The sequence below is a fragment of the Pusillimonas noertemannii genome (genome assembly GCF_003096595.1).
GTDB classification, from domain to species: domain Bacteria; phylum Pseudomonadota; class Gammaproteobacteria; order Burkholderiales; family Burkholderiaceae_B; genus Pusillimonas; species Pusillimonas noertemannii.
The window spans coordinates 1,296,419-1,407,759 of sequence record NZ_QEKO01000001.1; the positions used below are offsets into that span (position 1 = coordinate 1,296,419).

A 111,341-nucleotide genomic window follows, 5' to 3' on the forward strand; every position below is an offset into this window, starting at 1 on the left:
CGCCATGGAATCGAAAGACGACCTCAAGCGCCGCATCGACGAAGCGGCAAAGTACGTACCGCTCGAGCAATTGGCGCTGTCGCCGCAATGCGGCTTTTCAAGCACTGTGCATGGCAACGACATCGCCTTTGAAGACCAGCGCAACAAGCTGCGCCTGGTCATTGAAACCGCGCAAGAGGTTTGGGGCGACGCATAGAGGGGGTATGGGCGGGACGCTCGGGCGCCAAGACTCGGCCCCTGTGCGCCGCGCCGCTCGCCACGCAGTTGCCCCGCTCTGGCCTCCGCTCCGCTCTGGCATGCGCACCTTGCCTGTGCAGCATGAATTTGCAGCATGAATCTTGAACTTTTCGATCCCCCGGCTCTTGAAGGCACCGTGGCATTGGGCCGGCATGCCTTGGTGCTGCGCGGCCTGGCCCTGCCCTGGGTCGAAGACCTCATGCCTGCCTTGCAAGCCCTCGAGCGCGAGTCTCCGTTCCGGAACATGACGACGCGGGGCGGACACACCATGTCGGTTGCCCTGACAAGCTGCGGCGAGCTGGGGTGGGTCAGCGATCGGCGCGGCTATCGCTATGCATCCATCGATCCAGACACCGGCAGGCCCTGGCCCGTCATGCCCGACGCGTTCCGCCGCCTGGCGCGGCACGCTGCGGACAAGGCCGGCCTGGGGCCGTTCGAGCCCGATGCCTGTCTGGTCAATCGCTATGCGCCCGGTTCAAGAATGGGCCTGCATCAGGATTCAAACGAAAAAGACCGCGGCGCGCCTATCGTCTCGGTTTCGCTGGGCATTCCCGCCGTATTTTTGTTTGGCGGCTTTCGCCGCGGCGACAAGGCGCAACGCGTGCCACTGTTTCACGGCGATGTCGTTGTATGGGGCGGCGACGACCGCATGCGATTCCATGGCGTCCTGCCCTTGAAGCCGGCCGAGCATCCACTGCTCGGCCCTTGCCGCATCAACCTGACTTTCAGGAAGGCAGGATAGAAGGGAAACGGCTGCCGTTGCCGCGCGCGGCCATTGCACGGCGGGCGCGGCAACGAGTAACGGCCGTTTAGGCCAGCCACGACATGGGCTGCTTGGTAATGGCCACGCCCACGATATACAGGAAGATAATGACCGCCACAATGGCGGCCACTGCGCGGCCGGCGGGGGTCTTGCCGCGCTTGATGGCCATGGTGCCGACCACTATGTACAGCACCAGGCCCACGATCTTGGCGGCTATCCAGGGCTGGTGCCAGCCCAGCACGCTGGCCAGGTAAATGCCGGCAAGCAGCAAGACGGTGTCGATGATGTGGGGGGCGATGCGGACAAAGCGTGATTGCAGCCGCGGCGAACCCTGCACCGACCAACAGGCGCGTATGATGAAGAACACGATGCTGAGGGCGGCCGCGGTAACGTGAAGGTGCTTGAGATAGAGATAGGTCATGGGTGCATTCAAGAAGTGGGCGGCCGCGTCGCGGCGGGTGAATGGGCCATTAGCGTACCAAATCCCCGAGAGGCTTCAGGACGAAATAAGGCTTTAGAAGATAAAAATACTTCATTTTTCCTGATTTTCTTTTATCATGCCTCGTCTTTGTACGGCTTTCCCTAATAAAAAATCATGAATCCCTCCTGGTCATTATTGTCGTTGCGAGTAGGTTCTGCGGTAGCCGGGCCACGCGATCAGCCCACGGCCATCGACAAGCAGCCGGTTTCCCGCGCGCAATATCTTGAAGAGCATCGCTTCCGCAAGGACCAGCAGGGTGACGCCGTGCATCATGGCGGGCCCGAAAAAGCCGTTCACCATTACGCGGCCGAGCATTACCCGAAATGGGCCGAAGAGCTGGTGGACATGCCGGTGCAGAATCTTCAGGAAGGCGGATTCGGCGAGAACCTTTCCACCCTGGGCCTTACCGAAGAAACCGTGTCCATCGGCGACACCTTCGAGCTGGGCGATGCGGTGATCCAGGTTTCGCAGCCGCGCCAGCCGTGCTGGAAGCTGAACCATCGCTTCAATGTGCCCGACATGGCGCTGCGCGTGCAGACCAGCGGGCGCACCGGCTGGTATTACCGCGTGCTGCAGCCCGGCTGGGTGCAGCCCGACGACCCCTTGCGGCGCATTACGCGTTCGCAGCCGGACTGGACTGTGGCTCGCGTGCTGCGCGCGCTGTATCATGAACGGCTCGAGGGAGACGAGCTGTCGGCGTTGGCAGAGCTGGCCGAACTGGCTCCCCGCCTGCGCGAGCTGGCGGCCAGGCGGCTGTCGTCCATGACGGTCGAAGACTGGACCCGCCGCCTTACCGGTGCGTAGGCCTTCGCCTCGAGCCGAATTCCGTTCACTATTCATGTAGGTGCTTCATGCCATTCGTAAACATCACCATTACCCAGCCTCTTTCCGCCGAACAAAAGAAGCAGCTGATGCAACGCGCCAGCGACACCATCGTCGAGTCGCTGTCCACCACGTTGCCGTCCGTGCGCATCCAGCTGTACGAACTGCCCCAGGGGCACTATTTTTGCGGCGGCAAGTTCGACGTGGCAGCCATTCTGTTCGACATCGACATGATCGAAGGGCGCAGCGAAGAGGCCAAGGCCAATCTCATCCTTGGCCTGAGCAAGATTGCGCATGAAACCACCGGCGTGTCCGAAGACGAGGTGCGCACCCGGCTTTCCGATTTTTCCAAAGAGAACGTGGGCGTGGCGCGAGGCCTGACCGCCAAGCAGGCGGGCCGATAGCGCGCCTGTCGCAGCTTGTTTTTCAAAGCCGAGGCGGCTGAATTGGAAGCAGTTCAGCCGCCTCGGCTTTTTTTCCGGCGCATTGGCCCGCCGCTTTAGCGCTGCACTCAAGGCTTTTGATTTTTGAGAGCCCTTTTGTTGTGCTTGCCTTGAGGTGAACTAGGGTTTTCCCTTGAATTAAATTGTCATTTCTTTGTTTCTTCCTACATCTTTCATGGTTAAATGTTACGGCCCGATACATTGGCTTTTGATTGGGAAGAGCGGATTCGTAGCTTGTTCTTCCCGGCTGTTTTTGAAAAATACCGACAGTTGGACAGGAGTTTTTGATGAAGAGTTGGAACAAGCAGGTTTCGCTGCTCAGGGTCACCACGCTGACAGCGGCTTTGATGGGGGTTTATGGGGTTGCTAATGCGGACTCGACACCGGTTGATCAGCCGCTAGATTGCGGTAACGCGAGTGAATGTACAGACGGTCCGTACGCTGATGAGCGCTATTTCCTAGAAAGCTCCAGTGGCGTCCGGGCCGCGGTACATGGGTCGAATGAAGCGGTTTTCACCGTAGAAGGTTCGAAGATCGATGGAGAGGGCAAGGCAAGGGGCGTACTGGCAGACAACGGCGCCAACATTACGCTTGAAGAAGTCACGATCACAACGGATGGCGGTTCGGGGCACGGTGTGCAAAGCCACCAATCCAATGGTTCGCTGCCCCTCAGCCATATCAAGATTAACGACTCCACAGTCACCACCAAGTCTGCTGCTTATGCCGTGGGCATCCTGGCCCAGAAGGGAACCTCCATCTCGGGACGCAATGTAGACGTAATGACCAATGGGGATTACGGCTCAGGGGTAGAAGTTGATCGCGGCGGCCAGGTCAATCTGCAGGGTGCAGAAGACCTGAGTACCATAGTGGCGAAGGGTGTCGGCGCAGCGGGCGCACGGGCCATCAGCGGCAATGGTGGAAATACGGTTCGCGGGTCTATTACGCTGGATCGTTATAGCGTCGAATCCCAACAAGGCGTGGGCCTGATGGCAGGCGACCAGGATGGGGTAGGGGGCGATTTAACCCCCGGCGACATCATCTTCACCAATGGCGAGGTTCTGGCACATAATGCCGCCGCCCGCGTCATGCATGGCAGTGATCTGGTGGTGAAGAGTTCCTCCTTGAAGTCTCAGCAGCATCATGGTGTAGTCGTCGACGGTTCTTCTGCCGACTTCACTGATACCCATATTGTCACTGACGGAACGGGTGTTTCGGGTGGGCCTATTGCCGCCTTGCGCGCCTCGAATTCCGCTGTGGTTACCGTCAAGGACGGCTCCATCAAGGCGACCGCCGAAGGCGATGCCTACACGCGCGGCATTCTCGCCATGTCGGATGCTAAGGTTACTACCGACAAGACTAATATTGGCACCCAAGGTGATCATTCGCATGCCGTGCACGCATGGGGCGACTCAGATTTGTCGACGAAGCCCAAAGTAACCATCAAAGATGGCGACATTACTACTCAGGGTTTTGAGTCGTATGGCCTTTCGGCCCAAAACTCGGGTGAAATTGCCACGGAGAACGCCCACATCACAACCGAAGGCACTTGGGGCTTCGGCGCTTTTGCCTATAAGGAAGGTGTGCTCGACATCAAGGGTGGTTCTATCACGACCAATGGTCTGGGTGCCGAAGAAAATGAGATCAACGGCCACCAGGTTGATGTGGGCAACTATGGTGTATTGGCCAAGAACAAGAGCTCCGCCACCATCACGGGCACCACTGTCACCACCAAGGGGCAGTATGCCGAAGGCCTGCGTGCGGAGAACGATGGCGCTGAAGGAAACAGACTTAACACCGCGTCGACCATCACAGCGAACGACGTCACCGTGCAGACCTCCGGTGAGGAAGCGCATGGCGTTACTGCTTATGGAGCGAATGCGGAAGGACTTGAGTGGCAAAGCGGCAGCACGCTTAGCTTCACCGGCGGCTCCATCACGACCAACGGCGAAGAGGCTCGGGGCGCCTTGGCGGTCAACGGAGGGCTGATCACGCTCACCGACACTACCATTACCACCACCGGCGACGGGGCGGATGGCGTGGGGGCCGCTGTGTTGGTGTCGGATCCTGTTCTGCTCAAAATCATGCCTATGGCTATGGGACCAGTAGGCTACGCGCCCGCAGGCGTCGAGCTCACCAACGTCCACATCAACGTCTCCGGCAACGATGCCGCCGGCCTTGTCGCCTACAACGGCGACAGCACCATTGCCATGAAGGACGGCTCCATCACCGCCACCGGTGAAAACAGCGCCGGCCTGCAACTGGTGAACGATGCCGACATCGACCTCGATGGCGTTACAGTCCAGGCAAACGGCCCCTCCATCCGTTCGTACTTCGGAACGGACGAAGGTGCCGCTGGGCTGGAGAGCGACTTCGAGCAGACGGTCGACCTCAAGGGCTCCGACTTTACGCTGAACAACAGCCAGTTCCTGCACGTGACACGCGCCGAAGGCGGCGAGAACGGTGAGATCACCGTCTACCTGCGCGACGGCACGGTCGCCATCGGCAACGTGGAGAACTATGACGGCGCAGGCAAGCTGAGCTCCTCGGCGAACACCCATATCGAGGTGGACAGCACTTCGTCCTGGGTCGGCGTGATGATGGACGACAAGACCAAGGTGGCTCAGTCGGGCGACACCGTTACGGGCAGCCAGGCCGGCAACGTGACGGCGCCCGACGAATCCAACGTGTCGTTCCAGAACGTGCCCAGCATTGCGGGCAGCGTGTCCTCGACGCTGGGCTCCAGCTTTACGTTCTCGGGCTCGCCCACCACCATCGCGGGCGGCGTGTTCGGCATGCCGCAGTCGACCACCACCTTCAACAACGACGTCCACATCCAGGGCCAGGGCACGGAACAGCAGGGCGGCTTTGCGCTGAACGGCGTGGGCAGCAGCTTTGCCTTCAACGGCAACACCACCATCGACGGCCCGGTTCAAGGCGACGGCAGCAGCTTCAGCTTCATCGGCGCCAGCACCAATATCGTCGGTGCGCTGAACCTGCAGAACGGTTCGAGCATTTCCGGCGGCACCGGCAGCAACCCCATCAACGTGCAGGGCAACACCGGGGTGGCTGGCGGCTCGACGCTGGGCGGCAACCTGAATATTGCGGGCCAGTTGAGCAGCAGTAATTCCTTCATCGCTCCGGGTAACTCCATCGGCACGATCTCGGTCGATACGCTGGGCTCGGTCTCGGGCTCGGTGTTCGAGTTCGAAGTCGACGGCAACGGCCAGGCCGACTTGCTGGTGGTGCGCAACGGCGATGCCGACCTTGCCGGTTCGTCGCTCAAGGTCGACCAGTACGAAGGCTATCGCCTTGACCACGACTACACCATTATCCGGACCGAAGCCGGCAATGTGGTGAACACCTTCGACAGCGAGCAACTGGGTGACACCTTTGCCGGCACGCTGGTCAAGCTCGACCCGGTGAAGTACGGTGCGCAAGACGTCAAGGTAAGCCTGTCGGTGAACACCGCGGCCATCGACCGCACTGGCTATTCGGCTAACCAGATCGCCACGCTGGACGGCGTATTGTCGGTGGCGGGTGATAACGCCTCGGCCGATGCCACGTTGCTGATGCAGCCCGACGCCCGCAAGGACGCGCTGAACCAGCTGTCGGGCGAACTGCACGGCAGCACGCAGGCGGCCTTGCTGCAAACCAGCAACCTGGTCTCGCGCACGCTCAGCGCCCGCATGCGCGGCAACCTGGGCGCGGGCATGCAGCCGGGCGCACCCACGGCCCAGGCCGGTGGCGCGGTGGCCGGCTCCATGCCGACCTCGACGGCCTACCCGCTGTGGGCCCAGGTGGTGGGCAACTGGAACACGCTCGATAGCGACGGCAACGCGGCCAAGGTCAAGACCAACACGGCAGGCCTGTTCATCGGCGGCGACGTCGGTGTGGGCTCGGGCTGGCGCGTGGGCGGCGCCCTGGGCTACACCGACGGCCGGGTCAAGGTCGATGACCGCGACTCGCGCTCGGACGTGGGCACGTTCACGGCCGCGCTGTACGGCGGCAACAGCTGGGATCAGGGCAACGGCAAGGTGAACTTCCTGGCCGGCGCAGCCTACAGCCACCACAGCATCGACACGCGCCGCAGCGTGAACGTGGGCGGCAACCAGACGCTCAAGGCCGACTACAGCGCGCATACCACGCAGCTCTTTACCGAGTTGGGCTATGCGATGCCGGTGGGCGAGCGCAGTGTGGTCGAGCCCTATGTGGGCCTGGCCTGGCTGAGCCAGAAGGCACGCGGCTTTACCGAAGAGGGCGGTGCGGCGGCGCTGAGCGCCGACAGCCAGAAGGACGACGTCACGACCTTCACGCTGGGCCTGCGGGGCAAGACGGCGCTGAACGTGGGTTCGAACCCGGCGCACCTGTTTGCCGGGCTGGGCTGGCGCCATGCCTCGGGTGATGTCGACCCGGGCCGTAGTATGTCGTTCGTGCAGGGCGGTGGTGCGGCGTTCAATGTGGCCGGTGCGCCCATTGCCAAGAACGCGGCGGTGTTCGACCTGGGCGTGGAGATGTCGGTGGGCCGCAACACGGCCATGGGCCTGGGCTACAGCGGCCAGTACGGCAACGACAACACCGACCACAGCGGTCAGCTGTATCTGCGCGCCCGCTTCTGATGGTGCAAGGGCCGGGGTGCACGCCCCGGTCCGGCAGCCAGGGTGATGGACCGGCCTGCGTTGCGGGCCATGCAAGAAGACCATCGCAAGGCTGTTTCAAAAGAGCAATGACAATGGCCTGCAAGCAAATGCTTGCAGGCCATTGTCATTTGAAGATGCCGCCGGCCCGGACCGGGCCGGGCCGACTAGGCTTGCCAGGGCCTCGCCGACCGGAGGCAAGCCGGCAACTATTCCCAGGGAGTGCGCGGCCGCGGCGGCACTGCTATGCTGGCGATGTTCTTTTTACTGACTTCAGGAGCCCGCCATGGATGCCGCCCGTTCTGAAACCCGTTTCCCTCAAGCGCAAGAGGTCATTGAGTTCTGGCGGCAAGCGGGGCCGGCCAAGTGGTTTGCCAAAGACACCGAGTTCGACAAGGAATTTCTCAAGCGCTTCGGCGAACTGCATTTTGCGGCGGCGCGGCGCGAACTCGAAGCGTGGTGCCAACAGCCCGAATCCGCGCTGGCACTGGTGATCTTGCTGGACCAGCTGCCGCGCAATGCCTTTCGCGGCACCGGGCACATGTTTGCCACTGACCCGCTGGCCAAACTCTATGCGCAAAGGCTGCTCGATGCGGGCTTCATCATGAAGCTCGACCCGCCCTTGCGGGTGTTTGCCTTCCTGCCCTTCACCCACTCCGAGAACCTGGCCGACCAGGAACTGTCGCTGCGGATGTATCGCGAACATGCCGCTGATTCATTGTCTTGGGGAATCGAACACCTGGACATCGTCAAGCGCTTCGGCCGCTTCCCGCATCGCAATGCGAGCCTGGCGCGCGAGACGACGCCGGAGGAACAGGCGTACCTGGACGGCGGCGGTTTCGCCGGCTGAGCTGTGTTGCTGCATCGAGGCTCGTAACGATGCACGCATGACGTAGAGGCACGCAGGTAATTTCTGCCGGCGCTGTGCATCACAACTGTCGGCTGGTAGCATAGGCGAAGCATGCCGCGTTTTTGGGCGGCCGCTTAAGTTCCATGTCAGCACGCGCCCCTACCGCGGGTGTATGCTGGCCAGACGTTCCTACGAAACGGGCTCTCCGGCCAATGCCGGGTTTAAGTTTTCCGTCAGTGCCGGCGGGCCTGCTCCTTGCTGATGAGTGCGGCGGCAGGCATGGCGCCGCCGCATTCATATCGACACCGGGAAGACTGCATGGCCAAACCTGATCCGTCCCGCCGCCGCTTTCTGAAGGCAAGCAGTATCGCTGGTCTTACGGCCTATATTGCGCCGTTCGGCAGCAGCGCCTATGCGGCCCTGTTTGAACAAGAGCTCTTGAGGCCAGTGCCCTGGGACGAACACACGGGCCTGGCTTCGTTTCGTGTCGATGGGCCGGCCAAGGTGCGGGGCGGCAAGATATTCGCGCTCGATGTGCGCGCCCGCGACCTGCCGCACTGGCCGCAGCATCAAAGCCACGCCCTCATACTGCGCGCCACCCGGGCCGACGCCCTGTACCAGGGCTTTGATCTTTCGCGCCTCGAGCCCGACCTGAAGCCCGACCGCATCGTCACCGCCGCCGATCTTGAGCGCGACGGCGTGGCCTTCACCGAATACTACGGCGAAGACATGCTGCTGCCCGAGGGAAAGACGCCCGCCTACCTGGGGCACGCGGTGGCCATACTGATATTCCACGACTTCGCGCGCTTTCGCATGGCCAAGGACGCCCTGAAGTTCCAGAACGACGTGCTGCGTTATGGGGAACATACGGGACCCCTGCAGCGCGACCCCTGGGGCACGTTTCGCTTCGTCCGGGTGGGTGGCGAAACGCCCTTCGACGAAGACGTGTTCTCAAGCCTCAAGGACGCGCCGGTGTTTCCCAGCCAGATGCGCAAGCGGCTTCCGGTATGGCCCGACGGCAAGGCGCATGGCGAGCTGGGCGAAGAAGGCATGTTCCATGCAAAACAGATAAGGGCCAGGCTGGAAGATCCGCCCGAAGACTGGCTGGTGCTGAACCGCAGCTACCAGACCCAATCGATCGATACGGCCGCGATGGAATTGGACAGCGCCAATTGCTGGTTCGATGAAAAATCGCGCGTAATGCACATGGTCGTGCCCACGCAGTCGCCCAGCGAAGTGGCCGCCACGGCCGCATCCATGCTGGCCAAGTCTGTGTTCCAGGCCGACACGCTGATACTGCATCCCTGCTACACCGTGGGCTACGGCTCTAAAGATCATTTCAACATGCCTTTCTATGGCCTGGTCTGTGCGCTGTATGGCCAGGGCCGTCCCGTGCGCATCGCCAACGACCGCTACGAACAGTTCCAGACTTCGCTCAAGCGCCACGCCTTTCATATCGACTATCGCATAGGCATTGATCGAAGCACCGGCAAGATCCAGTCGTTTGTCGCCGACATGACGGCCGACGGTGGCGGCCGCTGCAATTTCTCGCCTTCGGTCGTCATGGTGGGCGCCACGGCGGCGCAGTCGGTCTATTACATTCCCCAGTCCGACCTTACCGCGCGCGCCGACGCGTCGCGCGCCATCGATGCCGGTTCGGCGCGGGGCTATGGCACGCTGCAGTCCATGGCCGCCACGGAAATGCTGGTCGACGAGGCGGCGGTCAAGCTGGGTTTCGATCCCATCGAGTTTCGCCTGCGCAATGCGTTCAAGACCGGCATGAAGAATACGCAGGGCGCCATTCCCGCCGGGGCGCTCCGGGCGGACGAGGTCATGGAAAAGGCCAGGCAGCATCCCATCTGGCAAGAGCGGCAGCGGCGCAAGCAGGACTACGAGGCGCAACATCCGGGGCGCCTGTATGGGGTGGGCTTTGCCTGTGTGCAGAAAGACTTCGGCACCGGAGCCGAGTCTTCCATTGCCAAGGTCGAAATCACGCCGGAAGGCAAGGTGCTGCTGCGCCATACGGGCACCGAGATAGGCACCGGCACCGTCACTTCGCAGGCCCTGGCCTGTGCGCAGTGGCTGGGTTCGCCGGCTACCGACGTGGGCTTTGCGCTGACCGACTGGCCCGACCTGCCCATCCATTCCAGCGGCGATCCCTACACCATGAGCCAGGAAGACCAGGACCGCCTGGCCGCCGACCCGGCCTGGACGCCCGCTTATGCTTCCCCGGCCAGCGCTTCGAATTCGGCCTACTACTACACCCACACCACGCGCGAGGCCTGTCGCCTGATATTCACGCATGGGCTGTGGCCCGCCGCCGTGTCGATCTGGAGCGAAGGCATCGGCTCGGGCCAGGCGGCGCCCTATGTGCTGCGGCGGGAAGACGCCCGCTGGACGGCGGGGCGCCTTACCGCGGCCGGCATGCAGCCCCTTGCTTTGGCGCAGCTTGCCGCCCGGGCCCACGAAATGGGGCTGGTGGTCGGCGCCGTGGTCCACGCCTTCAACCGCTGGCAGTGGGCCGAGGCCGATTTTCCCATCGGCGACGCCGCCGAGCGGCTGCCGCTCGACGCGCTGGCCCTGGCGTATGGGCAAGCGCCAGAGCCGGGCGCGGGGGCTTCGGCGGCCAGGCCTGGCGCCCAGGGGGGCGGCGCAGGCGCCGGAGCAGGCGAGCAAAGCCCCAACACGCGCCAGATGACGGGACAAGGCGGTGCGGACGCGGCTGGCGGAAATGACAGCGGCTCCATGGCCAAAGAGGGCGATGAAACCCCCACGTCGCCGAACCCGCCCGGCCAGCTGGGCCTGCCCTACGTAAGCAACACCGGGGTAGATCCCCTGATCGCGACCAGTTCGCGCACCGGGCTTTCGTACCAGGTGATTCCACGCAGCAAGGTGTATTACCCGCCCGTCCAGCGCAACAACGCCTCTGTCACCTATTACACGGCCATGGCCACCCTGGCCGAAGTCTCGGTCGATCGGGGCAGCGGCAAGGTCGAACTGCTCAACCATCATTCGATCATCGAGTGCGGCAACCTGCTTTCGCCGCAGCTTGTGTCGGGCCAGATCGAAGGCGGCATCGCCATGGGCATCGGCCATGCCCTGTACGAGCACCTGCCGCTGTATGAAGACGGCCCGGGCAACGGCAGCTGGAACTTCAATCGCTATCATCTGCCGCGCGCCACTGAAGTGGCCTTGTGGACGCAGACGGCCGAGGTCCTACCGCCGCTTTCCGACACCGATCCGCCCAAAGGCATGGCCGAAGTGGTGATGATTCCCATTGTGGGCGCCATTGTGAACGGAATCGCCCACGCCTCGGGATTGCGTTTCTATTCGCTGCCTGTCACGGCGGAGCAGATACAGGAGGCCATGGAATGACCCTGCGCACCATACCTATCAGCCTTACCATCAACGGCAGCAAGGTCGGTCCGATCGAGGTGCCCGAAGGCCTGATGATGATCGACTTCCTGCACGAGTACGCCAACCTTACCGGCACCAAGCTGGGCTGCGGGCAGGGCGTGTGCCATGCCTGCGCGGTCATTCTCGACAAAGAAGACGGCAGCAGCACCACGGTGCGCAGCTGCATTACCGGCGTGGGGTTTTTCGCCGACCGCAGCATCCGCACAGTAGAGGGGCATGCCGAAGAAGCCGGCGGAGCGGGCGCCGCGACGCCATCGCCCGTACAGCAGGCCTTTCTCGAGCACTACAGTTTCCAGTGCGGCTATTGCACGCCGGGTTTCGTCAATGCGGCCACCGTACTGGTCGAGCGCTTGAAGCGCGAACCGATCGAACGCAACCGGGTCGAGCAAGTTGTCACTGAATCGCTGAACGAGCATATCTGCCGATGTACCGGCTATGTGCGCTACCACATGGCGGTCCGCGACCTTATTCTTGCGACGCCGGGCCTGACCTGGGAGAACGCCGATGCGAGCTAGAACGCGCAAACGCGGCTGGGGCATCTTGCTGGCTGTCGTCATCGTGCTGGGCGCAGGGGCCGTGGTGCTGCTGTCGGGCCTGCTCGACCCGCATTACGAAACCAGTGACGTCGACGGCCCCGAGGGCAACGACGCGCAGCTGTTGGCCCGCGGCAAGTACCTGGCCCAGGCGGGCGACTGCATGGCCTGCCATACCACCAAGGACGGCCCGCTATATGCGGGGGGCGTGCCGATAGAAACACCCTTCGGCACCATCTACGGCACCAACATCACCCCCGACAAACAGCACGGCATAGGCGAGTGGACATCGGCCGACTTCTACCGCGCCCTGCACGACGGGCTGGCGCCCGAGCACCCGCTTTATCCCGCCATGCCCTACACCACCTATCGCGGCATCTCGCGCGAAGACAGCGACGCCCTTTACGCCTACCTGCGCACCGTGCCGCCCATCGCCGTGCCCGACAAGCCCACTGAAGTTCCCTTTCCGTTCAACATGCGCTTTCTCATGCGGGGCTGGAACCCGCTCTTCCTGAAGGACGAACTGCCCGATGTTTCACAGGGCGAGTCGCAGCAGTGGCTGCGCGGGCGCTACCTGACCAATTCCCTGGGGCATTGCACCGAATGCCACACCCCGCGCGGCGTGTTCGGCCAACTGAAGCTGGGCTCCACTTTCGAGGGCGGGGAGTTGGGAGAGCTGAATTCGCCCGACATCACTCCCGAAGGCCTGGCGCGCCGGGGCTGGACACCCGAACATCTGCAGCGCTTTCTGGCATTGGGTCTTTCGCCGCTGGGCTCGGCCTATGGCGACATGTACGAGGCCTTCCATTTCAGCACGCGCCATCTCAGCCAGGAAGACAATCAGGCGATGGTGGCCTACCTTACGGGCGATCAGCCGCAGCCGCCGCAGGCCTTGCCCGAGCCGCCCCAAGAGCAAGAGGAAGCCCAGGCGGGGCTGACAACCGGCAGGTCGGTCTATCTGGCCGTATGCGCCGGCTGCCATGCGGTGAACGGCGAGGGCAAGCCGGGCGCCACCGTGGCGCTCAAGGGCAATAGCACGGTGCGCAATGCCGATGCGCACAATCTCGTCCATGTCATATTGCACGGCCTCGAGGCGCGCTCGTTTCCCGAGGGCGACCGCCAGTCCATGCCGGGCTTCGCAGACGAACTGACCGACGAGCAGATCGCCCGGCTGGCCAATCATCTGCGCACCCGCTGGGGCGGGCAGAAGGGCGACGTACAGCCTGGCGACGTGGGCGCTTTACGCTGAGGCCGAGCGCAGGCTTCCCGTGCGGCGGGTCGCCAGGGCCAGTACGAAGGTCAGCGCAAGGGTGGGCAGGGCCGAGCCGAAGCCGGGCGCCCACTGCGCCAGGCCGTGATAGAAGGCAATGCCCAGCAGCCACAGCGCGGCGCTTGCGGCGTCGACGCGGCGTTGCGGGGCATCGATATTGCCGCCCAGCGACAGACGGCCCAGAATCACGCCATACAGCGGCACGAATACCGAGCTGAGCGTCAGCAGGAAGGGCTCGAGGCTATGCATGGGCAGTACCATGGCCAGGCAGATGCTCAGCGCCGCCAGCGCAATACCCCAGCGCTTGATGCTCCATTTTGGTTTCAGGCTGTGGGCCGAGACCGATCCCGAATAGATGTCGCCATAGGCGTTGTCCAGTTCGTCGATCATGATCAGGCCCAGCGCGATCAGGCCGCCTTGCGCCAGCAGCAGGGCGCTGACCAGCCCGGTCTCGGGTTCCACCGCGCTTACGATCATTACCCCAAGGCCATAGCACCAGATATTGGCCACGGCATAGCCCAGCCAGACACCGCCCAGCGCACCGCGGCTGCTGCGGCCGTGGCGGGCGTAGTCGGCCACCAGGGGCAGCCAGGAAACCGGCATGGCGATGACCAGGTCCAGCGCCGAGAACATGCCCATGCTTCCGTCGCCGGGCCGGTTCCAGAGTTCGGCCAGGCCGCTTGCCCGAAGCTGCCCGGCAAACTGCCAGGTGAGCCAGATCAGCGACAGCACGACCAGGGGCAGGCCGAAGCGGGCGACAAAGCGCCGCACCAGGCCCACCATCGAACCCGAAAGCAGGGCGATCAGCACCCCGCCCCACAGCAGTGTGGGCAGTACGATGGCGGCGCTGCGGCCCAGGTCAAGGCCGAATGCCTCGCGTGCGATGGCGGCCGTGCTTTCGCGCATGATCACCAGCTCGAAGGTCGTCCAGCCCAGCAGCTGGATGATGTTCAGGAAGACGGGCAGCCGGGCGAACAGGCTGCCGTAGCTGCGATGCATGAGCCCGGCGCTGGACAGGCCGCTGTCGCAGCCCAGCTTGGCTACCCAGGCCAGCAGCGCCGCGCCGAGCATGGAGCCCAGCACGATGGCGAACACCGCTTCGCGCAGGCCGGTGGCCGGCACCAGGTAGGCGCCCACCTGCATGACCAGCAGGCCGACGCCCAGGCTGAACCACAGCGAAGCATGCTCGTGCCAGCCGAACACGCGCTCGTGTGCCGAAATGGGGGTAAGGGCGTGATTGCCGGATGTGGAGGAAGAGCTTGTTGTCATGTCGTTGCCGTCGGTAAAGGCAGGAGCGGCAGGCATGGCAAGAAGCGGGTGCGCGCAGGCGCGGTGCTTCGGCGTGCATGGTCGCTTTCCTGCGCGAGGATGATCTCACAGGTTCAAAGGGACTGTCTCAGCCGCGGTGAAACGCGGCACCCCTAGCGAATGCTTGGATGAATCAGCGCCGATTGTACCGAGTTTGCCGTTGGAAGGCCATGGGTCGGTGCAGGGGGCGGTATGGAAGAGCCTAGTCGAACTTGACGATGTTGAAGGCCAGGCGGCCCTGGTCGTCGCGCGAGACTTCGTAGCCCAGGTGCTCGTGGATGCGGTTGTCGTCGTGGAAGGTCAGGATGACGGGCTTGACCTGCTCGAGTTCGGCTTCGGTGACATAGACCGAATTGCAGATGATGACTTCGTCGCCGCGCTGGCAGGTGCGGGCCGCCGCGCCGTTCAGGATGCAGCAGCGCGAGCCGCGCTCGCCGTAGATGACGTAGGTGCTGATGCGGGCGCCCGAGGCCTTGTTCCAGATGTCGACGAACTCCATGGGCAGGATGCCCGCGGCTTCGCAGTGGTCGGGGTCCAGCGTGATGGAACCATGGTAGTTGAGGTCGGCGCCGGTGACCCGGATGCCGTGGAGCTTGCCCCGTACGACTTTTCTCACGATGATCTCAGAAAATGAATGCAGCCGTTATTGTAGTTATTTTTAGGGGAAGGCCAGACATGTGCGCCATATTATAATCATCAGCACATCGTATGGAACTCGACGGACATCATGATTGCTCTTCTGGAAGCGCATCGCGCGGGCTTGCTGGGCGCAAGGCACTGGACGGCCAACATCGTGGCCGGGGTCATTGTGGGCGTGGTGGCGCTGCCCCTGGCCATGGCCTTTGCCATCGCCTCGGGGGTCAAGCCCGAACAGGGCCTTTATACGGCCATCGTCGCCGGCCTGGCGGTTTCACTGCTGGGCGGCAGCCGAGTGCAGATCGCCGGACCCACGGGCGCCTTCATCGTCATCCTTTCTGGCATCGTGGCCCAGCATGGCGTGCAGGGCCTGCAGATCGCCACTTTCATGGCGGGCGTCATCCTGCTTCTGTTCGGCCTGGCCAGGCTGGGCGGGGTCATCAAGTTCATCCCGCGTCCGGTGATCATCGGCTTTACCAGCGGCATCGGCGTCATCATCTGGGTGGGGCAATGGAAGGATTTCTTCGGGCTGGCGGCGACGCCCGTCGGCCATTTCCACCAGAAGCTCTGGACTCTCATCCAGGCGCTTCCCTCGCTGCACCTGGCCACGACGGCCATGGCCGTGCTGTCGCTGCTGCTGGTGCTGTTCTCGTCGCGCCTGCCCGGCATGCGCCGCGTGCCGGGGCCGCTGGTTGCACTGGTGCTTGCCACCATCCTGCAAGCCCTGTTCCAGTTCGAGGGCGTGGCCACCATCGGCTCGACCTTCGGCGAAATTCCCCGCGAGCTGCCGCGCATGCAGTGGCTGCCCGTTACGCCCGACCGCGTGGTAGAGCTCATCGGGCCGGCCTTTGCCATCGCCATGCTGGGGGCGATTGAATCCCTATTGTCGGCGGTGGTGGCCGACGGCATGGCCGGCACGCGGCACAATTCCAACCAAGAGCTGGTCGGCCAGGGCATTGCCAATATGGCCGCGCCGCTTTTCGGCGGCATCGCCGCCACGGGCGCCATTGCGCGCACCGCCACCAATATCCGCAACGGCGGCAACAGCCCCATCGCGGGGGTGGCGCATTGCATCACGCTCGTGCTCATCATTCTGGCGCTGGCGCCCTATGCGGCCAACGTGCCCCTGGCGGCGCTGGCGGCGATTCTTTTCGTGGTGGCCTGGAACATGAGCGAGGCCAGGCATTTCCTGCGCCTGCTGCGGCGCGCCCCGCGCGCCGACGTGGTGATCCTGCTGGTTACCTTTGGGCTGACCGTGTTTGCCGACCTGGTCGTGGCGGTCAATATCGGCGTGGTGCTGGCCATGCTGCACTTCCTGCGGCGCATGGCGGGCAGCGTGGCGGTATCGCGGCAAAACGGCTCGTCGCTGGAGCAGGAGCTTGCCGGCTTGCTGCAGGCGCATGGCCTTGCGCGGCTGCCCGACGACATCATGATCTACCAGATCGACGGCCCGCTGTTCTATGGCGCCGTCGAAGCCTTCGAGCAGGCCTTGTCGGATACGGGCGGCGTCCCGGCCGTGTTGGTGATCAGGCTGGGGCGGGTGCCCTTCATCGACGCCACCGGCCTGCGCACGCTGGAAAACCTGGTCGATGCCCAGCGCGCCAAGGAAGGAAGGGTGGTGCTGGCCGAGGCCAACGAGAGAGTCAGGCGCAAGCTGCAGCGCATGGGCCTGACCGAGAAGACCCAAGGCGCGGACCCCAGCGCCTCGCTGGAGCGGGCCGTGGGCCTGCTTATCGAGGAGCGGGGCGCTTGAGTTTCGGGTTGTCCAGGGCGCCCTGGGCGCCGTAGCTGACGCCGTGCTGCCCCAGGTAGTCGCGTATCAGCTGGCGGACCACTTGCGAAGTGGTCAGGTCCTGGCTTGCACAGAGCTGTTCGAACGCTTTTTTCTTGCGCGGATCGATCAGGACGGTAAGGCGTGCGGTCTTGTTTTCCATGGCAGTGCAGGAGCAATGATGTGCATATTGCCTATCGGCGGACGACGGGTACGATGAAGTCCTCGTCCGTCATGAACAGGTAGCGCGCGGCGTCGATCAGGGCCAAGGCCACCACCAGCGGCGGGAACACGTACAGGATGATCAGGTACACAATGCCCCAGCCTATCTGGCCCAGGTAGAAGCGGTGCGCGCCCAACCAGCCCAGAAAGATGGCCAGCACGATGGCGATCTTGCGGGGGCTGTAGCGGCGGCCCAGCTCGCTGTCCCTGTTCTTGATGAGCCAATAGCTGATGGGCACGGTAAGCGCCAGGGCGATGAGGATCTTGCCGCTGTGGCGCAGTACGTAGTCGTGGGCCGCGTAGTACAGGTCGGCGAAATTGTGGAACACGATGCCCGTGAGGTAGCTGAACCAGGCCAGGGCCTGGTGGACGATGGCTTCGCCAAAGGTCAGGGCGACCAGGACAATCAGGAATACGGCTATGATCAGGGCGATTCTATTCAGCATGGCATCTGGGTAATTGCGGGCGACGCTTCAAGTATACGTGCATCAACCGCCGTTGCTGTGGCCGCTGGGGCAGCCGTGGTGGCCAACGGCCCCGGCGGCACATGGGGCCAGCTATGCGTCGCGCCGCCCAAGCCGCCAGAGCGTCGTCACTTCGGCGCTGCGCGCGTCATGCAGGGGGTCGGACAGGTCCAGGGCCTTGGGATGCTTGGGCCGCGCATCGAGCCTGCCCAGCACCTTGAGGCCGCCCGCCTCGATGGCCTGGGGCAGGAAGCCGGGATCGCGCAGCCCCAGGTGTTCGGCCAGGTCTGACAGAATCAGCCAACCCTCGCCTCCGGGCAACAGGTGCTGGCCCAGCCCGCTCAGAAAGCCGGCGAGCATGCGGTTGTCGGGATCGTAGATGGCTGTCTCGATGGACGAGGTGGGGCGGGCAGGCAGCCAGGGCGGGTTGCATACGATAAGACCGCATCGGCCTTCGGGGAACAGGTCGGTCCGCTCCAGCGCGACGCGGTCGGCCAGGCCCAGGCGCTCGATGTTTTCACGCGCGCAGGCCAGCGCCCGTTCGTCCACGTCGGTGGCGACGACGTGCTGGATTCCCCGCTGCGCAAGCACGGCGGCCAGCACGCCGCTGCCCGTGCCGATGTCGAAGGCCAGCCGTGTATCGGGCAAGGGGGCGTTGGCGACCAGGTCGATGTATTCGCCGCGTATAGGAGAGAACACGCCGTAATGGACATGGATGCTTTGCTCGAGTGCGGGAATGATGACGCCCTTGCGCCGCCATTCGGCCGCGCCCAGTATGCCTTGCAGCACGCGCAGCGGCAGCAGGGCCGCTTCGTCGATTTCGCCCAGCACTGCATGGCACGCGGCCTGCACGTCGGGCGCGCGGCGAAGCGGAATCTGCAGGCCGGGATCCAGGGGTAGCAATAGCGAGCCCAGCAGCCGGGCGCGGCGCGACTGCGCCAGGCGATGCTGGTTGAAGGCCTGCTGGGGCGTCACGGAGGCCTTGCTGCGCTTTTTCTTGTCGACGCGGCGTGCCAGGGCGTCGAGCAGTTGGCGGGCGTTGTGGAAATCGCCCCGCCACAGCATGTGGCTGCCCTGGTTGGCCAGCTGGAAGGCCTGGTCGGCGGTAAGGGTGTCGTCCACCACGACGATGCGCCGGGGTGCATTGCCCGCATGTTCGCCCAGCCACAAGGCGGTGCGCGGTTCGCCGTTCTCCGTCCAGGGCACGTGAAGACGAGGGGCTGGGCAAGGCTGGGTCTGCATGGAACAAGGGGCCGTGACGAAACAAGCGTGATTGTATGGGAAGGCCGGGGTTTGTGCGCGGTTCGGCGAGATGGCCTTGCCTACGGCACGCATGTCTGGCGCACGGCGTGTTCCCAGCGTTGCATGTGCTCGGCGGCCTCTTTGCGGTCGAGCCGGGGCGTAAAGGTTTTATCGGCGCGCCACAGGCGCTTCAGCGCGCCGAGATCGGCATGCACCCCGCTGGCCAGGCCGGCCAGCGAAGCGGCGCCCAGGGCCGTGGTTTCAATGACTTCGGGACGCACTACCGGAAGACCCAGCAGGTCGGCCTGGAATTGCATGAGCAGATCGTTGGCGCTGGCGCCGCCGTCGACGCGCACTTCGGACAGCGGCGCCGAACCCGCGGCGGCCGCGTCGCGGTCCATGGCGCGCAGAAGCGCAGTGCTTTGGAAGGCAATGCTTTCGAGCGCGGCGCGCGCGATGTGCGCCATGGTGGTGCCGCGCGTCAGGCCCGTGATGGTGCCGCGCGCATCGGGTTGCCAGTAGGGGGCCCCCAGGCCGGTGAAGGCGGGCACCAGCACGACGCCGCCCGAGTCGGGCACGCTGTGGGCCAGGGCTTCGATTTGCGGGCTTTTCTCGAAGGCGTGCAGCCCGTCGCGCAGCCATTGCACCACGGCTCCTCCGACGAATACGCTGCCTTCCAGTGCATAGTGGCGCGCGTCGCCGGCCTGGGCGGTCGGCGTGGTGATGAGGCCGTTCTGCGAAACCTGAAAGCGCCGGCCCGTATGCATGAGGGCGAAGCAGCCCGTGCCGTAGGTGTTCTTGGCCATGCCGTCGTCGAAGCAGGCCTGGCCGAACAGGGCGGCCTGCTGGTCTCCGGCCACGCCGCATATGGGAATGGACCGGCCCAGCAGCGAGGCGTCGGTGGCTCCGAAGTGCCCGCAGGAAGGCAGTACTTCGGGCAGCAGGCTGGGGGGAATGTTCAGGGCGTCGAGCAGTTCGCCGTCCCATTGGCCCTCGCGCACATTGAAGAGCATGGTGCGCGAGGCGTTGGTGATGTCGGTGGCATGCACCTTGCCGCCCGTCAGCCGCCAGATCAGCCAGCTGTCTACAGTGCCGAAGGCCAGCTTGCCCGCCTGCGCCAGGGCGCGGGCATCGGGTGTTTCATCCAGCATCCATTGCAGCTTGGTGGCCGAAAAATAGGCGTCGATGCGCAAGCCTGTTTTCTCGAGTATGAGCGCTTCGAGCCCTTGTTCGCGCAGACGTGCGCACAGGGGTTCGGTGCGGCGGTCTTGCCAGACGATGGCGTTGCAAAGGGGTTCGCCGGTGTCGCGATGCCACAGCACCGTGGTTTCGCGCTGGTTGGTAATGCCCAGGGCGTGGATGCCTTCGGCGCCGGCGCCGGATTCTTCGATTGCTTCGCGCGCGGTCTGCAACTGGGTCTGCCAGAGATCGGCCGGATCGTGCTCGACCCAGCCCGAGCGCGGGAAGATCTGGCGAATCTCCTTCTGGGCGCTGGCCACGATGCGGCCCTGGTGGTCGAAGACGATGCTGCGGGAGCTGGAAGTACCCTGGTCCAGGGCAAGAATGTAGGGCATGGCGTTACGCTGGCAATATTGTTGTGGGCGTCGTGACGGCTCCAGCGTAACCCGGCTTTGGGATGTTACGCTAGGACGGCGCATGCGGCCGGCGGGCATCGGGCCTGCCGGCGCCGCGTTGCGACGGGCCGCATGGCAAGGGCGGCATTCAACGGGCGGACTCAGATATGGCGGCATCCTCCATTACGGCTTCCGGAGCGTCTCATAGCGGGCCATCCGATCGCACGCCATCCGATGCGGGCGCGAGCAGGGCGTCCATGCTGGACCGCCTGGAGGCCGGGCCCTTCGACCTGGTGGTGGTCGGTGGCGGGGCCACGGGCCTGGGTGTGGCGCTCGATGCGGCCTTGCGCGGGCTGAAGGTTGCGCTGCTCGAATCCCATGATTTCGCCAAGGGCACCTCGTCCCGGGCCACCAAGCTCGTGCATGGCGGCGTGCGCTACCTGGCCCAGGGCCGTATCGGTCTGGTGCGCGAATCGCTGCGCGAACGCACGGCCTTGCTGCATAATGCCCCAGCGCTGGTCCGGCCCTTGCCTTTCGTCGTGCCGGCCTACCGCTTGCGGGACATTCCCTTTTATACGGCGGGCCTGGGGCTTTACGACATGCTGGCCGGCCATGATGGCCTGGGCGCGACCCGTGTGCTGAGCCGCCGGCAGACCGAAAGCCGATTGCCCGGAATTAGGCCGCAGGGCCTGGTCGGAGGCGTCGAGTATTGGGACGCGCAGTTTGACGACGCGAGGCTGGCCGTGGCTCTGGCGCGCTCGGCCGAGGCGGCCGGAGCCGTGATGCTCAATTATGTGCGCGTGACGGGCCTTGTGCATGAGCTGGGCAAGGTGACGGGGCTGCGGGCTGAAGACACAGAAACGGGGCGCGGCTTTCTGCTGCGATCGCGCTGCGTGATCAATGCCACGGGAGTATGGTCCGACGAACTTCGGCATGTGGATGCCCGCAGTTCGAAGCGGCCCGTGCGCAAACTTATCAGGGCGAGCCGCGGCACGCATCTGGCGGTCGACCGGGCCTTCCTGCCATCCGACCGCGCCCTGCTGGTGCCGCGCACGGCCGACAAGCGCGTGCTGTTCGCCGTGCCCTGGCTGGGCAAAGTGCTGCTGGGCACCACCGATGTGGCTACCGAAGAACTGGCGCATGAGCCACGCCCGGACCCCGCCGAGATCGACTACATTCTGCGCGAGGCGGGCCGCTACTTGAGCGTACCGCCCGCGCGAAAAGACATCCGCAGCGCCTGGGCCGGGCTAAGGCCGCTGGTGGACACGGCCGCGGGCCACGGCGGACACGGGCCGGTGGCCACGCGCAGGATAAGCCGCGAACACAGCGTCGAGGTCAGCCCCACGGGGCTGGTCACCGTGGCGGGCGGAAAATGGACGACTTATCGCGCCATGGCCCAGGACACATTGCAGGCCTGCGGCCGGGCCGGCCTGCTGGCCACGCTGCCTCCCTGCCGCACACAAAACTTCATTCTTGATGCGGCGGTAGGGGAGCGGGGAGCGGGCATGCGCGAAGAGATATGGGCCAGCTCCTGGGGAAGCGATGGACGTGGCGAAGGCAACAGCGCAAGCGGCAAGGACGAGGGCCTGCCCGGCGATGACGAAGTGCTGCGTTCGGCGGGGCTGACTCCGGCCTTGGTGCGCCACGCGGCCCGATGCGAGTATGCGCGCCGGGTCGAAGACGTACTGGCCCGGCGCTCGCGCCTGCTCTTTCTCGATGCGGCGCTGGCGGCCCGGGTGGCGCCCGCCGCGGCGCGCATCCTGCAGTCGGAAACCGGACTGGATCCGGCACTGGATGACTTTCTTGGCCTTGCCCGGCGCTATGCGCTGGCCGAGTGAACGACAAAGACAGAGAGCGCCGCCGTTGAGCGGCAGTAGAGCAGCGGGAAAGCGGAAGGGCGCTGGTCAGGGGCGGGCTCGAGCGGGCCGCTATTCGGCAAATAGCGTGCGCGCGCCTTCGAAACGCTGCGCAAAGTAGGGATTGGCCAGGCTGTCTATGCGGACCCGGCCGCCGCTGGAGGGCGCGTTGACGAAACGTCCTTCGCCGATATAGACGCCTACATGCGAATAGGGCCGGTTCAGGGTATTGAAGAACACCAGGTCGCCGGGGTTGAGCGTGCGTTTGGAGACGGGCCGCGCCAGCTGCGCGATCTGGGCGCTGTTATGGGGCAGCCGCAGGTCGGCGGCCGCATTCATTACATAGGCGACCAGGCCACTGCAATCAAAGCCTTGCTGGGGATGCCCGCCGCCATAGCGATAGGGTGCATCCAGCTGGGACAATGCCACCATGGCGACTTCGCCGCGCTTGGCCGGATCGATGGAAATGGCGGAGTGGCGCGCGGCGACGCCGGTGGAAGCGGGGGGTGGGGAGCCCGGGCCGGCACATCCTGCCAGCACCAGGGCCGCGAGGACGGCCAGCGATAAAAGTGATGTGATTCGCATGGCAAGCCGGCGAGGTGAAAATACAACATTAAACGTGCAGAAGGCTCACGTCAATCAAGGCGGAGGGCCGCATGGTTTCAAAAACTGTCTAATTAAAGATACGTTTGTATACAATTTGAAGTAAAAATAGGGGTAAACGCTATACTTATTTTTATTGTATAAACGGTTAATTACGTTATATTGACACAAAAATGCTGTAATTTTCGTACAAAGTTACTTTATAAATATATCTAATTACAAAGAAGTTTTGTTTAGGGCATCAGGGGCAGCAAGAGGGGAAGCACAAAATTGATAATTGTCAAAACGCCAACGCGTGGCGAAAGGTATCATTTCATCGGCATTTTGCCTGTATTTTCAGTTAAATAGCTGAAATCCGGCATTATTTCCTGATTGTTTGGCGCTTATCCAGTGTAACTCCTGGTTTCTATTCAGTAACGATACAATTCTGACGCGACATTTTCATAATTTCGGGTTAGATTTACAACCTTTGTATGCAAACGTACTGTTTCAGTTTAGGTATAAGTAGTTACATATCATTGATTTTTCCGCATTTACCAAGGAGTACATCGTGTCCAGCAGCGACAACCTGCCCACATGCGAGAGCAGCTCGGCATTGAAAGATATCCAAGAAGTCAATCTTACGTATCTGATGCTCGCCCAGCGTCTCTTGCGGGAAAACTTCGCGGCAGGGATGTTCCGTCTTGGTTTTTGCGAAGATGTGGCCACCACCATTTTGCAGTTGTCGCCCGCACAAATCGTCAAGCTGGCCAGTTCGGGCCTGCTCATTTGCGGCTTCCGGCTCGACGACTACGGCCTGCTTTCCGCCCTCAGCCAGGATGTGCTTGGCGGGGCCCTTCAGCAGGCGCACTCCACCATTCTGCTTTCCCAGCGCGCTCCGGAAATCATCAGCGAACCAGCCGTCTAGGCATCTTCCGGAAGTCCCATGACCGCCAAAAGCGTAATCTCCGGCACTGGCAAAAGTGTAGGCAAAAGCGTCAGCAAGGAAGCAGACGAAATCCTGCTGGCCAGCGACATGATCAGGCTGGGTGCCCGGCTGCAGGTGCTGCAGGCCGAAACCTCGCTCAGCTATGACCGTCTTTCGCGGCTGTATCGCGAAATCAGGGGGTGCTCGCCCCCCAAGGGCATGCTGCCGTTTTCGGTCGACTGGTTCATGACCTGGCTGCCCAACATCCACTCCAGTGTTTTCTACGGCATATACCGTTATCTCGACACCTACACGCCGGCCAAGAAAACACGCGCGCTGATCGAGGCCTATCGGCTCTATCTCGAGCAAGCATCGGTGGGGCGGGCCGCCCCGGCCGCCGACGAGCCGGTGCTCAGCTTCACCCGCGCCTGGATGCTGATCCGCTTCGTCGAAAGCGGCATGATCCAGCTTTCTCATTGCGTACGCTGTACCGGCGGCTTCGTGGCGCATGCGCACGATCCGCAGCAGAACTTCGTCTGCGCCATCTGCCGGCCACCTCCGCGCGCGGGCAAGACTCGCAGTCGCGCTCGCGCGCTTTAAGGCCTGCAGGCGAACCCACGGCCCGGGCGGCGCGCAAAGGGCGCGCCACTTGCAAAGTGTGTCTTGGGCGCAAAGCCTGCATTCCGCGGTTTGCCCAGAACGCTGATCTAGCTTCTAAAAACCCCATTGACGGACGCTTTTGCCGCGCCCGATCGGGGTGATCATAGAGCCCCATGCATTTATCGAGGATACGCTCGTGTTGATTCTTCTGGGCTTCGTCATCGTCATATTGTCCGTGTTCGGCAGCTTTGTGGCCCTGGGCGGGCATATGGGTGCGCTATACCAGCCCTTCGAGTTCATCCTGATCGGCGGCGCGGCGCTGGGGGCCTATATTTCGTCCAATAGCGGGAAATCCGTGGGCCTGCTGATGCGGGCGCTGCCCGCGGTGTTCAAGAGCACGCCTTATCACAAAGACCTTTATATGGAGCTGATGGCGCTGCTGTACGTGCTGCTTAACAAGGCGCGCCGCGACGGCCTGATGGCGATCGAATCCGACATCGAAGATCCGGCAAAAAGCCCCATCTTCTCGCAATATCCACGCATTGTGCGCGACCCTCATCTGCTGGAATTCATCACCGACTACCTGCGCCTGATGATCAGCGGCAACATGAGCCCCTACGAGATCGAAACCCTGATGGACCAGGAGATCGAGGCGCACGAAACCGAGCGCAATATTCCGGCCCGTGCCCTGGCCTCGGTGGCCGATGCCCTGCCCGCCTTCGGCATCGTGGCCGCAGTGCTGGGTGTGATCAAGGCGCTGGCGTCCGTCGACCAGCCGCCGGCCGTTCTGGCCGACCTCATATCCAAGGCCATGGTGGGAACCTTCCTGGGCATATTGCTGGCCTACGGCTTCGTGTCGCCGCTGGCGCAGTCCGTCGAGCGGCGCACGGTGGCGTCCGTCAAGGTGCTGGAATGCATCAAGGTCACCCTGCTGGCCAGCATGAACGGCTATCCGCCGCAGCTTGCGGTGGAGTTCGGCCGCAAGGTGCTGTATGCCATGATCCGGCCCTCGTTCGCCGAGCTCGAAGATCACGTCCGGCAGGCCAAGTTGCCGCTCAAGAAAGCCGCCTAGGTCCCCAGCGCCATGAAACCCACCGCCACGGACCGCATCGTCATCCGGCGCAAGCGCGCGCCCGCGCCGCCGCATCACGGCGGCGCCTGGAAGATCGCCTACGCCGACTACATGACGGCGATGATGTCCTTCTTTCTCATCATGTGGATACTGTCGCTGATTCCCCGCGACGACCTGACGGGCATTGCCGAGTACTTCCGCATGCCGCTCATGACGGCCATCCGGGGCGGGCCCAATATCGACACCAGCAGCAGCGTCATACCGGGGGCTTCGCCCAGCCCCATTCCCAGCAAGCATCCGATCACCCAGCCGCCGGTCCAGAACAGCCGCGGGATGGAGCTGCGGCGCGACACCGAGAGGCTGGAGAACCTCAAGGCGGATCTCGAAGCCCTGATCGACACCAGCCCGGTGCTGCAGGAGTTCCGGCCGCAGCTGCTGCTGGACATGACGCCGGACGGCCTGCGCATACAGATCGTCGACCGGCAGAACCGCCCCATGTTCGCGACGGGCCGCGCCCAGGTGCAGCCCTATATGCGCGACATATTGCGCGAACTGGGCCCCGTCTTCAACCGCCTGCCCAATTCCATCACCATTTCGGGCCATACCGATGCCGTGCAGTATGCGTCCGGCGAGCGCCTTTACAGCAACTGGGAGCTTTCCGCCGACCGGGCCAATGCGGCGCGCCAGGAACTGGTGGCCGGCGGGATGGAAGAAAACAAGATCAAGCGCGTACTGGGCCTGTCGTCCTCGGTCAGCCTCGTTAAAGACGATCCGAACGCTGCCGTTAACCGCCGTATAAGCATTGTTGTGCTGAATCGGCTTGCGGAAGAGCGTATCGACGCCCAGAATGCGGCGGGCTCTTCCGACCCCCGTTTCTACGAGGCGCTTCAGCCCGCCCCGGTGGACGAGCATCTTTCATCGCTGCCCGACGCGGAAGCCCAGGCGGCCGGCCAACAACGCTGAACCAAGGGGCCGCGCTGCGGCTGAGTGTCGTCATAGGAACGAACATGAGTGCGGGTGTCGATTTAAGCCAGTTCTACGAGACATTTTTCGACGAAGCCGACGAGCTGTTGGCCGACATGGAGCAGATTCTGCTCAATGTCGATATCGACCATCCCGATCCGGATCAGCTGAACGCCATTTTTCGCGCGGCCCATTCCATCAAGGGCGGCGCCGGCACTTTCGGCTGCTTCGGCCTGCTCGCCGACACCACTCACCTTCTCGAGAACCTGCTGGACGCCCTCCGGCAGGGCGAACTCAGCCTGCGCAAGGATATGATAGACCTCTTCCTGGAAACCAAGGACGTGCTAACAGAACAAGTCGCCGCATACCGAAATTCGCAGGAGCCCGGCCAGCAGGCTTACGAGCGCATTTGCGCCCAATTGCGAGAACTGGCGCTGGAGCACAAGGGTGAAGCGGCCCAGCCGGGCGTGCCCGCGGCGGCCCCGGAGGCCGCTTCTTCCGTTCCGGCGGTGGCGGTCGAAGCCGAAGCGGGCGTGCTTGCCGATGTGGCGGGTGTGGCCAATGTGGCGGCTGCGGGGGCGGACCTGCCCCTGCTGGTGCACATTGAAAGAATCCAGCCCAATGACGCAAAGGCCCTGCTGACGGAAATGGGGCTGCTGGGCGAGGTGCTGCATCACGAAGAGGGCGTGGGCACGCTCTCGGTCTGGTTGCGCACGACCTGCAGTGCGGATGACCTTGAAGCCGTCTGCTGCTTCATCGTCAACGCGGACCAGGTTCATGTGGCGCCTGAAGCGGTGCCGGTCGATGCCGTCCGTGAAGGCGTGCCGTCCCGCCGCATGCCGCCTGAACCCGAAGCCGACCCCGTCAAGGCCGACGCGGCCGATGCCGCGGCTGCCGCCGTGGCTGGCGCGCCGCCCGCCGAACACCCGCCCCAGGCGGCGCCCGCTTCGAAGAACGATGCACCCGCCAGGCCGGCGGCCGATGCCGCGCGCAAGCCCGCCAAGGAAGGCGGCACCTTGCGGGTGGGGGTCGAGAAGGTGGATCAGATCATCAATCTGGTCGGCGAGCTCGTCATTACGCAGGCCATGTTGGTGCAGACGGCCTCGACGCTCGATCCGGTCGAGCACGACCGCCTGCTCAACGGCATCGAGCAGCTCGAGCGCAATGCGCGCGATCTGCAGGAATCGGTGATGTCGATCCGCATGATGCCCATGGATTATGTGTTCAGCCGCTTTCCGCGCGTGGTGCGTGAAAGCGCCTCGAAGCTGGGCAAGCAGATACGGCTGACGACGCGCGGCCAGGCCACCGAGCTGGACAAGAGCCTGATCGAACGCATCATCGACCCGCTGACCCATCTGGTGCGCAACAGCCTGGACCACGGCATCGAAACACCCGAGAAACGCATTGCCGCGGGCAAGGATCCCGAAGGCCATCTGACGCTCTCGGCCCAGCACAGCGGCGGCCAGATCATCATCGAGGTCAGTGACGACGGCGCCGGCCTGAGCCGCGAGCGCATCCTGAACAAGGCGATGCAGCAAGGCTTTCCCGTCAATGAAAACACCCCGGACGACGAGCTGTGGCAGCTTATCTTCGCCCCGGGCTTCTCGACCGCCGAGAAGGTGACCGACATATCGGGACGCGGCGTGGGCATGGACGTGGTCCGGCGCAACATACAGGGCATGGGCGGGCACATCCAGCTCAGCTCGCGCGCGGGACAGGGAACCACCACCCGCATCGTGCTGCCGCTGACGCTGGCCATACTGGACGGCATGACGGTGCAGGCGGGCGAGGAAGTCTTCATCCTGCCGCTGAGCAACGTGTCCGAGTCCATCCAGCCCACGGCCGAGCAGCTGCACAGCATTTCCGAGGGCGACAGGGTGCTGCACGTGCGAGGCGAGTACCTGCCCCTGATCGCGCTGCACGAGGTGTTCGACGTGCAGGGCGCCCAGACCGAGATCACGCGCTCGATCGCCGTGATCCTGCAGGCCGAGGAATCGCGCTTTGCGCTGCTGGTCGACCACCTGGTGGGACAGCAGCAGGTGGTCGTGAAGAATCTAGAGGCCAACTACCGCAAGATACCCGGCATTTCGGCCGCCACCATTCTGGGCGACGGCAGTGTCGCGCTCATCGTCGACGTATTCGCCCTGTTGCGAATGACGCGCAACAAAACGGCCTGAGGGCCGCCAGTCTTACCGGAGATAGACAACATGCTTAATAAAGTGGACCGAAGTTCCGAGCAGGCGGATGACACGGGCAAAGAGTTCCTGGTGTTCACCCTGGCCAACCAGGAATACGGCATCGACATCCTCAAGGTGCAGGAGATACGGGGCTATGACAGCCAGAGCGTCACCCGCATCGCCAACGTGCCGTCGTTCATCAAGGGCGTCACCAACCTGCGCGGCGTCATCGTGCCCATCGTGGACATGCGCATCAAGTTCAACCTGGAAAACGTCGAGTACAACCACCAGACCGTGGTGGTCATCCTGAACCTCGCCTCGCGCGTGGTGGGCGTGGTGGTGGACGGCGTATCCGACGTGCTGATGCTGCAGCCCGCCCAGATCAGCGCCGCGCCGCAGTTCGGGACGGCTTTCTCGACCGAGTACCTGACGGGCATCGGCACGGTGGGCGAGCGCATGCTCATCCTGGTCGACATCGAGAAGCTCATGACCAGCACCGAAATGGCGCTGGTCGAACAGGCGGCCCTGATCTAGCGCTGCCGGCATGCAAAAGAGGCTGTCCGCCGTCTTTCAATACAGCCCGATGGAAGCGTCAAGCGCCGTCGGCACAGACGGAAGGGCCGGCACTGGAGGAGTTCAGATGTTTCGTTTCGCCATGTTCAGAAATCTGAAGGTCAGCACCAGCCTGGTGCTGGTGCTTGTGTTTTTTGTGCTCTCGCTCGTTGTCGGCGCGGCGCTGGGGCTTTATTCATTGCGCCTCAACAGCCAGACATTCGACCACGTCGTGCGCAGCCAGAACATCCGTGCGGCATTGAGTGAATCGATCGACCGCTTCAAGTCGGTCCAGGTGTCGATGGGCCTCGGGGTAGAGGCGCTGCTGAACCACACCGTCGGCCAGCAGGCCGAGGCGCTGGACGCCGGCGGCTACCCCGTGCCGCTTACGGTAACGGGTGAACCGGCGCATCGTTTCGTAGCACGCGCCAAAGAAGAGTTCGCCGCCTCGCGCCAGGCCTACGAGCGTTTCCTGGCATTGTCCGAGGGGCGCACGCATCGTACCTATACCAGCGTCAGCAATGCCTATTCATCGTTGATGAACGGCGGGGTGGAACCCTTGTTCGACTTTCTCGAAAGGGGCGACGTCGACGGCTATAACGCGTTCAAAGATGGCACGGGCGAGTACATGCAGGACGATCTTTACAGCGCCGTGGCCGACTTCAATAAATACCAGCAGCAAGAGATCGATCGCATCGAGGCGGAAGAGCGTGCGCAATACCTGCTGGTGATCAAGCTGGTGGGTGCGGGCCTGGTCGTTTCGCTGCTGATCTCGCTGCTTGCCTATGTGTTCCTGGGCCGGGTCGTGCTGCGGCCCCTGCGCCAGGCGGGGGCGCATTTCGATCGAATCGCCTCGGGCGACCTGACCCAGCGCGTGGACGTGCGCTCGCGCAATGAAATCGGCGTGCTGTTCGAGGCCCTGCGCCGCATGCAGGAAAGCCTGACCCGCACCGTAACCACGGTGCGCCAGGGGGTCGAGGAGATCAACCTGGGCTCACGCGAGATATTCGTGGGCAACACCGACCTGAGCAGCCGCACCGAACAGCAGGCCGCCTCGCTGCAACAGACGGCCGCCAGCATGGAAGAGCTGGCCGGAACGGTGAAGCAGAACACCGACAATGCCCTGCAGGCCGACCGCCTTGCCAAGGAGGCCACCCAGGTCGCGCAGCGTGGCGGACAGGCTGTCGCGCAGGTGGTGGGCACCATGGACGAGATCACCACCAGCTCGGGCAAGATCTCTGAAATCGTGGGCGTCATCGACGGCATCGCCTTCCAGACCAATATCCTGGCGCTGAATGCCTCGGTCGAGGCCGCGCGCGCGGGCGAGCAGGGCAAGGGCTTTGCCGTGGTGGCCGGGGAAGTGCGTTCGCTGGCCCAGCGCAGCGCCCAGGCGGCCAAGGAAATCAAGACCCTCATCGAAGATTCCCTGGAAACCATCCAGTCGGGAAGCAGGCAGGCGACGCAGGCCGGCACAGTCATGCGCGAGGTGGTGGCCTCGATCGAGGGCGTCACCACCATCATGGGCGAGATCGCCTCGGCGTCCAACGAGCAGCTCGACGGCATCGAGCAGGTCAACCAGGCCGTGGCGCAGATGGACATCGTCGTGCAGCAGAATGCCGCCCTGGTCGAAGAAGCCGCGGCCGCGGCCGGCAGCCTGCAGGACCAGGCCGGCCATCTGACCGAGGCGGTTTCGGTGTTCAAGGTGGGCGGCGCCGAGGTCATCGACATACCGCTGCCCGAAGAGGCCGAGGCCGCCCGGATCGCCGGCTTCGACGAGGACGAGCCCGAGCTGCCCGCACACCCATTACTTGCGCCGCAAGGCTAGGAACTTCATGACGGGCCTGCCCACGTACCACCATCTCGCGCCCGAGCAATTCTTGCTTACGGACGAAGAGTTTTCCCGGACCGGCAGGCTGCTGCACGCCCGTTCGGGCATCATCCTGGGCGAGCACAAGCGCGAACTGGCCGCCCGGATGCTGGGCATGCGCGCGCGCAAGAAAGGGCTGCGTGACGCGGCAGAGTATCTTGCCCATCTGCAGCAGGACCCCCATTCGACGGAATGGAACGCCTTTGTCAACGCCTTTACCATCAACCATACGGCCTTCTTTCGCGAGCAGCACCATTTCGGCCTGCTGGCCGACTTCATGCGCGGGCGCACGGCGCCGGTATCGGTCTGGTGCTGTGCGGCGTCAACGGGCGAAGAAGCCTACTCGATCGCCATGACCTTGCTCGAGAACAGTCCGGGCCCCCAGGCCCGGCCTTTTGTATGGGCGACCGACATTGACACTCAGGCCATCGACAAGGCGCGCAAGGGCGTCTACACGCTCGAGCGCGTCAAGCCCGTCGCCGAGAACCTGCTGAAGAAATACTTCTACCGGGGCACGGGGGCCAAGGCCGGAATGGTGCGCGTCAAGCCCATCTTGCAGGAAGTCGTGCAGTTCGAGCCGCTGAACCTGGTCGCGCCTTCGTGGCCCTCTACCGAGAAGTTCGACGCCATTTTTTGCCGCAATACCATGATCTATTTCGACAAGCCGACGCAAACGCGCATACTGGAACGCTTCGCGCCCATGCTCAAGCCCGGCGGCCTGCTGTTTGCGGGCCACTCCGAGAACTTCACGTATCTGACGAAGGCCTTCCGCCTGCGGGGCCAGACCGTCTATACGCGGGCGGACGCATAGCAATGGCCGGCAGCATGCATAGGAGGCGCAGGCCATGAAGAAGATACGCGTCCTGTGCGTGGATGATTCCGCGCTGGTGCGCAGCCTGATGACCGAGATCATCGACAGCCATGAGGACATGGAGGTGGTCGCCGTCGCCCCCGATCCCCTCGTCGCGCGCGAACTGATCAAGCAGCACAACCCCGACGTGCTGACGCTGGACGTGGAAATGCCGCGCATGGACGGGCTTGATTTCCTCGAGCGCCTGATGCGGCTGCGCCCCATGCCGGTGGTCATGGTTTCGTCGCTCACGGAAAGAAACTCCGAAGTCACCCTGCGCGCGCTCGAGCTTGGCGCCGTCGACTTCGTCACCAAGCCGAAGCTGGGGCTGCGCGACGGCTTGATGGAGTACAGCGATCTGATCGCCGACAAGATCCGCGCGGCGGCGCTGTCGCGGCCCAGGCCGCGGCCCGTCCCGACCGGTGCGGCAACGGCGCCGCGTCGTCTCAAGTCGCCGTTCTCGACAACCGAGAAACTGATCGTCATCGGCGCGTCCACCGGCGGCACCGAGGCCATCCGCCAGGTGCTCGAGCCCATGCCGGCCAATGCGCCGGCCATCCTCATCACCCAGCACATGCCGGCCGGCTTCACGCGTTCCTTCGTGCAGCGGCTCGATGCGCTGTGCGACGTGCAGGTCCACGAGGCCGAGGATGGCCAGCGCGTGCTGCCCGGCCATGTCTACCTGGCGCCGGGCGGGGTGGCGCACATGAAGCTGGCGCGCTCGGGGGCCAATTATGTGGTCAGGCTGGATCCCAGCGATCCTGTCAATCGCCATCGCCCTTCGGTCGACGTGCTGTTTCATTCGGTCGCGCAGGTGGCGGGCAAGAACGCGGTCGGAGTCCTTCTGACCGGCATGGGCAAGGACGGCGCGCAGGGCCTGCTGGCCATGAAGCAGGCGGGGGCCCAGACCTATGCGCAGGACGAGGCCAGCTGCGTGGTGTTCGGCATGCCCCGCGAAGCCTTGCTTATCGGCGCCGCCGAACAGGCGGTGCCCCTGTCAGAAATCAGCGAGCGGCTGCTTCGAAGCGCCGGCTCGTATGGCCACCGGGTGTAGGACCAGGGTCCGACGCCCGGCGGGCCAGAGAAACTGTTTAACCGGAGAATCCAAGTGGTACAGAAATCCATAAAAATCCTCGTGGTCGACGACTTTCCGACCATGCGCCGCATCATCAAGAACCTGCTCAAGGATCTTGGCTTCGAGAATGTGGACGAGGCCGAAGACGGCGTGATGGGGCTGGAGAAGCTGCGCAACAACAACTTCGATCTTGTGGTCTCTGACTGGAACATGCCCAATATGGATGGGCTGGCCATGCTCAAGATCATCCGCTCGGAGCCCGGCCTGGCCAAGCTTCCGGTGCTGATGGTCACGGCCGAGGCCAAGAAAGAGAACATCATTGCCGCCGCCCAGGCGGGGGCCAGCGGCTATGTCGTCAAGCCCTTCACCGCCGCCGTCCTCGAAGAGAAGCTGAACAAGATCTTCGAAAAGTTGAACGCTTGAATACCGGGAGATGACGATGACTACGCCGGCAAACGCGATGACCCAGGGTAATGGCGGCGACGCCGAGGACCTGATCGCCAAGATTGCACAGCTTACCCGCATGTTGCGCGACAGCATGCGCGAACTGGGCCTGGACCACGCCATCAAGGAGGCGGCCGAAGCCATACCCGATGCGCGTGACCGCCTGGGCTACGTGGCACGCATGACCGAGCAGGCCGCCAACCGGGTCCTTAACGCGGCGGAAGCGGTGCAGCCCCTGCAAGAGGGCATGCAGCGGCGGGCCCGCGCGCTGGACGAGCGCTGGCAGGCATGGTTCGACCATCCGGTCGAGCTGGACCAGGCGCGCGAGCTCGTGGACGATACGCGCGGCCTGCTGCGCGACATTCCCGCCGAAACCCAGACTTCGCTCGACCACCTGATGGAGATCATCATGGCCCAGGACTTCCAGGACCTGACCGGACAGGTGATCACCCGCATGCTGGGCGTCATCGGCACCATCGAGCAGGAACTCGTCCAGGTGCTGATCGACAACGCGCCCAGGGAAAAGCGAGATGAGGGCGGCTCGCTGCTGAACGGCCCCCAGACGAATCCCGCGGGCAAGCCCGACGTCGTGGCCAATCAGGATCAGGTCGACGACCTGCTGGCCAGCCTGGGCTTCTGAACCGGGTCCACGCCGACGACAAGAACGAGGGGGAGACTGAATGAAGCACAAAAAAAGCAAACGACGCACCCTGGGCGTCTATCGGTTGATCAGCCGCATCGCGCGCGGCAAGGCCACGTTCGCCGACCGGGCATGGTCGCTGAGCCCGCTCTCCCTGCCGCTGGGACGACTGCTGGGCGCCGTGCGGCAAGGCCTCGTCTCGATGCGCGAAGCCACCATCGACATAGCGCTCAATACCGCCAGGCTGCATGGCCAGGCGCAGGTCTGCCGCAGGCTGGTGTCCGAACAGAGCGCCGACACGCAGGCGCTGGCGGCCAGCGGCAATCAGATCGAAACCCTGTCCCGAGAAACGGCTGAAGGCGTTGCCGAAGTCGCGCAAGCCTGCACCGCGCAGCTTGCGGTGGCCAATCAGGCGCTGGCGCAGCTCAATGAGCTCCACGAGCGGGTCGGCCGGGTCGCCGGCCAGATGGAAGTCTTCTCGGGTGTGGTCGCGCAGCTCAGCCAGCGTGCCCAGTCGGTCGGCGACACCAGCCGCCTGATCAAGGACATTGCCCTGCAGACCCATCTGCTGGCGCTCAACGCGGGCGTCGAGGCCGCGCGCGCAGGAGAGGCCGGCCGCGGCTTTGCCGTGGTGGCGACCGAGGTGGGCAAGCTGGCCGAACGGGTCAACGCCGCGACCGGCGACATCGTGCTGCAGGCGGGCGAGATTCTTGAACTGGTGTCCGACACGCGCGGCCGCACCAGCGAGATCCACGCGGACATGAGCACCTCGGAACAGGTGGTGTCGGGCTTCAGGAAGGATTTCGACCAGTTTGTCGCCGACTTCCAGCGCATGGACACCCGCATGGGTGAAATGGCCCAGACCGTTGGCCAGGTCGACGCGACCAATCGCGACATGAACGAAGCCATCGCCCGCATCGCGGCCCTGAGCGCCCAGGTGCAGAACCGCATGGTCACAATGAGCGATCAGGTCCAGGGTGTGCGCAACAAGACCGAGAGCCTGCAGAAACAGCTGACGGCGCTGCGCACCGGCGACACGCCCTTCGACTGGCTGGCCCAGGTGCTGCAGCAGCTGCGGTCCTCGTGCGTGAAGCTGCTGCAGCAGGCGCATGAGCAGGGCCTGGATATTTTCGACCGGCAGTACCGGCCCATCGCGGGCAGCAACCCGCCGCGCTATCACACCCTATACGATTCGGCGCTCGAGCCGCGCCTGCAGCCCTTGCTGGACAACATCCTGGCCCAGATACCGGCGGGCTACTATGCGGTGGTGTTCGACGACAACGGCTATTGCCCCACCCACAACTCGCGCTATTGCCAGGAACCCACCGGCGATCCGGAGCACGACAAGATCCATGTGCGGCACAAGCGCATCTTCAACGACGAGTTCAGCCTCGCCGCGGTCAAGAACCCGCGGGGCGTGCTGTGCCAGACCCATATGCGCGATACCGGCGACATCGTGACCGACCTGTCGCTGCCGCTGGACATCGCCGGGCGCCGATGGGGCGGGGTCAGGCTTGGGGTGGACTACAACAGCTTCGACGAGCAGTTCCGCGCCGCGGCCCGGTAAAAGTCGCCTGGTCCGGCGGTTGCCGACCCGTGCGGGTCGATCGAATTAGGCGGGTTTCCCCGCCTTGCTTCGGCGATCGCGCTGCGCTCCCAATCACTAGAATTCATGGTGATTATGGGTATATTGCGCGCGTGACACTGAATGGCTGAGGACAGCGACCTCGAGAAAACCGAAGCCGCCACCCCCCGGCGCCTGGAAAAGGCGCGCGAAGAAGGGCAGGTGGCGCGTTCGCGCGAGCTCAACACTTTCCTGCTGCTGGCCTGCGGCGTGGCCATGCTGTGGCTGACGGGCGCCTACCTGTACCGTTCGCTCAACGGCGTGGTCAGGTCGGGCCTGTGGTTCGACCCCCGCATTGCCCGCGATACGGGGGTGATGACGGCCGCCGCGGCCGAGTCGGCCTTCCAGGCGGTGGCCGGCCTGCTTCCCCTCTTCGGAGCGTTGGTCGCCGTGGCTGTGCTGTCGTCAGTGGCCTTGGGCGGGCTGGTGTTCACGGCCAAGGCGCTGGAACCCAAGTTCGAGCGGCTCAACCCCTTCAAGGGCGTGGCGCGCATGTTTTCGGCCCAGACCCTGGTGGAATTGCTCAAGACGCTGGCCAAGGCGGCGGTGATCGGAGGCATCGGCGCCATGGTCATATGGAACTATCGCGAGGACATGATCGCCCTGATGCAGGCCACGCCCACCGAGGCGCTGACGGCGGGCATGCGCCTGGTTGCGTTGTGCTGCGCGCTGATCGTGGCGGCGCTGATCCTGGTGGTGGCCATCGATGCGCCCTGGCAATTGTGGAGCCATCACAAGAAGATGCGCATGTCGCGCCAGGACGTCAAGCAGGAACACAAGGAAAGCGAGGGCGACCCCCATGTCAAGGGCCGTATCCGGCAGCAGCAGCGGGCCATGGCGCGCCGGCGCATGATGTCCGAGGTGCCCAAGGCCGATGTGGTGGTTACCAATCCCACCCACTATGCCGTCGCCCTGAGCTATAGCGAACAGCAGGCGGGTGCGCCCCGCGTGGTGGCCAAGGGGTCGGGCCTGATCGCCGCGCGCATCCGCGAGATCGCCCAGGAACATAAAGTGCCGCTGCTCAGCGCGCCGCCCCTGGCGCGAGCGCTGCATCACCACGTTGAAATCGGCCAGGAAATCCCCGCAGCCCTGTATGGCGCCGTGGCGCAGGTGCTTGCCTGGGTCTATCAATTGCGCACCTGGCAGCCTGGCCGGGGCGCCGCGCCGATTCGCCCCGGCGACCTTCCCGTCCCGGTGGACATGGATCCGGCCAACAAGCGCGGCGACGTGCCGCAAGCCTCATGAACCAGATATTTTCGCTGTTGAAGAACGACGGCATGCAGCATGCACGGCTGCTGGCCGGCCCGATACTGATCCTCATGGTCATGGCCATGATGATTCTGCCCCTGGCGCCGGTGGTGCTCGACCTGCTCTTCACGTTCAACATCTCGCTGGCGGTCATGATTCTGTTGGTGGCCATGTTCACCAAGAAGCCGCTGGATTTCGCGGCTTTTCCCGCCGTGCTGCTGTTCGCCACCCTGTTGCGGCTGGCGCTGAACGTGGCGTCCACGCGCGTCGTGCTGATGAACGGCCACAAGGGCCCCGACGCGGCCGGACAGGTCATCGAGGCCTTCGGCCACTTTCTCGTGGGCGGCAATTTCGCGGTCGGCATCATCGTCTTCATCATCCTCGTCATCATCAACTTCGTCGTCATCACCAAGGGCGCCGGCCGCATTGCCGAGGTGGGCGCGCGCTTTACCCTGGACGCCATGCCGGGCAAGCAGATGGCCATCGATGCCGACCTGAACGCGGGGCTGATCGGCGAGGACGAGGCGCGCCGCCGGCGCAACGAGGTGTCCCAGGAGGCGGAGTTCTACGGCTCCATGGACGGCGCCAGCAAGTTCGTGCGCGGCGATGCGGTGGCCGGCCTGCTGATCATGGTCATCAACGTCGTCGGCGGCCTGGTGGTGGGCGTCGCCCAGCACGGCCTGAGTTTTTCGGACGCCGGCAGGGTGTACACCCTGCTGACCATAGGCGACGGCCTGGTGGCGCAGATTCCCGCGCTCATCATTTCCACGGCGGCGGGCGTGGTGGTGTCGCGCGTGGCCACCGACGAGGACGTGGGCCAGCAGATGGTGAACCAACTGTTCGCCAATCCGGCCGTCATGTTCATTACCGCCGGCATCCTGGCGGCCATGGGGCTGATTCCCAACATGCCGCACTTCGCCTTCCTGGCGCTGGCGGCGGCCCTGGCCGGTACCGGATGGATGCTGCGCAAGCGGCAGCGCGAGGCGGCCGCCGAAAAGGCCCAGGAACCCATGAAGAACCAGGCGGCCGCGGACGCGGCGGCAGCCGAGGCAAGCTGGGACGACGTTTCATTGGTGGACCCCTTGGGACTGGAAGTGGGCTACCGCCTGATCTCGCTGGTCGACCACGCGCAGAACGGCGAGCTGCTGCATCGCATTCGCAGCCTGCGCAAGAAGTACGCCCAGGACGTCGGTTTTCTTCCTCCGGTGGTGCACATACGGGACAACCTGGAACTGAAGCCCAATGAATATCGCATCTTGCTTTCGGGGGTGGAGGTGGGCCGCGGCCAGGCCATGCCGGACCAGTGGCTGGCCATCGATCCGGGCGAAGTGGCGATGAAGCTGCCGGGCGCGCAGACCACCGATCCGGCCTTCGGCCTGCCCGCCGTCTGGATCGACGTCTCGCTGCGCGAGCAGGCGCAGATCGCCGGCTATACGGTGGTGGATGCCGGCACCGTGGTGGCCACCCATCTTAACCACCTCATGCACCGCTACGGCGACAGCCTGCTGGGCCGCCAGGAGGTCCAGCAGCTGCTCGACCACGTCGGCAAGGAAGCGCCCAAGCTCGTCGAGGACCTGGTGCCCAAGACCATCACCCTTTCGCAACTGCAGAAGCTGCTGCGCGGCCTGCTGCGCGAGGACGTGCCGATCCGCGACATGCGCACCATCATCGAGACGCTGGCCGAACACGCTCCCCGCCTGGCGGCGGCCAATCCGAACGGCACCGGTCCCGATGCGGGCGAGCTGCTTGCGGCAACCCGTACCGCGCTGGGCCGGGCGATTACCCAGCACTGGTTCCCCGGAGAGGGCGAACTGCGCGTCATCGGCCTGGACCCCAAGCTGGAGCGGGTGCTGGGCCAGGCCCTGGCCACCAGCGGAGCGCTCGAGCCCGGCCTGGCGGAAAGCCTGCTGGCCGACGCAGTGGCCGCCGTGCAGGCCCAGGACGCCAACGGCGATGCGGCCGTGCTGGTGGTTCCGGGGCCGTTGCGCGCTTCGCTGTCGCGCTTCCTGCGCCACCATCTGCCGCAGCTGGGCGTGCTTTCCCACCAGGAAATTCCCGATGAGCGGGTCTTGCGCATAACGTCCGTCATAGGCGGGGGCGCGTCATGAATGTAAGCCGCTTTTTCGGGTCCACCAACCGGGAAGCCATGCGCCAGGTAAGAATGGCGTTGGGGCCGGACGCTCTTATCGTGTCGAATCGACGCGTTAACGGCGGGGTGGAGATCATGGCAACGGACCAGACGGCCGCGCCGCCGGCCGCCGCCCGGGCCATCGACGCCGGCACGGAGCCAGCCGCCGCGAGCGCCGGACGGCCCGCCGCGATGCTTCGGCCCGCGCCGGCGCAGCCCGCCATGGCGCGGCCGCCGGCGAGCGTCAGCCCCGCCGACCTCATGCAGGCCATCGGCTCGATGCAGGGCATGCTGGAGCACGGCTTTGACGAGCTGTTGTGGGGCGCCCAGTTGCGCAAGGCCCCGCAGGCCGTGTCCCTGTTCCAGAAGCTGCTTGCCATGGGTTTCAGCACCGCGCTGCTGCGCGCCATGCTCAAGCGCCTGCCCGAGGCATTGCCGCCCCGCGCCGCGCTGCAATGGTGTCGCGACGAACTGGTGTCGCATCTGCCGGTCTTGCAGGACGAAGACGACTTGTGGGCGCCGGGCGCCGTACTGGCCCTGGTGGGGCCGACCGGCGTGGGCAAGACCACGACCATCGCCAAGCTGGCCGCGCGCTGCCTGCGGAACTTCAGGAACGGCGGCCTGGTGCTGATCACCACGGATACCTATCGTATCGGCGCCCACGAGCAATTAAGGACTTACGGCCGCATGATGGGGGTGGCGGTGCACGTCGCCCAGGACCGCGCCGAGCTGGCCCGGCTGGTGGACGCCGCCGACCCCGGTGCGCGCATACTGATCGACAACGTCGGCGTAAGCCAGCGCGATCGCCATGTGGGCGAGCAGGCGGCCATGCTGGCCGGCCTGTCCCGTCCGGTCTCGCGCCTGCTGGTGCTCAATTCGGCCAGCCAGGGCGACACCCTGGACGAGGTGGCCCGCGCCTACACCAGCGACGGCGCCCAGAGGCCCGTGGGCTGCATCGTGACGAAGCTGGACGAAAGCCCCAGGCCCGGTCCCGCGCTGGACATTGCCATACGCTACCAGCTTCCGATTCACTACGCGTCGACCGGGCAGAAAGTGCCTGAAGACCTGGTTCGCCTGGATGCCGAGGCCTGGGTGGATCAGGCCCTGTCGCCCGTCCAGCCCGCCTCTACACTGTTTTCACCTACAGCGGCAGACCTGGCCGCCCTGATGGCGACGCCCTCGGAAATGCCCTGGACGCGCCGGAACGAGCCCGCCCCGCATGGCTCTTTGCCGCCGGGCCTGCTGGCCCTGGCGGGCCCGGGGGCGGCAAGGCTCGATGAGGAGTCGTGGCGCGCCGCTTGCGCCCAGCTCGATTCCTCCGAAGTGTATTCGGGCGCCTGCCGTTTATGGCGAAAAGCTGTCGGTGGCAAGAATCATGATGCGTCCTGGCGCCCCTGGGCGGCGGCGTGCAATGAGCTGGCGGCGTTCGGACAACAGCGCATGCTTGCCGTGCACGACAGCTTCGGGGTCTTGCCCGGACCTTCCCGCGACAAGCTGCACGCGACGGTGCTGATGGGCGGGAACGGCAGGGCGCTGGCCTCGACCTGGCAGCAATGGCCCGTAGGCTCGGGCTGGCAGGCATCCGATGGAACGTCCGGTCCGCAAGCGGCGCCGGAAACCGAACGGCTGCGCCGCCAGATATATGCCCTGCAGCGGCAGCCCGGCGCCGGGACCGTCGTCCATGCCTTTGATTTTCCGGCGCAGGGCTTGCTGCGCGAGCTGGGCGAACGGTCCATCCAGTGGCTGGCTCATTGTGCGGGCAGCGTCGGCCTTCAGGCTCAGTCCTGCGCCACCACCGCGGCCGCCCATGCCAAGACGCTGGATTACCGTTGCATGGATTCCGTGCTTTCGAGGCTGGACCTGGCCACCCTGCAAGGCGTTCCCCTGGGCAGCGTGGCGCTTTGGCTGGCCGAGGGCCCCGTCGAGCTGGCCCGGCGCGGCTTGCCGCCCCTGACCCTGCGCCACGTGGCCGTGCGCCTGATCGACCGGCGTGACGGCAGGGTGATCAAATCCCGGCACGGCCTGAGCAATATGTCTTATGAGCAAGCGGGCCTGGAAGACCTTGCGGCATGGCTGCTGGTACGGATGGAGGCCAGGGAAGCCGCCAGGCATCTGCACGGCGCGTGGAACGTCCTGGAGCCGCCGACGGGGCGCCGGGGTACGGGCGAATGTGCGGCGGTTGCGGTGCAGGTGGCATTGGCGGCCTGGCAGGCGCTGCATGAGGGCGGGCCGCTGCTCGATGTCATGGCCGGGCTGGCGGACAGTCCGGGCCGGCGCAACGGCGCGGCCCTGACGGCCGCCACGGCCTCGGCGGCCCTGATACGCCTCTTTGCCGCGAAAGACCTGATGGAGTCGCGTAGCCAGGGTTAACAGGCTCGGCCTGCCTGGCTGCTGCCTCTGGTTTCAGCGTCGCGGGCCTTTAGCCGGCGGTGATGGCCTTGCGCTGTCCCTTCGCCTGACCGGGCCGGCCGCTGGCGTCGTACAGGCCGGGGTTGCCCACCAGGGGCTGCAGGGCGTGCAGCGCTTGCTGCGTGTGCTTGAGGTAGGTGCTGATCATTGCGCCATTGGCGGCGTTGAGCTGGCTTGCTTGCTGGCTCAGTTCAAACAGCCGGACGCAGCTGTCCTGCAGGAAGGGATAGGCCGCCGCCGCTTCGTCCAGGCCGGCGCGGCCGGTGTCCAGGTCCAGGTCACGCAGCGCATCGTCCCGGCTTCGGCCGGCTTCAAGCAATTGTTCAATACAGGCGTTCTTGTCGCGTGTCGACGAGTTGAGCGCCTCGCTGTGGTCGGGCTGCTCCAGCGCCTCTGCCTCGGCCTTGAGAATATCGATGAAGCGCTGGACGAGAGCCAGTTCGGTGTCGAGGGAGCTTTGCAGTGCTTGAAGCGATGCGGACATGATGGAAGCGAAAAATGATGCGGATGCCGATGCGTTACTTGAGCAGCTCGCGCACGCTGGCCAGCAGGGAGTCGGCCACACGGCCGGCATCGACCTTGAGCTGGCCCGAGGCGATGGCGTCGCGGATCTGCTGAACGCGCTCGAGGTCGACGTCGTTGTCGCCATTTTGCAGGCTGGCCAATTGGCGCGCCGCCGGGCTTAGCTCGACAGTGCTTTTGCTCGATGCGCTCGAACCCGCTTGCGCGCCCGCTGGCGAGCGCACGCTGGAAATTGCGTTGAGAGTTGAATTGTGGGGGGTGGGCGTGATCTTCAAGAATGGCTCCGGTCAGGCGTGACTGACAGTTTCAGTATAAAGAGAGTAACGGCCCGAAGGAAAAAAAATTTACCCGGGGCAGGCATCCGGCCGCAAGGGGAATACCGCGGGCGCATCACATCAGCACCAATACGGTCTGCCCATTGAGCACCGTGCCGCTTACCGTTTGCCCCGATGCGGCGCGTACCTGTATCTGGGCGCCCGGCTCTCCGCCCTGCAGGGCGGTGCCGTCGCTGCTGGCCACGAAGCCTACCCCGCGCGCCTCGAGCCTGACCGCCTGGCCACGCGCAATCGAGTCGGCGCTGCGCAATGCCCGGTCGCGCATGGGCGAGCCTGTGCCTATGCGCTGGGTGGTAATGCTGCCGAACAGGCGCTCGGCTTCGTAAATGGTGCCGGGCGCCAGGCGCAGCAGGTCGCCCTCGCGCTGGGCGACATCGTCCCGGCCGACCACCGTGCCGGCATCCAGGCTGCGGCCGGCCACGTAATAACTGCCTTCTATGCTCAGTTCAACCTGGGTATAGCTGGTCCAGGGCTTGGGAGCCAGGCATCTGATGCCGACGGTCATGCGTGAGCGCAGGCGGCCGTGCGAGGGCAGGAAGACCTCGCTTTGCTCGCAGGCGGGCATGCGGCCCGTCTGTGGGGGGGTAACGGCAATACGCGGCTCGCCCGGGTAGGCCGCCGCCTCGCCGCGCAGGAACTCCTCGACCTGGCGGGAAAAATCGTCGCTGGTGAGGGCGGGGCCGGCTTGGGCCAGGGCCGGCGCCAGGCATGAAGCGGCGGCGAGCAGGGCGTGAACACAATGCTTGAGCATGGCTGGAATTGTATAGGGCCGCCCGTGCGGGCATCGGAGGAATTGGCCGAGAAATAGCGCCTTGTTTCGTAGTTTGTCTTGCCGGGTGCGCCTTTAACATGCTGGCATGTGAAAAGGCCTTGCGCCGCCGATCGGCGCGCGGCCACGCGCCGTGGCTGCCGGCCGGCGGCGCACCTACCTGTTTACTTACATGGACGAAGCGGCAGATGACTGATCGAATCGGCGAAGACCTGAGATTCTTCCAGAATGCCATCAACCTGCGCCAGCAAAGGCAGGAGGTGCTGGCGTCGAACATCGCCAATGCCGACACGCCGAACTACAAGGCGCGCGACTTCGATTTCGGGTCGGCGCTGCGCAACGCAATGGGCGAGAGCATGCGCCTGGCCGACACCCGGTTGACCCTGACGTCCAGCCGGCACATACCCGCCAAGGCGGTCACGCCCGATCCGGCCGAGCTGCTGTACCGCGTGCCGGTTCAGCCCAGCCTGGACGGCAACACGGTCGAGATGGACGTGGAACGCGTGCAGTTCGCCGACAACACGGTCAAGTATCAGACCGATCTGACCATCATTTCGCAGCGCATCAAGGGCCTGATGGCCGCGTTGCAGCAATAAACGGAAAGGACGGCAAGCGATGTCTTCCATGAGCATATTTGAAATCGCCGGCTCGGCGCTTACGGCCCAGTCGCAGCGCATGAACGTGTCGGCCAGCAATATGGCCAACGCCGACAGCGTGGCGGGACCGGACGGCCTGCCCTACAAGGCGCGCGAAGTGGTGTTCAAGATGCAGCCGGCCCCCGGCCAGCCCTATACCCAGGCGGTGGGCGGCGTGCGCGTGACGGGCGTGGTTGAAAACGACGCGCCGCCGCGCCTGCGCTATGACCCCAAGAACCCGCTTGCCGATGCGGAAGGGTATGTGACCATGCCCAACGTCGACGTGGTGGCCGAGACGGTCAATATGATCTCGGCTTCGCGTTCGTACCAGGCCAACGTCGAGGTCATCAATACCGCCAAGAGCCTGATGATGCGCACGCTTTCCATCGGCCAATAAGGAGCAGGGCATGAGCACAGTCAATCCCCTGTCGGGCGCCGGCGGCGCCTCGCTGCTGAGCCAGTCCGGCGACAGTACCGCGGCCACCCAGGAGCAGTTCCTGACCCTGCTGGTAACCCAGCTGCAGAACCAGGACCCGCTCAACCCCATGGACAATGCCGAGGTCACGTCGCAGATTGCGCAGTTGTCCACGGTAAACGGCATCAACCAACTGAACAACACGTTGCTGGCGCTGTCGGGCCAGATGGACTTGTCGCAGTCGATGCAGGCCGCCAATCTCATCGGCAAGGAAGTGCTGGTGCCGGGCGAGAAGATATCGCTGGGCAGCAGCGTGGTCGACGGCGTGACGACCCAGGTGGCGACGCCTTTCGGGGTGGACCTGATTTCCGACGCGGCCAAGGTGACGGTGACGATTCTGGACGCCAGCGGAAAGGCTGTCCGTCAAATGGAACTGGAAGACCCGCAATCCGCCGGGGTGCTGACCCTGCAATGGGACGGCAAGGACGATGCCGGCTTGCCCGTCGGCGACGGCGCCTACACCGTGCAGGTGGCGGCCACCGACGCCGAGGGCCAGCTGGTGGCCTCAGAGGCCCTGACCTCGGGCAGGGTGTCCAGCGTGGCCTACGCCTCCACGGGCCTGCAGCTGGAGCTTGGGCTGGCGGGCACGTATTCGCTTTTCGACATACGCAAGATCATGTAGCACAGCGCCGATGCGGCGGGCCCGGTCTCGTCGCGCGGCTTCACTTGAACAAACATTCAACGAGGTAGATCATGGGTTTCGGACAAGGCTTGAGCGGATTGAACGCCGCCGCGCAGGAACTGGACGTCATCGGCAACAACATCGCCAACTCGGGCACCGTGGGGTTCAAGTCGAGCTCGGCGGCCTTTGCCGACGTGTACGCCAACAGCAAGGTGGGCCTGGGCACCCAGGTGGCCAGCATCAACCAGCGGTTCACGGTGGGCACCATCAGCGCCACGGGCAATCAGTTCGACATGGCGATCGACGGCGCCAAGGGCATGTTCCGGGTGCAGGACGCCAGCGGCAACATCCTGTACACCCGCAACGGCCAGTTCTATGCCAATAAAGACAACTACATCGTCAACGCCCAGGGGCAGCGCCTGACGGGCTATGGCGTGAACGGCACCGACCTGGTGCCCATCATGGTGCCGGTCGGCAATATCGCGCCGCGCGCGACCGACGGCCTGACGACCAAGACGAACCTGGATGCGAACGCGGCGGTGATTCATCCGGCGTCGGTACCCCAGACTCTGGGTACGATAGTGCTGGATGACGGCGTCAACCCGGTCGCGTCGTACTCGTACACGATCAATGACGCCGGCGACGTGGTCTGGAGCGGCGCGGCGCCGGCTGACGGGGCGTACACGTCGGCCGACGGCTCTACGGTAAATATCGCCGCAGCCACCCCGCTGTCCGCCGATGACCTGCCTGCCCAGGGGGCGGGCGAGACCGCCTTCGTGGCCGCAATCGTCGGCCATCCCTTCGACCCGAACGATGCGCAAAGCTTCACCCATTCGCTGCCGATCTCGGTCTACGACTCGCTGGGCAACGCGCACCAATTGACCCAGTACTTCGTCAAGCGCGAAAGCGCAACGCCGGGCGAGAGCGCCTGGCAGGTGTACTACCGCATGGACGGCGCGCCGATTGCCTCGCACCCCGACACAGCGCCCGCCGAACTGCGCTTCACCAGCAGCGGCCTGCTGCTCAGCGGCGGCACGCAAACCCTCAGCGTCACCAACCCCGGCGGCGCGAACTCGCCGGCGGACGACCTCGGCATCAACCTGAGCTATGCCGGCTCGACCCAGTTCGGCGGTGATTTCTCGCCCAACTTCACCCAGACGGGCTACCCCACGGGCGAATACGCCGGCATGTCCATCGCCGAGGACGGCGCCATCGTGGCCAACTACACCAATGGCGAAACGCAGGCCATGGGCTATATCGCGCTGGCCGACTTCAACAACCTGCAGGGGCTGCAGCCCGTGGGCGGCAACGCCTGGGTGGAAACCGGTGCTTCGGGCGGTCCGGTGGTGGGCCGTCCCGGCAGCAACGGCCTGGCCACGCTGCAGGGGCAGTCGGTGGAGGAGTCGAACGTCGACATGAGCCAGGAACTGGTCAACATGATCATCGCGCAGCGCACCTACCAGGCCAATGCGCAGACCATCAAGACCCAGGATCAGGTGTTGCAGACCCTGATCACCATGCGTTAAGGCCTGCCATGGACCGCCTAATCTACACCGTTGCCAATGGCTCCAACCGCGTGCTGGACCAGCAGGCGGTGCTGACCAACAACCTGGCCAACATCAACACGGCGGGTTTTCGCGAGCAATTGAGCAGCTATCGCTCCGTTCCGGTCGTGGCCGGAGACGATCTGTCGACACGGGTCTCGACCGTGGCGACCACGCCGGGCAGCAACCTGGAGCCGGGCATCATGACCGAAACCGGCCGGGCGCTGGACCTTGCGGTGACCGGGGACGGCTGGTTCAGCGTCCAGACGCCCAATGGCGAGGCCTTTACCCGCGGGGGCGAGTTCCAGGTCAGCCCCCAGGGCCTGCTGGTCAATCGCGATGGCTATCCGGTGCTGTCGGCGGACAACGCGCCCATCGAAATACCCGATCGCGGCACGGTCACCTTCTCGGGCGACGGAACCATCACCGCCCTGGGCGCGGGCGACAACCCCGCCGATATCCAGGTGCTGGGCCAGATCAAGCTGGCCAATCCCCAGGCGGCCGCCTTGCGGCGGGGCGACGACGGCTACTTTCGGGCCGACCCCGACATCCAGCCTTTCGTCCCCACCGATCCCGCCGTGCGGATGGTGTCCGGCTTCGTCGAAAAAAGCAATGTCAGCGCGGCGGAAACCATGGTGGCGCTGATCGAGAACGCACGCCGCTTTGAAATGCAGATGAAGGTCGTGCAGGACGCGGGCAGCATCGCGCAGAACGCGAACTCCATATTGTCAATCGGCAACTGAATCTAACTGGGATGCGCCCGGCCGCATCGACGAGGAAACGAAAATGATACGCTCACTATGGACGGCCAAGACGGGCCTGGAATCACAGCAGACCCAGATGGACGTCATTTCGAACAACCTGGCCAACGTCAATACGGCGGGCTTCAAGCGCAGCCGCGCGGTGTTCGAAGACTTGATGTACCAGACCATACGCCAGCCGGGCGCCCAGGTGGGCGCGGCCAACCAGCTGCCCTCGGGCCTGCAGGTGGGCACCGGCACGCGCATCGTGGCGACCGAGCGCGTGCATACGCAGGGCAATCTCAAGGACACCGGCAATTCGCTGGACATCGCCATCCAGGGGCGCGGCTTTCTTCAGGTCGAGATGCCCGACGGCACCTTTGCCTACACGCGCGACGGCAGCCTGCAGGTCGACCAGAACGGCCAACTGGTGACGGCCGGCGGCTATCCCATCCAGCCGCCCATCAACATCCCGGACAATGCGCTGAGCATCACCATTGCGCGCGACGGTACCGTGTCGGTGACCCAGCCGGGCGCGATCGGCACCAATGTGCAGGTGGGCCAGCTGCAGCTCAGCACCTTCATCAATCCCACCGGCCTGCAAAGCGCCGGCGAGAACCTGTACGTGGAAACCGACGCGTCGGGGCCGGCCAACTTTGCCTCTCCGGGCCTGGACGGCGCGGGCCTGGTCCTGCAGAACTATGTCGAGACCTCGAACGTAAATGTGGCCGAGGAGCTCGTCAACATGATCACCACCCAGCGCGCCTACGAAATGAACAGCAAGGCCATCCAGACCTCCGACCAGATGCTGGCGCGACTGACCCAGATCTGATGCGCGGTTTCCGGATTCAATATGCCTAGTCTCGTACGCTTCTGCCTGTGCCTTCTGATTGCCGCGGTGTCGGGTTGCGCATTGGTGCCGCCCGAGCCGGTGGTGACCGGCCCCTTGACCGCGCCGCCGCCCTCGATGCAGATGCCGCAGCCCGTTGCCAACGGCGCCATCTACCAGCCCACGGCCTATGGCAATTACCCCTTGTTCGAGGACAGGCGTCCCCGCAATGTCGGCGACATCGTCACCGTCATCATCCAGGAGCGCACCAATGCGGCCAAGAACGTCGCCACCGCCAGCAACCGGAGCGGCAGCGCCAGCCTGGGCCTGGAATTGGTACCCGATTTCTTCCCGCCGGGCTTGGGACCGCAGCAGAGCTTCGACATGAACGGAGGCAATGCCGCCGAGGGTACGGGCTCGAGCCGCGCCGACAATACCTTCAACGGCACCCTGACCACCACGGTCATCGGCGTCCTGCCCAACGGCAACCTGCAGATCGCCGGCGAAAAGCAGATCGCCATCAATCGCGGCAGCGAGCACATACGCTTCTCGGGTGTGGTCGACCCGCGCTCGATCACCGGGTCGAACACGGTTTCGTCGACGCAGGTGGCTGATGCCCGCATCGAATTCCGCAGCAAGGGCCGCATGGACGAGGTGCAGACCATGGGCTGGCTGCAGCGCTTTTTCCTGAACATTTCACCCTTCTGAGGACGGTTGTGCCGCAACGCTTTTCCCACATCGTCGCATTGCTGGCCCGGACTGCCAGCGTCGCGGCCTGCCTGATATTGCTGGCCGGTTTGCTGGCCGCGCCCGCGCGGGCGGATCGCATCAAGGACCTGGCTTCCATACAGGGCGTGCGCGCCAACCAGCTGATCGGCTATGGCCTGGTGGTGGGGCTGGACGGCAGTGGCGACCAGGTGCGCCAGTCGCCCTTCACGCAGCAGAGCCTGACCAATATGCTGTCGCAGCTTGGCGTCACGGTGCCGCAGGGCACCAACATGCAGGTCAAGAACGTGGCGGCCGTGATGGTCACCGCGCGCCTGCCGGCCTTCGCGCGGCCCGGCCAGACCGTGGACGTGGTGGTTTCGTCCATGGGCAACGCCAAGAGCCTCAGGGGTGGAACCCTGCTGATGACGCCCTTGAAAGGGGCCGACGGCCAGGTGTATGCGCTGGCCCAGGGAAATCTGCTTGTAGGCGGCGCGGGCGCACAGGCAGGCGGCTCCAGCGTGCAGGTCAACCAGCTCAACGGCGGCATCATCTCCAACGGCGCCATCATCGAGCGCGCGGTGCCGACCACCTTCGCCCAGGACGGCCTGATCAACCTCGAATTGAACACCTCCGACTTCAGCGTGACCGACCGCATCGTGGCCGCGCTGAACAGTGAGCTGGGCGCGGGCACCGCCACGGCGCTTGACGCCCGGCTGGTGCAGCTGCGCGGTCCGCTCGATCCGACGGGGCAGACCCGCTTCCTGTCGCGGGTCGAGAATGTGCGGGTGAACCTGCCGCCCGCCCGCGCCAAGGTCATCATCAATGCGCGCACGGGGTCCGTGGTCATGAACCGCACGGTCACCATCGAAGAGGCCGCCATCGCCTACGGCAATCTGTCGGTGGTGATAAGCAGGCAGCAGGAAGTCAGCCAGCCGGACACGCCTTTCGGCGGCGGCCAGACGGTCGTGGCCGACAGCACGCAGATCGAGATGCGCTCCGATGCGGGCACCATCCATCGCGTCGCCACCAGCGCCAACCTTGCCGACGTGGTGCAGGCGCTGAATGCCCTGGGCGCGACGCCGCAAGACCTGCTGTCCATCCTGCAGACGCTCAAGAGCGCCGGCGCCTTGCGCGCCGACCTGGAGATCATCTAGGGACCCCATGCGATGCGAATGAGCCGCCAATCATGAGTTTCGTACGATACATTCCTCGGCCGGCCGACAGTTCCGGAGCGGCCTTCGACACCAGCGCCCTGTCCCGCCTGCAGGGCGAGGTCTCGCGCAGCGGCGGCAGCGACGAAGAGAAGATGCAGGTCGCGCGCCAGTTCGAGGCGCTGTTCCTGCAGCAGTTGATCAAGCAGGCCCGGCAAGCCTCGACGGGCGTACAGGGCCTGTTCCAAAGCGACCAGACACGGTTGGCGCAAAGCCTGGCCGACGAGCAGACGGCCCTGCAGCTGGCGGATCCGGGCGTGGGCCTGGCCCAGGCGCTGTTCGACCAGATGCAGGCGGCGGCCGGAAACGGCAAGCCGTCGGACACCGGTTCGGCGGGCAGCCCGCCAGAACTGTCTTCCTCGAGACTGCCGGCCTTGCGCTCGCGCATAGGCGCTGAACGCCCCGACGACGCTTCATCCATTTCCGCGCTGATCGACATGCTGTCCAACAGCGCGGTGGGGCGTGCCGCCGGCGCGGCGGTTTCGGCCATACGCGGGGCGCCCCGGCACATCGAAGAATTTGTTTCCAGAATGACCGGCGCCGCCCATGTGGCTTCGAAGGAAAGCGGCGTGCCCGCCGAGCTGATCCTGAGCCAGGCGGCGCTGGAGTCGGGTTGGGGCCGGCGCGAGATCCGCGGCGAGGACGGCAGCCAGAGCTACAACCTGTTCGGCATCAAGGCCTCGCCCAACTGGAAGGGCAAGGTGGTCAACATCATGACGACCGAGTATGAGGATGGCGTTGCGCGCAAGGTGATGCAGCCGTTTCGCGCCTATGACTCCTATGCCGAGTCGTTCGCCGACTACGCGCGCCTGATCAGCCGCAACGAGCGCTACAGCGAGGTCGTGAAGGCGGACAGTGCCGAAGAGGCCGCGCGCAGCATCCAGCGCGCCGGCTACGCCACCGACCCCGCCTACGCCGACAAGCTGATTTCCATCATGGGCTATTTCGACAGCCGGAGGGTGTAGCAGCGGCCCCACGGCATTAAATATTCTTCCTTCCGTGCCGTAAAACAAGCAGAAGCCGTGCCTGTGGCCCTTGCGCCGCCGGGCACCACCAACCAACAGCGGAATCACAATGAATCTAGCGAATCTTGGTCTATCGGGTCTGGCAGCCGCCACGGCGCGCCTGCAGACCGCGGGGCACAACATCAACAACGCCGCCACCGAGGGCTATAACCGCCAGAGCGTCGTGGTGTCCAGCGCGGGTGGGCGCAACATGGGCTATGGCTTCGTGGGGCAGGGCGTGCGCACCGACAGCATCGAGCGCTCGTACAACAACTTCCTGTACCGCCAGCTGGTCAATGCGCAGACGACGGGCGCATCCCTCGTCTCATACGGCAACGAGATCACGCAGATCAACAATCTGTTCGGCGATCGCACGGTGGGCGTCAGCCCCGCATTGCAAAATTTCTTCGACGGCATCCAGGCCGTGGCCTCGGCGCCGGCCGACCCGGCCGCCCGCCAGGAACTGCTGGGCCGCGCGTCCAGCCTGGTGGGACAGATCAACGATGCGAATGCCTTCCTCGATTCGCAGCGCGAGAACATCAATACGCAGATCTCGACGGTGGTGACCCAGATAAACAGCTACGTCGAGCGCATCCGCGACCTCAACCAGCAGATCGTGGTGGCCAAGGCCTCGAGCTCGGGCCAGCCTCCCAACGACCTGCTGGACCAGCGTGAGCAAGTGCTGTCCGAACTGAGCCAATTGGCCGGCGTGCGGGTCATCGAGCAGGACGGCAGCTTCAATATCACCATCGGCAACGGCCAGGTGCTGCTGGGCGGCGACTCGGTCTTTCCCCTGCAGGCGGTGCCTTCGGCGGACGACCCCACGCGCACGGTCGTAGCCTATAGCGCACCCACCGGCTCGGGCCGCAGCACCCTGGTCGAAATGGCCGATGCCTCGGTGGGCGGAGGCAGCCTGGGCGGCCTGCTGCAGTATCGCAGCGAGGCGCTGGATACGGTGCAGAACGACCTGGGGCGCCTGGCGGCGGGCCTGGCCATGGCGGTAAACGAGATCCACCGCGAGGGCTATGACGTCAATGGCGCCGGGGGCGTGGACTTCTTCTCTTTGGGCGCTCCCAAAGTGATAGAGTCTTCGGGCAACAAGGGCAGCGCGGTTGCGGGCGCCGTGCTGACGGACGCCAATCAGCTCACCGCCCAAGACTACCGGGTCATGTTCGACGGCTCCAGCTACCAGGTCACCAGTGTTCCGGGCGGCTCGGTGGTGTACGAGGGCGACACGCTGCCGGCGTCGTTCGACGGCGTGGAGTTCGATATCTCGGGCGGTACGCCGGTGGCGGGAGACTCATGGTTGGTGCAGCCCACCCGCAATGCGGCCGGGAGCCTGAAGCTGGCCATCGACAACGCCTCGCAGATTGCGGCCGCGGGCAGCCCCGCGGGCGAGGCCGATGGCGACAACGCGCTGCGCCTTGCCGAGCTGCAGACAGGCAAGGCACTGGGCAATGGCTCGATGAGCCTCAACGAAGCCTATTCCCAGATCGTCAACAAGGTGGGCGTGCTGACGCAGCAGAACGGCACGGCATCCAAGGCGCAGGCCACCCTCATCCAGCAGAACTATGCCGCGCAGCAGGCAGTCTCGGGCGTCAACCTGAACGAAGAGTATGTCAATCTCGAGCGCTACCAGGAGCAGTTTCGCGCCGCATCGCGCTTGATCGACGTCAGTTCGACCCTGTTCGACACCTTGCTGGGCCTGCGCGCCTGATTGCTTCATCCAGCGTCTTTCATACCGGGACCGCCACCATGCGTATCAGTTCCTCTTATTTCTTCCAGACCGGACTCAATTCCATCAATGCACAGCAGTCCGACCTGCTGCACCTGTACCAGCAGGCGGCCAGCGGCCAGCGCATGGTCACGCCGGCCGACGACCCGCTGGGCGCAGCCCAGGCGGTCAACCTGAGTCAGTCGCAATCGCTCAACGAGCGCTATGCGGCCAATCGCGACGTGCTCAAGATGAATTTGGGCAACGAAGAGAACGCGCTCAGTTCGGTGACGACCCTGTTGCAGGACATCAAGACCCGCCTGGTCGAGGCCGGCAACGGCACCATGTCGGACGCCGACCGCGCCACCCTGGCCGACGTGCTGCGCAATTCGAAAGAGACGCTGTTCGGGCTGGCCAATTCCACCGATGGCAACGGGCAATACCTTTTTTCTGGTTTCGCGGCCACCCAGCCGGCATTCGTAAAGAACGCGGATGGAACGGTAAGCTACGCCGGCGACGGCGGCCAGCGCGAGATACAGGCCGACCAGACGCGCCGCATCGCAGCCACCGACCTGGGTACCAGTGTCTTTGCCAGCGCGGCCTCGGGCTCGCGCGCCTATCTTACCCATGCGGATACGGGCAACCAGGGCACAGGGGTGATCGGCGGGCCGTCGATCACCGATCCCCAGGGCGACCACGTGGGCCTGCCCTTCACGATCGAGTTCAGCGAAACGGCGGGCCCCGATCCGGTGCTGCAATATACCGTGCACACCTTCGACGCGGATGGCGACGCCGAGACCTATGGCCCGCTGAACTATGACGAAGGCACGACGACCCTGCAACTGCCCGGCGGCGTGCAAGTGGCCTTTTCAGGTTTGCCCAAGGCGGGGGACAGCTTTTCGGTCGAACCCGCCACGCATGCCGATACCGAATTGAACGTATTCGACACCCTGGATGCCATCATCGCGGCGCTCGATGCTCCGGCCGACGGTAATCCCCTTGGCCAGGCCCAGCTGGCCAACGCGCTGGCCTCGGCCATGCAGCGCATCGACGTCAACTACGACCAGGTGCTGACGGTCAGGGCTTCGGTGGGTTCGAGGCTGAGCGAGATCGACGCCATCGACGCAAACGGAAGTGCGCGCGGCCTGAGCTACGCCAACCAGCTTTCGAAGCTCGAGGACGTCGACTACTACACCGTCACCACCCAGCTCGAGCTGCGCCGTTCGGCGCTCGAGGCGGCCGCGCTGGCGTTCAAGAAGATTCAAGGTACAAGCCTGTTCAACATGGGGTCTAGCTGATGAAATCCACACAATGGCAAATCCGGATCGGCGTTTCGGTATTGGTGGCGTGCCTGTGCCTGCTGGTCATGGTCTCGGCGGGGGCGGGCTGGTACATGCTGCAGGAAAACGCCGCCGCGTTGCAGGGGGCCGCGCTTGAAGCGGCCAATCAGCGGCTTGGCCAGGCGGCCTGGGCGTTCATCACCATAGCCCTTCTGGCCGTTGTTCTTGCGGGGCTCGCGCTGCGGCTCGTCGCCCGGAACGCCACGCGCCCCCTCGTATTGGTCGGGCGCCAGCTCGACGCCCTGGCGGCGGGAGACCTGACCTATCGCGTCGAAGCGCGTCCGGCGGAGCTGGGGCCGCTGGCCCAGGGCGTAAGGCGCCTGCAGGACAGCCTGGCCCGAAGCGTGGGCAATGTGCGTGCGGGCCTGGAACTGATCGGGGACAGCGCGCAGCGCATCGTCTCGGGCCATGCCGACCTGAGCAGCCGCACCGAACAGCAGGCGGCCGCGCTTCAGCAGACCGCCGCCAGCATGGAAGAGCTGGCCAGCACGGTAAAGCAGAACGCGGACAACGCCCGCCAGGCCAACCAGCTAGCGGTCACCGCCTCCGAAGTTGCCCAGCGGGGCGGCGCTGCCGTCGGCGAAGTCGTCTCCACCATGCAAGGCATCTCGGCCAGCTCGCGCAAGATCTCCGACATCGTCGGAGTGATCGACAGCATTGCGTTCCAGACCAACATCCTGGCATTGAACGCAGCGGTGGAAGCGGCGCGTGCCGGAGAGCAGGGCAAGGGCTTTGCAGTGGTGGCCTCCGAAGTGCGGGCCCTGGCCCAGCGCAGCGCCCACGCGGCCAAGGAAATCAAGGACCTGATCGAGGATTCGGTGAAGAAGGTGGCCGAAGGTTCCGACCAGGTGGAGCGCGCCGGCTCGACGATGGAAGAGATCGTCTCTTCGGTCGCCAGGGTTACCGACATCATGGGCGAGATATCGGCGGCGACGGTGGAGCAGTCCAGCGGCATCGACCAGATCAACCTGGCGGTGACGCAGATGGACGGGGTCACTCAGCAGAACGCCGTCCTGGTCGAAGAAGCCAGCCGTGTCGCCGAAGAGCTGCGGCGCCATCTGGGCGGTGTCGGACAGGCCGTGTCGTCCTTCCGCCTTGCCGCGAGCCATCGCGTCATCGATGTGTCGCCCACGGGCAAGGCAGCCGGGAGCAGTCCGGGCGAAGCGGCGCCGGCGCCTGCCAAGGTCGCCGCCCCCGCCCGGGCCTCGCTGGCCTCGCCCGGTGCTGGCGTCGGCAGTGAGGCGCCCGCGCAGCCGACGCCGGCTGGCCGCCCCCCGCGCACCCGGACGCCTGCCGCGCCGGCCCTGGCCGCGGCGCCTGCCGGCAAGCCGGCCGACGACGACTGGGAAGAGTTCTGATGTCCATCGGCTCGCGTGCGGCGCGGGTATCGAGCCGGGTTGCGCGCGCACTTGCGCTTGCCGGCCTGGCATGGACCTTGGCCGCATGCAGCACGACGGGCCGCTCGTTCGACACATCCACGATGAACCGCATCGTGCCGGGCCAGACGACGCTGGAACAGGCATCGCGGATCCTTGCGGCCGAGCCCGAGCATGTCTATCGCCAGCGTGACGGCTCGGCGCTGGCGGGTTGGACGCACAAGGCCAGCCTGGTGACCGACGCTGTGTATTTTCGCCGCGAGCTGTGGCTGCGTTTCGACAATACCGGGCGCTTTCAGCATGTCGTCGATCGCGTCAATGTCCATGGCGAGACCGGGCAGGCGGCTGAGCCTGTTTCATTGACCGAGCCCGTGGCGGCAAGTTTGCCCAAGGCCGTGCCGGCCGATTTTCCTTATGGCCCCGATTTCGGAGACGGACCCGTCGCAGTCTATCCGGTGCGCTGACGGATGCCTGGCCGGCCCAGGCTGCTCATAACCCGGCCAGCGCCTGTATCAGGCGGGCCATGGCTTCATGGCCGGCGGCGAACAGGCGGCTGATGAAGGGCGCGGTCTGGGGCAGTACGATCGCCAGCAGAATGAGTCCCACCAGCAGGCTGATTGGAAAGCCCACGGCAAAGACCGATAGCTGCTGAGCAGTGCGATTGAGAATGCCCAGGGCCAGGCTGATCGTCAGCAGCACGATGATCAGCGGCAGCGCCAGCAGCATGCCCGAAACCATGACCTGGGCGCTCCAGTCGAACAATACGCCCAGGCCGTCCAGATGCAGGCCCGCGGCTGCGGGCAGCACGTCGAATGTACGCACCAGCCCGCCTATCATCAGCAAATGGCCGTTCAGCGCCAGGAACAGCAGCATGGCGATGACGTTCATCAGGCGGGCCAGCACGGCGGTGTTCGCGCCGGTGGCGGGATCGAAGAACGATGCGAAGGAAAGTCCCATCTGCAGGCCGATGAACTCTCCCGCGGTTTGCACGGCGGCGAACACGATGCGCATGGTCAGGCCCAGCGCAATGCCGATCAGCACCTGCTGCGCCGCGATCCACAGGCCCTGCCACGACGCGGGCGAGAACTCCGGCGGAGGCGGCAGCGCGGGCGCCACGGCCAGGGCGAGCAGGGCGGAAAAGCCTACCTTCACGCGGGTGGGTATGGATGATTCGCTCAGCAGGGGCGCAGTGCCCACCAGGGCGAGTATGCGCAGGAATGGCCACAGAAAGCCGTTCATCCAGCCATATAGCTGCTCGAGTTCGAAGGAGACCATGTCGCGGACGCTGGTAGCCTTGGCCTGTAGATGCCGTTCGCTACGACACCAGCCCGGGCAGGCTCGTGAACAGCTGGCGCATGTAGTCGACCATGGTGCTGATCAGCCATGGGCCCAGCAGGACCAGGGCGGCGCCCACCGCAAGCAGCTTGGGAATGAAGGACAGCGTCATTTCGTTGATCTGGGTGGCCGCCTGGAAGATGCTGATCACCAGGCCCACGACCAGGGTGACGAGAAGCAGCGGGCCGGCCATGGCCAGCGCCACCTTCATCGCCATATAGGTCATGGACATCACGGTATCCGAGGTCATGTGCTTTCCTTCGCTGCTACTGATAGAAACTGCGGGCCAGCGAGCCCAGCAGCAAGTGCCAGCCGTCTGCCAGGACAAAGAGCATCAGCTTGAACGGCAGGGATATGGTGACCGGCGGCACCATCATCATGCCCAGCGCCATGAGCACGCTGGCCACGACCAGATCGATGATGAGAAAGGGAATGAACACCGTGAAGCCGATCTGGAACGCGGTCTTGAGTTCGCTCGTGACGAAGGCCGGCACCAGCACGCGCAGCGGCACGTCGGCGGGGGTGTCGAATTCGGGCGCCTGCGCCATGTTGGAGAACAGGGCCAGATCGGATTCGCGCGTCTGGTTCAGCATGAAGCTGCGCATGGGCGCGGCAGCGCGCTCCATGGCGGCTTCGAAGCCGATGCTGCCTTCGCTCAGTGGCTGATAGGCCTGGGAATAGACTTCGTCGAACACGGGCGACATGATGAAGAAGGTCAGGAACAGCGCGATGCCGATCAGCACCGTGTTGGGGGGAGAGGCCCCGGTTCCCATGGCGTTGCGCAGCAGGCCCAGCACGATGATGATGCGCGTGAACCCCGTCATCAGCAGCAGCATGGCCGGCAAGAAGGACAGCATCGTCAGCAGCAGCAGCGTCTGGATGCTGAGGGAGTAGGTTTGCGAGCCATCGGTCCCCGCGGTGGCCGTCAGGGCGGGCAGGGCCTGAGTGATTCCGCTTTCCGGATAGAGCAGCAGCGCCAGGCCCAGCCATGCCGCGGCCAGGGGCAGGCGGCGCGAGCCGGCGCGGCAGGACAGCGACACGCGCCTCATGGCTGGGCAGTATCCGGGCCTGTCCGGCCGCGCGTCAGCGCGGCGCGCAGGGCTTGCGCAAAGCCGGGCTGAAGCGGCGCGCCGGACGCGCGGCCGTCGGCCTGCGCCGCGCCTTCCTTTGAGGGCAGGGTGTGAAGCAGGGTAATCTGCTGCGGCGTTACGCCGAGCACCAGCCGCTGGTCCTCGATCTGTACGATGGCCACGCTGGAGCGCGCCCCCAGGCTTTGCGCGCCCACCACCCTGATGGCCTGGCCGGCTCCGGCGCGCAGCCACCCGGCGCGGCGCATCAGCCAGGCGCCCGCCAGGATGAGCAGCACAATGAGCGCAAGGCTGCCCACCATGCGCAGCACGTCTCCCTCGTTCATGGCTCAGCGCTTGCCGTTGAGCCGGCTGAGCCGGTCCGAAGGCGTGATGATGTCGGTCAGGCGTATGCCGTATCTGTCGTCAACCACCACCACCTCGCCCTGGGCGATCAGGTAGCCGTTCACGAAGATGTCCATGGGTTCGCCGGCCAGGCCGTCGAGCTCGACCACCGAGCCCTGGCCCAATTGCAGAATGTTCTTGATCGTCAGGCGGGTGCGGCCCAGTTCGACCGAGAGCTGGACGGGTATGTCCATGATCAGGTCGATGTCGCTCTCGCCCTCGGCGGCCATGCCGTCCAGGGGCTGGAAAAGATCGGCCACGCTGGAGGTGGAGGGCGGCTTGGCCGCGTTCTCGGCCGCCGTCTGCTCGGCCAGGGCATTGGCCCAGTCGTCGCCTTGCAGGCCTTCGGCCTGGTTGGGCTGGCCTGCGCTGCCCGCTGACTGCTCGGCGAAAGCCGAGGCCCAGTCCGCGTCCGCCGCGTCGGGGGCGGCCTTGTCTTTGTCGGAGTCTTGGTTTGGATCAGTCATGAGATGTGGTGGTTTTCTTGAATTCGGACTCGGAATGGGCCAGAACGTTCAGCACCCTCAAGGCATACTGGCCGTTGAAAGTGCCATAGGTGCATTCCATGACGGGCACGTTGCCGGCATGGGCGGTGATGGTCGCGGGTATGTCGACCGGCAGGACGTCATTGACCTTCAGCTTCATCAGCTCGCCGACGGTGCTGCGGATGGACGCGAATTCAGCCACCAGCTCGACCTCGGCGCTGCGTACCTGGCGCGACAGCTGCTGGGTCCAGCGCTGGTCCACCTCGTCCATCGAGGCTTCTTGCAGGGGCCGGGTCAGCAGGTCGCGCACGGGCTCTATCATCGAGTAGGGCAGGCAGATGTTGAGATTGCCGCCCGATGCGCCCAGTTCGATATTGAAGGAAGTGACGACGACGATCTCGTTGCCGCTGGTAATGCTCGCGAACTTGGTGTGCATCTCCGACCGGACGTACTCGAAGGTGATCGGATGGACGTTCTGCCATGACTCGCCGTAACTTTCCAAGGTGAGATTGAGCAGGCGCCGGATGATGCGCTGTTCGGTGGTGGTGAAGTCGCGCCCCTCGACCCGGGTGGTGTAGCGTCCATGGCCGCCGAACAGGCTGTCGATGACGAGGAAAACCAGGTTGGGGTCGAAGGTGAACAGGGCCGCGCCGCGCAGGGGCTTCATGGTTACCATGTTCAGGTTGCTGGGCACGGGCAGGTTGCGTTCGAACTCTGAATACTTCTGCACCTTGATGGTCGATACCGTGATGTCGGCATTGCGGCGCATGAAGCTCAGCAACGTCGAACGCAGGCGCCGGGCGAATCGCTCGTTGATTAGTTCGAGCGTCTGCATGCGGTGCCGGACGACGCGATCCGGCGAACTCAGGTCATAGGGCCGGACGCCGCCGCGCTCTTCGGTTTGCGATGCCGAGCTGCTTTCCCCGGTAACTCCGGCGATCAGCGCATCGACTTCGTCCTGCGACAGGAAATTCGAGTAAGCCATTTACTGGATCACGAAAGCGGTGAACAGCACGCTGGAGATTCCGGGGTTGTTCAGATGCGGATGGAAGGACGCCGAAAGAACCTTTTTCAGGCGGGCGGCCAAGAGGTTGCGGCCTTCGGTCGTCTGCAGTTCGGACGCCGTGTGCTGTGCCAGCTCGGCCAGCACGCGGTTGCGCACTTCGGGCATGTACTGCACGAGCGTTGTATGCGAGTCGAGTTCGTTCAGGCGCAGCGTGATTTCGGTGTACAGGATCTGGCTGCCGCGATCGCCCGGTATGGTGACGGTGAAGGGATCGAGCGCCAGGAAGATGGGCGCGGCCACGGCCGGCTTGACGGGCTCGAGCGCCTGTGCAGAAGAAGCCTGCCGCCCAGAGGTGTTGAAGTAGTAGAACGCGGCGGCGCTGCCGGCGACTATCAGTATCAGAACGAGCAGTATGGTGTTGAGAATGCGCATGGGGCTTGTGTCAGCGGTGGGCAATTGGATTCGGTTTCATGGCGGCGCCTCTTCAGGCGAAGGTGTCCACGAGGCCATTCGAGACGGCGGCGCCGCGCGGCAGGGCCGCAACGTCGGCGGAAGCGAGGGCCGTATCGGCGCCCCCGCCCGACGAACGCGCGCCGGCCTGGCTGCCGCCGTCGTGCTGGGCGAAGCCGCCCTGGCCCTGGTCGCCCACATGGGTCTGGCCCAGCGAGATGCCCGCCTGCGCCAGTTGCTGGCTCAATTGGGGCAGGGCAGATTCGACGGCCTGGCGCACCGAGGCGTGCGCCGAGACGAATACGGCGTTGGCCGTCCCGTCGCTCAGGCTGATCGAAATGCGCAATGGCCCGAGTTCAGGCGGGTCCAGCCGAAGTTCGGCGGTCTGCGCACCGCTGTGGGCGTCGCGCGCCAGCATGACCATCTGCCGGCCAAAGTCGGCATCCCAGCCCGACAGATGCAATGGGGTGGCGATGGCCTGGCCCGCGGCCGGAGCCGGGGAACTTGCCTGGGCAAAAGGATTCAGCCCCCCCGCAGCGCCAGAGATCGATGCAAGCGGGTCGGTAGCGGTCGAGGCCTGCGCGCCCCGAGCGGCCGTTTCGTTCATTGCAACGGTCGTCTGGACCATGCCGAACGCGCCGTCGCCGGTACGGGAAGCGGCCGCAACATCGGCAGCGGCTGCCGGAGCGGCCGGTTTGCCTGCCGTCGCGCTTATCGCGTCGCCGGAGGCGGTGTGCGATGGACGCGCTGCGCCATGTCGGCGGACCGCGGGCAACTCGAGGCCCGTGCTGCGGCCCTCGCGCAGCGCATTGTGATCTTCACCCGCTTGCCTGACGGCGCTTGCCGCGTCGGCGACGGCGGCTGCATTGCCTGCGCTGGTGGCGGAAGCGCGGGCGCGGCCGGGGGCTTCGGCATTCAGAGCGGCGGGCACGGCCTTGCGGTCGCGGGCAACGTTGCTGTGCGAGGGATCGAGCCGGGTGTCGGCAAACCTTGTGTCCGAGGCGGGCAAGCCCTCTTTGGCACGGGTCTCGCCGGCCTCGGCCGCGTGGCCGCGAGCATGCAAGGCGATTTCGAGCGCGATCTGCGGCAGTACCGCCAGGGTGTCCTCGTCCGCCGTTTCCCGCTCGGCTGCTTCGGCGCCTTCCGCCGGCTGCTCGCCGGTTTCGGCTGCTTTCGCATTCTCGCTGGAAGACGGGGGCGACGAGGGGGCGCCGGAGGCTCCCGGCTCCGTCCTTGCGTCGACCGGGCCCCTGTCTTTGCCGGCGGGCGCCTGGTTCGCCAGCACGTCGGCAAAGCGAGGCTGTCCGGCATCGTCGGCCGGGGCGCCGGAAGCGCGAGCGGCCTGCGGCTTCAGGCTGGAGACCACGGCGGCGATTGTCGGTGAATTCATGGCGGTGACCGGGTGATTGCTAATGGCCCATCCCGCGATAGCCGCGGGCGGAGATTTCATCGTTCATGCGTTGCTCGCGGCGTGCGTCGTGCAGGGCCTGCTGGCGCATCTGGCGTGTCTGCAGGGTCTCGAACGAACTGAGACGCCGCTTTTCCGCCTGCCAGGAGTCGCGGCCTTTCTGCAGCCGGGCATCCATTTGCTCCAGGATCTTATTTTGCTGCGAGATCGCCTCATCCAAAGTGGCGATAAACTGCCTAAAATTGTGATAGTTCGAAGCGGTCAGTCCCATTTTGGACACTTGCTGCAATCGTTCGGCGTAGTCCTTCCTGTAGTCGTGCAGGGCCTGAAGCTGCTGCTCGGCGTCTTGCCTTGCCTTGTGCAGCTGCGCCAGTTGCCTGGCGGCTTCGTCGGTATCGTTGCGCGCCAGGTCGATCAGCATATCCAGCGTCGAAGCCTTAGCCATGCGCGGCCTCCATCGTCTCCTGGCCCAGCACCGCCGCCAGTTCCCTCGTTGCGCGCTCATAATCGACGCGCTGTTCTATGCCCTGTTGCAAAAAGGCTTCCAGCCAAGGGTATTTGTCGATGGCTTCGTCTATGCGCGGGTCGTTGCCGCGGCTGTAGGCGCCCACGGCGATCAGGTCGCGGTTGCGCTGGTAGCGCGAAAGCATCTGCTTGAAGGCGTGCACCATGGCAAATTGCGAAGGCGGCACCACGGCCGACATCACGCGCGAAATCGATGCCTCGATGTCGATGGCCGGATAATGGCCCGACTCGGCCAGGCTGCGCGACAGCACAATGTGTCCGTCCAGGATGGCCCGGGCCGAATCGGCGATCGGGTCCTGCTGGTCGTCGCCTTCGGTCAGCACGGTGTAGAAGGCGGTGATCGATCCGGCCGGGCGGCCTTCCACCGGCGCGCCGTTGCCCGCGCGCTCCACCAGGGCGGGCAGCTTGGCGAACACCGAGGGCGGATAGCCCTTTGTGGCGGGGGGTTCCCCAATCGCCAGGGCGATTTCCCGCTGCGCCATCGCATAGCGCGTCAGCGAATCCATGATCAGCAGCACGTGCTTGCCTTGGTCGCGAAAGTGCTCGGCCAGCCGCGTGGCGTATACCGCCCCTTGCATCCTCAGCAGGGGCGAGACGTCGGCGGGCGCGGCCACCACCACCGACCGGCGCAGGCCTTCTTCGCCCAGGTTGTGCTCGATGAACTCCTTGACCTCGCGTCCGCGTTCGCCGATAAGGCCCACCACCACTACGTCGGCGCGGGTATAGCGGGCCATCATGCCCAGCAGCACGCTCTTGCCCACGCCCGATCCGGCAAAAAGGCCCATGCGCTGTCCGCGTCCTACGGTCAGCAGGCCGTTGATGGCGCGCACCCCCACGTCCAGCGCGGTATCGATGGGCGCGCGTTCGAGGGGGTTGATGGTCTGGGCGGCGAGCGGAGCGGGGTGCACCAGCCTGAGCGGGCCAAGGTCGTCCAGCGGGCGGCCGGCTCCGTCCAGCACCCGGCCGAGCAGGGCGTCGCCGACCGGCAGGTGGCGGGTCTGGCCCGTCACCGGATTCTCCACGGCATCGTGCGAGGGCAGGGGAATGGGCGTGCGCAGGCCGGCTTCGACGGGCACCACCCGCGCGCCGGGCGGCAGTCCCGAGATGTCGCTTTGCGGCATGAGATAAAGCGTATGGCCGTTGAAGCCGACGACTTCGGCATCGGCCCAGTGGTTCTGGCGCGGCGTGATCTCGATCTTGCAGGCCGCCCCCACGGCCAGCCGCAGCCCGGTGGCCTCCAGCACCAGCCCCGTGGCGCGCGTGATGCGGCCGGTGGCATGCCACGATTCGACATGTGCCACGCGCCGTGTGCCGATGGCCAGCTGCATGCGCCAGCGGTCTGCGGCGCTTTCCAGGCGCGAGGTGGCATTCATGGCGTGGCGTTCCAGGGCAGATTGTGGCCCAGCGAACCCACCACCCTTTGCCATCGGGTCTGCAGGCTTGCATCGATGTTGCCCAGGGCTGTCTCGGCCACGCAGCCGCCGCGCTCCATGCCCGGATCGGCCTGCAGGCGCCAGCGTCGCGCGGCCGGATCGTCGTCCAGATGCGGCTGGACCAGGGCGAGGTCGTCGGGATGAAGGCGCAGGCGAAGCAGGCCTTCCTGGCCGGCGTCCATATAGAGAATGTCGCGCAGCGTGTCCAGGATCTTTTCCGGTTCGGCCGCCAGCGTCGATCGCACGACCTGCTGGGCAATGCTGATGGCAAGGCGGACAAGGGCCTGGCCCGTCTCGGCCTCGACGTCGTGCAACGCCGCCGAGCAGGCGTCCAGCAGCTCGGCCAGCCGGCGGGCCTGCGCATCGTTCTGCATCCGGCCCTCTTCCTGCGCGTCCCGCATGCCGGCGTCGAAGCCTTCGGCGTGGCCCTCGGCCATTCCTTGATTGCGGCCTTCCTCGAGACCCTGCCGGAAACCCTGCTCGCGGCCCTCGGCATGGCCCTGTGCACGGCCTTCTTCCCGGGCCTGCTGTTCCAGCCTGGCTATCTCTTCGCGCAGATGCGCCGGCAATGCCAGGGGCGCGTCGTCAGGCTGGTCTTCATCGCTGTCCGCGAAGTCGACCGATTCCATCTCCCAGCGGCGCCAGGCCTGGTCTCCATAGGCCCGCAGCGCCCGGCGCGCAGGTTCAGACATATTCGTCGTCTCCGCGGCGGCTCAGGCTGAACTGGCCGGCTTCGGCAAGCCGCCTTGCCACCTGCAGTATGGTCTTCTGGGCCTCTTCGACGCGGGACATGCGGATGGGTCCCTGCGCCTCCAGGTCTTCGCGCAGCATGTCGGCGGCGCGATTGGACATATTCTTCATGAATGTGTCGCGCAGTTCCTCGGGCGCGCCCTTGAGCGCGATCGTCAGCGTGGCGGTGTCGATCTCTTTCAGGATGAGCTGGATGGCCGAGGGCTCGATGTCCACCAGGTTGTCGAAGACGAACATTTCGTCGACGATGCGCTGGGCCAGGTCCGGATCCAGATCGCGCAGATTGGCCACCACCGCGTCCTCGTCGGCCGAGCTCATGTAGTTGATCAGCTCGGCGGCGGCGCGTACGCCGCCCATCTTGCTGCGCTTGGCGCCCTGGCCGGAAAGCATGTCATTGAGCACGTCGGTCAGTTCGTGCAGGGCCGAAGGCTGGACTCCGCCGAAGGTGGCGATGCGCAGCACCACGTCGTTGCGCAGGCGCTCGTCGAGCAGGGCCAGCACGGCCGAAGCGCGGTCGCGTTCGAGGTGGACGAGTATGGTGGCGATGATCTGCGGATGCTCGTCGCTGATCAGCTCGGCGACGCTGTTGGCGTCGATCCAGTTCAGGGCGTCGATGCCGTTGGCGTTGTCGCTGGCTTCCAGGATGTCTTCGATGAGGCCGGCCGCCCGGTCGTTGCCCAGCGCCTTGGTGAGCACGCTGCGTATGTAGTCGTCCGAGCCCACCGTAACGGCCATGAACTGGTCGGCCTCCTGACGGAACTCTTCGAGCACCTTGTCCACGTCGCTGCGCGTGACATGGGAAAGCGAGGCCATGGCGCCCCCCACCATCTGGACCTCGCGGGCCGAGAGATGGCGGAAGACTTCCGCCGCCGCATCCTCGCCCAGCGACATCATGAGGATGGCGCAGCGTTGCAGTTGGTCGTCCGTGCTAGTGCTTGCCATTTTGTTCCATCCAGGAGCGCAGCACCATGGCCACGGCGCGCGGGTCCTTCGAGGCGAGGTCCTGCGCGACATTCAGATTGTCTTCGTAGCGGCTGATTTCCGATGCACGGCGTGCCGCGGCAGCCGCCGCGCTGGCCGCGGCGTTGCGGGTGGCGGCATCTTCCTGGGCCGCAATCTGTTCGGCCTCCTGGCGGCTTGAAAGGTGGGCCAGATAGGGCTTGACGATTTTGCGCCACACCAGCCAGGCGGCCAGCGCCAGCATCAGATAGCGGAGGATCTGCATGGCCAGTGCCTGATAGTCGGGATTCTGCCAGATGGCGACCTGGGCCGAAGTGTCGGCGGTGAACCGGCTGTTGACGATGCTGAGCGTGTCGCCGCGCTCTTCCGAAAAGCCCATCGCATCTTTGACGAGGCGGTTGAGGTTGTCGATCTCTTCGGGCGGCAGCGGCTGTGCCTGGCCGTCTTCCCCAGGCAGGTAGTTGACCACGACCGCAACCGACAGGCGGCGCAGCTTGCCCAGGGGCTCCTTGACGTGGCTGATGGTGCGGTCCACCTCGTAGTTGATGGTGGCATCGTGGCGGGTATTGGCGGGAACGTCTTCCTCGCCGCCGCCACCGCCCGTGCCGAGCTGGCTGCCTTGCGCCGCCCCGGTTGCGGCTTGGCCCGGCGTTCCCTGGCCGCCGGGCTGCGGCGGGGTGGTGATGGGCGCCGTGGCGTTGGGCGGGGGCTGATTGGTCAGCGCGCCGGGCACGCCTTCGGGCGGCAGCACGTTGTACTGCTGCGAGCCGCTGGTCTGCTTGCTGCGCACGGCGCCTTGGCCGGGCTCCTGGTTGGGGCGATAGACTTCAGAGGTCTGCTCGCGCTGCGAGAAATCGACGTCCGCGCTGGCCTGGGCGCGCACATTGCCCGGGCCGACCAGGGGGGCGACCAGGGTCAGTATGCGCTGCACCGTACGCTGCTCGATGTCGTTGACGAAGTTGCGCTGGGTGCCGTCCGTGCCGGCGTCTCCAGCGGGCGCACTGAGCAGGCGGCCGTTCTGGTCGACGACCGACACATGTTCCGCCGAAAGGCGGGGTACGCTCGACGACACCAGCCAGGCAATGGCCGACACCTGGGCTTCGCTGAGCGTGCGTCCGGGATAAAGCGTCAGCAGCACCGAGGCCGTGGGTTCCTGCCGCTCGCGCACGAACAGCGATTCGCGCGGAATGGCCAGGTGCACGCGGGCCTGCTGCACGGCATGCAGCGATGCGATGGAGTTGCCCAGCTCGCCTTCCAGGGCGCGTTGATAGGTGACCTGCTCTGTGAACTGGCTGGCGCCGAAGCGTGTGTTGTCCAGCAGCTCGAAACCCACGCCGCCGCTGCGAGGCAGGCCCTGGGTGGCCAGCTGCAGCCGGGTCTCGTGCACACGATCGGCGGGCACGAGTATGGCGCCGCCATTGTCCGAGAACCGGTATGGCACGTTCATCTGCCCCAGGGCCGACACAATGGCGCCGCCGTCGCGGTCTTCGATGTTCGAGAACAGCACGCGATATTCAGGCCCGCGGCTCCACAGCAGCACGACGACGACAAGGGCGATCAACGCCGGGGCGGCGCCCAGGAGAATCGGGCGTGGTATGCCTTGCAGCTTGCTCAGGACGGGAAAGCGAGCCACCAGCGCTTGCGCCTGGCTCATCGCGAGCCTCCGGCGGGCCTTGCGCAGGATCGCACCATTGCCGAAGGTTGCGTGTATACGATATGCATGCGACGGAATACGTGAAGGGGAGACGTCATTATTGCGTGTCTTGAAGCAGGACCAAGCGCCGAAAAGCACGGGTTTTCAAGCGCAGTTCGGCTTTACGCCGCAGGCTGGATGCCGTTGGCCGGACAGGCGGAACAGATGGTAAATACGGGGCTGAAAGCCTTATGAGTGAAACAGCCGGGTGTTTTGGCGGCTAATGGCGCGCTTGCCAAGCGATGCGCTGCGCTACAGTGTGCGCCATGGCTATCTCCAACTTGAACAACATCGAATCCATTCTTGCCCAGATGCGGGAAGTCGCTCGCGCGGCATCGGGCTCGGGTGCGCGCGTCAATGAACGGGAGCCCGTGCCCGGCGGCTTTGCGGCGGAACTGCAGCGCTCCTTGCGGCAGGTTTCGGCCATGCAGAACGGCGCCACCCAGCAGGCCAAGGGCTTTGCCCTGGGCGATCCGGGCATTTCCCTGAACAACGTGATGATAGACATGCAGAAGGCGGGCATTGCCTTCCAGGCCACCGTCCAGGTGCGCAATCGCCTGGTGGCGGCATACCAGGAAATCGCCAGCATGCCGGTCTGAGTTCAGTTGTCCGCGGGCTCTGCTTCCAGCCGATACAGCCAGGCGAGCAGACGGGCTACGGCCTCGTAGAGCTCGGGCGGAATGTGCCGGTCCAGATCCACCTGCATCAGCAGGCCCACCAGTTCGGGCGACTGGTGCACGTACAGGCCGTGGTCCTGCGCGGTACGCATGATGTTCTCGGCCGCCGTGCCATAGCCCTTGGCCACCACGCGAGGCGCGGAGTCGGCCGTATCGTAGGCCAGGGCGACCGCGCTGCTGCGCGCAGGCGTGTTCGTCCCTCCGGCGTCGCGCGTTTGGTCCGTCATACCTCGTCCCTGTCCTGAATCGACAACTGGCTGAGCGTCAGCCCCCCTTCCTGGAACTCCGTTCTTAGCGCCTGGTCATGCTGCTTCAGGGTCTGGGCGCTTTGCGGCGCCACGAGCCGCATCACGACCTGGCTGCCATGCAGCGACAGCCGGGCCTCGATCTCTCCGAGCGCGGGCAGTGAAAGACGCAGCCGGGTGGCCCAATGCGTGCCGGCCTCGTCGCTTGCCCCGTGCTCGTCGCGGCGGCTGACCTCCCAATCCAGCGGCGCATCCGGCCAGGCTTCGCCATGCCAGTTGAAGGCCTGGGCCGCCAGCGTCTCCAGCTGCTGGCGCACGACCAGATGCGTATCGGGATGCAGGCCGAGCAGGGCGGGGGCATGGCTTTGGCCCGCCTGCCCCGTTGCAGCGGATGCACTGCGTGCTTCGGCGGGCATATTGTCAGAAGCGGAGCTGCCGGCCTGCGGAGCGCCGTGAGGTACAGCGGACGACGGGCCCGCATGTGTCGCGGCAGCAGGAGTCGAGCCTGTTTGTGCGGGCGCTGCGGACCCGCGCAGCTGGCCTTGGGGTTCGAGCTTGAGCTGGGCGGCGGTTCTGGCTCCAGAGGCCAGCTCCCGAAGATGCGATTCGTAGAACAGGCCGCTTTGCCCCACGGCCAGGCCCAGGGCGCGCGCAATCAAGGCGGGCCCGACATCGCCTGAAGCCGCATGGCCCGCCATCGGCGTCGCTGCCGCCGGGCCTGACGGGCCGGCGCCTGAGGCGCCGGAACCCGAGGCGGATGTCTGTGCCGGGGGCGCCGCGCCGGCCGCCGCGGCGGTGCCCGATGCGGCTGGTCCTGCCTGGACCAGAGGCGCGCGTCCGGCGACGGGCGGCGCCTGTCCGGGAAAGCGGGACAGCAGGGCCAGTATGGTTTTTGCGGCATGCCCCAGCGTTGTGGGCGCTGACGGAGTGCTGGACGTCTCGGTGCTGGGCCGTTCCGTTCCCTGAGGCAGGGGCCGGGATTGCAGCCTGGCATCCTCGACCTGGCGGCCTCCACGCTCTGTCTGGGCCAGGGCCTTGTCGATGGTCTCGGGCAGCGGGCGGCCGCCCTCATTGTGCAACGGCGCAATGCGCGTGGCGTCGGCCAGTTGCAGGATGGCGTCGGACTTGCCGGCATTGACGATCTGGCTTTGCTGGGACGCCGCGACGCTTAGCGCGGTGTCGAGCCGGCGTATCAGCAGCGTCCCCAGATTCGAAGGCCCGCCCACGCTCATGGATGGATTCCTGCGCGCCGGCCTAGCGGCTGGCGGGTTGGGTGTTGCAGTAGGCTTCGAGCACGCTCTGATGGCGCTTCATGGCTCCCAGCATGGCTCCGAGCCTGGCCATCTCGGGGGCGGCCAGATTGCGGATGCGCGCGTCGTCATCCAGTATCTGGGTCAGCAGCGTCTTGCGCGCGGCCCGGTCGCCGCTGTCCAGGTGTGTGAGCGGTTTCAGCATTTCGACGGCGTCGCAATATTGCCGGCTGAGGGAAATGACGGAATCCCAGTCATTGGCCTGCGCCAGCTTGAGCATCTGGCCGGACAGTTCGGCGATGAGCTGATAGCGGTGCACGATGGGAGGTGTGTCGAGCATGATGGATTCGCCTTGAAGAGGCCTGGTGGATTCAGGTTTGGCCGCCTGGCTGGATGGGTTCAGGCGGGGGATGATGCTTTGGAGGACTCGGCAGCCGTGCGCCAGGCGTCTCCGATGTCGCTCAGAAGCCGTTGCGCCAGCTGCAATTTTTCCGCATCGGCGCCCAGGTTGGCCTGGAGCAGATTGCGGATGATGAGATCGTAGGTGGCGGCCAGGTTGCGGGCGAGTTCGCCTCCGGCTTCCATGTCGATGCTGGCTTTCAGGCCCGAGTCGACGATGTCGATGGCCTTGGAGATGGCGGTGCCGCGTCCCTGTATGTCGCCATTCTGCATGTATAGCTGCGCCTTGGCCACGGCCGCCAGCGCCCCGTCGAACAGCATGGTGATCAGCTGTTCCGGTGTTGCGCTGAGCACCTTGGTTTCGAGGCCGATGCTGGCGTAGGCCCTGGCGGAGGTCTGGCCGCGCGCGCCGCGCGGCGAGGGGTAGGTCATCGTCATTTCTCGTTGAGGTTGCCCAGCATGGAAAGTTGCTGGGTCAGGTAACTGCTGACGGAGCTCATCTGAGCCATCATGGAATCCAGGGCGGTGAACTGGCGGCGGTAGTTTTCCATCTTGGCGTCGATGCGGGTGGACGTGTCGTCATACTGCTTCTGCAGGTCCTTGATGTTGCGGTCGGTGCCGTCCTTGGCGGTCTGGATATAGCCGGTGCTGCCCAGGAAGTTGCCCGTCATCTGCGTAAAGCGCTTGGCAAGCCCGTTTTCGCCCGCCAGCAGCTGGCGCACGTCGCCGAGATGGTCCTTGACGGCGGCGGCCAGCTTGTCGTTGTCTGTTTCAAGCAGTCCACTGGACGGATTGGTGGTAATGCCCATCTGCGAGAGCGTGCGCAAGGTCCCTTCCGAGAGGTAGCCATTGAGGGCATCGCGCGACTGCGCCTGGGCCCGCCGCGCCAGGGTGTCGCCGGTCAGTGCGCTGCCTTGCTGCGCGTCGACATCGTACGAGGTCAGCGACTTGATCGTGTTCTGCAGGTTGTTATAGGCGGTGACGAAATCCTTGATCGTCTGTGTGGTCGCGGAATCGTCACGCTGGACCTTGAGCGTGCCCGACTCGCCGCCGGCCTTGGCAAGATTGAGCGTCACGCCCTCGATGGCGCCTTCGACCTGGTTGGTCTGGCTGGTGACGGCGATGCCGTTGATGGTCAGCGAGGCATTGGAGGCCGCTTGCTCCTGCATGTTGCCGGCCACGCCGGCTTCAAAGCCGAGCAGGGCTTGCAGGGCATTTTCGGGGTCGCTGTTGCCTGTGACCTCTATGCTCGTGACGGCGGCGTCCGTCCCGGTGGACGTGCTGGTCAGCATGAGGCGGTGGGGATTTTCACTGCCGTCGTTGAGGACGGTCGCGCGCACCCCCAGGCTGGGATCGGCATTGTTGATGGCGGCAAGCAGGCCGTCGATCGAGGTGTCCACACCCTCGAGATCCAGGGTGTGCTCGGTGCCGTCCGCGAGCTTGATGGTCAGGACACCGCCCTGGCCGATGGCCTGGCTGCGGTCGGCAACGCCCCCAGCGACCAGGGTCTGGGCGCTGGCCAGGGTCTGCACCTGGATGTCGTATTGGCCGGCGATGGCCTTGTTCGTGGCCGATGCGGTAAATGCGTCGGACGAGGCCGAGGTTTTCAGCGCGCCGTAGGTTTCATCCTTGCCAAGCTTCTCGGCAGCGGTCTTGAGAGCTTCGATGGAGCTCTGGATCTTGCCGTATGCCGACAGGCGATTCTGCGCACTGACCTGCTTGGTCTGGATGAGCGACAGGGCCTGGTTTTCGCTGTTGCGCAGGTCCGTCAGCAACTCGTCCAGGGGAAGACCGGAGCCCACTCCGATAGAAGATACAGCCATGATTGAACTTCTCCTGATGAGGGTATTGTCGTGCAGCTTGCGGGGTTTCAAATCCTGCGACAAGCGCGATATGTATGCCTAGTTTGGGTGATTGCGCAGCAGCCGGGCCGGCTCAGGCACTGGTGCTGACCACCTGGCCCTGAAGCTGCACGATCATCTTCGCAATGCGGATGACGGCGTCGCTTGGCACGGTGCGCAATACTTCGCCGGTTTCGTTGTCGATGAGGGAGACCACCACTCTTTGGGCCTCCGGATCGATGTCGAAGCGCATGCCCGTGGACCAGGCCTTCAGGCTGCTGTTCACGTCCTCCAGCGCCCGGCCCAGGGACTGGCCCGCACTGCCTTCGCGATCGGCCTGGCGCTGATTCGGATCGCCCGCCGCAATGGTCTCCGCGGACGGCGTCACTTCGCGCGCGGGCTCGGGAAGAGCCGGACGCTCAATGTCCAGCGCCACCGGGTTCATGGGAAGTGATGCCGTAGAGTTCGAGGTAAGCGGATTGACCATCGGTAGATGCTCCCGAGCAGTATTGACAACGGGAATAACGACGCCGGGCCCCGATACTTTATGGCGCGGCTTCGTGTCCGCCCTGCGGCCGGCTTGGCTCAATAGCCGGAACAGGCCGCTAAAGTCCCATTTGATCCAGCCGTATGGCGGCGTGCGGCGGGCGAAAATACAGCATGTCGTCTTTGCCCGTCTTTCAACCTTGCATGTTCAACTCTGAAGACCTGCTGGTCAGGCAGTACACCCCGCTGGTGCGCCGAGTCGCCTTGCAGCTGGTCGCACGCCTGCCCGCCAATGTCGAGCTTGACGACCTGATGCAGGCGGGCATGATGGGTTTGCTGGATGCGGCGCGGCGCTACCGCGAAATGGCCGACGCCCAGTTCGAGACCTACGCGACGACCCGCATACGTGGCGCCATGCTGGATGAATTGCGCAGCCAGGACTGGTTGCCGCGCAGCGTGCGCAGCAAGTCCAGGCAGATCGAGTCCGCGATCCATGAACTGAACCATCGCCTGTTGCGGGCGCCTTCCGAGGCCGAGGTGGCCGACGAACTGGGCATGCCGCTCGAGGCCTATCAGGAGATGCTGGAAGAGGCGCGCGGCATCCAGGTCATACATTACGAAGACCTGACGCGCAGTCCGGAAGACAGGAGGGAGGGCGCCGATGCCGCCGCGGATCCGGAGCTTTCCGCCTGGGACAATCCACTGGAGCGCCTGGTGTCCCAGGGGCTGCGCTCGGCCCTGGTCGAGGCCATCCAGTCGTTGCCGGAGCGTGAGCAATTGCTGCTTTCGCTGCAGTTCGAGCACGACCTCAATCAGAAGGAGATCAGCCTGGCCCTGGGGGTGACCGAAGGCCGGGTTTCCCAGTTGCGTTCACAGGCGGTGGTCCGCATACGGGCTTTCCTGGCGGCCAATGCCTGGAATGTCGAGCCCAGCGAGGGCTATGCCGAGAGCAAGCTGATATAAATCATTGCAAGAGTGTTAATCTTCTACCTGCGGGTGCAGATCCGGCGCCAGGCCGCCGCCCGCGCATCCCCGCGCGGGGCCAGATACCGGAAGAAAAATTGGATTACGTCGCATCTTGCAACCTGCCCACCCCCTGGGCGGTATTTCAGCTACATGGTTTCGTCAAGCCTGATACGGGCAAGGAGCATGTCGTTCTTACCCTGGGAGACGTCGGAGACGGCCGGCCGGTACTGGCGCGCATCCACTCCGAATGCCTGACGGGCGACGGCCTGTTCAGCCAGCGTTGCGACTGCGGCGCCCAGCTCGAGACCGCCCTGAAGGCCATTGCCGCCGAAGGCCGGGGCGCCTTGCTGTATTTGCGCCAAGAGGGGCGCGGCATCGGCCTGCTCAACAAGATACGCGCCTACAACCTGCAGGACCAGGGCGCAGACACGGTCGAGGCCAACGAACGGCTGGGCTTTCCGGCCGACATGCGCCGCTACGACCTGTGCAAACCCATGCTCGATCACTTTGGCGTGGCCAGCCTGCGGCTCATGACCAACAACCCGCGCAAGGTCGACCAGATTCGCGCCACCGGCATCGAGATCGTCGAGCGCATTCCCCTGCAGGTCAATCGCAACCCGCACAATGAAGGGTATCTGCAGACCAAGGCCGCCAAGCTGGGGCATTGGCTCAAGACCACCCTGACCGAGCCCGATCAATGAGCGGCTGGTACATTCTGCCCAACGGCAACATCCGCCATGTGGACGGGCTGGAGATACAGCCCGAGCTCGACTGGTTTCCCACCAATGAAAGCCTGCTGGCCTATATGGAAGGGCAGAGGGCTGCGGGCTGCTCCGAAGCCCAGATCGCCCGGCGCGTCATGAGCCTGGCGGTCGAGTGCGAGGAATGGGTCAAAGAGAACCTGGGCTGATCCGCTTCGGTTTCTCGGTGCGCCAGGCCCGTCTTTGCGTCTTCTGGTTTCGAATTGGGCGGCCGGTGGCCGGCCGGCTTCCTTACATGAAGCGCATCTTGAAGCGGCGTCCCTTGATGGTGCCGTTGGCCAGCTTGTCGTAGGCTTCATCGGCGATCGACCGCTTCAGGGCGACAAAGGTCACGAAGTCGAATACGTCTATCTTGCCCAGGCTGTCGAAGGGCAGGCCGGCGTCCTTGGTCAGCGCGCCGACCAGGTCTCCGGCCCTGAGCTTGTTCTTCTTGCCGCCCTGTATGCACAGGGTGATCATGGGGGCTTCCTGCGGACGGCCGGGCGACCGGGGCAGGGACTCGAGACGCTGCCATGGCAAGGGCGTGCCGCGGTAGTCTTCGATGCGCTGCGCGCGATGCCGTTCATGCGGGGCAACCAGGCTGAAAGCCAGGCCTTTGGCTCCGCCGCGCCCCGTGCGTCCGATGCGGTGCACGTGTACCTGGGGCTGGGCCGCGAGTTCGGCGTTCAGCACGGCATCCACCGAATGCATGTCCAGCCCACGCGCTGCGACGTCCGTAGCCACGAGCACCGAGCAGCTCTGGTTTGCGAACTGCACCAGGATGTCTTCGCGGTCGCGCTGCTCCAGGTCGCCGTGAAGGGCCAGCACTGAAAAGCCCCTTTGCTCCAGGAATTCGGCCAGTTCGTGTACCTGGGCCTTGGTGTTGCAGAAGGCCAGGGTCGACACCGGCCCGAAATGGACGAGCAGCCTGGCCACGGCGGCCAGGCGCTGGTCTTCCTCGATCTCGTAGAAATGTTCTTCGATCCGGCTTTCCGGCACCAGGGCCTCGACGCGCACCTCGACGGGATCGTGCAGGAAGCGCGCGGCGATTCTTTGCACGTTGTCGGGATAGGTGGCTGAAAACAGCAGGGTTTGCCGCTTGCGGGGACAGGCTTTGGCGATTTCGGCCATGTCGTCATGGAAGCCCATGTCGAGCATGCGGTCAGCCTCGTCCAGGACTAGGGTGCGCAGGCCGGACAGATCGACGGTGTTGCGCCGCAGGTGGTCGCAGAAGCGGCCGGGAGTGGCGACGATGATGTGCGCGCCGTGGCGCAGGGAGTCGATCTGGCGCTCGAGTGAAGCGCCGCCCGCCAGGACCAGTACCTTGACGTTGCCGGCATGACGCGCCAGGCGCCGCAGCTCCTGTGCCACTTGGGCGGCCAGTTCGCGGGTGGGGCAGAGCACCAGCGCCTGTGTGCCGAACCAGGCGGGCTTGAGCGTGTGCATGATGCCCAGGCCGAAGGCGGCGGTTTTGCCGCTACCGGTCATGGCCTGGGCGATGACGTCGCGCCCCTGCAGGATGGCCGGCAGGCTTTGCGCCTGGATGGGCGTCATCTGCGTGTAGCCGAGCTGGTCGAGGTTGTCGAGCACGGGGCGCGAAAGCGCGGTGCTGCTGAACAAAAGAGAGGTGCTCACCGTGCGCCTGCCAATAGCTGAAGAAGGCTGATTTTAGCAGGCGGGTCTTGCGATCAGTCGCTCAGGCGGCCAGGGCGGTCAATTCGGTGATGGTTCCGAGCGCCTTGTTCATGGCGCCACGCTTGGCTTCTTCGCCCAGGTTGACGCCTTCGGCCCGCACGAACTGGACGCCGGTGATGCCGAAGAAACCGAAGATGGTTTGCAGGTAGCTTTCCTGGTGCTCGAGCGCGCGGCCCTGCTCGGAGGTCGAATAGGCGCCGCCGCGCGACGAAGCCACTATCACCCGCTTGCCGCCGGCCAGGCCCACGGCGCCGTTCTCGGTGTACTTGAAAGTGCGACCGGCCTGTGCAAGGCGGTCTATCCAGGCCTTGAGCTGGCTGGGAATCGTGAAGTTGTACATGGGGGCGCCCACCACGACGATGTCGGCATTTAGGAACTGCTGCAGCAGTGTTTCCGTCAGTTCGTTCTCGCGGCGCTGCATATCGGAAAGTTCGGGGGCGTCGGGAGCCAGGCGAAAGCCTAGGGAGTCGGCCGAAAGGTGCGAGGGCGTCTGGGCGGCCAGGTCCAGGTATTGAATCTCGATGCCGGGTTCGGCTTGGGCATAGTGGTCCACGATGCGCTGGGTCAGTTCGCGCGAGATGGAGGCTTCGCCGGTGATGGCGGAGTCGATGTGCAGAAGCTTGGTAGTCATGGATGGTTCTCCGTTGATGTTCGTTTGGCCGAAGGCCTTTGCGCCCGCAACTGCGGTGGCTGCCCGCTTGTGAGGGCGAAGCGTGGCGCAAAGGCCTGGGCATGTAGGAACATGGTAGCCAGCGGAGGCCAGCTTGATTAGCCGGTCTTCCCGGAATTTATTGTTCCGGTTTTGGAATGAATGCAGTGATTTTGGTTTTTCAGGCCCATTTTTGGGCTTTTTTTTGAGGCGGGAGGGAAACGGAAAAGCGAAACAGAAAGACCCGTGCCGGATGCGCCGGCACGGGTCTGGAATCCACTCAGTGTCGAGAGGTTGTCTGCAAGGGAAAAGCCCGCAAGAACTTCCTGGAGTTCTTGTGGGCCCCAAGGCCTTTCAAGCGTCCTGGGCGTTCCCGAACATGCCCGCCTGGAAATCCTCGAATGCCTGGATCAATTCCTGGCGGGTGTTCATCACGAAGGGGCCGTGCTGCGCAATCGGCTCGCCCAGCGGTATTCCGGCTATCAACAGGACACGCGCCGGACCATCGCTTTCAAGCACTACGCCGTCGGAGCCCGGCTCGTTGCGCAGGATCGCCATTCTTTGCTCGCCGACTGCCGCATCGCCCACCCGCACATTGCCGCGATAGACATAGACGAAAGCGTTGGCCGCCGCCGGCAGCGACTGGCGAAAATCGCCCGGCCCCTCGAAGTGAAGGTCGAGGTAAAGAGGCTCTGTCACCGCCCGCTGCATTGCGCCTTCGACCCCATGGCTCGAGCCCGCGATGACCCGGACAAGCACGTTGTCTATCCGCACCTCGGGAATCTCGGCGCTTTGGATGTCGCGATACCAGGGGTCGGTCATCTTGTCCCTGGAAGCCAGGTTGAGCCAAAGCTGGAAGCCCTCCATCCGGCCGGCCTCTTGTTCGGGCAGTTCGGAGTGGATCACGCCGCGTCCCGCCGTCATCCATTGAACGCCGCCGTTCTGCAGCAGGCCCTCGTGGCCGTAGCTGTCGCGGTGGCGCATCTGGCCGGCAATCATGTAGGTAACTGTCTCGAAGCCCCGGTGCGGATGGTTCGGAAAGCCGCGGATGTAGTCGTCGGCCTCGTCGCTGCCGAAGGCGTCGAGCATCAGGAAGGGGTCGAGCCGGCGTTGAAGGTCTTGCGTCAGGACCCGGGTCAGCTTCACGCCCGCGCCGTCGGAGGTGGGCATGCCGTCGACCAGCCGCTCGATGCTGCGCGGGTGGTCGACGCGTTCGGTCTGGATAGTGGCTGTGTTCATGGCGTATGCTCCGTTGGAATAGGCCGGCGGGCCCTGCGATGCTGCAAATGGGCATTCAGGGCATCGGCGCGGCACGGTTTCACTCTTGATTTCATTATATGGAGCGAATGCGCGGGAAATAAGGGCTTTTCGGGAACGCATTGTTGCACCAGTGGGCTGTTCCTACATCCCGCGCCACTACCGAAGGTACCGCCTCGCGCGGCCTGGCCGCGCGAGGCGGCCCTTCTTCCGTCGAAGCCGCGGGCGATCGTGTACAATCGCCCCGTCATCAGGGAGTAGCCGCACCCCGCAAAGGGGTGGTCTGCGTCAACACACTTGGCCTTACAGGGTCATGGCGCAAACAGCTCGGGCCTTTCGTCCGCATCAGCCTGGCAAGACTTTTGACCACCTGTCTCCGTCAACCGGCCGGGGCTGGTGGTCGATCGTCCAACGCCGGCCACGGATATCCAACTACATGCAAGCTTTCCTCGTATCCACCGGTGTGGTCGCTTTGGCCGAAATCGGCGACAAGACGCAACTGCTGGCTTTTATTCTTGCCGCGCGTTTCCGGCGTCCCTGGCCCATTATCGCGGGCATTTTCTGTGCGACCCTGGTGAACCACGGCCTGGCCGGCATGCTGGGGGCGTGGATCACGTCGGTGGTCCAGCCTGCGACCCTGCGCTGGCTGCTGGGGCTTTCCTTTATTGCCATGGCCGCGTGGGTGCTGGTGCCCGACAAGATCGACGAGGACGAGGCGCCGTCGGCCGGCAGGCTGGGCATTTTCGGTGCTACGGTAGTTGCGTTCTTTCTGGCCGAGATGGGGGACAAGACCCAGGTGGCGACGGTCGCGCTGGCGGCCAACTATGCGTCGGTGACCGCGGTGGTGCTGGGCACGACGCTGGGCATGCTGATCGCCAACGTGCCCGCCGTGCTGATTGCCCGCAAGGTGGTCGAACGCGTGCCGATGAAGCTGGTCCATGCATTGGCCGCGCTGATCTTCGCCATTTTGGGTGTACTGACCCTGGCCGGGGTGGGACAGGGCCTGTTCTAGCGGTGAAACGCTCAGGCGCGCAGCGTCTTGAGCGCCTCGGCCCAGCGATGCAGTTCGTCCAGCATGGTGTTGGCGGCGTTTTCGATGAGTTCGTTGGACTTGAACTTGCGGTTTTCGTCGAGCAGCGTGGCGACCATGGGGATGGCCACGCCTTCGACCATGGGCATCATCTTCAGGGTGGTGACCAGTTGCTTTTCCAGCTGGACGGCGCGCATGCCGCCCGATACCCCGCCATAGCTTACGAAGCCGCAAGGCTTGTAGTTCCACTCTTTATAGACATAGTTCAACGCGTTGACGAAAGAGGGCGGGGGGCCATAGTTGTATTCGGGCGTGACGAAAGCATAGGCGTCGGCCTGCGACACGCTGGCGCTCCAGGCCTTGGTGTGCTCTTTTTCGTACTTGCGCTGCACCGGATGGTTCGCTTCATCGTAAAGCGGCAGGTTGAAGTCGGCCAGATCGACCAGCGAGGCGTCGAACTTGCCGTGGCGGGCGGCGAAATCCTTGAACCACGTGCCTACCGAGGGGCCTACGCGGCCGGGGCGGGTGCTGCAGATAATGACTTGAAGCTTGAGCGACATGTTTCGGTCTCCGGAGTGTTGAATGACTCAACCCGCATTCTACACATCTGGCCGGGCGCGCTACTTGCTGGAACAGCATTGCGACAACTTCGAGGAAAAAGTCATGAATAAAACGCTCATCGCCACCACCGGCATCCTTCTGTGCGCCGGACTGGCCGCCTGCACGACCCCGAGGGACGCGACCCAGCTTTCGCAAAAGACGGTGCATTATGTCTGCGGCCCGCAGGGCGCCCAGCAGCCCCTGACGGTCCAGTACACCTTCCAGGGTACCGAGGCATTGGCCGCCAAGGTCATCTACAACGCACAGGCGGTGGACCTGACGCGCGCCACGGCAAGCAATGCCGACATGGTGGGCAACACCTTCCGGGGCAACGGCTACACCTGGACGACGGACAAGTTCAACTTTGACACCGTGGGCGAGACCCAGGGCAATATGCTTACCCAGGACGTCGTCCAGACCGTCAACGGCCAGCAGACCACGGTCAGCAACATCATTGCCAACAACTGCATGGTGTCGGGCCCCATCAGGACCCATCCCAACAATACGGCCAACCCTCCTCAATGAACGAGCTCGAAGCCGTGGCGCACTTCATGCAGCGCCACGGCCTGCTCCTTGTCACGGGCGAGTCGTGCACGGCCGGCCTGATCGCGGCCCGGCTGGCGGATGTCCCCGGCGCCGGGCAGTTGCTGGACTGCGCTTTCGTGGTGTATTCGCCCGACGCCAAGAAGCAATGTCTGCATGTCGGTGAACAGACCCTGAGGGAACACAATCTGACCAGCGAGCCCGTTGCTCGTGAAATGGCGCGGGGCGCCCTGGCCAACAGCTTGCGCGCCAATGTGGCCATTGCCAACACAGGGCTGGCCGATGACAGCGATGACGAGATTCCCGCCGGGACGCAATGTTTCGCCTGGGCATTCCGGGACGCCGCCGGCGGCGCTCCAAAGCTGTACTCCGAAACACGGCGTTTTCGGGGAGACCGCAGCGAGATCCGCGAGGCCAGCGCCTTGTATGCCCTGCAGGGCATACAGCGGTATTTCGAGAAAATGCACGTCCTTTGAATCCTTGGCCAGCTCGCATGCGGCTTCAGGCGGAAAGGCCTGAGCCGGGGACGACGAACGGTCCCCTTCGGGCGGCGGCTATTGTTGGGGATGGGGACTGCGCAGCGGGTCGAAATCCTCCCAGCGGCCTTGATTCCAGCGTCCGTGGGCGCGCTCGACCTCCATGCCTCCGGCATTGCGCAGCAGGGCGGCGATTTCGCCCTGGCGTTCAGGGGGAGTGTGCACGGCAAGCAGCACGCCGGCCCGGCGGCCTTCGGTCGCCTTGGCGCGGGCCGCTTCAAAGCGGCCTTGCCGGCGTGGCCGGCCAAGAGAGTACATGGCGCCCGCCAATGAGCCCACATAGGCGCCGACGGCCACGCCTCCTACAACGGGCAGGGGAGAGGTGGTGAACAGCCAGGCCACGATGCCGCCCAGGAATGCTCCCGCCAGGCCCACGAGGGCGGCCCCCGCCACGGCCGTTGCCGGAGCCCCCTTGGAATTGGGGTCGGCGGCGCGGTCCCCCCCCAGCGGATAGCGATCGTGCCAGCCGGCGGGGTTGACGAAGAAGGTATGCAGTTCATCCGCCGTCACGCCTTCGCTCATCAATGCGGTGGCGGCTTTTTCGGCGTCCTCGAATGTATCAAAACGGGCGGCTACGATCAGTGCCATGTTGCATCCTCCTTCTTCTCGGTTTCGACGCCAGAGGATGTGCTCCCCGCGCGGCGTCCCTGCTGGCCGGACAGCAATAACCATGCCGTCGAAGTCCCGGGGCAGGCGCGGCGCTGTGCCGAAATAGCCGCACTTATCCCTTTCGGTGGCATGGATTATTTCCAGTTTCTTGTTAAATCGTTGTAATATTCTAAATGAGAATTAGTCTCATTCAGGTAGTTGTAAGAATAACGAGGAGAAGTAAACATGCGACCCACTCAGACCCTGCTCGGGTCTTCCCTTGCCCTTGCGCTGGCCACCCCGAATCTTGTCTTTGCCCAGGCGCAAGCCCCTGCGTCGCCTGCCGGCGACGGCGGGCAACGGCCGGCCCTGCTTGCCCCGGTTACGGTGCTGGGCGTGGACGACAGGTCTTACGTGGCGCCCGAGGCGTCTCAAAGCAAATTCACCGCTCCCCTGGTCGACACGCCCAAGTCGGTGCAGGTCATCCCGCAAGCAGTCATCCGGGACAGCGCTGCCACTTCGCTGGAAGACGTGCTGCGCAATACCCCCGGCATTACTTTTGGCGCGGGCGAGGGCGGGCAGCCCTTGGCCGACCGGCCTTTCATCCGGGGCAGTTCGTCGGGCGGCAACATTTATGTTGACGGCATACGCGACCCGGGGGGCCAGACACGCGAAATCTTCAACCTGGAAAGAGTGGAAATCGTTCGAGGGGCGGATTCCGCCTTTGGCGGCCGCGGATCGGGAGGCGGCAGCATCAACCTCGTCAGCAAGCGGGCGAAGCTGGGCAACTTTGCACACGGCTCGCTGGGGTTCGGCAACGACAGCTATCTGCGCGCCACCGTCGACGGCAACTGGCAATTCAACGACAACTCGGCCTTCCGCCTGAATGCGCTGGGCGCCAAGGGCAACATCCCGGGCCGCAACCACGTCGATTACCAAAGGCTGGGTATTGCGCCCTCTCTGGCACTGGGCCTGGGCACGCCGACGCGCGTGACCTTCAGCTTCTACCACCTGAACACCGACGACATGCCCGATTATGGCGTGCCGACCGCTCGCAAGGCGCCCGAACTGAGCAATGGCACGGGCATACTGGACGTTGGCCGGGACACCTTCTATGGGCTGCACGACCGCGATTTTCGCAAAACCAGTGCCGACATCGGCACCATCGAGATCGAACACGACCTGACCGACCGCCTTACCCTGCGCAACGCCACCCGTTACGGCGAAACTATCAACGACTATGTGGTTACCAATCCCGGGGACGGAACCGTCGAGATGAATCCGGCAGATGGGCAGTACTGGCTGCAGCGCGGGCTTAAATCGCGCTGGCAGAAAAGCACCATACTGACCAACGTCACTGAGCTTAGCGGCGAGGCAAACACCGGCTCGCTGAAGCATCGCTTCAACTTCGGCATCGAACTGGCGCGCGAAACCATACGCAACGCCAGCTACAACGTATCCACGATCACCGGACGGTCCTGCCCGGCGGTGTTCGGGGCGGGCGAGCTGGATTGCACGCCTTATCTGTCGCCCAATCCGAACGACCCGTGGTCGGGCACGATCGAGCGCGCGCCGCTGAGCCTGGATGCCGACTCCACGACTCAGGCCGTCTACCTGTTCGACACCATCGATCTCTCGGACGCATTCCAGGTCAATGCCGGCTTGCGATACGACCGCTATCGGATCTCGGGCATGCAGAGCGGGCGCGGCGGCTCCGTCGAAGGAAGCAGCCGCTGGAACACCTTCAACTATCAATTGGGCCTGGTGTACAAGCCGGCACCCAACGGCAGCATTTATATTTCCTACGCCACGGCATCCACGCCTCCCACGGTCAGCGGCGGCGACCAGGAGGGAATCTCCCAGAACATGGACGACCTCAAGCCCGAGAAAAGCAGCACCATCGAACTGGGAACCAAGTGGAATGTGCTGAACGAGCGCCTGGGCCTGACGGCAGCTTTGTTCCAGACCGAACGCAGGGACGCCCAGATCGAGATCGAGCCCGATGTGTTCGAGCAGGCGGGCAAGACGCGGGTGCGTGGCCTGGAACTGGGCATAGCGGGCCAGCTTACGCCCAAGTGGAACGTGTTCGGCGGCTACACCTATATGGACAGCGAACTGGTGCGCGGCGCCTATGACGGCGTGAACGAGGGCGACCCTCTCGCCAATACGCCCAAGCACAGCCTAAGCCTGTGGACGACCTACCAGGTCATGCCCGAACTGACCGTGGGCGGGGGCGCCTACTACGTGGGCAAGCGGTACGGCGGCAACCAGGGCGGCGCGGGCGGCGGAGCCAACGAGGTCTACATGCCCGCCTACTGGCGTTTCGACGCCATGGCGGCCTACCAGGTCAACAAGAACCTGGCCCTGCAGCTCAATGCGCTGAACATCGCAGACAAGAAGTATTTCTCACGCACGAACGGCGTTCATCACGCCGATTTCGGGCCGGGCCGCCAGATCATACTCAGCGCCAACCTGCGTTATTGAAGAAATAGGCTAGACCCGGCCCATGGACTCGAGTTCCGTGAGCCGGGTCGCTGTACCGGCGGTTTGCGCCGGACGGAGCCTAGGCGCGGCCCGTGCGCGGGCCGAGAGAAGGGGCCGCATCCTTGCGGCCCTGATTGCCGGTTTTGGTCATATGTCCTCAGGGTCTTCGGGAAACCGAGGAAAGCTCCCTGCTACGGTCCGCCCAGTCGACCCAGGCGACGGCAAGCAGTAGTGCAACGCCCAAGCCATAAAGAATCAGCGGAATGCTTTCATGCGACATGACGGTCTCCCTGAGGGTGGTGAAGCGTGTTGGCAGTGGCCGCAACACCAGCAATTAGCGTGCCCGCAGGGAGGAGCCGGGCGGAACGGACCCTGCATCCGCTCATTTTATGCGCCGCCGCGAAGCCGGCGTATCGGCCGAATGGCCGAGTTATTCGGTGATGTCGATTTCCTTGGTTTCCTTGCCCAGCAAAAGGGCTATCAGGGTCAGGGCGCTCATGGCCGAGAGGTACAGGCCGACCAGGGTCGGGCTGCCTTGGCCCAGCCCCCACAGCCATACGGCGACAAAAGGCGCCAGCGCGGCCCCCAGGATGGACGAAACGTTGTATGAAATACCCGAGCCCGTGTAGCGGATATGGGTCGGGAACAGCTCGGGCAGGAGCGCGCCCATGGGGCCGAATGTAAGGCCCATGAGGCTGAAGCCGATGATCAGCCAGGCCATGGCGCCGACGAAGCCGGCATTCAGCAGGGGCGTCCAGAACAAGCCGAACACGATAATGCCCAGGGTGACCGCGATCAGTGTCTTGCGTCGGCCAAAGCGGTCGGCCCAGGGCCCCGACACCAGGGTGAACACACCGAAGAACAGCACGCCGGCGATCAGCATCATGACGAAATTGTTGTAGCTGTATCCCAGGCCCGAAAGCTGGCCGCTTGCCGGCACCACGGGAGCGCGGCCGTAGCTTAGCGAGAAGGTGGTCATCAGGTAGAACAGCACGTAGGTGGCCAGCATGTAGAACGTGCCCAGGATCAGCTCGCGCCAGTGCGTGCTTGCCACTTCACGCAAGGGCAGCTTGACCACCTTGCCGGTGTTCACCGCCTTGGAGAAGGCGGTGCTTTCGACCAGGTGCAGGCGCACCCACAGGCCGACGATCACCATGACGGCGGAAAAAAGGAAGGGAATGCGCCAGCCCCAGTTCAGGAAGGCTTCCGAAGGACGCGAAGGGTCGTCCGAAGGCATCAGCGCCGCCACGATAAGGAACAGGCCGTTGGCGATGATGAACCCCAGCGGCGCCCCCAGCTGCGGGAAAGTGCCGTACAGCGCGCGTTTGCCTTTGGGGGCGTTTTCGGTCGCCACCAGCGCGGCGCCCGACCATTCGCCGCCGATGGCGAAGCCCTGGCCCAGGCGCAGCAGCACCAGCAGCATGGGCGCAAACCAGCCGATGGTATGGTACGTGGGCAGCAGGCCGATCAGGAAGGTCGCAATGCCCATGGTAAGCAGGGCGGCCACCAGCGTCGTCTTGCGGCCGACCTTGTCGCCCAGGTGCCCGAAGAACACGGCGCCCAGCGGCCGCGCAACCATGGCCGCGCCAAAGATGGCAAACGAGGCGAGCAGGGCGGTGGTCTCGTTTCCCGGCGGGAAAAACAAATGGGGAAAGACCAGCACCGCGGCCGTCGCATAGACGTAGAAATCGTAGAACTCGATGGTGGTGCCGATGAGGCTGGCGAGGATGACGCGGGATCGTGAATTGGCGGGTTGCGCCGGCGCCGAGACGGTCGAAGCGGTGGTGGGCATGGAAAAAGGCTAGAGAAGTGCGAGCTCGCAAGGGATGGGAGCACGGCCCGTAATGCCGCGCTGCCGGAGGGCGACATTGTACTTCAGCGGCACGCAAACCCGCTTGTGAAAATGTAATGCCGGAAGCTCTACCCTATCGCCGGCGGCGCCATGCGGGCGCCGCCGCGACATGAGCATCGCAGGGGAAGCGGGTGGCCGGCACCGGGGCGAGCGTTCGCAGGCCCCGGCTCGGCCACGCTGATCAAGCCGGACTCGAAGGGCAGTCCATGCCCATGCCGGCCTCGATGATGGCGCGGTCGGCGTCGTCGGTCTTGCCGTCGTGGTTGAAGTCGTACCAGCTGGATTGGGCCACGCCCTTGTACAGGTTCAATTGGCTGAGCTCGGTCCAGTTATCGAGGTCTCTCTGGTCGACCACGCCGTCGCGGTTACCGTCGCCCGGGCAGTTGAGCTTGTCGTACTGGTAGTTGTAGCTGGCCACCTGGTCGCGTTCGTCCATTTCGGCCTTGAGCAGGGCATAGGCCTGCTGCGCCTCGGTGGGAAGGGGGGCGGTGATGGTGGGAGAGCCTATCGCGATGGCGCTGCCCTCGCGGTCGAGCGTGGGGTTGGGCACGGCCATGTCCACCTTGTAGAGCTCGTCGGTGTTCTGGTTTTCCACGTAGGTCGAATTGACCGGGTCGGCGGTGTCGATGGAGTAGATCTTGCGGTTCAGGCGCACCAGCTTGTACTGGCCGTCGCTGACCGCCTTTTGCGAATCGGGCAGGACGTCGACCTTGTCGCCGGCGTCCAGCCCCTGGCGGTAGGACATGACCTGGCCGCACTGGCTGAAGCCTTCGGCAGGCACGTCCGCCAGCCCGGAGTTGACGCCGTACCAGATGCCGCTCTGGTCGTCGCACAAGGCCTTGTTGGGGAAGATGGTGAAGCACACATTGGCGGCTTCGATCACGCAGGGCTGCGGGGTGATGGAGGTGGCCGGGTTGGTGAAGTTGGTGCCCATCTCGGCGAAATTCAGCGTGCGGATGGGGCCCTGGCCGGGGTCGGTCAGGTAGGCCAGCATGGGCTGTGCGTCCACGGGCCGGTTGGCGGGCACAATGGCGTCTACGTCGGCACCGGCGATTTCCGCGAACAGGCGGTACAGGTCGGGCGAACTGACCTGGTGCGTGATTTCGCGGCCCGGGTCCTTGACCATGGGGCCGGCCACCAGCAGGGGCACCGACACGCCGGTCTGGTAGGCGAAGCCCTTGGCGCGTGTGGGGTCGAAGCGGCCCGGCTCGGTGAACTTCACGCTGTTGACGTAGGTGCCGTTGTCGCCCATGACCACCACGATGGTGTTGGTCTTTTCGGGCTGGTAGTTCAGCGTGCCGTCATCGTTCCAGGTGGCCAGGTCCAGTTCGACCAGCAGCCGGCCGATTTCCTTGTCCATGGCCTCGAGCATCAGGTTGGTGATGAGGTGGTCGTCGATCAAGGCCGTGATCTGGCCGGGAACGCCCTCGATGTCGCTGGCCGGCGAGCACACCAGGTTGTCGTTGCGGCCCCGGGTGGTATCCGAGATGAGCGACAGGGGCGGCAACTGCAACGGGGCATGGATGGCCGAGTACCCCACCGACATCATCCAGGGGGTGTCGCCGCTTTGCTGCTTGGCCCAGGCCACGGCGCGGTCGGTTTCCATGGTGCTGCGGTAGCCACGCGCCGAAGGATCGGCCGCCGTGACCTTGTTCGTGCGGCCGTCGGGCCAGCTTTGGACGAACTCGCCGGTGTAATAGCCATTCTGCGTGTCGAAATCGATGTAGCTGGGGCGGGTGGCCTGGCACGATTGGCCGGGGTCGAAAATGCCGCCGCGCTCCATGCAGCTGCGGCCCGGCGTGGCAATGTCTTCGCCGCGCGAAATGGATTCGCAGCCGCCCGTTGCCACGTAGCAGGCGCCGACGTCGGCGCCATTGGCAGGGTCCATCGTGGTGTTCGAGACAAAGCCGCATTTGTACGTGCCTTCGGCCACGTTGCTGAGCCCGGCGCGCGTGTCGATCGGAAAGGGGGCGCCGTCGAGATAGCCGTCGAAGTAGTCCCAGCCCAGTTTCCACATGGTCTGGTGGCCGTAGGGCAGGTTGGCGGCAGTGTCCAGGTCGGTGCCGGTCAGGTGCATTTTGCCGATCAGCGCGCTGGTGTAGCCTTGTGTGTCCAAGAGCTTGGGCAGCGTCATTTCGTAAGGCGAGATCTCGGAATTGGCCAGGTCGGTGGACACTACCGCGTTCAGGACGTTGGTGCTGGACGGATACCGGCCCGTAAAGAAGGTGGCGCGTGTGGGGGTGCAGGTGGGCATGGCCCAGGCCTGGCGGAATTGCAGGCCGGCCTGGGCGATGGCCGCCAGGTTGGGCGTCTTGGGCGGCACGGCGCCGCCGTAGCCATAGAAGGCCAGCTGGTCGAGGCCGAGGTCGTCGAGCACGATGAACAGAATGTTGGACTTTTGCGCCGTGGGCGGCTGGGGCTTTGGATCGCTTCCGCCGGAGCACCCCGCCAGCGCCAGGGCCGACGTGGTTGCCAGGAGCAGGGTGGACAGCTTGCGGCGTTGAGTTTTTTTCATGTTCGATCTCCCCCGAATCAGCTTGCGCGCAGCCAAATCATATGTGTCTAAATGTAGTGCCAGCATAAGGTAGGTAGGCCTCATGGCGCAATATTTTTTCAGGATGAGTGCTAAAGAAACCAGTCGTTACGCTGGGGTTTCGGCACCGGAAAAACTCTCGCAGAATCTAGTCTCCACGCCGGCTTTCCATGGCTGAAGCACTGGCACATCCGGCGGAAAGCCGCATGCGGCGGTTGCCGCACGGCCAGGGCGGCAATGAGGCGAGCGGCGTTGCCCTTGATAGCCTGTTGTGCATACCGACTAGTTGGTTTAAAATAAAACCAACTAGTCGGTATGGTTTGATGGAGAGGGCGCTTCACGCCTGCGTCCTCCCAAGGCAAGGCTCATGAAACAGAAAAATACACACCCTCCGGCCATGCAGTCCGCGGCAGGCACGCTGTCCCGCGGGGCCCTCTCGCGCAGCCGCATCCTCGACGCCGCCCTGAACGTCTTCCGCGCCCAGGGCTATGCCGCCACCACCGTCGACGACCTGTGCCGCGGCGCAGGGGTTACCAAAGGCAGTTTCTTCCATCACTTCGAAAGCAAGGAGGCGGCCGCACTGGCTGCCATCGAGCATTGGAACGAGGTAACCGCGGCCCTGTTTGCCGATGCGCCGTACTGGCGCGTCAAGGATGCGCGCGAGCGCTTGCTGTCCTATCTCGATTTCCGCGCGCAGCTGGCCAAGGGCGAACTGCCCGAATTCACCTGCCTGCTGGGCACCCTGGCGCAGGAAACCTTCGCCAGCCACCCGGCGCTCCGGGCCGCATGCGCGGCGGGAATAGAAGCCCACGCGCAAACGCTGGTGCCGACCATCCGGGCCGCGCTCGAACGCCATGCCACCGGCGCCGGCTGCAGCGCCGAAAGCCTGGCCCGCCACACCCAGGCCGTGCTGCAAGGCGCGTTTGTTCTTGCCAAGGCGGGCAACGATCCGGGTGCGGTGCTCGACGCCATCGCCCACCTTCGTCACTACCTGGAGCTCTTGCTCCCGCCATCCACCCCACGGAGACATCCATGAAGATAGAACCTTATTTATTCTTTGACGGCCAGGCCGAAGAGGCCATGGCTTTCTATGAAAAGGCGCTGGGCGCCCAACGCGAGGCGGCCATGCGCTATGCCGACTGCCCGGAACCCATACCCGCGGAATACATGCCGCCGGGCGGGCCGCAAAAAATCCTGCATGGCAGCCTGCTCATCCAGGGACAGCGCCTGATGCTCAGCGATGGCGTGCCGCTGGAAAGCGGCGGTTTTCGCGGCTTCAGCCTGGCGCTGCAATACGATACAGAGGAGCAGGCGCGCGCGGCATTCGAACACTTGTCCGCCGAAGGCCGCATCATCATGCCGCTGGGCCCCACATTCTTCTCGCCGTGCTACGGCATGCTTTTCGACCGCTTTGGCGTGCAATGGATGGTAATGCTTGCGGCCGAATCTCCTCCCCAAGCCTGAAGGAGCCACCATGCCTTATTCCTTGACACAAATCCGGGTGTTCGGCGCGCCGGCCGAACGCGTGTATCGCGCGTTGATCGATCCCGCCGCCTTGGCCAAATGGAATCCACCCGATGGTTTCACCGCCGTCGTGCACGAGCTCGATGCGCGGGTTGGCGGAAGTTTCCGCATCTCGTTCATCAACTTCACCAACGGCCAGACGCACAGTTTCGGCGGCGAATACCGTGAGCTCGTGCCCAACGAAAAAATCGTAGCCACCGACCGCTTCGACGATCCCAATCTGCCCGGCGAAATCGTTACCACCTACCTGCTGCGCGAGGTGTCCACGGGCACCGAGCTTGCGGTAGAGCAGATGGGCCTGCCCGACGTCATTCCGGCCGACGCCTGCCGGATGGGCTGGCAGCAGTCGCTTGAACTGCTCGCCCGGCTGGTCGAGCCGGAGATTCCGGCAGAGTAGCCGGGGGGTTCCCTAGAGCCCCCCGGCACAGGCAAGCGTGGTGCCGGTAATATACGAAGCGCTTGGAGACGTCAGCCAGACAATGGCTTCCGCGATCTCGGCGGGCTCTGCCAAGCGCCCCAAGGGGATTTTCGGCGCTATGCGTGCCGGGCGGTCGGGTTCGCCGGCAGCGGCATGAATGCCCGTTAAGGTGCTGCCGGGCGCCAGGCCGCAGACTCGAATGCCTTCGGCGGCGACTTCCTTCGCCAGGCCAAGGGTAAAGGCCTCGAGCGCCGCCTTGCTGGCCGCGTAATGCACGTATTCGCCCGGGCTGCCTGTCCGCGCGGCGATTGAGGAAATATTGACGATCACGCCGCGCGTTCCGTGGCGGCCGAAATTGGCGAGCGCCTCGCGCGCGCACTGCATGGCCCCCAGCACATTGACCCGGAACACTTGCTCGATGGTGGCGTCGGCCGTGTCCATGAACGGGCCGATGGGCCCTGTGATTCCCGCGTTATTGACCAGGGCGTACAGTGCTCCGACCTCATTTTCGATTTCATTGAACATGCGCTGCACATCACCGGCCTGGCCAACGTCCGCCTGGATGATATGCGCCTTGCGCCCCATGGCGCGTATCGATTCGGCAACGCCTCGCACCGCTTGCCCGTCGCGTGAGTAGTTCAGTACAAGATCGTGCCCCGAGCGGGCCGCTGCCAGCGCCGTTGCCGCGCCGATGCCACGGCCGGCCCCGGTGATGAGCATGGCGCCCGGTCTGGCGCCGCGTCGCTGATCGTCAATCATGGCCAGGGCCCATGCCGGAACGCATCATGTCGTTTGCCGCGGGGAAGGCGATCAGGTCCGTGACTCCGAAGTCATGGCCCAGCCGCGACATGATGGCCGTGATCTGGCCGCGATGGTGGGTCTGATGGTTGAACATGTGAAGCAGGATGAGCCCGCGCGGAAGCGTCGCTTCCTGGCGTTGGGAAATGGAAAGATAGGTGATGGACTCTTGCAAAAGCTGCGGGTTCAGCTTCGATACGGTGTCTTGAAGTTCGGAATCCGCTATGGCCCGCTCGCGTGCCAGCGCCTGGAAATCGGCATATAGCTCCTGGTCGAGGGAATCGACCTTGAACGGTTGTCCGGCCAGCCGCCCCAGCCAGACGCGGTCGGCCAGCAGGATATGGTTGAACGTTTTATGAATACTGCCGAAAAAGGCGCCCAGGTCCCGCTTGCGCTCGTCATCGCTCATTCCGGCGCATGCATCGTAAAGCTTTTCGTTCATCCAGCGGTTATAGCCGGCCATCGTCTGGAGCATGGCAAGTTCAGTCATAAAAGCCTCTCTTTGCGTTGCATGAAATTTGTTCAGCCGTTGGGCGGCACGACTTTCAGGCGTCCCTGAAAGCCCGCAGGAAGGCCGGCGTCGCGCAGCCACTCCAGCGCATAAGGCCACAGGACGTCTCGAAAGCGCTCATGGAAAAATGCGAAATGGCCGATCTCTTCTTGCCCAACGTCGCGGGGGCTGAGCCTGAGGTGGCGGCGCTCGCTGGCGCTGTAGTACCTTAGCAGACGGTCCAGCGCCGCCTCGGTTCCGTATGGATCGTCGTCGGTGCCCAGCGCAAGGATCGGAGCACTGACATTGCGGAAGTTCCGGGCCAGGGCGACAGCCTCGGGCAGGCCTGCCTCGGTTTCGACGCCTCGGCGCACGGAATCTTCGAAGCGTGCCCCCATGCGCGCCCAGTCTAGCGCCACGCCTTTCGGCGTGTCCTCCATCCAGCCCAGCCGCTTTGCCGGAAAATAGCCCAGCGCCATGGCCACGACGGGCATCACGACGTGCCATTTCAGGAACATGCTCCGGCGCTGAGCCGGCAGATAGTCCTGCCAGTAGGCGTATTGCGCCCCCATGGTGAAAATCCGGTGTATCCGATATGCCGATGGCGCCAGGCCGATGATAAATCCGCCCGCCGAATGGCCCGCTACGTCTATCGGCTGCTCCGGGAAGTTGCGGTGGACATACTGCAGCACGCCTTCGAAATCGTGCTGCCCCCAGTCGACCCAGTCGGCACGAAACCTCCTTAGCGAACTATGGCGCGACTCGCCGATGCCGCGATAGTCGTAGGTGATGACGTCCCAGCCATGCTGGTGCAGATACTCGGCGAAGCGCGAGTAGTAGCGGCAACGCACGGAGGTGGCCGGATTGATGATGGCCAGAGGACGCGAGCCGGCGTGCTGTACGGCATGGCGCCACTCGAACCCGCCTAGCGGGTAGCCATCTGCTGCAAGAATCTGCATGGGACGAGCCATTCGGCGCCTCAACAGGTGGAGTGAAGTATTTCGCCGACGGCTTCGCCGATTCGGCGAACGGCCCATTCGGTGCGCGGCGTAAAGACTGAGGCATGGCTCAGGCGCATGCAGTTTCTGTACTTTCCCGTTGCGGAAAAGATGTTGCCATGCGCGATGGCGATGCCGTTCTCTTTAAGCATGGGATCGAGCGCGTGCGTGTCGAAGGATTCGGGCAGCTCGATCCACAGTGTGAAGCCCCCTTGTGGATGGCCGATCCGTGTGCCTTCCGGAAAATATCGCCTTACCCATTCGGTCATGATGTCGCGCTGGCGCTGATACTGTCGCCGCATCCGGCGCAGATGCGCCGGGTAGTGTCCCTTTTGCAGGAATTCGGCCACCGCGATCTGCGGCAAGGCCGCCGTGGGCCCCGACCCCGTGTATTTCATGCGCAGCGCTTTGTCGAAATAGCGTCCGGGAGCCATCCAACCCACCCGCAGTCCCGGCGCCAGCGTCTTTGAAAAGGAACTGCACAGCAGGACGCGCCCGTCTTCATCGAGGGCCTTCAGCGCATGGGGCCTGGGCCAGCCGTAGGCCAGGTCGCCGTTGATATCGTCTTCGATGATGGGCACGTCGAATCGCTGGGCCAGGCGGATCAGGCCCAGCCTGCGATGTTCGGGCATGGTATAGCCCAGGGGATTGCTGGCGTTGGGCGTTACCTGGATCGCCTTGACGGGCCAGCGATCGAGCGCGAGTTCAAGTGCCTCGAGGCTGATGCCCTGCAGTGGATCGGAGGGGATCTCGAACACCTGGACGCCCGATTCCTTGAGTATCTGCATCATGCCATGGTAGCTAGGGGACGCGATCGCCACGATATCGCCCGGGGCGCACAATATCCTCACCGCGCAAGACAGGGCTTCCTGGCAGCCGGTCGTGACAATCAGGGAGTCGGGCGCGACATGGTAGCCGGCCTCGACCGCCAGCCGGGAAAGCTGTTGCCTCAGGGCGGCAACCCCTTGCATGTCGTTGTAATGCAAGCTGGCTATGCCCGCGCGGCGGCCCTCGCGGGCGAGCGCCGCCTGCAAGGGCCTTAGCGTAGGGCTTTCGACGTCGGGCATGCCGCGGCCCAGCTGGATCGTCCCGCTTTCGCTCTCGAGATCCAGGAGCTCCTGCACCTGCCCCCACTCCGACACGTCGGTCGGACGCAGGTCGGGCTTGCCCATCTTGGGCAGCTCGGGGGCCGGCCGTGCCGCCGGCACGTACCACCCCGATCGGGGGCGGGCCTCTACCAGGCCGGCCATTTCCAGCCAGCGATAGGCCTGCTGGACGGTCGTGAGACTGACACCGTACTCGAGGCTGAGGGTGCGTACAGAAGGCAGGCGCACTCCCGCCCCGTACAGCCCCCGTTCGATGCGGCTGCCCAGAGTATTGGCTAGGTCGAGGTAACGGCTCATGAATGGCGCGGCCCACATTGAGGGATACATGTGAACATTACTGTAGGGCCGAATCTGTATTGTGGATAGATACAGATCGGACAATTTTCGGGTCTTTTAAGCCTGTATGAACGGGTTTGTATCTTAAAAAACGAGTTCTTCTGTATATTCAATACAGAGGCGGGATCGGTGAAGATTTTCTTCCGGGGCCATGGGGCCTTACAGCACCTGGCAAGGGCACGATGCATTCCGCCGATCTTCTACTTACCTTTTCCCTATTCGCCTTGGCGGCGTCCATCACGCCCGGGCCGAACAACACCATGCTGCTGGCATCCGGCGCCGCCTTCGGATTCCGGCGTACATTGCCGCACATGCTGGGCGTGGCAAGCGGGTTTTTCCTGACCGTGTTGTCGATAGGCCTGGGGCTGGGCGCCGTGTTCCGCTCGTTCCCCGAAGTCTATGCCTGGCTGCGCTACCTGGGGACGGCCTATCTGCTTTACCTTGCCTGGAAAATGGCCAGGCCTGCTCCTTCTCATAAAAACCGGCAAGGCCGGATCGGCGCGGGGCCGTTGGGTTTTCTCGATGCGCTTGCCTTCCAGTGGGTCAACCCCAAATCATGGACCATGGCCGTGGCTGCGCTGAGCGCCTATACGCCGACGGAAAACCATCTGGCCCATGTCGTTGTTCTTTCTTCGGTCTGGACGCTCATCGTCCTGCCCTGTGTCGCCCTGTGGACCGGATGCGGCAGCCTGATCCGAAGAGTTCTGGACGACCCGGTCCGCCAGCGCCGCTTCAATCGCCTCATGGCCCTGCTTCTGGTGGCCTCGCTATATCCGATGTGGAGGTAGCGGCCCGGTTCGCGCTGACCGCCACGGCCGCCATCCGCTATAGTGGCGAAAGTTTCCGGTACAAGCCATCCGGGCTTGGGGAACTAAATGGCGTACGCCCCATCCAATAGTTTGCATTGTGAGATACAATGATCAGTCCACTGGGGTCGATCCGGCTTCGACGTGGGTCACGAAACAGAGCAGGGCATGTCGAGCACCAGTAAGCTCGTAAATCCACTGGAACACTACAAACGCCAACGACGAGCGTTTCGCTCTGGCCGCTTAAGCGGTGAGCCGCTGCACTGATTTGTCTTTGGGTCAGGTAGGGTAAAACCTACAGCAGCGTCATCTACAAAGAATCGGTTCTTGCCAGGTCACTGGGCAAGTTCCTAAACTTAAAGTGAATCGCCAAGGAAGGGCCTGTTGGTTGGCACGCTCCAAGGTTAAAACTTAAAATTAACCGACTACACATGTAGAACTGCCTGCAGAGGGCTTGCGGACGGGGGTTCAATTCCCCCCGACTCCACCAGCTTAGACGGCGGTGGACAGTGACAGACAGCTAGTAAGCATATCGGGAAACCATCCAAAACTGTCTCGAACTGTCCACCGTTTCACACGAGATTCACACAGATTCCAAAAGGCTTCGCGGCATTAACCGCGGGGCCTTTTGTTTTCGCTTTACCGCGGCCAGAGCGTTCGGATAATAGGCCAGATCTCGGCCGGCGATTCGGCGACGGCGTCCGCCTTCCAGGCGGCCACTTCCGACAACGCGCAATAGCCGTATGCCGCCGCCACCGTGTGCATGCCCGCGGCCCGGCCGGCCACGATGTCGCGTTCGTCGTCGCCGACGTAGATGCAATGGGCCGGGTCGGCGCCGGCCTGGCGCGCGGCGTGCAGCAGGGGGGCGGGATGGGGCTTGGAGTGCCCGGTGGTGTCGCCGCCCACCGTGACCACGCACTCGGTGTGCAGACCCAGGTGCTCGACGATGGGCAGGGCCAGGTACTCCATCTTGTTGGTGACGATGCCCCAGGCGTAGCCGTTTTCTTTCAGGGTGCCCAGCAGTTCCGGCACGCCGGGAAAGAGGGTGGTCAGGACAGTCATCTCGGCCTCGTAGTCCTGCAGGAACTGGCGCCGGCATACCTCGTACTCAGGGTGGTCGGGAAGCATGTCCAGGCTGGCCCGCAACAGGCCGCGGGCGCCTTGCGAAGCCATGGGGCGCAGGGCTTCGTAGGGCAGGGGGCCAAGCCCCTTGCGGTGGCGCTGCTTATTGGCTGCGGCAGCCAGGTCGGGGGCGGTATCGGCCAAGGTGCCGTCGAAATCGAACAAGACGAGTCTTTTCATGGAGTAGGCTCCAGTTTTTGTATCTTTACAGTGGCTTCGCCCGCTTCGCTCGATACCCAGGCGCTGGCATCCTGGATATTGATGTTCAGCGCCATTTTTCTTTCGGCCAACCGGCCCAACTCGGCCGACCCGTCCACGTCCAGCACATAGACGCGCAAGTTACGGGCGCGTTCCAGCCCGCTGCGCACGCCCTGCCACCAAAGCGCCGCGTTGCGCCCATAGGCCAGCACCACGACGTCGCTCGAGCGGCCGCAGGCTTTCAGCACGCGCCGCTCATCAGGCAGCCCGACTTCTATCCACTGCAAAATCGCGCCGGTCAGGTCCTTGCGCCACAGATCGGGTTCTTCCGTCTCGGACAGCCCTTTCGTGAAGCTCAGGCTGTCATCCGCGTCGGCGAACAGTGCGTAGGCCAGCAAGCGGATCATCAGGCGTTCTTCGGTTTCCGATGGATGCCGCGCGACCGTGACGCTGTGGCTGGCATAGTAGCCGCGGTCGGTGTCGGCGATATGCAGATCGGCTTTGTATATGGTTGCGCGCAAAGCCATGAAACTATGCTTCGCGCCGGGCGGCCATGAGGTAGTTGACCGAGGTGTCGCCACTGAGCTTGTAGTGGTCGGTGATGGGGTTGTATTCCATGCCGGCCATGCCGCAGGGCGACAGGCCCGCGCCGCGGGCGGCGGCGGCCAGTTCGCGCGGCTTGACGAAGTTTTCGTAGTTGTGGGTGCCGCGCGGCAGAAGGCGCAGCAGATACTCGGCGCCTACGATGGCAAAGAGAAACGACTTGGGATTGCGGTTGAGCGTTGAAAAAAACACCCAGCCCCCGGGTTTGACGAGCTGGCCGCAGGCGCGCACGATGGAGGCCGGGTCGGGCACATGCTCGAGCATTTCCATGCAGGTAACGACGTCGAATTTGCCGGGGTGCTGCGCCGCCATGTCTTCGGCGCTGATGGCCTGGTAGTCGACCGGCACGCCCGATTCAAGCCCGTGCAGCTTGGCCACCGTAAGCGATTTTTCGGCCAGGTCGATGCCCGTGACCAGGGCGCCCGCCACGGCCATGCTTTCGGCCAGGATGCCGCCGCCGCAGCCTACGTCGAGCACGGCCAGCCCATCGAGCGGGCCGGCTTGCTGCTGGATCCAGCCCAGCCGCAGCGGGTTGATGACGTGCAGGGGCTTGAACTCGCTTTCGGGGTCCCACCAACGGGACGCCAGTGCGCTGAATTTTTCAAGTTCGGACGGATCGACGTTGACGGAAGCGGACGACGTGGCGGCTGGCATGATATAGGCCCGAAAAAAGCGAAGAAGAAATGAATAAGGGCGCCTGTACGACAGGCGCCCTTATTGTAGCCGCAGCGTTCAGCGCGGGGCGCTGAACCCGGAGCCGTGGTGACGGCGATTAGCGGCGCGTACCCACGATTTCGATTTCTACGCGACGGTTGCGGGCACGGCCTTCGCGGGTGGCGTTGCTGGCCACGGGCTGGGTCTTGCCTTTGCCTTCGGTGTAGATGCGGTTGGCATCGACGCCACGGGCGACCAGGTATTCCTTGACGGCGTTGGCACGGCGCTCGGACAGGCCCTGGTTGTACTCGGCGGTACCGATCGAGTCGGTGTGGCCGACGGCGATGATGGTCTCGAGGTTGATGCCTTGGGCCTGCGAAGCGACCTGGTCGAGAACCTGACGGCCTTCGGGCTTGATGGTGGACTTGTCGAAGTCGAAGAAGGTGTCGGCGTTCAGGACGACCTTGGTGGCCGTGGGGGCCTCAACTTGGGTTTGTTGGGCAACCGGCACGCCGTCACACCCGGCGATGCCGGTGGCGGGCGTCCAGAAGTTGTTGCGCCAGCAGAGCTCGTTGGTGCCGTTCATCCAGACGTCACCGTACGGGTTTTGCCAATTATCGATAGTTTGCGCGGATACTGCACCCGAAGCCGAGAAGGCCGCGAAGGCGAGCGCTAATGCGATTTTGGAGGGTTTATTCATGTTTCTCCTCGTTTTGAGCTAGATGCTGAAAGTGGGCGCAGCGAACCTCCGCCGCATAGTAAGTAAAACGTAACCGTAACCAGTATAGCAATGCCGTGGGTTCTGTCCAAGAATTGCGCTGCAAATCGGGCGTTGACGGGCAAATCTTACGGCATTTCAGCAACGTTCGTTAAGCCTGATTCACGTCTGGAGTCCAGATAGGCGGAATTCTACCTCAACTTTCCTGCGGACGTTGGGTTTTGGCAACAGTGTTCGAAAGTTGAAGTAAGTTCTGAAATTACAGAGGGGGAAGGGCATTGCGCCGGCCGACTCGCGGGGCGGCAGGCGGGCCCAGGCGTGGTTTGAGGGCGGCCCCCCCGGAAGTGCTAGAATTTCCTATTGGCCCGTACTCGGTTTCTGTTCACGAATTTACCTTTAGACACCTCTATGGATTCCTACGCCAAGGAGACTCTTCCGATTTCTCTGGAAGAGGAGATGCGTCGCAGCTACCTCGATTACGCCATGAGCGTGATCGTGGGGCGGGCCCTGCCCGATGTGCGCGACGGTCTCAAGCCGGTGCATCGGCGCGTGCTCTACGCCATGCACGAACTCAACAACGACTGGAACCGGGCTTACAAGAAGTCGGCGCGTATTGTCGGCGACGTTATCGGTAAGTATCACCCGCACGGCGACTCGGCCGTATACGACACCATCGTCCGCATGGCGCAAGATTTCTCGCTGCGCTACATGCTGGTCGACGGCCAGGGCAACTTCGGCTCGGTCGACGGCGACAGCGCCGCCGCCATGCGATACACCGAGATCCGCCTGGCCCGCATTGCCCACGAGCTGCTGGCCGACATCGACCAGGAAACCGTCGACTTCGGCCCCAACTACGACGGCAGCGAGCAAGAACCCCTGGTTCTGCCTTCCAGGCTGCCCAACCTGCTGGTCAACGGCAGCTCGGGCATCGCGGTGGGCATGGCCACCAATATTCCGCCGCACAACCTGGCCGAGGTGGTCGACGGCTGCCTGTATTGCCTGCGCAACCCCGAGTGCACGGTCGACGAAATGATCGAGCTCATTCCGGCGCCCGACTTTCCCACGGGCGGCATCATCTACGGCATGTCGGGCGTGCGCGAAGGCTACCGCACCGGCCGGGGCCGCGTCATCATGCGCGCCAAGACGCACTTCGAAGACACCGAGAAAGGCAATCGCCAGGCGATCATCGTCGATGAGCTTCCCTACCAGGTCAATAAAAAGTCGCTGCAAGAGCGCATCGCCGAGCTGGTCAACGAGCGCAAGATCGAAGGCATCTCCGATATCCGCGACGAGTCCGACAAAGACGGCATGCGCCTGGTCATCGAGCTCAAGCGGGGCGAAGTGCCCGAGGTGGTTCTCAACAATCTATATAAGAACACCCAGCTTCAAGACACCTTCGGCATGAACCTGGTGGCGCTGGTCGACGGCCAGCCGCGCCTGCTCAACCTGAAGCAGCTCGTACAGTATTTCCTGGCCCATCGCCGCGAAGTCGTCACCCGCCGCACCGTGTACCAGTTGCGCAAGGCGCGCGACCGCGGCCACGTACTCGAAGGCCTGGCGGTGGCGCTGGCCAACATCGACGATTTCATCGCCATTATCAAGGCGGCGCCCACGCCGCCGGTTGCGCGGCAGGAACTCATGGCGCGCAGCTGGGATTCCTCGCTGGTGCGCGAGATGCTGCAGCGCGCCGACCAGGGCGACACCCCGGGCGGCCGGGCCGCCTACCGCCCCGAAGGGCTGGATGCCAGCTATGGCCTGCAAGACGACGGCCAATATCGTCTCAGCGACGTCCAGGCCCAGGAAATCCTGAATATGCGCCTGCAGCGCCTTACCGGGCTCGAGCAGGACAAGATCGTCGGCGAATACAAAGAGATCATGGAAACCATCGCCGATCTGCTCGACATCCTGGCAAGGCCCGAGCGCATCACGGCCATCATCGGCGACGAACTGCTGGCCCTGAAGGCCGATTTCAGCACCAACGCCAAAGACGTGCGCCGTTCGCAGATCGAGCACAACGCCACCGAGCTCGACACCGAAGATCTCATCACGCCCATGGACATGGTGGTCACCCTGTCGCAAAGCGGCTATATAAAAAGCCAGCCGCTGTCCGAATACCGGGCGCAGAAGCGCGGCGGGCGTGGCCGCCAGGCCACCACCATGAAGGAAAACGACTGGATCGACCAGCTCTTCATCGCCAATACGCACGACTACCTGCTGTGCTTCTCCGACCATGGGCGCGTGTACTGGCTCAAGGTCTGGGAAGTTCCCCAGGGTTCGCGCGGGGCCCGCGGCCGGCCCATCGTCAATATGTTCCCCCTGGTCGACGGCGAGAAAATCACCGTGGTGCTGGCCGTCAAAGAGTTCAGCGAAGACCACTACGTATTCATGGCCACTTCGCGCGGCACGGTCAAGAAGACGCCGCTGTCCGATTTCTCCAACCCGCGCAAGGCCGGCATTATCGCGGTGGCGCTCGATGAAGGCGACTACCTCATCGGCGCCGACCTTACCGACGGCAAGCACGACGTCATGCTGTTCTCCGACAGCGGCAAGGCGGTGCGTTTCGACGAGAACGACGTGCGCCCCATGGGCCGCACGGCGCGCGGCGTGCGCGGCATGTCGCTTGAAGACGGCCAGCAGGTCATCTCTTTGCTTGTGGCCGACGACGAATCGCAAAGCGTGCTCACCGCCACCGAGAACGGCTATGGCAAGCGCACCTCCATCGTCGAGTACACCCGCCATGGGCGCGGCACCAAGGGCATGATCGCCATCCAGACTTCGGCCCGCAACGGCAAGGTCGTGGGCGCCGTGCTCGTTACGCCGGCCGACGAGATCATGCTCATCACCACCGCGGGCGTGCTGGTGCGCACCCGCGTCTCTGAAATCCGCGAAATGGGCCGCGCCACCCAGGGCGTCACCCTTATCAACGTCGACGAGGACAGCACCCTGTCGGGCGTGCGGCGCGTGGTCGAAAGCGACGCCGACATCGACGACGAATCGGCCGACGATGGCGCGCCCGACGCCCAGGCCGAGTCCGCGGCAGGCGGCTCTCCCGACGCCGGCCAGCCCGATGCCGGCGATGACGCAGGCCCGGACACCGGAGACGACGACTGATGCGGCCCTGGAATTTTTCGGCGGGGCCGTCGGTCCTGCCGCTCGAGGTCCTGCAGCAGGCGGCAGCCGAAATGACAGACTGGCACGGCTGCGGCATGTCGGTCATGGAAATGAGCCATCGCGGCAAGCAGTTCATGCAGATCTGCGATGAAGCCGAGGCCGACCTGCGCGAGCTGCTGGCGGTGCCCGACGATTTCGCCGTGCTGTTCATGCAGGGTGGCGCAACAGCCGAGAACGCCATCCTGCCGCTCAATCTCATTGGCCGCAACGGCTCGGGCAAGGCCGACTATGTGCTCTCGGGCTCGTGGTCCAGCAAGTCATACAAAGAGGCCGGCCGCTACGGAGACATCGCCGTCGCCGCCAGCAGCGGCGAAGCCGCCGAGCTTGACGGCGTCCGGCAGGCGCCCTTTACCTGGTTTCCCGCCGCTGAAACCTGGCGTGTGCGCAGCGATGCGGCTTATGTGCACTTGTGCAGCAACGAAACCATAGGCGGGGTCGAGTTCGTCCAGTGGCCCGACCTGGCCGGTCTGGGCGCGCCCGACGTGCCCCTGGTCGTCGACGCTTCCTCGCACATTCTTTCGCGTCCCATCGATTTTTCGCGCGCGGGCATGATCTACGCGGGCGCCCAGAAAAACGCCGGGCCGGCTGGCGTCACCCTGGTGTTCATCCGGCGCGACCTTATCGGCCACGCGTTGCCCATCTGCCCCACGGCCTTCGACTACGTCAATGTCGCCGAGGCGAAGTCCATGTTCAACACGCCGCCCACCTATGCCATCTATATTGCGGGCCTGGTGTTCAAGTGGCTGAAGAGGCAGGGCGGGGTGGCGGGCATCGAGCGTGCCAACATCGCCAAGGCGCAGGCGCTGTACGGCTATCTGGATGAATCCCCGTTCTATGCTAACCCCGTGCATCGCCCGGCGCGCTCGCGCATGAACGTGCCCTTCATCCTGGCGGACGAGTCGCTCAACCAGGCTTTCCTGGCCGATGCCGAGCAGGCCGGCCTGCTGCAGCTCAAGGGCCATAAGAGCGTGGGCGGCATGCGCGCCTCCATCTACAACGCCATGCCGCTGGCCGGTGTCCAGGCCCTGGTCGACTTCATGCAAGATTTCGAAAAACGCCATGGATAAACTCCTGCAAAGCAAGCTGGCGCCGCTGCGCGAACAGATCGACGCGGCCGATCGCCAGATACTCGACCTGCTCAACCAGCGGGCGCGTCTGGCCCAGCAGGTGGGCGAGGTGAAGCAGCAGCTCGACGCCGGCGGCCCCATCCTCAAGCCCGAGCGCGAGGCGGCCCTTGTACGGCACCTGCAGGAAGTCAACCCGGGGCCTTTCACCGGGGCGGGCATTGCCGCGGTGTGGCGCGAGATCATATCCACCTGCCGGGGGCTCGAAAGCCCGCTGGTGGTCGCCTACCTGGGCCCCCAGGGCTCTTTTTCCGAACAGGCCGCTCTCGAGCAGTTCGGCCACAGCATCGTCAAGCTGCGTTGCGAATCGTTTGACGAAGTCTTCCGGGCCGTCGAGGCGGGCCAGGCGCATGCCGGCATGGTGCCGGTCGAGAACTCCACCGAGGGCGCGGTCAACCGCACCCTCGACCTGCTGCTCAATTCGCCCCTGAAGGTGCTGGGCGAGCGCTCGCTCAGCATCCACCATTGCCTGATGACCCGTTCGGGCGACATGCAGGGCGTTACCCGCGTCATGGCGCATCCCCAGGCCCTGGCGCAGTGCCAGGGCTGGCTGTCGCGGCATTATCCCGGTCTTGCCCGCGATGCGGCTTCCAGCAATGCCGAGGCGGCGCGTATCGCGGCCGAAGACCCCACCGTCGCGGCCATCGCGGGCGATATGGCTGCCCAGGCCTGGGATCTCCAGGTGGTGGCCGCCGGCATCCAGGACGATCCGCAGAACCGCACCCGATTCCTTGCCGTGGGCACCATGCAGCCCTCTGCCAGCGGCCACGACAAGACCAGTCTCATCCTGGCGGTGCCCAATCGCGCCGGCGCCGTTCATGACGTGCTCTCGCCCCTGGCCGACAACGGCGTCTCGATGAGCCGGCTCGAGTCCCGGCCCGCACGCACGGGCCAGTGGGAATACTATTTCTATGTCGACCTCGTCGGCCATCGCGACGATGCCGCGGTGGCGCGCGCCCTGGCGGCCCTGAAAGAACGCGCGGCGTTCTTCAAGGTGCTGGGCTCTTATCCCATGCAGTAGGGCGGCTTTCATGAGCGCACCGGACGCCGGCCCCGTCCCCGCTTCCCCGGCTCCGCCCCTGGCGGGCGTGCTGGCCGTCGTGGGCGTGGGCCTGATCGGAGGATCATTTGCCGCGGCCATGCGGCAGGCGGGCGCCGCCGGAACCATACTGGGGGCGGGGCGCCAGCCCCAGACCCTGGCCCGGGCGCAGCGCCTGGGCCTGATCGACGAGGCTGTCACCCTTGAAGAGGCCGCCTCGCGGGCCGATCTCATATTGCTGTCGGTGCCGGTGGGGGCCACCGGGGCCGTGCTGGCCCGGATGGCGCCGCACTTGCGTTCCGGCACGCTGCTGACCGATGCGGGCAGCACCAAGGCCGACGTGGCGCGGGCGGCACGCCAGGCGCTGGGCGATCGCATCGCCCAGTTCATTCCCGGCCATCCCATCGCCGGCGCAGAGGCCACGGGGCCCGAGGCCGCGCGCAACGATCTTTACCAGGGGCGCACCGTGGTGCTTACGCCCTTGCCCGAAAACCGCGAATCCGACCGGCTGCTGCTGCGCCGCGCCTGGGAAGCCTGCGGCGCCCACGTCGTCAGCATGCAGCCCGAGGCCCATGACGCCGCGCTGGCGTCGGTCAGCCATATGCCGCATTTCCTGGCTTCGGTCTTCATGGGCCAGGTGGCCGCGGCCACCGATTCCGGCCAGCGCATGGCCCTGGCGGGCACGGGTTTTCGCGACTTCACCCGCATTGCCGCGGGTTCGCCCGAAATGTGGCGCGACGTCTTCCTGGCAAACCGCAAGGCCGTGCTCGACGAGCTCGCCGAGTTCCGCGAGGCGCTCGACCGGGCGGAGCAAAGCCTGCGCGACGAAGACGGGCAGAGCCTGTATGATTTTCTTGAACGCGCGGCGCTGGCGCGCCGCTTCTGGGGTAGCCGGAGCCGCCTATGAACTCTGACGCCAGCCTGTTGCTGCAGCCGCTTGCCTCCGCCAAGGGCGATGTGCGCCTGCCTGGCTCCAAAAGCATTTCGAACCGCGTGCTGCTGCTGGCCGCGCTGGCCCAGGGCACGACCCGGGTCGGCGGCCTGCTCGACTCAGACGACACCCGGGTCATGGTGGCCTCGCTGCGCGAACTCGATGTTTCCCTGACTGAAGTCGACGAAAGCACGCTCGAGATCAGCGGCCAGTGCCCGTTTCCCAACGCGGCGGCCGAGCTTTTCCTGGGCAACGCGGGCACGGCGTTCCGGCCCCTGACGGCTGCGCTGGCCTTCATGGGCGGCGATTACCGCCTGTCGGGCGTGCCGCGCATGCACGAAAGACCCATCGGCGACCTGGTCGACGCGCTGCGGCAGGCCGGCGCACGGGTCGACTGCCTGGCCAATGATGGCTATCCGCCGCTGGCCATCGGCAAGGGGGCGCTGGGCGCTGATGAACCGGTGCGCATCAAGGGTTCGGTTTCCAGCCAGTTCCTTACCGCCTTGCTCATGGCCGCCCCGATCTACACCGCGGCCACGGGTCGCGACCTGGTCATCGAGGTCGAGGGCGTGCTGATATCCCGGCCCTACATCCTGATCACGCTCAACCTCATGGCCCGCTTCGGCGTCGACGTCAAGTGCGAGGGCTGGCAGCGCTTCACCATTCCGGCTGCGGCCGCCTACCGTTCGCCGGGCGCAATAAGCATCGAAGGAGACGCCTCGTCGGCCTCGTACTTCATGGCCCTGGGCGCTATTGGCGGCGGCCCGGTGCACATCCACGGGGTGGGTTCGCGCAGCATACAGGGCGACATCGCCTTTGCCGACACGCTGCAGGCCATGGGTGCGCAGGTCGAGTGGCATGCCGATTCCATCGAGATCTCGGGCGTGCAGGTGGCGCGGGGCGACCGGCTCAAGGCCTTTGACGAAGATTTCAACCTCATCCCCGACGCGGCCATGACGGCGGCCGCCCTGGCCCTGTACGCCGATGGCCCGTGCACCTTGCGCAACATAGGCAGCTGGCGGGTCAAGGAAACCGACCGCATCCACGCCATGGCCACCGAACTGGGCAAGCTGGGCGCCAAGGTCGAAGAGGGCGACGACTGGCTGCGGGTGCATCCGCTTGAGCGTGCCGACTGGCGCGAGGCCTCCATCGCCACCTACGACGACCATCGCATGGCCATGTGTTTTTCGCTGGCTGCCTTTGGACCATGCCCCGTCGTCATCGAGGACCCGGCCTGCGTCAGCAAGACCTTTCCCGACTATTTTTCGGTGTTCCAGGCAATGGTTTCGGCATGAACTCCACCAATTCGCAGACTCCCGTCATCACCATCGACGGCCCCACCGCCTCGGGCAAGGGCACCATCGCCCATCGGGTGGCTCAGGTGCTGGGCTGGTCGGTGCTAGACAGCGGCGCGCTCTATCGCCTGAGCGCGCTGGCCTGCCTCGACCGCGGCGTCGACACCGCCGACGAAGCCGCGGTGGCGGCGGTCGCGCGCGAACTCGATGTCCAATTCAAGGGCGAGCACGTGCTGCTCGAGGGCCGCGACGTGGCGGCGCGCATCCGCGACGAAGAGGTGGGCAACCTGGCCTCCGCCATCGCCCCCCAGATGCCCTTGCGAAACGCGCTGCTGGCCCGTCAGCGGGCCTTCCGCTGCGGCCCGGGCCTGGTGGCCGACGGCCGCGACATGGGAACCGTGGTGTTCCCCGACGCGCCGCTCAAGATTTTTCTCGAAGCCGACGTCGCGGCGCGGGCTGAAAGAAGATGTAAGCAGTTGAAGGAAAAGGGTTTTTCTGCTAATCTAGCAAACCTCATGAAAGATATGGAGGCGCGCGATCATCGCGATCGCACGCGCAGCGTTGCGCCGCTTTGCCCGGCGCTCGATGCAAACACGATCGATTCATCTACTTTAAGCATCGATGAAACGGTCAGTGCAGTACTCGACCTGTGGTCTCGAACCCCAGAATCGAAAACCGGTACCCGAGCATAAAAGCAATGCCTCGGGGTGTTTTTTCACTCCACTAGGGCGCATGCCCAGGTGTGTTTTTTAATAGCCATCCGGCTAATGGATATTTAATGTCTGCCACTCCAACCACTGCCGCACTGGGCGGCGAAAGCTTCGCCGACCTGTTCGCCGCAAGCCTCAAAGACCAGGACATGAAATCGGGCGAGGTCATCTCGGCCGAGGTCGTGCGTATTGACCACAATTTCGTCGTGGTCAACGCAGGGCTCAAATCCGAAGCACTGATTCCCGTCGAAGAATTCCTCAATGACCAGGGCGAGCTCGAAGTCGAAGCAGGCGATTTCGTATCGGTTGCCATCGACTCGCTCGAAAACGGCTACGGCGACACGATTCTGTCGCGTGACCGCGCCAAGCGCCTGTCGGCCTGGCTGCAGCTCGAGCAGGCGCTCGAGTCCGGCGAGCTGGTCAACGGTACCATCACGGGCAAGGTCAAGGGCGGCCTCACCGTCATGACCAACGGCATCCGCGCCTTCCTGCCCGGTTCGCTGGTCGACCTGCGTCCCGTCAAGGACACCACCCCCTACGAGGGCAAAACCCTCGAGTTCAAGGTTATCAAGCTCGACCGCAAGCGCAACAACGTCGTGCTGTCACGTCGTGCCGTGCTCGAAGCCAGCATGGGCGAAGAGCGCGAAAAGCTGCTCGAAACCCTGCACGAAGGCGCAGTGGTCAAGGGCGTGGTCAAGAACATCACCGACTACGGCGCGTTCGTCGACCTGGGCGGCATCGATGGCCTGCTCCACATCACCGACATGGCATGGCGCCGTGTCCGCCACCCCTCCGAAGTGCTGCAGGTGGGTCAAGAGATCGAAGCCAAGGTCCTCAAGTTCGACCAGGAAAAAAGCCGTGTCTCGCTGGGCGTCAAGCAACTGGGCGAAGACCCCTGGGTCGGCCTGGCCCGCCGCTATCCGCAAGGCACCCGCCTGTTCGGCAAGGTTACCAACCTTACCGACTACGGTGCGTTCGTTGAAGTCGAAGCCGGCATCGAAGGTCTGGTTCACGTCTCCGAAATGGACTGGACCAACAAGAACGTCGACCCCCGCAAGGTGGTTACCCTGGGCGAAGAAGTCGAAGTCATGGTCCTCGAAATCGACGAAGACCGCCGCCGCATCTCGCTGGGCATGAAGCAGTGCCGTGCCAACCCCTGGGAAGAGTTCTCCATCAACTTCAAGCGTGGCGACAAGGTCCGCGGCGCGATCAAGTCCATCACCGATTTCGGTGTGTTCGTCGGCCTGCCCGGCGGCATCGATGGCCTGGTCCACCTGTCCGACCTCTCCTGGACCGACACCGGCGAAGAAGCTGTCCGCAACTTCAAGAAGGGCGACGAAATCGACGCCGTCGTGCTGGGCATCGACACCGACAAAGAGCGCATTTCGCTGGGCATCAAGCAGCTCGAAGGCGATCCGTTCAACAACTTCGTCTCCACCTACGACAAGGGCGCCGTGGTTCCGGGCACCATCAAGTCGGTCGAGCCCAAGGGTGCTGTCGTAACCCTGTCGGTCGAAGTCGAAGGCTATCTGCGTGCCTCCGAGATCTCGGCCGGCCGTGTCGAAGACGCCACCACTGTGCTGAAAGAAGGCGCCAACGTCGAAGCCATGATCATCAACGTCGACCGCAAGACGCGTTCGATCCAGTTGTCGATCAAGGCGCGCGACAACGCCGAAACCGCCGACACGCTCCAGCGCATGTCCGAAGCCAGCGCGTCCTCGGGTACCACCAACCTGGGCGCCTTGCTGAAGGCCAAGCTCGACCAGCAGCGCGACGACGGTTAATCGCTCGTGACTAAGTCTGAGTTGATCGCGCTGCTCGCCAGCCGCTATCCGCAACTGGCGGCACGCGACACCGACATCGCCGTCAAGACGGTTCTCGATGCCATGACCCAGGCCCTTGCCAACGGCCAGCGCATCGAGATCCGGGGCTTCGGCAGCTTCTCGCTGTCGATGCGTTCGCCCCGTATCGGCCGTAATCCCAAGTCGGGCGAAAAAGTGATGGTGCCTGCCAAGCAGGTGCCTCACTTCAAGGCCGGCAAAGAATTGCGCGAACGGGTCGACGCGGCGTTCGACGCCCAGGCCAAAGCCGAGGGCGGCCTCTCCGACGACCCATCCTATCCCGAAGGCGAAAGCCGCTTCGATGCCCGCATCATGCACGGCTAGGATGAAGCACACGCAGTACACAAGCCCCCGGTCGAGCCGGGGGCTTTTTTTTGCACCGATTCCCTTACAATTGCGGTATCCCCGATATCTGGAGTTGAGTGATGCGTTTCGTCATCTGGGCAGTGCGCTTGGTGGTATTTGTTCTGGTCTTGTTGTTTGCCCTGAAAAACACCGAACCGGTCGACGTCGGCCTGTACGCCGATCACGTCATTCGTGCGGTTCCGCTCATTGTCGTGATGCTGGTCGCCTTTGCGGCCGGGGCCGTGTTTGCCGTCCTCGTCGTCATGCCGGCCTCGATGCGGCGCCGCCGCGAGGTGGCCCGCCTGCGCCGCGAAGTCGTGCGCCTGCAAGAGGCTTCGGCCCGCCGTCCCGGCGAAGAAGCCCCCGTCGCCCCCGAGGCCATCGCGCCTTTGGCGCCGCTGTAAGCCACAATCCATTTTTTAAAGGTCGATACAGTGGATTTTGAACCATGGTGGCTGATATCCGTGCCGGTGCTGTTTGCGCTGGGCTGGATCGCGGCAAGGGTGGATATCCGCCAGATGCTGTCTGAAACGCGCAATCTGCCCGATTCGTATTTCAAGGGGCTCAACTTCATACTCAACGAAGAACCCGACCGCGCCATCGATGCGTTCGTCGAGGTGGCCAAGCTCGATCCCGAAACCACCGAGCTGCATTTTGCGCTGGGCAACCTGTTTCGCCGGCGCGGCGAAATGGAGCGCGCCATCCGCGTGCATCAAAGCCTGCTTGCCCGTGCCGACCTGCCCCAAGAAGAACGCGAACACGCACAGCACGAGCTTGGGCAAGACTTCCTGAAAGCCGGCATGCTCGACAGGGCGGAACAGGCGTTCCAGCAAGTGCTTGATACGCGCTTTGCGGTTCCGGCGGTGCGGGCGCTGATCCGCATCTATGAATCCGAACACGACTGGCCGCGCGCCATCGAAGCCGTCAAGCGCCTGCGCGCCCTGGTCGACGAGCCTGTCCCGCAACTGGTCCACTACCAGTGCGAACAGGCTCAGGCGGCGCTGTCCGCCAAGCCGCCCGACCTGGTCGCCGCCAATGCCGCACTCGACGCCGCAGACAACGCCGCCCACGCCCTGCGTGGACAGGCGCGCGGCCACGCTTCCGAGGCCCGCATCGCGATGCTGCGGGCGGCCGTGGCGCGGCACGACAACAATCGCGAGCGCGAGCGGGTCTATCTTGAATCGGTGCTTGGCACCGCGCCCGAATATGCCGGCCTGGTCGCCGAACCGCTGCTTGAAAGCTACCGCAGCATGGGACAGGCGAACCAGGGGCTGCAAGTGCTTACGCGGCACTACATGCGCTATCCGGCGCTCGACACGTTCAATGTCATCTTTCGCGAACTGCGCGCCCAGAACGGCTACGCGCCCGCTTGGGAATTCGCCCGCGACGCCTTGCGCGCGCACCCCACGCTGCTGGGGCTCGATCGCCTGCTCGAAGTCGAGCTGGCCTCGGGCAACACGCCGCCGGGGCCCAATATGGCGCCCGACGCAGACCTTGGCCTGTTGCGTTCCCTCATACACAAGCATACCCAGCGGCTTGATCGCTATGCCTGCGGCGTCTGCGGCTTCGAGGCCAGGCATTTCTACTGGCAGTGTCCGGGCTGCAATTCCTGGGAAACCTACCAGCCGCGGCGCATCGAGGAGCTGGCATGACCTCATTTCCTTCCGAGGCCGTGGCACGCATCCGTGTGCTGGTGGTGGGCGACCTGATGCTCGACCGCTACTGGTTCGGCGAAGTCGAGCGCATTTCGCCCGAGGCGCCCGTGCCGGTGGTGCGTGTCGCCAAGCGTGAAGACCGCCTTGGCGGCGCGGCCAACGTTGCCCGCAACATCGTGTCGCTTGGCGCGCGGGCCACGCTTGTCGGGGTGGTCGGCGACGACGAAGCCGGCCGCCGCATCGCCGCCCTGGCGCAGCAAGAGGGCATCGACGCCCGACTCATTGTCGACCCGCAGTTGCCCACCACGCTCAAGATGCGGGTCATGGGCCGGCAGCAGCAGCTACTGCGGGTCGATTTCGAGGAAACCCCCGACGGCGGCTGCCTGGACACGCTGCGCGGCGACGTCGAGGCCCTGGTCGCGCAGCACGACATGGTGGTGCTTTCGGACTATGCCAAAGGTGCGTTGGCCCGGGTCGAAGGGCTGGTGCAGGCCGCCCGGACGGCAGGCGTGCCGGTTCTGGTCGACCCCAAGGGCCATGCCTATCGCCGCTATGTGGGTGCAACCATCATTACGCCCAACCGCGCTGAAATGACCGATGCGGTGGGCCGCTGGAACACCGAAGCCGAGCTCGAAGAACGCGCCCAGCGCCTGCGCGGCGAGCTGTCGCTCGAGGCCTTGCTGGTCACGAGGTCAGAGCAGGGCATGACGCTGTTCACCGACGAAGGCCGCCAGCACATCGACGCGCAGGCTCATGAAGTCTTCGACGTGTCCGGGGCCGGAGACACGGTGCTGGCCGCCCTGGCCGTTACACGGGCCGCCGGCCTGCCGTGGTTCGAGGCGGTCAAGTGGGCCAATCGCGCCGGCGGCGTGGTGGTCGGCAAGCTGGGGACATCCGTGGTTACAGCAGGAGAATTGACATGATAGTGGTAACAGGGGCGGCCGGCTTCATCGGCAGCAATCTGGTGCGCGGCCTGAACCGCCGCGGCCATACGGACATACTTGTGGTGGACGACCTGACCGAAGGCGACAAGTTCGTGAACCTGGTCGACTGCCAGATCTCCGACTACATGGATAAAGACGATTTCCGGCAGCGCCTGGCCCAGGGCCGCCTGCCGGGCATCCAGGCCATATTGCACCAGGGTGCCTGCTCGGACACCACCGAGCGCAACGGCAAGTACATGCTCGACAACAACTACCGGGTTACGCTGGAAATCTTCCAGTATGCGCAAAAGCACAAGATACCGCTGCTGTATGCGTCGTCTGCCGCGGTGTATGGGGCGGGGCCCGCGTATATCGAAGACCTGCTCTACGAGGCGCCGCTGAACGTCTACGGTTATTCCAAGTTCCTGTTCGACCAGGTGCTTCGGCGCCATCTGGGCAATCTGGCGGCACCGGTGGTGGGACTCCGCTACTTCAATGTCTATGGCCCCAGCGAGCAGCACAAGGGCCGCATGGCGTCCGTGGCCTTCCACAACATGAACCAGTTCAGGGACGAGGGGCATGTGCGCTTGTTCGGCGGCTGGGACGGCTACCCGAATGGCGGGCAGATGCGCGATTTCATCCATGTTGACGATGTGGTGGACGTGAACCTGCATTTCCTCGATCACCCCGAGGTCTCGGGCATTTTCAACTGCGGCACGGGCAGGGCGCAGCCTTTCAACGACGTGGCTTCCACGGTGGTGAACACGCTGCGCGAGGCCGACGGACAGGCTGCGCTGCCGCTTGACCAGCTGGTTGCGCAGAAGCTCATCCGCTACATTGATTTTCCTGACGACCTGAAGGGCCGCTACCAAAGCCATACGCAGGCGGACCTAAGCCGCTTGCGCGAGGCGGGGTTCACGCAAGAAATGCGCGACGTGCAGACCGGAGTGGCCGAGTATGCACGGGCGCTGCTGAAGCAGGGACGGATTTAAGGGGCGGTATGTTTGACCATGAATTTGCAGTATCGCCGCGCTGGTGTATGTTTGTGAACGGCTCTGACTTCACGCCTAGACACTTTACTCAGTGTCAATTCAAGCGCCTTTGCTAAGGAGCATGCCGTTATCGAGCCATGGACACATTGA

Annotated in this window: 110 protein-coding genes, 1 other RNA gene and 2 riboswitches (2 of these 113 running past the window's edge); of the genes, 64 read left to right on the forward strand and 47 right to left on the reverse strand. The window is 64.5% G+C overall.

What is annotated here, in order from left to right; genetic code table 11:
- A protein-coding gene (locus tag C7440_RS06260) for a 5-methyltetrahydropteroyltriglutamate--homocysteine S-methyltransferase (RefSeq protein WP_116517810.1) crosses the window boundary here: on the forward strand, positions 1–196 show its 3' portion. Its footprint begins 920 nt before the window's first position; 196 of the gene's 1,116 nt are visible here — the last part of the coding sequence; the start codon falls outside the window, past its left edge; the stop codon is at positions 194–196.
- 135 nt (positions 197–331) lie between these two features.
- A complete protein-coding gene (gene alkB, locus C7440_RS06265) occupies positions 332–979 on the forward strand; it encodes a DNA oxidative demethylase AlkB (protein WP_116517811.1) in 648 nt (215 codons plus the stop codon).
- Positions 980–1,046: 67 nt separating this feature from the next.
- Here alkB and C7440_RS06270 read toward each other — a convergent pair whose 3' ends face one another.
- Entirely contained in the window at positions 1,047–1,421 is a 375-nt protein-coding gene (locus C7440_RS06270; RefSeq protein ID WP_116517812.1) for a SirB2 family protein, read from the reverse strand.
- Between the two features lie 174 nt (positions 1,422–1,595).
- Here C7440_RS06270 and C7440_RS06275 point away from each other — a divergent pair, with 174 nt between their 5' ends.
- Positions 1,596–2,285 carry an MOSC domain-containing protein gene (locus tag C7440_RS06275; RefSeq protein WP_165832460.1) on the forward strand — a complete coding sequence of 230 codons (690 nt, stop codon included), beginning with the start codon at positions 1,596–1,598 and terminating at the stop codon, positions 2,283–2,285.
- Positions 2,286–2,332: 47 nt separating this feature from the next.
- Complete coding sequence (locus C7440_RS06280) at positions 2,333–2,707, forward strand: tautomerase family protein (protein ID WP_116517814.1); 375 nt, start codon at positions 2,333–2,335, stop codon at positions 2,705–2,707.
- Positions 2,708–2,729: 22 nt separating this feature from the next.
- On the opposite strand, the gene C7440_RS19725 is transcribed toward C7440_RS06280, so the two are convergent.
- On the reverse strand, positions 2,730–3,050 hold the full coding sequence (locus C7440_RS19725) for a hypothetical protein (protein WP_133244271.1): 321 nt from the start codon (positions 3,048–3,050) through the stop codon (positions 2,730–2,732).
- Here C7440_RS19725 and C7440_RS06285 point away from each other — a divergent pair.
- The 5 genes from C7440_RS06285 (at position 3,034) to C7440_RS06305 (ending at position 13,429) form a co-directional block, all read left to right on the forward strand.
- Positions 3,034–7,362 (forward strand): autotransporter family protein, encoded by a 4,329-nt coding sequence (locus C7440_RS06285; protein WP_116517815.1) that lies wholly within the window; start codon positions 3,034–3,036, stop codon positions 7,360–7,362. The two genes, C7440_RS19725 and C7440_RS06285, sit on opposite strands and share 17 nt — an antisense overlap.
- 304 nt (positions 7,363–7,666) lie before the next feature.
- Positions 7,667–8,230: a DUF924 family protein gene (locus tag C7440_RS06290; protein ID WP_116517816.1), complete on the forward strand. Its 564-nt coding sequence runs from the start codon at positions 7,667–7,669 to the stop codon at positions 8,228–8,230.
- Between the two features lie 318 nt (positions 8,231–8,548).
- A complete protein-coding gene (locus C7440_RS06295; RefSeq protein ID WP_116517817.1) occupies positions 8,549–11,605 on the forward strand; it encodes a xanthine dehydrogenase family protein molybdopterin-binding subunit in 3,057 nt (1,018 codons plus the stop codon).
- Positions 11,602–12,162 carry a (2Fe-2S)-binding protein gene (locus C7440_RS06300; protein ID WP_116517818.1) on the forward strand — a complete coding sequence of 187 codons (561 nt, stop codon included), beginning with the start codon at positions 11,602–11,604 and terminating at the stop codon, positions 12,160–12,162. Before C7440_RS06295 ends, C7440_RS06300 begins: the two co-directional genes overlap by 4 nt.
- On the forward strand, positions 12,152–13,429 hold the full coding sequence (locus C7440_RS06305) for a c-type cytochrome (protein ID WP_243410832.1): 1,278 nt from the start codon (positions 12,152–12,154) through the stop codon (positions 13,427–13,429). Before C7440_RS06300 ends, C7440_RS06305 begins: the two co-directional genes overlap by 11 nt.
- Here C7440_RS06305 and C7440_RS06310 read toward each other — a convergent pair.
- Positions 13,421–14,719, reverse strand: coding sequence for a purine-cytosine permease family protein (locus C7440_RS06310; RefSeq protein WP_116517984.1), 1,299 nt, complete (start codon positions 14,717–14,719; stop codon positions 13,421–13,423). The two genes, C7440_RS06305 and C7440_RS06310, sit on opposite strands and share 9 nt — an antisense overlap.
- Before the next feature lie 69 nt (positions 14,720–14,788).
- A riboswitch (TPP riboswitch) is annotated at positions 14,789–14,883 on the reverse strand.
- 77 nt (positions 14,884–14,960) lie between these two features.
- Positions 14,961–15,374, reverse strand: a complete 414-nt coding sequence (gene panD, locus C7440_RS06315; protein ID WP_017525348.1) for an aspartate 1-decarboxylase — start codon at positions 15,372–15,374, stop codon at positions 14,961–14,963.
- Between the two features lie 111 nt (positions 15,375–15,485).
- On the opposite strand from panD, the gene C7440_RS06320 reads away from it, so the two are divergent.
- Positions 15,486–17,147 (forward strand): SulP family inorganic anion transporter, encoded by a 1,662-nt coding sequence (locus C7440_RS06320; protein ID WP_116517819.1) that lies wholly within the window; start codon positions 15,486–15,488, stop codon positions 17,145–17,147.
- On the opposite strand, the gene C7440_RS06325 is transcribed toward C7440_RS06320, so the two are convergent.
- The 4 genes from C7440_RS06325 to glpK form a co-directional block, all read right to left on the reverse strand.
- Positions 17,125–17,328 (reverse strand): ribbon-helix-helix protein, CopG family, encoded by a 204-nt coding sequence (locus C7440_RS06325; RefSeq protein WP_017525346.1) that lies wholly within the window; start codon positions 17,326–17,328, stop codon positions 17,125–17,127. The genes C7440_RS06320 and C7440_RS06325 overlap by 23 nt on opposite strands.
- Positions 17,329–17,359: 31 nt before the next feature.
- Positions 17,360–17,833 carry a TM2 domain-containing protein gene (locus tag C7440_RS06330; protein WP_116517820.1) on the reverse strand — a complete coding sequence of 158 codons (474 nt, stop codon included), beginning with the start codon at positions 17,831–17,833 and terminating at the stop codon, positions 17,360–17,362.
- Between the two features lie 111 nt (positions 17,834–17,944).
- Positions 17,945–19,093 (reverse strand): methyltransferase, encoded by a 1,149-nt coding sequence (locus tag C7440_RS06335; protein WP_116517985.1) that lies wholly within the window; start codon positions 19,091–19,093, stop codon positions 17,945–17,947.
- Between the two features lie 80 nt (positions 19,094–19,173).
- Positions 19,174–20,667, reverse strand: a complete 1,494-nt coding sequence (gene glpK, locus C7440_RS06340; RefSeq protein WP_116517821.1) for a glycerol kinase GlpK — start codon at positions 20,665–20,667, stop codon at positions 19,174–19,176.
- 257 nt (positions 20,668–20,924) lie between these two features.
- On the opposite strand from glpK, the gene C7440_RS06345 reads away from it, so the two are divergent.
- Entirely contained in the window at positions 20,925–22,505 is a 1,581-nt protein-coding gene (locus tag C7440_RS06345) for a glycerol-3-phosphate dehydrogenase/oxidase (RefSeq protein WP_017525023.1), read from the forward strand.
- A 90-nt stretch (positions 22,506–22,595) separates the two neighbouring features.
- Here C7440_RS06345 and C7440_RS06350 read toward each other — a convergent pair whose 3' ends face one another.
- On the reverse strand, positions 22,596–23,108 hold the full coding sequence (locus C7440_RS06350; protein ID WP_017525024.1) for a C40 family peptidase: 513 nt from the start codon (positions 23,106–23,108) through the stop codon (positions 22,596–22,598).
- Positions 23,109–23,676: 568 nt separating this feature from the next.
- On the opposite strand from C7440_RS06350, the gene flhD reads away from it, so the two are divergent.
- From flhD to flhF, 15 genes are all read left to right on the forward strand, one after another.
- Complete coding sequence (flhD, locus tag C7440_RS06355) at positions 23,677–24,033, forward strand: flagellar transcriptional regulator FlhD (protein WP_017525025.1); 357 nt, start codon at positions 23,677–23,679, stop codon at positions 24,031–24,033.
- An 18-nt stretch (positions 24,034–24,051) separates the two neighbouring features.
- Positions 24,052–24,633 (forward strand): flagellar transcriptional regulator FlhC, encoded by a 582-nt coding sequence (flhC, locus tag C7440_RS06360; RefSeq protein ID WP_017525026.1) that lies wholly within the window; start codon positions 24,052–24,054, stop codon positions 24,631–24,633.
- Between the two features lie 196 nt (positions 24,634–24,829).
- The gene (gene motA / locus C7440_RS06365) at positions 24,830–25,705 is read left to right on the forward strand and encodes a flagellar motor stator protein MotA (protein ID WP_116517986.1); all 876 of its coding nucleotides are present in this window, start codon (positions 24,830–24,832) and stop codon (positions 25,703–25,705) included.
- Between the two features lie 12 nt (positions 25,706–25,717).
- Entirely contained in the window at positions 25,718–26,668 is a 951-nt protein-coding gene (gene motB / locus C7440_RS06370) for a flagellar motor protein MotB (protein WP_017525028.1), read from the forward strand.
- Positions 26,669–26,712: 44 nt separating this feature from the next.
- Positions 26,713–28,845, forward strand: coding sequence for a chemotaxis protein CheA (gene cheA, locus C7440_RS06375; RefSeq protein WP_116517822.1), 2,133 nt, complete (start codon positions 26,713–26,715; stop codon positions 28,843–28,845).
- A 30-nt stretch (positions 28,846–28,875) separates the two neighbouring features.
- Complete coding sequence (locus C7440_RS06380) at positions 28,876–29,379, forward strand: chemotaxis protein CheW (protein ID WP_017525030.1); 504 nt, start codon at positions 28,876–28,878, stop codon at positions 29,377–29,379.
- A gap of 106 nt (positions 29,380–29,485) precedes the next feature.
- Positions 29,486–31,222, forward strand: a complete 1,737-nt coding sequence (locus tag C7440_RS06385) for a methyl-accepting chemotaxis protein (protein WP_116517823.1) — start codon at positions 29,486–29,488, stop codon at positions 31,220–31,222.
- A gap of 7 nt (positions 31,223–31,229) precedes the next feature.
- Positions 31,230–32,075 (forward strand): CheR family methyltransferase, encoded by an 846-nt coding sequence (locus C7440_RS06390; RefSeq protein WP_017525032.1) that lies wholly within the window; start codon positions 31,230–31,232, stop codon positions 32,073–32,075.
- 34 nt (positions 32,076–32,109) lie between these two features.
- Complete coding sequence (locus C7440_RS06395) at positions 32,110–33,168, forward strand: protein-glutamate methylesterase/protein-glutamine glutaminase (RefSeq protein ID WP_017525033.1); 1,059 nt, start codon at positions 32,110–32,112, stop codon at positions 33,166–33,168.
- A gap of 54 nt (positions 33,169–33,222) precedes the next feature.
- Complete coding sequence (gene cheY / locus C7440_RS06400) at positions 33,223–33,612, forward strand: chemotaxis response regulator CheY (RefSeq protein WP_017525034.1); 390 nt, start codon at positions 33,223–33,225, stop codon at positions 33,610–33,612.
- Positions 33,613–33,628: 16 nt separating this feature from the next.
- Complete coding sequence (gene cheZ, locus C7440_RS06405) at positions 33,629–34,273, forward strand: protein phosphatase CheZ (RefSeq protein ID WP_243410833.1); 645 nt, start codon at positions 33,629–33,631, stop codon at positions 34,271–34,273.
- A gap of 40 nt (positions 34,274–34,313) precedes the next feature.
- A complete protein-coding gene (locus C7440_RS06410; RefSeq protein WP_017525036.1) occupies positions 34,314–35,840 on the forward strand; it encodes a methyl-accepting chemotaxis protein in 1,527 nt (508 codons plus the stop codon).
- Positions 35,841–35,981: 141 nt separating this feature from the next.
- The gene (flhB, locus tag C7440_RS06415; RefSeq protein WP_116517824.1) at positions 35,982–37,142 is read left to right on the forward strand and encodes a flagellar biosynthesis protein FlhB; all 1,161 of its coding nucleotides are present in this window, start codon (positions 35,982–35,984) and stop codon (positions 37,140–37,142) included.
- Positions 37,139–39,253, forward strand: a complete 2,115-nt coding sequence (gene flhA / locus C7440_RS06420; protein WP_116517825.1) for a flagellar biosynthesis protein FlhA — start codon at positions 37,139–37,141, stop codon at positions 39,251–39,253. Before flhB ends, flhA begins: the two co-directional genes overlap by 4 nt.
- Positions 39,250–41,643: a flagellar biosynthesis GTPase FlhF gene (flhF, locus tag C7440_RS06425; protein ID WP_116517826.1), complete on the forward strand. Its 2,394-nt coding sequence runs from the start codon at positions 39,250–39,252 to the stop codon at positions 41,641–41,643. Before flhA ends, flhF begins: the two co-directional genes overlap by 4 nt.
- A 49-nt stretch (positions 41,644–41,692) precedes the next feature.
- On the opposite strand, the gene C7440_RS06430 is transcribed toward flhF, so the two are convergent.
- The 3 genes from C7440_RS06430 to flgA all read right to left on the reverse strand — a co-directional run bounded on the left by C7440_RS06430 (position 41,693) and on the right by flgA (position 43,290).
- Positions 41,693–42,166, reverse strand: a complete 474-nt coding sequence (locus tag C7440_RS06430; RefSeq protein WP_165832461.1) for a flagella synthesis protein FlgN — start codon at positions 42,164–42,166, stop codon at positions 41,693–41,695.
- Positions 42,167–42,200: 34 nt separating this feature from the next.
- Positions 42,201–42,473: a flagellar biosynthesis anti-sigma factor FlgM gene (gene flgM, locus C7440_RS06435; RefSeq protein ID WP_279305853.1), complete on the reverse strand. Its 273-nt coding sequence runs from the start codon at positions 42,471–42,473 to the stop codon at positions 42,201–42,203.
- Between the two features lie 121 nt (positions 42,474–42,594).
- A complete protein-coding gene (gene flgA, locus C7440_RS06440) occupies positions 42,595–43,290 on the reverse strand; it encodes a flagellar basal body P-ring formation chaperone FlgA (protein WP_116517829.1) in 696 nt (231 codons plus the stop codon).
- Positions 43,291–43,496: 206 nt separating this feature from the next.
- Between flgA and flgB the strand changes: the two genes are divergently transcribed.
- The 13 genes from flgB to C7440_RS06505 all read left to right on the forward strand — a co-directional run bounded on the left by flgB (position 43,497) and on the right by C7440_RS06505 (position 55,970).
- A complete protein-coding gene (flgB, locus tag C7440_RS06445; RefSeq protein WP_116517830.1) occupies positions 43,497–43,904 on the forward strand; it encodes a flagellar basal body rod protein FlgB in 408 nt (135 codons plus the stop codon).
- 19 nt (positions 43,905–43,923) lie between these two features.
- Positions 43,924–44,340, forward strand: a complete 417-nt coding sequence (flgC, locus tag C7440_RS06450; RefSeq protein ID WP_116517831.1) for a flagellar basal body rod protein FlgC — start codon at positions 43,924–43,926, stop codon at positions 44,338–44,340.
- A gap of 10 nt (positions 44,341–44,350) precedes the next feature.
- A complete protein-coding gene (locus C7440_RS06455; RefSeq protein ID WP_116517832.1) occupies positions 44,351–45,040 on the forward strand; it encodes a flagellar hook capping FlgD N-terminal domain-containing protein in 690 nt (229 codons plus the stop codon).
- A 71-nt stretch (positions 45,041–45,111) separates the two neighbouring features.
- Positions 45,112–46,566: a flagellar hook-basal body complex protein gene (locus C7440_RS06460; RefSeq protein ID WP_116517833.1), complete on the forward strand. Its 1,455-nt coding sequence runs from the start codon at positions 45,112–45,114 to the stop codon at positions 46,564–46,566.
- A gap of 8 nt (positions 46,567–46,574) precedes the next feature.
- Positions 46,575–47,327, forward strand: coding sequence for a flagellar basal body rod protein FlgF (locus C7440_RS06465; protein WP_116517834.1), 753 nt, complete (start codon positions 46,575–46,577; stop codon positions 47,325–47,327).
- Positions 47,328–47,370: 43 nt separating this feature from the next.
- The gene (gene flgG, locus C7440_RS06470; RefSeq protein ID WP_017525048.1) at positions 47,371–48,156 is read left to right on the forward strand and encodes a flagellar basal-body rod protein FlgG; all 786 of its coding nucleotides are present in this window, start codon (positions 47,371–47,373) and stop codon (positions 48,154–48,156) included.
- A gap of 21 nt (positions 48,157–48,177) precedes the next feature.
- A complete protein-coding gene (locus tag C7440_RS06475) occupies positions 48,178–48,861 on the forward strand; it encodes a flagellar basal body L-ring protein FlgH (protein ID WP_116517835.1) in 684 nt (227 codons plus the stop codon).
- Positions 48,862–48,890: 29 nt separating this feature from the next.
- A complete protein-coding gene (locus C7440_RS06480; RefSeq protein WP_371743455.1) occupies positions 48,891–50,015 on the forward strand; it encodes a flagellar basal body P-ring protein FlgI in 1,125 nt (374 codons plus the stop codon).
- A gap of 32 nt (positions 50,016–50,047) precedes the next feature.
- Complete coding sequence (gene flgJ / locus C7440_RS06485) at positions 50,048–51,037, forward strand: flagellar assembly peptidoglycan hydrolase FlgJ (RefSeq protein ID WP_116517837.1); 990 nt, start codon at positions 50,048–50,050, stop codon at positions 51,035–51,037.
- 109 nt (positions 51,038–51,146) lie between these two features.
- Positions 51,147–52,793: a flagellar hook-associated protein FlgK gene (gene flgK, locus C7440_RS06490; protein WP_116517838.1), complete on the forward strand. Its 1,647-nt coding sequence runs from the start codon at positions 51,147–51,149 to the stop codon at positions 52,791–52,793.
- A gap of 38 nt (positions 52,794–52,831) precedes the next feature.
- Positions 52,832–54,088, forward strand: a complete 1,257-nt coding sequence (gene flgL, locus C7440_RS06495; protein WP_116517839.1) for a flagellar hook-associated protein FlgL — start codon at positions 52,832–52,834, stop codon at positions 54,086–54,088.
- Complete coding sequence (locus C7440_RS06500) at positions 54,088–55,488, forward strand: methyl-accepting chemotaxis protein (protein ID WP_116517840.1); 1,401 nt, start codon at positions 54,088–54,090, stop codon at positions 55,486–55,488. The genes flgL and C7440_RS06500 overlap by 1 nt, the downstream gene beginning before the upstream one ends.
- A complete protein-coding gene (locus tag C7440_RS06505; RefSeq protein ID WP_116517841.1) occupies positions 55,488–55,970 on the forward strand; it encodes a hypothetical protein in 483 nt (160 codons plus the stop codon). Before C7440_RS06500 ends, C7440_RS06505 begins: the two co-directional genes overlap by 1 nt.
- Positions 55,971–55,995: 25 nt before the next feature.
- Here C7440_RS06505 and fliR read toward each other — a convergent pair whose 3' ends face one another.
- From fliR to fliF, 13 genes are read right to left on the reverse strand one after another with little or no spacing between them, the layout of a single operon-like run.
- Entirely contained in the window at positions 55,996–56,781 is a 786-nt protein-coding gene (fliR, locus tag C7440_RS06510; RefSeq protein ID WP_116517842.1) for a flagellar biosynthetic protein FliR, read from the reverse strand.
- A 40-nt stretch (positions 56,782–56,821) separates the two neighbouring features.
- Positions 56,822–57,091: a flagellar biosynthesis protein FliQ gene (gene fliQ, locus C7440_RS06515; RefSeq protein ID WP_017525057.1), complete on the reverse strand. Its 270-nt coding sequence runs from the start codon at positions 57,089–57,091 to the stop codon at positions 56,822–56,824.
- A 16-nt stretch (positions 57,092–57,107) separates the two neighbouring features.
- Entirely contained in the window at positions 57,108–57,890 is a 783-nt protein-coding gene (fliP, locus tag C7440_RS06520; RefSeq protein ID WP_243410834.1) for a flagellar type III secretion system pore protein FliP, read from the reverse strand.
- Positions 57,887–58,255 carry a flagellar biosynthetic protein FliO gene (fliO, locus tag C7440_RS06525; protein WP_116517843.1) on the reverse strand — a complete coding sequence of 123 codons (369 nt, stop codon included), beginning with the start codon at positions 58,253–58,255 and terminating at the stop codon, positions 57,887–57,889. Before fliO ends, fliP begins: the two co-directional genes overlap by 4 nt.
- Positions 58,256–58,258: 3 nt before the next feature.
- Positions 58,259–58,780, reverse strand: coding sequence for a flagellar motor switch protein FliN (gene fliN / locus C7440_RS06530; RefSeq protein ID WP_017525060.1), 522 nt, complete (start codon positions 58,778–58,780; stop codon positions 58,259–58,261).
- A complete protein-coding gene (fliM, locus tag C7440_RS06535) occupies positions 58,773–59,783 on the reverse strand; it encodes a flagellar motor switch protein FliM (RefSeq protein ID WP_116517844.1) in 1,011 nt (336 codons plus the stop codon). Before fliM ends, fliN begins: the two co-directional genes overlap by 8 nt.
- Entirely contained in the window at positions 59,784–60,236 is a 453-nt protein-coding gene (locus tag C7440_RS06540; protein WP_116517845.1) for a flagellar basal body-associated FliL family protein, read from the reverse strand.
- Between the two features lie 52 nt (positions 60,237–60,288).
- Positions 60,289–61,644, reverse strand: a complete 1,356-nt coding sequence (locus C7440_RS06545) for a flagellar hook-length control protein FliK (RefSeq protein WP_116517988.1) — start codon at positions 61,642–61,644, stop codon at positions 60,289–60,291.
- Between the two features lie 19 nt (positions 61,645–61,663).
- Entirely contained in the window at positions 61,664–62,107 is a 444-nt protein-coding gene (gene fliJ / locus C7440_RS06550) for a flagellar export protein FliJ (RefSeq protein WP_116517846.1), read from the reverse strand.
- Positions 62,100–63,560, reverse strand: coding sequence for a flagellar protein export ATPase FliI (gene fliI, locus C7440_RS06555; protein WP_017525065.1), 1,461 nt, complete (start codon positions 63,558–63,560; stop codon positions 62,100–62,102). Before fliI ends, fliJ begins: the two co-directional genes overlap by 8 nt.
- On the reverse strand, positions 63,557–64,312 hold the full coding sequence (fliH, locus tag C7440_RS06560; RefSeq protein WP_116517847.1) for a flagellar assembly protein FliH: 756 nt from the start codon (positions 64,310–64,312) through the stop codon (positions 63,557–63,559). Before fliH ends, fliI begins: the two co-directional genes overlap by 4 nt.
- Positions 64,305–65,312 carry a flagellar motor switch protein FliG gene (gene fliG, locus C7440_RS06565; protein ID WP_017525067.1) on the reverse strand — a complete coding sequence of 336 codons (1,008 nt, stop codon included), beginning with the start codon at positions 65,310–65,312 and terminating at the stop codon, positions 64,305–64,307. Before fliG ends, fliH begins: the two co-directional genes overlap by 8 nt.
- Positions 65,299–66,984, reverse strand: a complete 1,686-nt coding sequence (gene fliF, locus C7440_RS06570; RefSeq protein WP_116517848.1) for a flagellar basal-body MS-ring/collar protein FliF — start codon at positions 66,982–66,984, stop codon at positions 65,299–65,301. The genes fliG and fliF overlap by 14 nt, the downstream gene beginning before the upstream one ends.
- A 305-nt stretch (positions 66,985–67,289) precedes the next feature.
- On the opposite strand from fliF, the gene fliE reads away from it, so the two are divergent.
- Positions 67,290–67,622: a flagellar hook-basal body complex protein FliE gene (gene fliE / locus C7440_RS06575; RefSeq protein WP_116517849.1), complete on the forward strand. Its 333-nt coding sequence runs from the start codon at positions 67,290–67,292 to the stop codon at positions 67,620–67,622.
- Between the two features lie 2 nt (positions 67,623–67,624).
- Here fliE and C7440_RS06580 read toward each other — a convergent pair whose 3' ends face one another.
- From C7440_RS06580 to C7440_RS06605, 6 genes are all read right to left on the reverse strand, one after another.
- Positions 67,625–67,927: an EscU/YscU/HrcU family type III secretion system export apparatus switch protein gene (locus C7440_RS06580; protein WP_116517850.1), complete on the reverse strand. Its 303-nt coding sequence runs from the start codon at positions 67,925–67,927 to the stop codon at positions 67,625–67,627.
- The gene (gene fliK, locus C7440_RS06585) at positions 67,924–69,177 is read right to left on the reverse strand and encodes a flagellar hook-length control protein FliK (RefSeq protein ID WP_116517851.1); all 1,254 of its coding nucleotides are present in this window, start codon (positions 69,175–69,177) and stop codon (positions 67,924–67,926) included. Before fliK ends, C7440_RS06580 begins: the two co-directional genes overlap by 4 nt.
- A 22-nt stretch (positions 69,178–69,199) precedes the next feature.
- Positions 69,200–69,535, reverse strand: coding sequence for a flagellar protein FliT (locus tag C7440_RS06590; protein ID WP_116517852.1), 336 nt, complete (start codon positions 69,533–69,535; stop codon positions 69,200–69,202).
- A 59-nt stretch (positions 69,536–69,594) separates the two neighbouring features.
- Positions 69,595–70,026, reverse strand: coding sequence for a flagellar export chaperone FliS (gene fliS / locus C7440_RS06595; RefSeq protein ID WP_026068217.1), 432 nt, complete (start codon positions 70,024–70,026; stop codon positions 69,595–69,597).
- A gap of 2 nt (positions 70,027–70,028) precedes the next feature.
- On the reverse strand, positions 70,029–71,417 hold the full coding sequence (fliD, locus tag C7440_RS06600; protein WP_218940723.1) for a flagellar filament capping protein FliD: 1,389 nt from the start codon (positions 71,415–71,417) through the stop codon (positions 70,029–70,031).
- 112 nt (positions 71,418–71,529) lie between these two features.
- Positions 71,530–71,922 (reverse strand): flagellar protein FlaG, encoded by a 393-nt coding sequence (locus C7440_RS06605; RefSeq protein WP_243410835.1) that lies wholly within the window; start codon positions 71,920–71,922, stop codon positions 71,530–71,532.
- Between the two features lie 173 nt (positions 71,923–72,095).
- Between C7440_RS06605 and C7440_RS06610 the strand changes: the two genes are divergently transcribed.
- The 3 genes from C7440_RS06610 (at position 72,096) to C7440_RS06620 (ending at position 73,797) form a co-directional block, all read left to right on the forward strand.
- Entirely contained in the window at positions 72,096–72,884 is a 789-nt protein-coding gene (locus C7440_RS06610) for an RNA polymerase sigma factor FliA (protein ID WP_371743506.1), read from the forward strand.
- Positions 72,885–72,982: 98 nt separating this feature from the next.
- Positions 72,983–73,588 (forward strand): GTP cyclohydrolase II, encoded by a 606-nt coding sequence (gene ribA, locus C7440_RS06615; RefSeq protein ID WP_116517855.1) that lies wholly within the window; start codon positions 72,983–72,985, stop codon positions 73,586–73,588.
- Positions 73,585–73,797: a hypothetical protein gene (locus C7440_RS06620; RefSeq protein ID WP_116517856.1), complete on the forward strand. Its 213-nt coding sequence runs from the start codon at positions 73,585–73,587 to the stop codon at positions 73,795–73,797. Before ribA ends, C7440_RS06620 begins: the two co-directional genes overlap by 4 nt.
- Positions 73,798–73,879: 82 nt before the next feature.
- On the opposite strand, the gene dbpA is transcribed toward C7440_RS06620, so the two are convergent.
- From dbpA to C7440_RS06635, 3 genes are all read right to left on the reverse strand, one after another.
- Entirely contained in the window at positions 73,880–75,262 is a 1,383-nt protein-coding gene (gene dbpA / locus C7440_RS06625; RefSeq protein ID WP_116517857.1) for an ATP-dependent RNA helicase DbpA, read from the reverse strand.
- A 61-nt stretch (positions 75,263–75,323) separates the two neighbouring features.
- Positions 75,324–75,953 carry an FMN-dependent NADH-azoreductase gene (locus C7440_RS06630; protein WP_116517858.1) on the reverse strand — a complete coding sequence of 210 codons (630 nt, stop codon included), beginning with the start codon at positions 75,951–75,953 and terminating at the stop codon, positions 75,324–75,326.
- Positions 75,954–76,325: 372 nt separating this feature from the next.
- Complete coding sequence (locus tag C7440_RS06635) at positions 76,326–77,210, reverse strand: pirin family protein (protein WP_116517859.1); 885 nt, start codon at positions 77,208–77,210, stop codon at positions 76,326–76,328.
- A 258-nt stretch (positions 77,211–77,468) separates the two neighbouring features.
- Positions 77,469–77,623, forward strand: a riboswitch (yybP-ykoY riboswitch).
- Between the two features lie 41 nt (positions 77,624–77,664).
- Here C7440_RS06635 and C7440_RS06640 point away from each other — a divergent pair.
- Entirely contained in the window at positions 77,665–78,240 is a 576-nt protein-coding gene (locus C7440_RS06640) for a TMEM165/GDT1 family protein (RefSeq protein ID WP_116517860.1), read from the forward strand.
- 11 nt (positions 78,241–78,251) lie between these two features.
- Here the strand turns inward: C7440_RS06640 and C7440_RS06645 are convergent, their stop codons facing one another.
- On the reverse strand, positions 78,252–78,818 hold the full coding sequence (locus C7440_RS06645; RefSeq protein WP_116517861.1) for an NADPH-dependent FMN reductase: 567 nt from the start codon (positions 78,816–78,818) through the stop codon (positions 78,252–78,254).
- Positions 78,819–78,840: 22 nt separating this feature from the next.
- Here C7440_RS06645 and C7440_RS06650 point away from each other — a divergent pair, with 22 nt between their 5' ends.
- Together C7440_RS06650 and C7440_RS06655 are read left to right on the forward strand one after the other, a co-directional pair.
- Entirely contained in the window at positions 78,841–79,383 is a 543-nt protein-coding gene (locus C7440_RS06650; RefSeq protein WP_017525862.1) for a hypothetical protein, read from the forward strand.
- Entirely contained in the window at positions 79,380–79,877 is a 498-nt protein-coding gene (locus C7440_RS06655) for a CinA family protein (protein ID WP_017525863.1), read from the forward strand. The genes C7440_RS06650 and C7440_RS06655 overlap by 4 nt, the downstream gene beginning before the upstream one ends.
- A gap of 78 nt (positions 79,878–79,955) precedes the next feature.
- Here C7440_RS06655 and C7440_RS06660 read toward each other — a convergent pair whose 3' ends face one another.
- A complete protein-coding gene (locus tag C7440_RS06660; protein WP_017525864.1) occupies positions 79,956–80,525 on the reverse strand; it encodes a hypothetical protein in 570 nt (189 codons plus the stop codon).
- Positions 80,526–80,771: 246 nt separating this feature from the next.
- Between C7440_RS06660 and C7440_RS06665 the strand changes: the two genes are divergently transcribed.
- Positions 80,772–83,009: a TonB-dependent receptor gene (locus tag C7440_RS06665; RefSeq protein WP_116517862.1), complete on the forward strand. Its 2,238-nt coding sequence runs from the start codon at positions 80,772–80,774 to the stop codon at positions 83,007–83,009.
- A 430-nt stretch (positions 83,010–83,439) separates the two neighbouring features.
- Here C7440_RS06665 and C7440_RS06670 read toward each other — a convergent pair whose 3' ends face one another.
- Positions 83,440–84,801 (reverse strand): MFS transporter, encoded by a 1,362-nt coding sequence (locus C7440_RS06670; RefSeq protein WP_017525867.1) that lies wholly within the window; start codon positions 84,799–84,801, stop codon positions 83,440–83,442.
- 241 nt (positions 84,802–85,042) lie between these two features.
- Positions 85,043–87,376 (reverse strand): sulfatase-like hydrolase/transferase, encoded by a 2,334-nt coding sequence (locus C7440_RS06675; RefSeq protein ID WP_116517863.1) that lies wholly within the window; start codon positions 87,374–87,376, stop codon positions 85,043–85,045.
- 385 nt (positions 87,377–87,761) lie between these two features.
- Between C7440_RS06675 and C7440_RS06680 the strand changes: the two genes are divergently transcribed.
- Genes C7440_RS06680 through C7440_RS06690 form a run of 3 tightly spaced genes read left to right on the forward strand, consistent with a single transcriptional unit; the run spans position 87,762 to position 89,315 of the window.
- Positions 87,762–88,430 (forward strand): TetR/AcrR family transcriptional regulator, encoded by a 669-nt coding sequence (locus C7440_RS06680; RefSeq protein ID WP_243410836.1) that lies wholly within the window; start codon positions 87,762–87,764, stop codon positions 88,428–88,430.
- Positions 88,427–88,858 carry a VOC family protein gene (locus C7440_RS06685; RefSeq protein WP_116517864.1) on the forward strand — a complete coding sequence of 144 codons (432 nt, stop codon included), beginning with the start codon at positions 88,427–88,429 and terminating at the stop codon, positions 88,856–88,858. Before C7440_RS06680 ends, C7440_RS06685 begins: the two co-directional genes overlap by 4 nt.
- Before the next feature lie 10 nt (positions 88,859–88,868).
- Entirely contained in the window at positions 88,869–89,315 is a 447-nt protein-coding gene (locus tag C7440_RS06690; protein ID WP_116517865.1) for an SRPBCC family protein, read from the forward strand.
- A 12-nt stretch (positions 89,316–89,327) separates the two neighbouring features.
- Here the strand turns inward: C7440_RS06690 and C7440_RS06695 are convergent, their stop codons facing one another.
- Genes C7440_RS06695 through C7440_RS06710 form a run of 4 tightly spaced genes read right to left on the reverse strand, consistent with a single transcriptional unit; the run spans position 89,328 to position 93,025 of the window.
- Positions 89,328–90,095: an SDR family NAD(P)-dependent oxidoreductase gene (locus C7440_RS06695; protein ID WP_116517866.1), complete on the reverse strand. Its 768-nt coding sequence runs from the start codon at positions 90,093–90,095 to the stop codon at positions 89,328–89,330.
- On the reverse strand, positions 90,088–90,624 hold the full coding sequence (locus C7440_RS06700) for a DinB family protein (RefSeq protein WP_116517867.1): 537 nt from the start codon (positions 90,622–90,624) through the stop codon (positions 90,088–90,090). Before C7440_RS06700 ends, C7440_RS06695 begins: the two co-directional genes overlap by 8 nt.
- Positions 90,625–90,656: 32 nt before the next feature.
- Positions 90,657–91,595, reverse strand: a complete 939-nt coding sequence (locus C7440_RS06705) for an alpha/beta hydrolase family protein (protein WP_243410837.1) — start codon at positions 91,593–91,595, stop codon at positions 90,657–90,659.
- 8 nt (positions 91,596–91,603) lie between these two features.
- Complete coding sequence (locus C7440_RS06710) at positions 91,604–93,025, reverse strand: aminotransferase-like domain-containing protein (protein WP_116517991.1); 1,422 nt, start codon at positions 93,023–93,025, stop codon at positions 91,604–91,606.
- A 221-nt stretch (positions 93,026–93,246) separates the two neighbouring features.
- Between C7440_RS06710 and C7440_RS06715 the strand changes: the two genes are divergently transcribed.
- Positions 93,247–93,852, forward strand: a complete 606-nt coding sequence (locus tag C7440_RS06715) for a LysE family translocator (protein WP_116517869.1) — start codon at positions 93,247–93,249, stop codon at positions 93,850–93,852.
- Positions 93,853–93,994: 142 nt separating this feature from the next.
- Positions 93,995–94,360, forward strand: a transfer-messenger RNA (tmRNA) gene (ssrA, locus tag C7440_RS06720).
- Between the two features lie 149 nt (positions 94,361–94,509).
- Here ssrA and gph read toward each other — a convergent pair.
- The 4 genes from gph to ompA form a co-directional block, all read right to left on the reverse strand.
- Positions 94,510–95,172 carry a phosphoglycolate phosphatase gene (gph, locus tag C7440_RS06725; protein ID WP_116517870.1) on the reverse strand — a complete coding sequence of 221 codons (663 nt, stop codon included), beginning with the start codon at positions 95,170–95,172 and terminating at the stop codon, positions 94,510–94,512.
- A complete protein-coding gene (locus tag C7440_RS06730; RefSeq protein WP_116517871.1) occupies positions 95,169–95,717 on the reverse strand; it encodes a YaeQ family protein in 549 nt (182 codons plus the stop codon). Before C7440_RS06730 ends, gph begins: the two co-directional genes overlap by 4 nt.
- A 4-nt stretch (positions 95,718–95,721) precedes the next feature.
- Positions 95,722–96,447, reverse strand: a complete 726-nt coding sequence (ubiG, locus tag C7440_RS06735; protein WP_116517872.1) for a bifunctional 2-polyprenyl-6-hydroxyphenol methylase/3-demethylubiquinol 3-O-methyltransferase UbiG — start codon at positions 96,445–96,447, stop codon at positions 95,722–95,724.
- A 118-nt stretch (positions 96,448–96,565) separates the two neighbouring features.
- Positions 96,566–97,147 (reverse strand): outer membrane protein OmpA, encoded by a 582-nt coding sequence (gene ompA, locus C7440_RS06740; RefSeq protein ID WP_026067685.1) that lies wholly within the window; start codon positions 97,145–97,147, stop codon positions 96,566–96,568.
- 426 nt (positions 97,148–97,573) lie between these two features.
- Here ompA and gyrA point away from each other — a divergent pair, with 426 nt between their 5' ends.
- The 12 genes from gyrA (at position 97,574) to rfaD (ending at position 111,191) form a co-directional block, all read left to right on the forward strand.
- Positions 97,574–100,276 carry a DNA gyrase subunit A gene (gene gyrA, locus C7440_RS06745; protein ID WP_116517873.1) on the forward strand — a complete coding sequence of 901 codons (2,703 nt, stop codon included), beginning with the start codon at positions 97,574–97,576 and terminating at the stop codon, positions 100,274–100,276.
- Positions 100,276–101,403, forward strand: a complete 1,128-nt coding sequence (gene serC, locus C7440_RS06750) for a 3-phosphoserine/phosphohydroxythreonine transaminase (protein ID WP_116517874.1) — start codon at positions 100,276–100,278, stop codon at positions 101,401–101,403. The genes gyrA and serC overlap by 1 nt, the downstream gene beginning before the upstream one ends.
- Positions 101,396–102,481, forward strand: a complete 1,086-nt coding sequence (gene pheA / locus C7440_RS06755; protein WP_116517875.1) for a prephenate dehydratase — start codon at positions 101,396–101,398, stop codon at positions 102,479–102,481. Before serC ends, pheA begins: the two co-directional genes overlap by 8 nt.
- A gap of 10 nt (positions 102,482–102,491) precedes the next feature.
- The gene (locus tag C7440_RS06760) at positions 102,492–103,406 is read left to right on the forward strand and encodes a prephenate dehydrogenase (RefSeq protein ID WP_116517876.1); all 915 of its coding nucleotides are present in this window, start codon (positions 102,492–102,494) and stop codon (positions 103,404–103,406) included.
- Positions 103,403–104,725, forward strand: coding sequence for a 3-phosphoshikimate 1-carboxyvinyltransferase (gene aroA, locus C7440_RS06765; RefSeq protein ID WP_116517877.1), 1,323 nt, complete (start codon positions 103,403–103,405; stop codon positions 104,723–104,725). Before C7440_RS06760 ends, aroA begins: the two co-directional genes overlap by 4 nt.
- Complete coding sequence (gene cmk, locus C7440_RS06770) at positions 104,722–105,417, forward strand: (d)CMP kinase (RefSeq protein WP_116517878.1); 696 nt, start codon at positions 104,722–104,724, stop codon at positions 105,415–105,417. The genes aroA and cmk overlap by 4 nt, the downstream gene beginning before the upstream one ends.
- Positions 105,418–105,503: 86 nt before the next feature.
- Positions 105,504–107,219, forward strand: a complete 1,716-nt coding sequence (gene rpsA / locus C7440_RS06775) for a 30S ribosomal protein S1 (protein WP_116517879.1) — start codon at positions 105,504–105,506, stop codon at positions 107,217–107,219.
- A 6-nt stretch (positions 107,220–107,225) separates the two neighbouring features.
- Complete coding sequence (locus C7440_RS06780; RefSeq protein ID WP_026067688.1) at positions 107,226–107,600, forward strand: integration host factor subunit beta; 375 nt, start codon at positions 107,226–107,228, stop codon at positions 107,598–107,600.
- A 101-nt stretch (positions 107,601–107,701) separates the two neighbouring features.
- Positions 107,702–108,025 carry a lipopolysaccharide assembly protein LapA domain-containing protein gene (locus tag C7440_RS06785; protein ID WP_116517880.1) on the forward strand — a complete coding sequence of 108 codons (324 nt, stop codon included), beginning with the start codon at positions 107,702–107,704 and terminating at the stop codon, positions 108,023–108,025.
- 30 nt (positions 108,026–108,055) lie between these two features.
- Complete coding sequence (gene lapB, locus C7440_RS06790) at positions 108,056–109,273, forward strand: lipopolysaccharide assembly protein LapB (protein WP_116517881.1); 1,218 nt, start codon at positions 108,056–108,058, stop codon at positions 109,271–109,273.
- The gene (rfaE1, locus tag C7440_RS06795) at positions 109,270–110,199 is read left to right on the forward strand and encodes a D-glycero-beta-D-manno-heptose-7-phosphate kinase (protein WP_116517882.1); all 930 of its coding nucleotides are present in this window, start codon (positions 109,270–109,272) and stop codon (positions 110,197–110,199) included. The genes lapB and rfaE1 overlap by 4 nt, the downstream gene beginning before the upstream one ends.
- Entirely contained in the window at positions 110,196–111,191 is a 996-nt protein-coding gene (rfaD, locus tag C7440_RS06800) for an ADP-glyceromanno-heptose 6-epimerase (protein ID WP_116517883.1), read from the forward strand. Before rfaE1 ends, rfaD begins: the two co-directional genes overlap by 4 nt.
- A gap of 127 nt (positions 111,192–111,318) precedes the next feature.
- On the opposite strand, the gene C7440_RS06805 is transcribed toward rfaD, so the two are convergent.
- Positions 111,319–111,341: the 3' portion of an aldehyde dehydrogenase family protein gene (locus C7440_RS06805; protein WP_116517884.1), read on the reverse strand. 1,486 nt of this gene lie beyond the right edge of the window; 23 of the gene's 1,509 nt are visible here — the last part of the coding sequence; the start codon falls outside the window, past its right edge; the stop codon is at positions 111,319–111,321.

What these genes read in the sequence shown, in the direction of transcription:
- alkB (WP_116517811.1), top strand. Translation starts at nt 332, where the DNA reads ATGAATCTTGAACTTTTCGATCCCCCGGCTCTTGAAGGCACCGTGGCA.
- C7440_RS06270 (WP_116517812.1), bottom strand. Translation starts at nt 1,421, where the DNA reads ATGACCTATCTCTATCTCAAGCACCTTCACGTTACCGCGGCCGCCCTC.
- C7440_RS06275 (WP_165832460.1), top strand. Translation starts at nt 1,596, where the DNA reads ATGAATCCCTCCTGGTCATTATTGTCGTTGCGAGTAGGTTCTGCGGTA.
- C7440_RS06280 (WP_116517814.1), top strand. Translation starts at nt 2,333, where the DNA reads ATGCCATTCGTAAACATCACCATTACCCAGCCTCTTTCCGCCGAACAA.
- C7440_RS06285 (WP_116517815.1), top strand. Translation starts at nt 3,034, where the DNA reads ATGAAGAGTTGGAACAAGCAGGTTTCGCTGCTCAGGGTCACCACGCTG.
- C7440_RS06290 (WP_116517816.1), top strand. Translation starts at nt 7,667, where the DNA reads ATGGATGCCGCCCGTTCTGAAACCCGTTTCCCTCAAGCGCAAGAGGTC.
- C7440_RS06295 (WP_116517817.1), top strand. Translation starts at nt 8,549, where the DNA reads ATGGCCAAACCTGATCCGTCCCGCCGCCGCTTTCTGAAGGCAAGCAGT.
- C7440_RS06300 (WP_116517818.1), top strand. Translation starts at nt 11,602, where the DNA reads ATGACCCTGCGCACCATACCTATCAGCCTTACCATCAACGGCAGCAAG.
- C7440_RS06305 (WP_243410832.1), top strand. Translation starts at nt 12,152, where the DNA reads ATGCGAGCTAGAACGCGCAAACGCGGCTGGGGCATCTTGCTGGCTGTC.
- C7440_RS06310 (WP_116517984.1), bottom strand. Translation starts at nt 14,719, where the DNA reads ATGACAACAAGCTCTTCCTCCACATCCGGCAATCACGCCCTTACCCCC.
- C7440_RS06320 (WP_116517819.1), top strand. Translation starts at nt 15,486, where the DNA reads ATGATTGCTCTTCTGGAAGCGCATCGCGCGGGCTTGCTGGGCGCAAGG.
- C7440_RS06325 (WP_017525346.1), bottom strand. Translation starts at nt 17,328, where the DNA reads ATGGAAAACAAGACCGCACGCCTTACCGTCCTGATCGATCCGCGCAAG.
- C7440_RS06330 (WP_116517820.1), bottom strand. Translation starts at nt 17,833, where the DNA reads ATGCTGAATAGAATCGCCCTGATCATAGCCGTATTCCTGATTGTCCTG.
- C7440_RS06335 (WP_116517985.1), bottom strand. Translation starts at nt 19,093, where the DNA reads ATGCAGACCCAGCCTTGCCCAGCCCCTCGTCTTCACGTGCCCTGGACG.
- glpK (WP_116517821.1), bottom strand. Translation starts at nt 20,667, where the DNA reads ATGCCCTACATTCTTGCCCTGGACCAGGGTACTTCCAGCTCCCGCAGC.
- C7440_RS06345 (WP_017525023.1), top strand. Translation starts at nt 20,925, where the DNA reads ATGCTGGACCGCCTGGAGGCCGGGCCCTTCGACCTGGTGGTGGTCGGT.
- C7440_RS06350 (WP_017525024.1), bottom strand. Translation starts at nt 23,108, where the DNA reads ATGCGAATCACATCACTTTTATCGCTGGCCGTCCTCGCGGCCCTGGTG.
- flhC (WP_017525026.1), top strand. Translation starts at nt 24,052, where the DNA reads ATGACCGCCAAAAGCGTAATCTCCGGCACTGGCAAAAGTGTAGGCAAA.
- motB (WP_017525028.1), top strand. Translation starts at nt 25,718, where the DNA reads ATGAAACCCACCGCCACGGACCGCATCGTCATCCGGCGCAAGCGCGCG.
- cheA (WP_116517822.1), top strand. Translation starts at nt 26,713, where the DNA reads ATGAGTGCGGGTGTCGATTTAAGCCAGTTCTACGAGACATTTTTCGAC.
- C7440_RS06380 (WP_017525030.1), top strand. Translation starts at nt 28,876, where the DNA reads ATGCTTAATAAAGTGGACCGAAGTTCCGAGCAGGCGGATGACACGGGC.
- C7440_RS06385 (WP_116517823.1), top strand. Translation starts at nt 29,486, where the DNA reads ATGTTTCGTTTCGCCATGTTCAGAAATCTGAAGGTCAGCACCAGCCTG.
- C7440_RS06390 (WP_017525032.1), top strand. Translation starts at nt 31,230, where the DNA reads ATGACGGGCCTGCCCACGTACCACCATCTCGCGCCCGAGCAATTCTTG.
- C7440_RS06395 (WP_017525033.1), top strand. Translation starts at nt 32,110, where the DNA reads ATGAAGAAGATACGCGTCCTGTGCGTGGATGATTCCGCGCTGGTGCGC.
- cheZ (WP_243410833.1), top strand. Translation starts at nt 33,629, where the DNA reads ATGACTACGCCGGCAAACGCGATGACCCAGGGTAATGGCGGCGACGCC.
- C7440_RS06410 (WP_017525036.1), top strand. Translation starts at nt 34,314, where the DNA reads ATGAAGCACAAAAAAAGCAAACGACGCACCCTGGGCGTCTATCGGTTG.
- flhB (WP_116517824.1), top strand. Translation starts at nt 35,982, where the DNA reads ATGGCTGAGGACAGCGACCTCGAGAAAACCGAAGCCGCCACCCCCCGG.
- flhA (WP_116517825.1), top strand. Translation starts at nt 37,139, where the DNA reads ATGAACCAGATATTTTCGCTGTTGAAGAACGACGGCATGCAGCATGCA.
- flhF (WP_116517826.1), top strand. Translation starts at nt 39,250, where the DNA reads ATGAATGTAAGCCGCTTTTTCGGGTCCACCAACCGGGAAGCCATGCGC.
- C7440_RS06430 (WP_165832461.1), bottom strand. Translation starts at nt 42,166, where the DNA reads ATGTCCGCATCGCTTCAAGCACTGCAAAGCTCCCTCGACACCGAACTG.
- flgA (WP_116517829.1), bottom strand. Translation starts at nt 43,290, where the DNA reads ATGCTCAAGCATTGTGTTCACGCCCTGCTCGCCGCCGCTTCATGCCTG.
- flgB (WP_116517830.1), top strand. Translation starts at nt 43,497, where the DNA reads ATGACTGATCGAATCGGCGAAGACCTGAGATTCTTCCAGAATGCCATC.
- flgC (WP_116517831.1), top strand. Translation starts at nt 43,924, where the DNA reads ATGTCTTCCATGAGCATATTTGAAATCGCCGGCTCGGCGCTTACGGCC.
- C7440_RS06455 (WP_116517832.1), top strand. Translation starts at nt 44,351, where the DNA reads ATGAGCACAGTCAATCCCCTGTCGGGCGCCGGCGGCGCCTCGCTGCTG.
- C7440_RS06460 (WP_116517833.1), top strand. Translation starts at nt 45,112, where the DNA reads ATGGGTTTCGGACAAGGCTTGAGCGGATTGAACGCCGCCGCGCAGGAA.
- C7440_RS06465 (WP_116517834.1), top strand. Translation starts at nt 46,575, where the DNA reads ATGGACCGCCTAATCTACACCGTTGCCAATGGCTCCAACCGCGTGCTG.
- flgG (WP_017525048.1), top strand. Translation starts at nt 47,371, where the DNA reads ATGATACGCTCACTATGGACGGCCAAGACGGGCCTGGAATCACAGCAG.
- C7440_RS06475 (WP_116517835.1), top strand. Translation starts at nt 48,178, where the DNA reads ATGCCTAGTCTCGTACGCTTCTGCCTGTGCCTTCTGATTGCCGCGGTG.
- flgJ (WP_116517837.1), top strand. Translation starts at nt 50,048, where the DNA reads ATGAGTTTCGTACGATACATTCCTCGGCCGGCCGACAGTTCCGGAGCG.
- flgK (WP_116517838.1), top strand. Translation starts at nt 51,147, where the DNA reads ATGAATCTAGCGAATCTTGGTCTATCGGGTCTGGCAGCCGCCACGGCG.
- flgL (WP_116517839.1), top strand. Translation starts at nt 52,832, where the DNA reads ATGCGTATCAGTTCCTCTTATTTCTTCCAGACCGGACTCAATTCCATC.
- C7440_RS06500 (WP_116517840.1), top strand. Translation starts at nt 54,088, where the DNA reads ATGAAATCCACACAATGGCAAATCCGGATCGGCGTTTCGGTATTGGTG.
- C7440_RS06505 (WP_116517841.1), top strand. Translation starts at nt 55,488, where the DNA reads ATGTCCATCGGCTCGCGTGCGGCGCGGGTATCGAGCCGGGTTGCGCGC.
- fliR (WP_116517842.1), bottom strand. Translation starts at nt 56,781, where the DNA reads ATGGTCTCCTTCGAACTCGAGCAGCTATATGGCTGGATGAACGGCTTT.
- fliQ (WP_017525057.1), bottom strand. Translation starts at nt 57,091, where the DNA reads ATGACCTCGGATACCGTGATGTCCATGACCTATATGGCGATGAAGGTG.
- fliP (WP_243410834.1), bottom strand. Translation starts at nt 57,890, where the DNA reads ATGAGGCGCGTGTCGCTGTCCTGCCGCGCCGGCTCGCGCCGCCTGCCC.
- fliO (WP_116517843.1), bottom strand. Translation starts at nt 58,255, where the DNA reads ATGAACGAGGGAGACGTGCTGCGCATGGTGGGCAGCCTTGCGCTCATT.
- fliN (WP_017525060.1), bottom strand. Translation starts at nt 58,780, where the DNA reads ATGACTGATCCAAACCAAGACTCCGACAAAGACAAGGCCGCCCCCGAC.
- fliM (WP_116517844.1), bottom strand. Translation starts at nt 59,783, where the DNA reads ATGGCTTACTCGAATTTCCTGTCGCAGGACGAAGTCGATGCGCTGATC.
- C7440_RS06540 (WP_116517845.1), bottom strand. Translation starts at nt 60,236, where the DNA reads ATGCGCATTCTCAACACCATACTGCTCGTTCTGATACTGATAGTCGCC.
- C7440_RS06545 (WP_116517988.1), bottom strand. Translation starts at nt 61,644, where the DNA reads ATGAATTCACCGACAATCGCCGCCGTGGTCTCCAGCCTGAAGCCGCAG.
- fliJ (WP_116517846.1), bottom strand. Translation starts at nt 62,107, where the DNA reads ATGGCTAAGGCTTCGACGCTGGATATGCTGATCGACCTGGCGCGCAAC.
- fliI (WP_017525065.1), bottom strand. Translation starts at nt 63,560, where the DNA reads ATGAATGCCACCTCGCGCCTGGAAAGCGCCGCAGACCGCTGGCGCATG.
- fliH (WP_116517847.1), bottom strand. Translation starts at nt 64,312, where the DNA reads ATGTCTGAACCTGCGCGCCGGGCGCTGCGGGCCTATGGAGACCAGGCC.
- fliG (WP_017525067.1), bottom strand. Translation starts at nt 65,312, where the DNA reads ATGGCAAGCACTAGCACGGACGACCAACTGCAACGCTGCGCCATCCTC.
- fliF (WP_116517848.1), bottom strand. Translation starts at nt 66,984, where the DNA reads ATGAGCCAGGCGCAAGCGCTGGTGGCTCGCTTTCCCGTCCTGAGCAAG.
- fliE (WP_116517849.1), top strand. Translation starts at nt 67,290, where the DNA reads ATGGCTATCTCCAACTTGAACAACATCGAATCCATTCTTGCCCAGATG.
- C7440_RS06580 (WP_116517850.1), bottom strand. Translation starts at nt 67,927, where the DNA reads ATGACGGACCAAACGCGCGACGCCGGAGGGACGAACACGCCTGCGCGC.
- fliK (WP_116517851.1), bottom strand. Translation starts at nt 69,177, where the DNA reads ATGAGCGTGGGCGGGCCTTCGAATCTGGGGACGCTGCTGATACGCCGG.
- C7440_RS06590 (WP_116517852.1), bottom strand. Translation starts at nt 69,535, where the DNA reads ATGCTCGACACACCTCCCATCGTGCACCGCTATCAGCTCATCGCCGAA.
- fliS (WP_026068217.1), bottom strand. Translation starts at nt 70,026, where the DNA reads ATGACCTACCCCTCGCCGCGCGGCGCGCGCGGCCAGACCTCCGCCAGG.
- fliD (WP_218940723.1), bottom strand. Translation starts at nt 71,417, where the DNA reads ATGGCTGTATCTTCTATCGGAGTGGGCTCCGGTCTTCCCCTGGACGAG.
- C7440_RS06605 (WP_243410835.1), bottom strand. Translation starts at nt 71,922, where the DNA reads ATGGTCAATCCGCTTACCTCGAACTCTACGGCATCACTTCCCATGAAC.
- C7440_RS06610 (WP_371743506.1), top strand. Translation starts at nt 72,096, where the DNA reads ATGTCGTCTTTGCCCGTCTTTCAACCTTGCATGTTCAACTCTGAAGAC.
- C7440_RS06620 (WP_116517856.1), top strand. Translation starts at nt 73,585, where the DNA reads ATGAGCGGCTGGTACATTCTGCCCAACGGCAACATCCGCCATGTGGAC.
- C7440_RS06630 (WP_116517858.1), bottom strand. Translation starts at nt 75,953, where the DNA reads ATGACTACCAAGCTTCTGCACATCGACTCCGCCATCACCGGCGAAGCC.
- C7440_RS06635 (WP_116517859.1), bottom strand. Translation starts at nt 77,210, where the DNA reads ATGAACACAGCCACTATCCAGACCGAACGCGTCGACCACCCGCGCAGC.
- C7440_RS06640 (WP_116517860.1), top strand. Translation starts at nt 77,665, where the DNA reads ATGCAAGCTTTCCTCGTATCCACCGGTGTGGTCGCTTTGGCCGAAATC.
- C7440_RS06645 (WP_116517861.1), bottom strand. Translation starts at nt 78,818, where the DNA reads ATGTCGCTCAAGCTTCAAGTCATTATCTGCAGCACCCGCCCCGGCCGC.
- C7440_RS06650 (WP_017525862.1), top strand. Translation starts at nt 78,841, where the DNA reads ATGACTCAACCCGCATTCTACACATCTGGCCGGGCGCGCTACTTGCTG.
- C7440_RS06655 (WP_017525863.1), top strand. Translation starts at nt 79,380, where the DNA reads ATGAACGAGCTCGAAGCCGTGGCGCACTTCATGCAGCGCCACGGCCTG.
- C7440_RS06660 (WP_017525864.1), bottom strand. Translation starts at nt 80,525, where the DNA reads ATGGCACTGATCGTAGCCGCCCGTTTTGATACATTCGAGGACGCCGAA.
- C7440_RS06665 (WP_116517862.1), top strand. Translation starts at nt 80,772, where the DNA reads ATGCGACCCACTCAGACCCTGCTCGGGTCTTCCCTTGCCCTTGCGCTG.
- C7440_RS06670 (WP_017525867.1), bottom strand. Translation starts at nt 84,801, where the DNA reads ATGCCCACCACCGCTTCGACCGTCTCGGCGCCGGCGCAACCCGCCAAT.
- C7440_RS06675 (WP_116517863.1), bottom strand. Translation starts at nt 87,376, where the DNA reads ATGAAAAAAACTCAACGCCGCAAGCTGTCCACCCTGCTCCTGGCAACC.
- C7440_RS06680 (WP_243410836.1), top strand. Translation starts at nt 87,762, where the DNA reads ATGAAACAGAAAAATACACACCCTCCGGCCATGCAGTCCGCGGCAGGC.
- C7440_RS06685 (WP_116517864.1), top strand. Translation starts at nt 88,427, where the DNA reads ATGAAGATAGAACCTTATTTATTCTTTGACGGCCAGGCCGAAGAGGCC.
- C7440_RS06690 (WP_116517865.1), top strand. Translation starts at nt 88,869, where the DNA reads ATGCCTTATTCCTTGACACAAATCCGGGTGTTCGGCGCGCCGGCCGAA.
- C7440_RS06695 (WP_116517866.1), bottom strand. Translation starts at nt 90,095, where the DNA reads ATGATTGACGATCAGCGACGCGGCGCCAGACCGGGCGCCATGCTCATC.
- C7440_RS06700 (WP_116517867.1), bottom strand. Translation starts at nt 90,624, where the DNA reads ATGACTGAACTTGCCATGCTCCAGACGATGGCCGGCTATAACCGCTGG.
- C7440_RS06705 (WP_243410837.1), bottom strand. Translation starts at nt 91,595, where the DNA reads ATGGCTCGTCCCATGCAGATTCTTGCAGCAGATGGCTACCCGCTAGGC.
- C7440_RS06710 (WP_116517991.1), bottom strand. Translation starts at nt 93,025, where the DNA reads ATGAGCCGTTACCTCGACCTAGCCAATACTCTGGGCAGCCGCATCGAA.
- C7440_RS06715 (WP_116517869.1), top strand. Translation starts at nt 93,247, where the DNA reads ATGCATTCCGCCGATCTTCTACTTACCTTTTCCCTATTCGCCTTGGCG.
- gph (WP_116517870.1), bottom strand. Translation starts at nt 95,172, where the DNA reads ATGAAAAGACTCGTCTTGTTCGATTTCGACGGCACCTTGGCCGATACC.
- C7440_RS06730 (WP_116517871.1), bottom strand. Translation starts at nt 95,717, where the DNA reads ATGGCTTTGCGCGCAACCATATACAAAGCCGATCTGCATATCGCCGAC.
- ubiG (WP_116517872.1), bottom strand. Translation starts at nt 96,447, where the DNA reads ATGCCAGCCGCCACGTCGTCCGCTTCCGTCAACGTCGATCCGTCCGAA.
- ompA (WP_026067685.1), bottom strand. Translation starts at nt 97,147, where the DNA reads ATGAATAAACCCTCCAAAATCGCATTAGCGCTCGCCTTCGCGGCCTTC.
- gyrA (WP_116517873.1), top strand. Translation starts at nt 97,574, where the DNA reads ATGGATTCCTACGCCAAGGAGACTCTTCCGATTTCTCTGGAAGAGGAG.
- serC (WP_116517874.1), top strand. Translation starts at nt 100,276, where the DNA reads ATGCGGCCCTGGAATTTTTCGGCGGGGCCGTCGGTCCTGCCGCTCGAG.
- pheA (WP_116517875.1), top strand. Translation starts at nt 101,396, where the DNA reads ATGGATAAACTCCTGCAAAGCAAGCTGGCGCCGCTGCGCGAACAGATC.
- C7440_RS06760 (WP_116517876.1), top strand. Translation starts at nt 102,492, where the DNA reads ATGAGCGCACCGGACGCCGGCCCCGTCCCCGCTTCCCCGGCTCCGCCC.
- aroA (WP_116517877.1), top strand. Translation starts at nt 103,403, where the DNA reads ATGAACTCTGACGCCAGCCTGTTGCTGCAGCCGCTTGCCTCCGCCAAG.
- cmk (WP_116517878.1), top strand. Translation starts at nt 104,722, where the DNA reads ATGAACTCCACCAATTCGCAGACTCCCGTCATCACCATCGACGGCCCC.
- rpsA (WP_116517879.1), top strand. Translation starts at nt 105,504, where the DNA reads ATGTCTGCCACTCCAACCACTGCCGCACTGGGCGGCGAAAGCTTCGCC.
- C7440_RS06785 (WP_116517880.1), top strand. Translation starts at nt 107,702, where the DNA reads ATGCGTTTCGTCATCTGGGCAGTGCGCTTGGTGGTATTTGTTCTGGTC.
- rfaE1 (WP_116517882.1), top strand. Translation starts at nt 109,270, where the DNA reads ATGACCTCATTTCCTTCCGAGGCCGTGGCACGCATCCGTGTGCTGGTG.
- rfaD (WP_116517883.1), top strand. Translation starts at nt 110,196, where the DNA reads ATGATAGTGGTAACAGGGGCGGCCGGCTTCATCGGCAGCAATCTGGTG.